Origin of the sequence: Pseudanabaenaceae cyanobacterium SKYG29 (assembly GCA_025055675.1) — a bacterium.
Lineage (GTDB): Bacteria > Cyanobacteriota > Cyanobacteriia > Pseudanabaenales > Pseudanabaenaceae > M5B4.
In genome coordinates this window covers 573424-688766 of sequence record JANWWT010000001.1, presented here as the reverse complement: position 1 = coordinate 688766, position 115343 = coordinate 573424, and the positions used below count along the sequence as shown (strand labels likewise).

Annotated in this window: 104 protein-coding genes, 2 tRNA genes, 1 pseudogene and 1 riboswitch (2 of these 108 only partly in view); of the genes and pseudogenes, 47 read left to right on the top strand and 60 right to left on the bottom strand. The window is 47.2% G+C overall.

The features are described from left to right. Both NZM01_03290 and NZM01_03285 read right to left on the bottom strand, forming a co-directional pair. Window positions 1-370, bottom strand: the start of a protein-coding gene (locus NZM01_03290) for an NAD(P)/FAD-dependent oxidoreductase (protein ID MCS6959053.1). It extends 773 nt beyond the left edge of the window; 370 of the gene's 1143 nt are visible here — the first part of the coding sequence; its start codon is at window positions 368-370; the stop codon falls past the left edge of the window. Window positions 371-380: 10 nt separating this feature from the next. Next, window positions 381-773 (bottom strand): hypothetical protein, encoded by a 393-nt coding sequence (locus NZM01_03285; GenBank protein MCS6959052.1) that lies wholly within the window; start codon window positions 771-773, stop codon window positions 381-383. 61 nt (window positions 774-834) lie between these two features. Between NZM01_03285 and aroH the strand changes: the two genes are divergently transcribed. Genes aroH through NZM01_03265 form a run of 4 tightly spaced genes read left to right on the top strand, consistent with a single transcriptional unit; the run spans window position 835 to window position 5479 of the window. Next, window positions 835-1242 (top strand): chorismate mutase, encoded by a 408-nt coding sequence (gene aroH / locus NZM01_03280; protein MCS6959051.1) that lies wholly within the window; start codon window positions 835-837, stop codon window positions 1240-1242. Window positions 1243-1248: 6 nt separating this feature from the next. Beyond that, window positions 1249-3579 carry a transglutaminaseTgpA domain-containing protein gene (locus NZM01_03275; GenBank protein ID MCS6959050.1) on the top strand — a complete coding sequence of 777 codons (2331 nt, stop codon included), beginning with the start codon at window positions 1249-1251 and terminating at the stop codon, window positions 3577-3579. 8 nt (window positions 3580-3587) lie between these two features. Further along, window positions 3588-4268 carry a Crp/Fnr family transcriptional regulator gene (locus NZM01_03270; GenBank protein MCS6959049.1) on the top strand — a complete coding sequence of 227 codons (681 nt, stop codon included), beginning with the start codon at window positions 3588-3590 and terminating at the stop codon, window positions 4266-4268. Beyond that, complete coding sequence (locus NZM01_03265; GenBank protein MCS6959048.1) at window positions 4268-5479, top strand: cytosine deaminase; 1212 nt, start codon at window positions 4268-4270, stop codon at window positions 5477-5479. The genes NZM01_03270 and NZM01_03265 overlap by 1 nt, the downstream gene beginning before the upstream one ends. On the opposite strand, the gene NZM01_03260 is transcribed toward NZM01_03265, so the two are convergent. The 4 genes from NZM01_03260 to NZM01_03245 are packed head-to-tail and all read right to left on the bottom strand — an operon-like array spanning window position 5476 to window position 7979. Then, complete coding sequence (locus tag NZM01_03260) at window positions 5476-5979, bottom strand: hypothetical protein (GenBank protein ID MCS6959047.1); 504 nt, start codon at window positions 5977-5979, stop codon at window positions 5476-5478. The genes NZM01_03265 and NZM01_03260 overlap by 4 nt on opposite strands. A gap of 39 nt (window positions 5980-6018) precedes the next feature. Beyond that, entirely contained in the window at window positions 6019-6387 is a 369-nt protein-coding gene (locus tag NZM01_03255) for a hypothetical protein (GenBank protein MCS6959046.1), read from the bottom strand. 52 nt (window positions 6388-6439) lie between these two features. Next, window positions 6440-7606, bottom strand: a complete 1167-nt coding sequence (locus tag NZM01_03250) for an aminotransferase class I/II-fold pyridoxal phosphate-dependent enzyme (GenBank protein ID MCS6959045.1) — start codon at window positions 7604-7606, stop codon at window positions 6440-6442. After that, window positions 7524-7979: a hypothetical protein gene (locus NZM01_03245; protein MCS6959044.1), complete on the bottom strand. Its 456-nt coding sequence runs from the start codon at window positions 7977-7979 to the stop codon at window positions 7524-7526. Before NZM01_03245 ends, NZM01_03250 begins: the two co-directional genes overlap by 83 nt. Window positions 7980-8056: 77 nt before the next feature. Here NZM01_03245 and NZM01_03240 point away from each other — a divergent pair, with 77 nt between their 5' ends. Further along, window positions 8057-8272 (top strand): NAD(P)H-quinone oxidoreductase subunit O, encoded by a 216-nt coding sequence (locus NZM01_03240; GenBank protein MCS6959043.1) that lies wholly within the window; start codon window positions 8057-8059, stop codon window positions 8270-8272. Here the strand turns inward: NZM01_03240 and recG are convergent. The 6 genes from recG to NZM01_03210 all read right to left on the bottom strand — a co-directional run bounded on the left by recG (window position 8265) and on the right by NZM01_03210 (window position 14188). After that, entirely contained in the window at window positions 8265-10670 is a 2406-nt protein-coding gene (gene recG, locus NZM01_03235; GenBank protein MCS6959042.1) for an ATP-dependent DNA helicase RecG, read from the bottom strand. The genes NZM01_03240 and recG overlap by 8 nt on opposite strands. Before the next feature lie 10 nt (window positions 10671-10680). Then, window positions 10681-11376: a 2-C-methyl-D-erythritol 4-phosphate cytidylyltransferase gene (ispD, locus tag NZM01_03230; GenBank protein MCS6959041.1), complete on the bottom strand. Its 696-nt coding sequence runs from the start codon at window positions 11374-11376 to the stop codon at window positions 10681-10683. 2 nt (window positions 11377-11378) lie between these two features. Continuing rightward, window positions 11379-11771, bottom strand: a complete 393-nt coding sequence (locus NZM01_03225; protein ID MCS6959040.1) for a GIY-YIG nuclease family protein — start codon at window positions 11769-11771, stop codon at window positions 11379-11381. Further along, window positions 11768-11989, bottom strand: coding sequence for a DUF2839 domain-containing protein (locus NZM01_03220; protein ID MCS6959039.1), 222 nt, complete (start codon window positions 11987-11989; stop codon window positions 11768-11770). Before NZM01_03220 ends, NZM01_03225 begins: the two co-directional genes overlap by 4 nt. Before the next feature lie 9 nt (window positions 11990-11998). Further along, window positions 11999-12481, bottom strand: coding sequence for a TIGR02652 family protein (locus NZM01_03215; protein MCS6959038.1), 483 nt, complete (start codon window positions 12479-12481; stop codon window positions 11999-12001). Between the two features lie 63 nt (window positions 12482-12544). Further along, window positions 12545-14188, bottom strand: a complete 1644-nt coding sequence (locus NZM01_03210; protein ID MCS6959037.1) for a GspE/PulE family protein — start codon at window positions 14186-14188, stop codon at window positions 12545-12547. A gap of 90 nt (window positions 14189-14278) precedes the next feature. Here NZM01_03210 and NZM01_03205 point away from each other — a divergent pair, with 90 nt between their 5' ends. From NZM01_03205 to pgl, 3 genes are all read left to right on the top strand, one after another. After that, on the top strand, window positions 14279-14557 hold the full coding sequence (locus NZM01_03205) for a 4a-hydroxytetrahydrobiopterin dehydratase (protein MCS6959036.1): 279 nt from the start codon (window positions 14279-14281) through the stop codon (window positions 14555-14557). Next, window positions 14558-18415, top strand: coding sequence for a SpoIIE family protein phosphatase (locus tag NZM01_03200; protein ID MCS6959035.1), 3858 nt, complete (start codon window positions 14558-14560; stop codon window positions 18413-18415). A 225-nt stretch (window positions 18416-18640) separates the two neighbouring features. Continuing rightward, window positions 18641-19342, top strand: coding sequence for a 6-phosphogluconolactonase (gene pgl / locus NZM01_03195; GenBank protein MCS6959034.1), 702 nt, complete (start codon window positions 18641-18643; stop codon window positions 19340-19342). Window positions 19343-19698: 356 nt separating this feature from the next. Here pgl and NZM01_03190 read toward each other — a convergent pair whose 3' ends face one another. Then, entirely contained in the window at window positions 19699-20409 is a 711-nt protein-coding gene (locus NZM01_03190) for a site-specific DNA-methyltransferase (protein MCS6959033.1), read from the bottom strand. Between the two features lie 332 nt (window positions 20410-20741). Continuing rightward, entirely contained in the window at window positions 20742-22244 is a 1503-nt protein-coding gene (locus NZM01_03185) for a DUF4912 domain-containing protein (GenBank protein MCS6959032.1), read from the bottom strand. A 323-nt stretch (window positions 22245-22567) separates the two neighbouring features. Here NZM01_03185 and NZM01_03180 point away from each other — a divergent pair, with 323 nt between their 5' ends. Continuing rightward, window positions 22568-23029 carry a hypothetical protein gene (locus tag NZM01_03180; protein MCS6959031.1) on the top strand — a complete coding sequence of 154 codons (462 nt, stop codon included), beginning with the start codon at window positions 22568-22570 and terminating at the stop codon, window positions 23027-23029. A 126-nt stretch (window positions 23030-23155) separates the two neighbouring features. Here NZM01_03180 and hemB read toward each other — a convergent pair whose 3' ends face one another. Genes hemB through NZM01_03140 form a run of 8 tightly spaced genes read right to left on the bottom strand, consistent with a single transcriptional unit; the run spans window position 23156 to window position 30976 of the window. Beyond that, on the bottom strand, window positions 23156-24148 hold the full coding sequence (hemB, locus tag NZM01_03175; GenBank protein MCS6959030.1) for a porphobilinogen synthase: 993 nt from the start codon (window positions 24146-24148) through the stop codon (window positions 23156-23158). Between the two features lie 28 nt (window positions 24149-24176). Further along, entirely contained in the window at window positions 24177-25943 is a 1767-nt protein-coding gene (locus tag NZM01_03170; GenBank protein ID MCS6959029.1) for a B12-binding domain-containing radical SAM protein, read from the bottom strand. Beyond that, window positions 25909-26547, bottom strand: a complete 639-nt coding sequence (gene hisG, locus NZM01_03165) for an ATP phosphoribosyltransferase (protein MCS6959028.1) — start codon at window positions 26545-26547, stop codon at window positions 25909-25911. Before hisG ends, NZM01_03170 begins: the two co-directional genes overlap by 35 nt. A 3-nt stretch (window positions 26548-26550) precedes the next feature. Next, window positions 26551-27129 (bottom strand): 2TM domain-containing protein, encoded by a 579-nt coding sequence (locus NZM01_03160; protein ID MCS6959027.1) that lies wholly within the window; start codon window positions 27127-27129, stop codon window positions 26551-26553. 57 nt (window positions 27130-27186) lie between these two features. Next, window positions 27187-28407: a trypsin-like peptidase domain-containing protein gene (locus NZM01_03155; protein MCS6959026.1), complete on the bottom strand. Its 1221-nt coding sequence runs from the start codon at window positions 28405-28407 to the stop codon at window positions 27187-27189. Between the two features lie 36 nt (window positions 28408-28443). Then, window positions 28444-28620 carry a hypothetical protein gene (locus NZM01_03150; GenBank protein ID MCS6959025.1) on the bottom strand — a complete coding sequence of 59 codons (177 nt, stop codon included), beginning with the start codon at window positions 28618-28620 and terminating at the stop codon, window positions 28444-28446. Beyond that, the gene (locus NZM01_03145) at window positions 28620-30524 is read right to left on the bottom strand and encodes a penicillin-binding protein 1A (GenBank protein MCS6959024.1); all 1905 of its coding nucleotides are present in this window, start codon (window positions 30522-30524) and stop codon (window positions 28620-28622) included. Before NZM01_03145 ends, NZM01_03150 begins: the two co-directional genes overlap by 1 nt. Beyond that, complete coding sequence (locus tag NZM01_03140; protein MCS6959023.1) at window positions 30524-30976, bottom strand: hypothetical protein; 453 nt, start codon at window positions 30974-30976, stop codon at window positions 30524-30526. The genes NZM01_03145 and NZM01_03140 overlap by 1 nt, the downstream gene beginning before the upstream one ends. 59 nt (window positions 30977-31035) lie before the next feature. Here NZM01_03140 and NZM01_03135 point away from each other — a divergent pair, with 59 nt between their 5' ends. Beyond that, a complete protein-coding gene (locus NZM01_03135) occupies window positions 31036-31833 on the top strand; it encodes an RNA methyltransferase (GenBank protein ID MCS6959022.1) in 798 nt (265 codons plus the stop codon). On the opposite strand, the gene NZM01_03130 is transcribed toward NZM01_03135, so the two are convergent. Beyond that, window positions 31800-33416 (bottom strand): glycosyltransferase family 39 protein, encoded by a 1617-nt coding sequence (locus NZM01_03130; protein MCS6959021.1) that lies wholly within the window; start codon window positions 33414-33416, stop codon window positions 31800-31802. The genes NZM01_03135 and NZM01_03130 overlap by 34 nt on opposite strands. On the opposite strand from NZM01_03130, the gene NZM01_03125 reads away from it, so the two are divergent. Further along, window positions 33387-34061, top strand: coding sequence for an SEC59/DGK1/VTE5 family protein (locus NZM01_03125; GenBank protein ID MCS6959020.1), 675 nt, complete (start codon window positions 33387-33389; stop codon window positions 34059-34061). The two genes, NZM01_03130 and NZM01_03125, sit on opposite strands and share 30 nt — an antisense overlap. Before the next feature lie 3 nt (window positions 34062-34064). Further along, the gene (locus NZM01_03120) at window positions 34065-34634 is read left to right on the top strand and encodes a CPBP family intramembrane metalloprotease (protein MCS6959019.1); all 570 of its coding nucleotides are present in this window, start codon (window positions 34065-34067) and stop codon (window positions 34632-34634) included. A 17-nt stretch (window positions 34635-34651) separates the two neighbouring features. On the opposite strand, the gene NZM01_03115 is transcribed toward NZM01_03120, so the two are convergent. Further along, window positions 34652-35251 (bottom strand): hypothetical protein, encoded by a 600-nt coding sequence (locus tag NZM01_03115; GenBank protein ID MCS6959018.1) that lies wholly within the window; start codon window positions 35249-35251, stop codon window positions 34652-34654. Beyond that, window positions 35248-35955, bottom strand: a complete 708-nt coding sequence (locus NZM01_03110) for a BMC domain-containing protein (GenBank protein MCS6959017.1) — start codon at window positions 35953-35955, stop codon at window positions 35248-35250. Before NZM01_03110 ends, NZM01_03115 begins: the two co-directional genes overlap by 4 nt. A 128-nt stretch (window positions 35956-36083) precedes the next feature. Here NZM01_03110 and NZM01_03105 point away from each other — a divergent pair, with 128 nt between their 5' ends. Beyond that, window positions 36084-37223: a hypothetical protein gene (locus NZM01_03105; protein ID MCS6959016.1), complete on the top strand. Its 1140-nt coding sequence runs from the start codon at window positions 36084-36086 to the stop codon at window positions 37221-37223. Here the strand turns inward: NZM01_03105 and NZM01_03100 are convergent. Then, entirely contained in the window at window positions 37203-38429 is a 1227-nt protein-coding gene (locus tag NZM01_03100; GenBank protein ID MCS6959015.1) for a methionine gamma-lyase family protein, read from the bottom strand. The two genes, NZM01_03105 and NZM01_03100, sit on opposite strands and share 21 nt — an antisense overlap. A gap of 80 nt (window positions 38430-38509) precedes the next feature. Here NZM01_03100 and NZM01_03095 point away from each other — a divergent pair, with 80 nt between their 5' ends. The 5 genes from NZM01_03095 to NZM01_03075 are packed head-to-tail and all read left to right on the top strand — an operon-like array spanning window position 38510 to window position 42020. Further along, window positions 38510-38659: a hypothetical protein gene (locus NZM01_03095; GenBank protein ID MCS6959014.1), complete on the top strand. Its 150-nt coding sequence runs from the start codon at window positions 38510-38512 to the stop codon at window positions 38657-38659. Window positions 38660-38662: 3 nt separating this feature from the next. Next, window positions 38663-39709: a fatty acid desaturase gene (locus NZM01_03090; GenBank protein MCS6959013.1), complete on the top strand. Its 1047-nt coding sequence runs from the start codon at window positions 38663-38665 to the stop codon at window positions 39707-39709. Continuing rightward, entirely contained in the window at window positions 39706-39975 is a 270-nt protein-coding gene (locus NZM01_03085) for a YciI family protein (protein MCS6959012.1), read from the top strand. Before NZM01_03090 ends, NZM01_03085 begins: the two co-directional genes overlap by 4 nt. A gap of 3 nt (window positions 39976-39978) precedes the next feature. After that, a complete protein-coding gene (gene rfbD / locus NZM01_03080) occupies window positions 39979-40833 on the top strand; it encodes a dTDP-4-dehydrorhamnose reductase (GenBank protein ID MCS6959011.1) in 855 nt (284 codons plus the stop codon). After that, a complete protein-coding gene (locus tag NZM01_03075; protein MCS6959010.1) occupies window positions 40797-42020 on the top strand; it encodes a CCA tRNA nucleotidyltransferase in 1224 nt (407 codons plus the stop codon). Before rfbD ends, NZM01_03075 begins: the two co-directional genes overlap by 37 nt. Here NZM01_03075 and NZM01_03070 read toward each other — a convergent pair. The 5 genes from NZM01_03070 to NZM01_03050 form a co-directional block, all read right to left on the bottom strand. Beyond that, on the bottom strand, window positions 42013-43011 hold the full coding sequence (locus tag NZM01_03070) for a zinc-dependent alcohol dehydrogenase family protein (protein MCS6959009.1): 999 nt from the start codon (window positions 43009-43011) through the stop codon (window positions 42013-42015). The two genes, NZM01_03075 and NZM01_03070, sit on opposite strands and share 8 nt — an antisense overlap. 209 nt (window positions 43012-43220) lie before the next feature. Beyond that, a complete protein-coding gene (hisB, locus tag NZM01_03065) occupies window positions 43221-43814 on the bottom strand; it encodes an imidazoleglycerol-phosphate dehydratase HisB (GenBank protein MCS6959008.1) in 594 nt (197 codons plus the stop codon). 66 nt (window positions 43815-43880) lie between these two features. Further along, the gene (locus tag NZM01_03060; protein MCS6959007.1) at window positions 43881-44504 is read right to left on the bottom strand and encodes an HAD family phosphatase; all 624 of its coding nucleotides are present in this window, start codon (window positions 44502-44504) and stop codon (window positions 43881-43883) included. After that, window positions 44504-45217, bottom strand: coding sequence for a DNA repair protein RadC (gene radC / locus NZM01_03055; GenBank protein MCS6959006.1), 714 nt, complete (start codon window positions 45215-45217; stop codon window positions 44504-44506). Before radC ends, NZM01_03060 begins: the two co-directional genes overlap by 1 nt. After that, the gene (locus tag NZM01_03050; GenBank protein MCS6959005.1) at window positions 45214-46011 is read right to left on the bottom strand and encodes a tetratricopeptide repeat protein; all 798 of its coding nucleotides are present in this window, start codon (window positions 46009-46011) and stop codon (window positions 45214-45216) included. Before NZM01_03050 ends, radC begins: the two co-directional genes overlap by 4 nt. Before the next feature lie 73 nt (window positions 46012-46084). Here NZM01_03050 and NZM01_03045 point away from each other — a divergent pair, with 73 nt between their 5' ends. Together NZM01_03045 and NZM01_03040 are read left to right on the top strand one after the other, a co-directional pair. Beyond that, window positions 46085-46807, top strand: coding sequence for a creatininase family protein (locus NZM01_03045; protein MCS6959004.1), 723 nt, complete (start codon window positions 46085-46087; stop codon window positions 46805-46807). A gap of 17 nt (window positions 46808-46824) precedes the next feature. Continuing rightward, a tRNA-Gly gene (locus tag NZM01_03040) sits at window positions 46825-46896 on the top strand. On the opposite strand, the gene NZM01_03035 is transcribed toward NZM01_03040, so the two are convergent. From NZM01_03035 to NZM01_03025, 3 genes are read right to left on the bottom strand one after another with little or no spacing between them, the layout of a single operon-like run. Further along, the gene (locus NZM01_03035) at window positions 46888-47640 is read right to left on the bottom strand and encodes a sulfotransferase domain-containing protein (protein MCS6959003.1); all 753 of its coding nucleotides are present in this window, start codon (window positions 47638-47640) and stop codon (window positions 46888-46890) included. The two genes, NZM01_03040 and NZM01_03035, sit on opposite strands and share 9 nt — an antisense overlap. Then, a complete protein-coding gene (locus NZM01_03030) occupies window positions 47633-48358 on the bottom strand; it encodes an ABC transporter ATP-binding protein (GenBank protein MCS6959002.1) in 726 nt (241 codons plus the stop codon). Before NZM01_03030 ends, NZM01_03035 begins: the two co-directional genes overlap by 8 nt. Beyond that, a complete protein-coding gene (locus NZM01_03025; protein MCS6959001.1) occupies window positions 48355-48999 on the bottom strand; it encodes a rhomboid family intramembrane serine protease in 645 nt (214 codons plus the stop codon). Before NZM01_03025 ends, NZM01_03030 begins: the two co-directional genes overlap by 4 nt. Before the next feature lie 69 nt (window positions 49000-49068). On the opposite strand from NZM01_03025, the gene NZM01_03020 reads away from it, so the two are divergent. Further along, a complete protein-coding gene (locus NZM01_03020) occupies window positions 49069-50142 on the top strand; it encodes a GTPase domain-containing protein (GenBank protein ID MCS6959000.1) in 1074 nt (357 codons plus the stop codon). 77 nt (window positions 50143-50219) lie between these two features. On the opposite strand, the gene NZM01_03015 is transcribed toward NZM01_03020, so the two are convergent. The 7 genes from NZM01_03015 to NZM01_02985 form a co-directional block, all read right to left on the bottom strand. Further along, window positions 50220-50438: a hypothetical protein gene (locus tag NZM01_03015; protein ID MCS6958999.1), complete on the bottom strand. Its 219-nt coding sequence runs from the start codon at window positions 50436-50438 to the stop codon at window positions 50220-50222. Window positions 50439-50574: 136 nt separating this feature from the next. Continuing rightward, a complete protein-coding gene (locus NZM01_03010) occupies window positions 50575-55854 on the bottom strand; it encodes a DEAD/DEAH box helicase (GenBank protein ID MCS6958998.1) in 5280 nt (1759 codons plus the stop codon). A gap of 76 nt (window positions 55855-55930) precedes the next feature. Then, window positions 55931-56494: a Uma2 family endonuclease gene (locus NZM01_03005; protein ID MCS6958997.1), complete on the bottom strand. Its 564-nt coding sequence runs from the start codon at window positions 56492-56494 to the stop codon at window positions 55931-55933. Between the two features lie 8 nt (window positions 56495-56502). Further along, window positions 56503-60666: an N-6 DNA methylase gene (locus NZM01_03000; GenBank protein MCS6958996.1), complete on the bottom strand. Its 4164-nt coding sequence runs from the start codon at window positions 60664-60666 to the stop codon at window positions 56503-56505. Then, entirely contained in the window at window positions 60663-61145 is a 483-nt protein-coding gene (locus tag NZM01_02995; protein MCS6958995.1) for a hypothetical protein, read from the bottom strand. Before NZM01_02995 ends, NZM01_03000 begins: the two co-directional genes overlap by 4 nt. Next, the gene (locus NZM01_02990) at window positions 61142-61480 is read right to left on the bottom strand and encodes a nucleotidyltransferase domain-containing protein (protein MCS6958994.1); all 339 of its coding nucleotides are present in this window, start codon (window positions 61478-61480) and stop codon (window positions 61142-61144) included. Before NZM01_02990 ends, NZM01_02995 begins: the two co-directional genes overlap by 4 nt. Window positions 61481-61487: 7 nt before the next feature. Further along, window positions 61488-64244, bottom strand: coding sequence for a DEAD/DEAH box helicase (locus NZM01_02985; protein ID MCS6958993.1), 2757 nt, complete (start codon window positions 64242-64244; stop codon window positions 61488-61490). A 171-nt stretch (window positions 64245-64415) separates the two neighbouring features. On the opposite strand from NZM01_02985, the gene NZM01_02980 reads away from it, so the two are divergent. Both NZM01_02980 and NZM01_02975 read left to right on the top strand, forming a co-directional pair. Further along, window positions 64416-65258, top strand: coding sequence for a GIY-YIG nuclease family protein (locus NZM01_02980; GenBank protein ID MCS6958992.1), 843 nt, complete (start codon window positions 64416-64418; stop codon window positions 65256-65258). Window positions 65259-65463: 205 nt separating this feature from the next. Further along, a pseudogene (locus NZM01_02975) lies at window positions 65464-65691 on the top strand (DUF4351 domain-containing protein). An 8-nt stretch (window positions 65692-65699) separates the two neighbouring features. Here the strand turns inward: NZM01_02975 and NZM01_02970 are convergent. Beyond that, window positions 65700-68402: a tetratricopeptide repeat protein gene (locus tag NZM01_02970; protein MCS6958991.1), complete on the bottom strand. Its 2703-nt coding sequence runs from the start codon at window positions 68400-68402 to the stop codon at window positions 65700-65702. A gap of 9 nt (window positions 68403-68411) precedes the next feature. Further along, entirely contained in the window at window positions 68412-70706 is a 2295-nt protein-coding gene (locus tag NZM01_02965; protein MCS6958990.1) for a class I SAM-dependent methyltransferase, read from the bottom strand. Between the two features lie 168 nt (window positions 70707-70874). Here NZM01_02965 and NZM01_02960 point away from each other — a divergent pair, with 168 nt between their 5' ends. Then, window positions 70875-71300: a hypothetical protein gene (locus tag NZM01_02960; protein MCS6958989.1), complete on the top strand. Its 426-nt coding sequence runs from the start codon at window positions 70875-70877 to the stop codon at window positions 71298-71300. 21 nt (window positions 71301-71321) lie between these two features. Here the strand turns inward: NZM01_02960 and NZM01_02955 are convergent, their stop codons facing one another. Then, window positions 71322-71522: a hypothetical protein gene (locus NZM01_02955; protein ID MCS6958988.1), complete on the bottom strand. Its 201-nt coding sequence runs from the start codon at window positions 71520-71522 to the stop codon at window positions 71322-71324. Between the two features lie 138 nt (window positions 71523-71660). On the opposite strand from NZM01_02955, the gene NZM01_02950 reads away from it, so the two are divergent. The 3 genes from NZM01_02950 to NZM01_02940 all read left to right on the top strand — a co-directional run bounded on the left by NZM01_02950 (window position 71661) and on the right by NZM01_02940 (window position 75944). After that, window positions 71661-71828 carry a hypothetical protein gene (locus NZM01_02950; protein ID MCS6958987.1) on the top strand — a complete coding sequence of 56 codons (168 nt, stop codon included), beginning with the start codon at window positions 71661-71663 and terminating at the stop codon, window positions 71826-71828. 202 nt (window positions 71829-72030) lie between these two features. Then, window positions 72031-72453: a hypothetical protein gene (locus NZM01_02945; protein ID MCS6958986.1), complete on the top strand. Its 423-nt coding sequence runs from the start codon at window positions 72031-72033 to the stop codon at window positions 72451-72453. Window positions 72454-72491: 38 nt separating this feature from the next. Next, complete coding sequence (locus NZM01_02940; protein ID MCS6958985.1) at window positions 72492-75944, top strand: hypothetical protein; 3453 nt, start codon at window positions 72492-72494, stop codon at window positions 75942-75944. A gap of 26 nt (window positions 75945-75970) precedes the next feature. Here the strand turns inward: NZM01_02940 and gltX are convergent, their stop codons facing one another. Together gltX and NZM01_02930 are read right to left on the bottom strand one after the other, a co-directional pair. Further along, complete coding sequence (gene gltX / locus NZM01_02935) at window positions 75971-77398, bottom strand: glutamate--tRNA ligase (GenBank protein ID MCS6958984.1); 1428 nt, start codon at window positions 77396-77398, stop codon at window positions 75971-75973. 33 nt (window positions 77399-77431) lie between these two features. Then, on the bottom strand, window positions 77432-78679 hold the full coding sequence (locus NZM01_02930) for a SufS family cysteine desulfurase (GenBank protein ID MCS6958983.1): 1248 nt from the start codon (window positions 78677-78679) through the stop codon (window positions 77432-77434). Between the two features lie 335 nt (window positions 78680-79014). Here NZM01_02930 and NZM01_02925 point away from each other — a divergent pair, with 335 nt between their 5' ends. The 5 genes from NZM01_02925 (at window position 79015) to NZM01_02905 (ending at window position 83722) form a co-directional block, all read left to right on the top strand. Then, a complete protein-coding gene (locus NZM01_02925; protein ID MCS6958982.1) occupies window positions 79015-79674 on the top strand; it encodes a TPM domain-containing protein in 660 nt (219 codons plus the stop codon). 66 nt (window positions 79675-79740) lie between these two features. After that, a complete protein-coding gene (locus tag NZM01_02920) occupies window positions 79741-80511 on the top strand; it encodes a prohibitin family protein (protein ID MCS6958981.1) in 771 nt (256 codons plus the stop codon). Window positions 80512-80518: 7 nt separating this feature from the next. Continuing rightward, window positions 80519-81481 carry a prohibitin family protein gene (locus NZM01_02915; protein ID MCS6958980.1) on the top strand — a complete coding sequence of 321 codons (963 nt, stop codon included), beginning with the start codon at window positions 80519-80521 and terminating at the stop codon, window positions 81479-81481. A gap of 3 nt (window positions 81482-81484) precedes the next feature. After that, the gene (locus NZM01_02910; GenBank protein MCS6958979.1) at window positions 81485-82357 is read left to right on the top strand and encodes a tetratricopeptide repeat protein; all 873 of its coding nucleotides are present in this window, start codon (window positions 81485-81487) and stop codon (window positions 82355-82357) included. A gap of 42 nt (window positions 82358-82399) precedes the next feature. Beyond that, on the top strand, window positions 82400-83722 hold the full coding sequence (locus NZM01_02905) for a GTP-binding protein (GenBank protein MCS6958978.1): 1323 nt from the start codon (window positions 82400-82402) through the stop codon (window positions 83720-83722). On the opposite strand, the gene cobS is transcribed toward NZM01_02905, so the two are convergent. Beyond that, the gene (cobS, locus tag NZM01_02900; GenBank protein MCS6958977.1) at window positions 83714-84433 is read right to left on the bottom strand and encodes an adenosylcobinamide-GDP ribazoletransferase; all 720 of its coding nucleotides are present in this window, start codon (window positions 84431-84433) and stop codon (window positions 83714-83716) included. The two genes, NZM01_02905 and cobS, sit on opposite strands and share 9 nt — an antisense overlap. Beyond that, window positions 84430-84798, bottom strand: coding sequence for a DUF1622 domain-containing protein (locus NZM01_02895; protein ID MCS6958976.1), 369 nt, complete (start codon window positions 84796-84798; stop codon window positions 84430-84432). The genes cobS and NZM01_02895 overlap by 4 nt, the downstream gene beginning before the upstream one ends. Before the next feature lie 76 nt (window positions 84799-84874). Between NZM01_02895 and NZM01_02890 the strand changes: the two genes are divergently transcribed. The 3 genes from NZM01_02890 to NZM01_02880 all read left to right on the top strand — a co-directional run bounded on the left by NZM01_02890 (window position 84875) and on the right by NZM01_02880 (window position 87581). Further along, window positions 84875-84948, top strand: a tRNA-Met gene (locus NZM01_02890). 210 nt (window positions 84949-85158) lie between these two features. Then, entirely contained in the window at window positions 85159-85680 is a 522-nt protein-coding gene (locus NZM01_02885; protein MCS6958975.1) for a hypothetical protein, read from the top strand. Between the two features lie 323 nt (window positions 85681-86003). After that, window positions 86004-87581, top strand: coding sequence for an alkaline phosphatase (locus tag NZM01_02880; protein ID MCS6958974.1), 1578 nt, complete (start codon window positions 86004-86006; stop codon window positions 87579-87581). Window positions 87582-87654: 73 nt separating this feature from the next. On the opposite strand, the gene murQ is transcribed toward NZM01_02880, so the two are convergent. Genes murQ through NZM01_02865 form a run of 3 tightly spaced genes read right to left on the bottom strand, consistent with a single transcriptional unit; the run spans window position 87655 to window position 91833 of the window. Next, entirely contained in the window at window positions 87655-88563 is a 909-nt protein-coding gene (gene murQ / locus NZM01_02875; GenBank protein ID MCS6958973.1) for an N-acetylmuramic acid 6-phosphate etherase, read from the bottom strand. A gap of 2 nt (window positions 88564-88565) precedes the next feature. After that, entirely contained in the window at window positions 88566-88820 is a 255-nt protein-coding gene (locus NZM01_02870) for a DUF1232 domain-containing protein (protein MCS6958972.1), read from the bottom strand. A gap of 43 nt (window positions 88821-88863) precedes the next feature. After that, on the bottom strand, window positions 88864-91833 hold the full coding sequence (locus NZM01_02865; protein ID MCS6958971.1) for a CHAT domain-containing protein: 2970 nt from the start codon (window positions 91831-91833) through the stop codon (window positions 88864-88866). Between the two features lie 76 nt (window positions 91834-91909). On the opposite strand from NZM01_02865, the gene NZM01_02860 reads away from it, so the two are divergent. Continuing rightward, on the top strand, window positions 91910-92758 hold the full coding sequence (locus tag NZM01_02860; GenBank protein ID MCS6958970.1) for an alpha/beta hydrolase: 849 nt from the start codon (window positions 91910-91912) through the stop codon (window positions 92756-92758). Here NZM01_02860 and pheS read toward each other — a convergent pair. Both pheS and NZM01_02850 read right to left on the bottom strand, forming a co-directional pair. Then, window positions 92721-93689 (bottom strand): phenylalanine--tRNA ligase subunit alpha, encoded by a 969-nt coding sequence (gene pheS / locus NZM01_02855; protein ID MCS6958969.1) that lies wholly within the window; start codon window positions 93687-93689, stop codon window positions 92721-92723. The two genes, NZM01_02860 and pheS, sit on opposite strands and share 38 nt — an antisense overlap. A gap of 77 nt (window positions 93690-93766) precedes the next feature. Beyond that, the gene (locus NZM01_02850; protein ID MCS6958968.1) at window positions 93767-95335 is read right to left on the bottom strand and encodes a peptidoglycan DD-metalloendopeptidase family protein; all 1569 of its coding nucleotides are present in this window, start codon (window positions 95333-95335) and stop codon (window positions 93767-93769) included. A gap of 636 nt (window positions 95336-95971) precedes the next feature. Here NZM01_02850 and NZM01_02845 point away from each other — a divergent pair. The 7 genes from NZM01_02845 to NZM01_02815 all read left to right on the top strand — a co-directional run bounded on the left by NZM01_02845 (window position 95972) and on the right by NZM01_02815 (window position 104198). After that, window positions 95972-98392, top strand: coding sequence for a 5'-nucleotidase C-terminal domain-containing protein (locus NZM01_02845; protein MCS6958967.1), 2421 nt, complete (start codon window positions 95972-95974; stop codon window positions 98390-98392). 331 nt (window positions 98393-98723) lie between these two features. Continuing rightward, window positions 98724-99713: an ATP-grasp domain-containing protein gene (locus NZM01_02840; GenBank protein ID MCS6958966.1), complete on the top strand. Its 990-nt coding sequence runs from the start codon at window positions 98724-98726 to the stop codon at window positions 99711-99713. 7 nt (window positions 99714-99720) lie between these two features. Then, window positions 99721-100350: an HAD hydrolase-like protein gene (locus NZM01_02835; GenBank protein MCS6958965.1), complete on the top strand. Its 630-nt coding sequence runs from the start codon at window positions 99721-99723 to the stop codon at window positions 100348-100350. A gap of 101 nt (window positions 100351-100451) precedes the next feature. Beyond that, window positions 100452-101102 (top strand): class I SAM-dependent methyltransferase, encoded by a 651-nt coding sequence (locus NZM01_02830; protein MCS6958964.1) that lies wholly within the window; start codon window positions 100452-100454, stop codon window positions 101100-101102. A gap of 24 nt (window positions 101103-101126) precedes the next feature. Beyond that, window positions 101127-101558, top strand: coding sequence for an FdtA/QdtA family cupin domain-containing protein (locus tag NZM01_02825; protein ID MCS6958963.1), 432 nt, complete (start codon window positions 101127-101129; stop codon window positions 101556-101558). Further along, the gene (locus NZM01_02820; GenBank protein ID MCS6958962.1) at window positions 101555-102670 is read left to right on the top strand and encodes a DegT/DnrJ/EryC1/StrS family aminotransferase; all 1116 of its coding nucleotides are present in this window, start codon (window positions 101555-101557) and stop codon (window positions 102668-102670) included. Before NZM01_02825 ends, NZM01_02820 begins: the two co-directional genes overlap by 4 nt. Continuing rightward, window positions 102654-104198, top strand: a complete 1545-nt coding sequence (locus NZM01_02815) for a hypothetical protein (GenBank protein MCS6958961.1) — start codon at window positions 102654-102656, stop codon at window positions 104196-104198. Before NZM01_02820 ends, NZM01_02815 begins: the two co-directional genes overlap by 17 nt. Before the next feature lie 275 nt (window positions 104199-104473). Here NZM01_02815 and NZM01_02810 read toward each other — a convergent pair whose 3' ends face one another. The 5 genes from NZM01_02810 to hemF all read right to left on the bottom strand — a co-directional run bounded on the left by NZM01_02810 (window position 104474) and on the right by hemF (window position 110890). Beyond that, entirely contained in the window at window positions 104474-105220 is a 747-nt protein-coding gene (locus tag NZM01_02810; protein MCS6958960.1) for a hypothetical protein, read from the bottom strand. Between the two features lie 2 nt (window positions 105221-105222). Continuing rightward, on the bottom strand, window positions 105223-106710 hold the full coding sequence (crtH, locus tag NZM01_02805) for a carotene isomerase (GenBank protein MCS6958959.1): 1488 nt from the start codon (window positions 106708-106710) through the stop codon (window positions 105223-105225). Between the two features lie 59 nt (window positions 106711-106769). Next, a complete protein-coding gene (locus NZM01_02800; GenBank protein ID MCS6958958.1) occupies window positions 106770-109538 on the bottom strand; it encodes a GAF domain-containing protein in 2769 nt (922 codons plus the stop codon). A gap of 61 nt (window positions 109539-109599) precedes the next feature. After that, window positions 109600-109917: a DUF3067 family protein gene (locus tag NZM01_02795; protein ID MCS6958957.1), complete on the bottom strand. Its 318-nt coding sequence runs from the start codon at window positions 109915-109917 to the stop codon at window positions 109600-109602. A 1-nt stretch (window position 109918) separates the two neighbouring features. Next, window positions 109919-110890, bottom strand: coding sequence for an oxygen-dependent coproporphyrinogen oxidase (gene hemF / locus NZM01_02790; GenBank protein ID MCS6958956.1), 972 nt, complete (start codon window positions 110888-110890; stop codon window positions 109919-109921). A gap of 125 nt (window positions 110891-111015) precedes the next feature. On the opposite strand from hemF, the gene NZM01_02785 reads away from it, so the two are divergent. Together NZM01_02785 and NZM01_02780 are read left to right on the top strand one after the other, a co-directional pair. After that, on the top strand, window positions 111016-111432 hold the full coding sequence (locus tag NZM01_02785) for a hypothetical protein (protein MCS6958955.1): 417 nt from the start codon (window positions 111016-111018) through the stop codon (window positions 111430-111432). A gap of 7 nt (window positions 111433-111439) precedes the next feature. Beyond that, entirely contained in the window at window positions 111440-112393 is a 954-nt protein-coding gene (locus NZM01_02780; GenBank protein MCS6958954.1) for a GntR family transcriptional regulator, read from the top strand. A 5-nt stretch (window positions 112394-112398) separates the two neighbouring features. On the opposite strand, the gene smpB is transcribed toward NZM01_02780, so the two are convergent. Together smpB and NZM01_02770 are read right to left on the bottom strand one after the other, a co-directional pair. Continuing rightward, window positions 112399-112857, bottom strand: a complete 459-nt coding sequence (gene smpB / locus NZM01_02775; protein MCS6958953.1) for an SsrA-binding protein SmpB — start codon at window positions 112855-112857, stop codon at window positions 112399-112401. 191 nt (window positions 112858-113048) lie between these two features. Continuing rightward, on the bottom strand, window positions 113049-114311 hold the full coding sequence (locus tag NZM01_02770) for a competence/damage-inducible protein A (protein ID MCS6958952.1): 1263 nt from the start codon (window positions 114309-114311) through the stop codon (window positions 113049-113051). Between the two features lie 105 nt (window positions 114312-114416). On the opposite strand from NZM01_02770, the gene NZM01_02765 reads away from it, so the two are divergent. Both NZM01_02765 and metE read left to right on the top strand, forming a co-directional pair. Then, entirely contained in the window at window positions 114417-114569 is a 153-nt protein-coding gene (locus NZM01_02765) for a chlorophyll a/b-binding protein (GenBank protein ID MCS6958951.1), read from the top strand. 64 nt (window positions 114570-114633) lie between these two features. After that, window positions 114634-114777, top strand: a riboswitch (cobalamin riboswitch). 184 nt (window positions 114778-114961) lie between these two features. Then, window positions 114962-115343 carry the beginning of a 5-methyltetrahydropteroyltriglutamate--homocysteine S-methyltransferase gene (gene metE, locus NZM01_02760; GenBank protein ID MCS6958950.1) on the top strand. 1850 nt of this gene lie beyond the right edge of the window, so only the first 382 of its 2232 coding nucleotides appear in the window; it begins with the start codon at window positions 114962-114964; its stop codon lies off the right edge, out of view.

Genomic DNA, 115343 nt, shown 5'->3' with positions numbered 1-115343 from the left:
GAAAGGGGATCGCTCCCGTGGGGACATTGGGTGTAATTCCCCCCACTGCCAAGACTAAATAGCTGTACTCTAGCTGGGTGATCATGCCCTCACTCACCATCTGTATGTACTTACCTTCCCCATCAACCTGGGTGACGTTACCTAACTTGAACTCGATTGGGGTGTCAGCAAGTAAGTCCCGAAAGCGAGGGGCAATCTCCCACTCCTCTAGCTCCCCTGTCAGCAGTTCGTAGAGCAAGGGCGTAAACAAAAACCGATCGTTGCGGTCAATCAGCACTATGGGGGGCAAGTCTTGTATAGGCAGTCTTGCCAAACTGAGGGCTGTATAAAGCCCGCCAAACCCACCCCCAACAATGACAATTGGTTTCATAGGGAAAAATCTAGCGCAGTTTGCGTACCTCAGTCCAAAATTGCGTGTGGTAGAGACCCACTGCTGCCGTGCGCATACACAAATTAGGCAAGGGGAACCACAATTTCTCCTCCCGCTCCCCTAGCCGCATCGTCAGAATGCTATCCCCTGAAATAATAAATTCTCCCTGGTACTCCCCTTCCCACCCTTGCCACAGTAAATGCCCTGTTCTCCCCTCTTCCTTAGGGCGGGCCTTGAGGAAACTGACTTTTTTTTCCACCGTCATCCGCAATTCCGTAGGGGCAATTAACTCCACCTCAATTTGGGTACGATGGTGGTAGGATTTATTACTTACTAAATCATAGGCAGTGGACTGGGACAGCCACAAACCTGCCCTCTGGCTAAAAAATGTGTAGATGTCCATAGGAGTCTATTGCAATCGTTAAATAGTGTAACAAATGTAAACTCTCTGCTATATTGGGACGATGAAACCACGGCGGCGAGGGATGAGTTGGCAGGTACGGGGAGTACGGGGAGCAACAACAATTGAAGAAAATACAGTCGAGGCGATCGCCCAAGCCACCCTAGAACTCATAGAAGCGATAGAGGTTGCCAATGGCATTGATCCCACCGACATTGTCAGCGTTGTGTTTTCCGTCACCCCTGATATTGATGCTGCCTTTCCTGCCCGCTTTGCCCGTATGCGCCTAGGTTGGGAAAATGTCCCTCTTCTGGACCTGCAGCATATGGAAGTGGTGGGGGGCTTAGAAAAATGTATCCGCGTCCTGATGCAGGTTTATACCCCTTTGTTGCAACATCAAATTCACCATGTCTATCTCAGAAGGGCAAGGGTACTGCGCCCCGATTTAGAATCACCCCCCCCGCTTGGGTAAACAACTATGGCAACTACAAAAACTCATGAACACTCGCTGAACCGTGAGACTCGCGAACCGCCGCTCGGTGAGACTCGCGAACCGACCAACTGGGAAACGGAAGAATCCATCCCCCTAAGGGTGTTAGTGCAACTGTTGGTGTTCATAGCGATCGGGGCAACTGACCAACTAGCAGAAAAGAATTACAGTACCTGGGCAATTCCCCTGGGGGGTATGGCAGCGAGCTGGGCGTGGTATGCCCGTAGGCAGAAAAATATTCCTGTAAAAATTGGCATTGCCTTGGGGATGCTAGCAGCACTGTTTGTTTTCCTATCGGACTTGGTACAGGGGAACGATGAAACTCGCATCCTGTTGGCACGGCTCCTGATCCAACTACAGGTGTTGCATAGCTTTGACTTACCCCGCCGCAAGGATTTGGGTTATTCCATTGTGATCGCCTTTATCCTGCTGGGAGTGGCAGCTACCCTGAGTCAAACTATGACCTTTAGCCTGTGGATTATTGCCTTTACTGCCCTGGTGATTCCCATTCTCGTGTTGGATTTGCGCTCGCGGCTGGGTGTAATCAGTAACAGTTGGCGACCCCAGCAACTAGGTATTTCCCCTGGCTCGATCGTGACTTTGCTGGGTCTGGTATTACTGTTAGGCTTAGTGGTGTTTTTCCTGTTGCCCCGCTTACCTGGTTATCAAGTGCGTACATTCCCTGTCAGTGACCAAATTGTGCAGCGGCAAGCTCCGCCGGGGCGGATTATTCAACCCCAAATCCAGCAGGAGATGCAAGGTGATGGGGAGAGCAGCGGTGGCGGCGGTGGTGAGGGAACAGGGGAAGCGGGATCAGGTAGAGGCAGGGTGAGAAGGGGTTTACCGCCCCTGTTTGGCGAAGAGTTAGATGCTACCCGTGGAGTTTTAGTGCGCCCTGAGTTGGTGATGCGGGTGCGCTCCCAAGCGGAGTTATTCTGGCGTGTATTAGCCTACGACTTTTATACAGGCACAGGCTGGAAAATTTCCCGCAGCGGACAGGAGTATGTGCAAAAGATTAAGCGGGATGCCCTAGGTTATCGCTTTGATGTGCCTACTAATATTGCCAACCTGGTTATCCCTGCCCGTAGCCGTCAAGTGATTCAAACTTACACGATCGTGACTGATGCGTTTCCCAATGTGATCCCTGCCGCAGCTGTGCCTACAGAACTGTACTTTCCCAGTGATGAGATAGAATTTGACCCCGATGGCAATTTTCGTGCCCCTGCCCCCCTGCCCAAGGAGACTATCTATACCGTAATTTCCCAAGTTGCCAGAAGGGAACAAGACCGCTTGCGAAAAGTGCGCGTCAGATACCCCGACTCTATTGGCAAGGTTTACCTCCAGGTACCGTCGTCATTACAGCCCCAGTTGCAAACCCTAGGGGAGAAGCTGCTCAGGGAAGCCGCCAGTGTTGTCAGTGGGGAACCTCTGAACATTGATAATGCTTACGATGCTGCTCTTTACCTAGCCCAGTACCTCAAGCAAAATTATCGCCTTGCTGACCTCACAGAGCAAAACCTAGACCCTGCTCAGGATTTAGTGGAGCAGTTCCTTACCCAGAGAGAGGGAAATGGGGCACAATTTGTCTCTACCTATGTACTATTACTGCGCTCTCTAGGACTGCCTGCCCGCTACATGGTGGGGTTTGCACCAGGTAGATTTAATCCTTTCACAGGTTACTACGAGGTGATGAACAGCGATGCCATGGCAATGGGGGAGGTCTTTTTCCCTGGCTATGGTTGGTTGGCATTTAATCCTGTGCCGGGGCAGCCTCTGTTGCCCCCTTCCGTGGAAGAAGACCAGACCTTCAGTGCCCTCAAAAGTTTTTGGCAATGGGTGGCAGGCTTTTTACCGTCCCCCCTAGTGGGGTTTCTGGCAGTTGTCTTTAATCAGATGGGTAAATTCTTCGGGTGGCTAGTGGCTTGGTTAGTCAGCCTAGGCTGGTTAGGCATATTTGTCGGGGTGGCAGTGCTGTTCCTACTGGCGTTGGTGGGGTGGGGTATTTGGCAATTCTGCCTGTGGTGGTGGGATAAATTGCGCTTGTCTCTCCTCCATCCTGTGGAACGGACTTATCAGCTGATGATACGGGCTACGGGCATGCCCAAACCCCCTGCCAGTACCCCCCAAGAATATGCCCAGCTCCTGAGTGAACATTTACCAGCTGATCTGGCGGATTTGGTGTGGCAGATCACAAACATTTACCAAGATTGGCGCTATGGTAACCGTACTCCCTGCTCCTGGAGGGAAATGCAAGCCCTGCTCCAGAGGTTGCGGAAACTGAACTGGCGCAGAATGTCCTATACTCAAGGTAAGGTGTAGTTGCTGTCATGGACGCAGACAGGTTTGGTGAGATATTTCCCCTGGCGGAAACGGCAGAGTTAGAGACGATCGAGTGGCTTTTATCAGTAGCGGCAGAAAAGCAGGTGGCTAGGGGGGGAACAATTGTAGAGACTGAGGAGTGGGGCAATGCGGCTTATCTACTCATCAAGGGTTGGGTGAAGTGGCAGGAGCGGCGGGGAGACAAAACCTACACCCTAGCAGTTATAGGGCAAGGGGATTTCTTTGGAGAAATGGCTATCCTAGATGAGAGTTTACGGGATACGGAAGTGGTAGCTATCACTGCTGTCGAGGTGCTAGAAATTCCTGCCCAAAGGTTTCTCCAACTTCTCTTCAAAGACCCCCAGCTTAATCATCGCTTTTTTCAACGATCGATGCAACGTCTACGCAAACTGTACAAATTGCAACAACTACAGCGGGAAACTTGCTTGTCTCGCCTTGCCTATTTACTGGCAGACCTAGCTGAAAGTTACGGTTCGGACACAGGGGAAGGGGTGAGTATTCCTTACCTTGCTCCCCAAGACCTCGCTGACCTTGCCCATTGTGGCCTAGAGGAAACCAACCGTGTCCTGGAAAAAATGCAGGAAAAACATTGGCTGCATAGCGATCGGGACAGCAACCTTATGATTGTCCATAATCCCCGTCAGCTTGCCCAGTTGTTTAGTCACTGATGCCTATGTGGTTGCGGCGTGCCCAGGTTCCCCCCCCTTTCCTGGGAGAGCGCTATGAGGGGTTAGTAGATATTGCCATAGAAAACGATCGGATTGTGGCAGTTGTACCTGCCCATACAGTGGAACCTGGGACAGAGGGCTGGGATTTAGGAGGCGGTCTAGTCTTGCCCTGTTTAGTCGACTGTCACACCCATTTAGATAAGGCGCACACGGGGGAGCGGGCACCTAATCCTGATGGTACATTTACAGGGGCATTGGCAGCTTTGGAAGGGGACCGTAAAAATTGGACAGCTTCTGACCTCTATCAGCGCATGGAATTTGCCCTAGACCGTAGTTACCGCCATGGTACCCGTGCTATTCGGACTCATTTAGACGTACCACCTGGTCAGTTGCAGATTTCAGTAGCAGTATTCCAAGAGTTACAGAGGGAGTGGAGCAGTCGCATAACATTACAAGCTGTTTCCCTCATCAGTCTGGATTTATTTATGGGTGAGTATGGGGAAGAAGTTGCCAACACTTTTGCCAAGATGGGCGGTATTTTAGGAGGAGTGGCATACCCCCATCCTGATTTGGTAGCCCAGCTCGATCGGGTTTTTAGTTTAGCCAAGGACAGACAGCTAGCTTTGGATTTTCATGTAGATGAAACGAATGATCCCCATTCTCAATGTCTAAAAGCAGTAGCAGAGGCGGTGCTTAGGCATAAATTTCCTTATCCTGTTAGCTGTGGTCATTGTTGCAGTCTTGCTCTGCAGGCGGAAGAGACAGTTAGAGAAACGATCGGCTTGGTCGCTGCTGCGGGCATCAACATTATTTCTTTACCTACCTGTAATCTCTATTTGCAGGACCGTCAACCCAAGTGTACTCCGCGTTGGCGGGGCATCACCCTGATTCACGAACTAGACCAGGCAGGGATTCCTGTTGCTATTGCCCACGACAATTGCCGTGATGCCTTCTATCCCCTCGGTGACCATGACCTGTTGCAAATTTTTGCTATTGCTACTCTGATTGGACACCTGGACAATCCCTATCACTACTGGCTGCCCTGTATCACGACTACCCCCGCCCGCATCATGGGTATAGAACCTGGCTTAATTGCCCCTGGCAGCCCCGCTGATTTGTTGCTGTTTGCTAGTCGCACTTATACTGAGTTACTCTCCTTCCCCCCCCAGGATCGTCAGGTGCTCAGAAACGGTAAACGGATCGACACTTAATCTAACCCCAGGGAGCGAACTACCAGACGGCTGAGGGGCGAAAGAATAACTACAGCGGAAGCCCCCGCCACGATCGTTGTCACTAGTCCATTAACCCTATCCGTTGCTTTTTGGTAGGCATCCATGCTGATCCGCAATTCGCGAAAGTCTTGTCTGAGAGTTGCTACTTCCCGATCGAGATGATCAAGCCTGGTGTTAACCTCTACCTTGAACGTAGCAAAGTCCTGCTTGACCTCTGTCAGTTCGGCTTTTACCCCTGCCAAATCCTGCTTGACCTCTGTCAGTTCGGCTTTTACCCCTGCCAAATCCTGCTTGACCTCTGTCAGTTCGGCTTTTACCCCTGCCAAGTCCTGTTTGACCTCTGTCAGTTCGGCTTTTACCCCTGCCAAGTCCTGTTTGACCTCTGTCAGTTCGGCTTTTACCCCTGCTAAATCAGTCTTGATAGTCGCCACTGATTCCAGCAGACTGGTAATCCCTTCCAAAATTTTGTCGTTCGCCATGGAGTCCCCTGATTGGTCGTAGGTTATAGCAGTATAGCATTAACGGCTAATAGTGACTTGCCTGGCTCTCATCCGATCGGTTCTGCTGTTATTGATCTGGCTGTTTTTCTGACATTGATCACCTTGACAAGTAATAGTGTAATCTTTTTTGCGGATGTAGCCTCTGGGGGTTTGGAATGTGTTTGTACCAGTGCAAGTGTCGTTAGTACAAGTGCGTTGTCGATCGTAGTTGCCAACTTGTCCCTGGGGATTGGTGACTGTGCCCTGCTTGATAGTGGTGTTATTCTGTCGTTGCAGAGTGCCTTGATAAGTAATGGTCTTGTTGTTGTAGTCGACGTTTTTCCCCTGGGCTAAGACAGGGAGTAGATTTGTTAGAGCCAATACCAACAACCATGTCTTTAGCTGCATAAAATAGCCCTCCCCTTACAAGGGTTATAGACTTGACAACCCCTCGATCGGTTCATTTGTTTTTTAACTGTAGAAGATTCTGGACAGCAGTTACTAAGGTACTGTCTTTTTTAGCAAAGCAGAAACGAATGTAGGGAACTACCGACCGATCGGGGTTAGAAAAGCACTTCCCAGGCACAGCAGCAATACGGGCATATTCTGCCAGATAGCGGGCAGCCTTCTCACCATCAGGAGCAATAGCAGTGGCATCCGCCCAAATATAATAAGCCCCCTGGGGTAGGAAGGGTCTTAAGCCAACCTCTGTGAGAGCAGGGAAAAGCAAATCCCGTTTGTGTTGGTATTCTTTGCCCAGATGGACAAAATAATCAGAGCCAAATTGCATAGCGGTTAGAGCAGCTACCTGGAGGGGAGAAGGAGCGCAGATAGTCAAGAAGTCATGGAGTTTGCGCATAGCAGCGGTAAGAGCTGGACAAGCGATTGTGTAACCGAGCCGCCAACCTGTGACGCAAAAAGTCTTGGAAAAACCACCGACGAGGATTGTCCGTTCCCGCATGCCTGGCACAGTGATCATGGAAATATGTTTGCCGTCGTAGATGATGTACTCATAAATCTCATCAGTAATCACATAAACGTCGTATGCTAGGCAATAGCGCGCCAGGAGTTCCAATTCCTCATAGCGCCATACTTTACCCGTGGGATTGGCAGGAGTGTTGAGAATTACTGCTTTGATACCTTTGCTGAAGACCTGTTGCAAAATTGTCTCATCAATCTGCCAATGGGGTGGTTGCAGTAATACAAACTCAGGTATGCCGCCACAGGTAATCAAATTGGGTAGATAGTTTTCATAAAACGGTTCAAATAACAACACCCGATCGCCTGGATCAATCAGACTTAGCAAGGCTAAATTCAACCCTTCCGTTGCGCCACAGCAGACTGTCACTTCCCGATCGGGGTCAACCCCTATATGCTGTTCTCTGAGCATTTTCTGGGCGATTGCTTGGCGTAAATCTGCTAAACCCCAGGGATCACAGTATTGATTGTGGTCAGCTAAGATAGCTTGCACTGCTGCCTGCTTGAGCATTTCAGGGGCAGGAAAGTCCGGCAAGCCTTGGGCTAAATTGATCGCACCAAATTGGTCACAATATCGAGAGGCTTCGCGAATTTGCGATTCTTGGGTAAGTTGTGCGCGCTTGGCTACTGCAATGTTGATTGATGGCATTGACGATCGGTGCTTCTTTTTGGCGTAACTGTTCTATTTTAGCGATGGCTTGGTTGCGGGCGGAGTTATTTTGCGTCTGGATAGCGCGTCCTAGTTCCGCTGCCGATCGAGCGGCTTCTGTAGTCAATGCCACCAACTTCTGTTGTCCGTCCACCAGTACAGGGTCTTGCAGCTTTAGTCCGCGGAGTTCCGCCCCGATCGCTTCCATCTGGCTGGCTAACTGAATCCACCCCTGTCCATCCTTGGGAGCAGGCAGAGCACTGATTTTATTTACCACTTGGTTGAGGCGGTTGCACTGGGAGACTCTAGTTTCGCCACAGGACACAATACTGATGACCATAATGACAAACAGCAAGAGGGAGAGCAGACGCATAACAAGAGAGCCGAAAACTGAAGGCATTTTAGCCTGCGCAGTCGATACAATGAATAGAGATTTGGAAGATATGGCATATGGCGATCAAAAAAGGCACAAAAGTACGGGCAGTGCGGGAAAAGTTGGCGGGTAGTCTGGAAGAGCAGGCAAATGACCCCCGTTTCCCCAGCTATATTTTTGAGACGGATGGGGAAATTATCGAACTGCGGGGCGATTACGTACAAATTCTGTTTGGACAGGTGCCCACACCCCCCATCTGGCTGCGCAAAGACCAGGTACAAGAAGTTACGTGAAAATGGCTCCCCCCTGCAACCGATCGTAATGGTAGGCAAACGCCTGCTTGAGGGCAGGGAAGGAAGCAAGGGTAGGGTCTGTTTGCAAGACCAGTTGTGCTGCTTCCCGACTGCGAACATAAATCTGTTGACGGAGGGTAGAGTCTTTAATGCGGTCATCGATCGTGAACCCAGAATGACCAGACTGTTCTTTCCCTTCGTCCTTTCCTTTGCCCCGCATTTCGTAATCCCTTTCCGCGATGTAAAAACCGTCCTGGGATTGGACTAAAACCTGCAACCTTGCTAGGGCCACCTCAGAATTAGTATCCGTGCACAAAAGACAGTAAGCCTGGTCTGCACCCCTGCCTACTCTACCCCTTAACTGATGTAACTGAGCCAGACCAAACCGATCGCTATGTTCAATCAACATCACTGAGGCATTGGGGACATCTACCCCCACTTCTACTACTGTTGTGGCGACCAGAATATCCGTTTTATGGTCACGGAAATCAGTAATAGCTTTATCTTTTTCCGCCGCTGTCATTTGTCCGTGGAGAAGACCGACACGAAAATTAGGAAATATTTGTTCCTGCAACCTTTCCCACTCTTGTACAGCCGCTTTCACATCTTCTAACTTTTCCGATTCGGCTACCAAGGGTAAAACAACATAGCACTGTCTGCCTTGCACTACTTCCCTTTTAATTAGATCATAGGCATAACGGCGCTGACTAGGACGAATGAGGACAGTTTGAATTGGTTTTCTGCCTGGGGGGAGTTCGTCAATGATACTGACATCAATTTCGGAGTTAGTGAGATAAAGAGTGCGGGGGATAGGTGTAGCTGTCATAATCATAACATGGGGACTCTCCCCCTTTTTCACCAATTTCAGGCGTTGGTCAGTACCAAAACGATGTTGTTCATCGATAATGACTAAGCCCAACCGTTGAAATTCTACATCTTCCTGGATGAGGGCATGGGTACCAATAACTAAAGGCAGCTCTCCCGTGCTGAGTTGGCGTAAAATCTCTTTTCTTTTACTAGCTTTGGTAGAACTAGTCAACAACTCCACTGGTAAAGCTAGCTGGGAAAACCAAGGCACAATCTTACGGTAATGTTGTTCTACTAGGACTTCCGTCGGAGCCATTAAGGCCGTCTGCCAACCGGTTTCGATCGCCAGCAAAATAGCGTAGACTGCCACGATCGTTTTGCCGGAGCCGACATCTCCCTGCACCAACCGATTCATCGGTTTAGTTTTTTGCAGGTCTTGGTGGATTTCTTGAATAACCCGTTTCTGGGCATTGGTCAGTGGGAAGGGAATAATCCTATCGAATTGAGCAATTAGTTGACCTGTGGCAACGAGGGCGGGGGATGTCTGCTGTTGTTGACGATAGAGAGCAATCAAACGACGGAAGAAATATTTGTCAAACGTGAGGCGATAGATAGCTAATTCCAGTTTCTCCCGATCGGGGGGGTAATGAATAAACTTGATGGCATTTTGTAGGGATAGAAGTTGATATTGCTCCCTCAATTGTAGTGGCAGGGGGTCAACAATTTGGTCAGCTAGCGGTAGGCACTCAATCACTAATTGACGAATTTGGGCAGGAGTGATGCCCTCTGTCAGAGAGTACACAGGCACGAGGCGACCGACACGCTCAGACTCAATTTGGTCATTACTGTGGTCTAAAATCTCCACCTCAAAGTCTTCCAAACTTAAGCCATATTTCCCCTTTTTCACTACCCCTGCCGCTGCTATGGTTGCCCCGATCGGGTACATTTTCCGTAGTTGACCTTGCCATGCCTGCGTGGTGTAGCGTTTCCCTGTCCAAAAGCGTTGTAATTTGATTTGTCCCGTGCTATCTCTGACTAGCACTTCCATAATTGTCAGATGGGGATTTTTGGGACTAGTAAAACAGGAAAACCGCCGAATTTGTCCAATGATAGTTACAGTCTCATTCTCTTGCAGTTCCCTAATGGGAATTTGTTTAGCATAGTCTACATGGTCACGGGGGTAATAGTGGAGAACATCCCCGATCGTTTGCAGTCCCAATTTCTGCCATCTTTTGCCCCTTGGTCCTTGCCAGGCTTCTAGGGTTGTTTGCAGCGTCAGATGCTCGATCGTAGATTTGCTGGTTTTCTCTTTTTCCTTGATAGGGGGAGTAGTCAATTGTTGGCGGCGAATTTCGTACAAAAACTGTTTAGTCTCCGCAATCAAATTCTGTCTTTGGGCGAGGGAAAATGAGTTATATTGCTGATAGTTGCGTGCCAACTTAAGGGCTTGTTCGCGGTCAGCAAAATGTTCAATCAGACTGTTAGATAAAAAATCAGCAAAGTAAGCAGTCTTCCCCCGCAAATTACGACAACCATAGCGGGATTCTACTTCCAACGCCTCCTGCAGTTTGATAATGTCTCTGGCAAGCATGGTAGTTTCATTATGGCATACCCTCTCCCTGGCGCTGCTGCAGGACGGTTGCGGCAAAAACTAAATCCTGGGGTGTGGTGATTTTTATATTTGTCTCCTCCCCTGGCACGATCGTTACAGTTATACCCAATTTCTCCACCAAAGCACTGTCATCTGTGACTGCCCAGTTATTTTCCCTTGCTGCCGCATGGGCTTTTTTAATCATCTGCACATGAAATCCCTGGGGTGTCTGAGCACTCCATAGAGAAGCTCGATCGGGGGTAGCGACAATTTGTCCATCTTTTACTACCTTGATTGTGTCCTTGACGGGTACAGCACAGATTAGGGCAGGATGCTCTAGCAAACTGACAGCACAGCGATCAATCAACTCAGGGGAAATCAAACACCTAGCGCCATCGTGGATCAACACATATTCTGCCTCTGGGGGCAAAGCCTGCAGACCGTTAAACACTGAATCCTGCCGCGTTTCTCCCCCTGCAATCCACACACAGGGTTTAGATAACCGATCGAACATGGGTGCAATGACGGACCGATCGCGTTCGTGACCAATTACCCCAATCCAAACCACAGAACGAGCCTGCTCTGCTGCCGCCAATGTCCATTGCAAGATCGTTTTTCCCTGCAACTCAAACAAAAGTTTGTTATACGCTAAACCCATGCGCTTCCCCATCCCTGCTGCAGGAATTAAAAAATGACAAGCTACCATACTCAATATAACTTCAAATCCAACAAACCCTCTTCCCGCCGTTTAGGATGGAATTTAACCTCAAACTTTACCCCCCGCTGCACTAATTTCTGCATAATCTCTTCTTCCATGCGGCGCGCCACCCCCCTGATAATTCTATGCTTGACAACTTCATCCTCTGCATCCCAACTATCCGCCGTCCACACCTTGTAGAAATGACATTGATCAGTGAGTCTGACCAAGTGCTGTTTCAAACTGGTAGCAATATCACGGGAAACACCCACGTAGACAAGGTCTTGTGCCTCGTTGAAGATAGCATATACTCCTATTTTCCTTGCTAGCCCTTCGTCAATCTGACCATTTTCCTTTAGATAGGAATAGAGGGGTAAACTAGCCAAGCTGGGGTAATCGATCATTGGTTTACCAACGTCCACCAGCCCAAACTAGGACCAATGAAGCGCACCGTCACCCACACGACCACCATTGCCCCGATGCCAATCCACGCCCCTGTAGTGGTAATTTTGACAAACTGATCAGCCCTATCCTTGGTCAGCCAGGGCAACCAAGCCACGATCGGTTGGGGTTTGCCGTAGTTCTCCCCTAAAATTTCCTTACGCCGTTTAGAATCGCCCATAAACCCCTCCTACAACTGATGTAAATAAGGATACCTGACGGGAATACCCGGTTCCTTAGTCAGTTCAAAATTGATACATTGCCACCGTTCGTCCTCCTCTTCATTAAACTCCACCTGCAAGCCAAACAGTCGGGGGGTACTGTAGTCAGGGAAGCGCTCCAAAAAAGGCATCAACAAATCCTTATACCGCTGAGCAATGATTACCTTGAGGGCACGATAGCCTTGCGTGTAAAGATAGTCCAACTGTTCGTGAATCTCAAACCGAATACTGTCGGGATGAGTATGTTGGCGATACCAGACACCATTCCACAACCGCCAGCGCCGCCCTGATTGCAAATGGACTAACTCTTGCCGATCGGGGTCAACCTCAAAAGCACCATGGCGAGGGCAGAGGTAAGTATCCGTTAAAATCAGAGCCGGGATTGTTTGACGGCAGTGGGGGCAGGCAATTTCTGGACCGAAAGCAGGGTAATGCACGGGAGAAGTACCTATCTTCACTCGCTACAACCCTATCATAGTACCCCCTACAGCCATTGACCAGAGCGAAAGGAAAAACTAAGATTTACGGGCAAGAGCACTATAGGGCAGCACACGCACCAACTCATCATAGGTAGTGATCCCTCTGCAGACCTTCTCGATCGCTGCCACGCGAAAAGAAGGATAGTCAATCTTGCGGAGATAGCGCATCAGTTGACTAGGAGTTCCTTCATAAATTAACTCACGGATATGGTCATCCACATCGACAATTTCCACCACCGCTTCTCGTCCCAAAAAGCCACTACCAAAACACTTATCACAGCCCTTACCCTTTCGCCATTGCATATTCTCAGGTACGGCAGGAATCCCCAGCCTGTCTAACTCTTCCGCCGTAGGCGTGTAGGGTTCCCCACAATAGGGGCAAACTTTACGTACCAAACGCTGAGCCACAATCCCCAACAGGGCATCGCTAATTAAACCAGGGTCTGGGCCCAAATCCTTCAGGCGGGGAATCGCACTAGGAGCATCGTTAGTGTGCATAGTGGTCAATACTAGGTGACCAGTCAAAGCCGCTCTCACCACTGTTTCTGCCGTTTCCGGGTCGCGCACCTCCCCCACCATGACAATATCAGGGTCCTGCCGCAGTATTGCCCTTAACCCCGCTGCAAAAGTCATCCCTGCCGCTTCATTCACCTGGGTTTGAGTAATATTGGGCAACACATACTCTACGGGGTCTTCTACCGTTACCACATTCACCTGTTCCTTGGCGATCAACTGCAAACTCGTGTAAAGAGTGCTAGTCTTCCCTGAACCTGTGGGACCCGTGATAATGATTAGTCCCTGGGGCTGATAGAGCCATCTTTTATAGATTGCCAATGTCCGTTTGCTGAAGCCCAAACCCTCCAGCATTTCCTTGGAGAAAGGATTTTCCCTGGGCAAGAGCCGAATGACTGCCTTTTCTCCCCCCACACAGGGCAGGGTACTCACCCGCATATCCAACCCCGCTGCCATGCTATCCCCACTGGTATATTCCCGATTAATGCGACCATCCTGGGGGCGCCGACTTTCGGCAATGTCCATATCACACATTACCTTGAGGGCGACGATAATCTTACGGCTCACCTCCACAGGCAAGACCTTGACATCCCGCAAAATGCCATCAATGCGGTAGCGCACGCGCAAGCCCTGGGGTGTCGGTTCTAGGTGAATATCACTGGCACGGTTCTGCAACGCCACGGAAATGAGGGCATTAATCCGTCGCGTCTGGTCAGCCGCCTGGGACAGATAGAGATTAGTAACCTCAGAAATATCCGCCTGTTCCACCTCCCCTGTCAGGGGATTAATCAAGGGAGCAGACGTAATACGGCTGGGGTCAGGAACATTCTGGGTGCGAAACCACGCCTTGTAGCTCTCGGCAGCAATAGGGATGATTTTTACCTCTGTCAGTGTCCGATCGGCGAGCAGGCGCACCTCATGGTCAGGTAATTTAGTGGGGCAGCCTAGGTAATAGCAGTTACGCCATAACAGCAAGGGGATCACAGGGGGGAGCACGCTGCGGTCATCAAAGGAGCGAAAGAAGCGCTGATTTAGTTCGTTGTCGAGGGCATCAATATTTACCCTCCCCTCAGCATCCACCAGCAGACTGAGAGCCTCTTGGCAGGAAGCAATCTCATTGGTTTGTAATTGTCGCCAGATTGACTTACGGGACGGCAAAACCTGCATAGCAAAATCTGCTACAGAACCATTCAAATCTTAACGGAAAAGCTTAGTAGTTGGGTACAATGTAGAGGGAAAAGAAAGCGGGGCAGAGCCATGAGTACGCAAAAGCTGACAGAAGCGGAAATTCAAGAGGCACTTACGACTCTAACAGGCTGGCAGTTAGTCGAGGGCAAGCTGCACAAGGTCTATCAGTTTCCCAGTTTTGTTGCCGCCTTTGCCTTTATGACCAAGGTGGCCCTGATTGCGGAAAAAATGGACCATCATCCCGATTGGTACAACGTTTACAACCGCGTCACCATTAATCTCACTACCCACGATGCAGGGGGCATCACTAACAAGGATGTGGAATTAGCCCGCCAAATTGACCAATAGATGTCACCTCGCCAATTTACTACTGCCTTGCTGTCCCTGCTGGCAATCGGGATAGGCGGTACAAGTATTTTCTACTGGCGTATGGCTGCCAGCTACAAAGCGCGCATTAGTAATAAATTAATCCAAGCCACTAAAACCCTGCCCTATATCTTAGGTCAGTCCTACTTAGACAAAATTACTGATGCTACCTCCGTCACTCCTGCAGAGTATGCAACAATTGTCAACCGCCTGGATAACTACCGCCAAGGGATCGGGGAGATCGTCTACATTTACGCCTATACCCTCAATCAAGAGGGTCAAGTAGTAGAGGTAGTAGATTCATTACCCCTTGATCAAAGAGTAGGGGGTCAAGGATTTTGGGCAGAATTTCGTTCAGCCCCCCCCAGAATAGTTGCCATGCTCCGAGGCACAGCTAATCAAAACTCAGTTTTAGAAGCAGCTAGTGATGAATTTGGGGATTTTCTCAGCTACTTAGAGGTCTACAAAAACAAGGCGGGGAAGCGTTTTGTCTTGGGTGCCGATATTCAAATTAAGGACTATCAGCGACGGCTACGGCAAATCTTAGTAACCAGTATTTTGATCACAGTTATTAGCCTAGTAGTCTATACCCTGCTTAGTATTAACATCAGGATAAAGTCCCAACAGCTAGTAACAACCACCCTAGTAGCAGGAGGAGTGTTTCTCGCCATCTTTACTAATATCTATGTAGAAGAACAGAGACAGTTAGAAGAATCCCTGTTTATGGCAGCCCGAGCTATACCAGAGATTGTTGGGGATGACTATCTCATTAGAACTAGCAAACCTGAGGGTGTATCAGAGAAAGAATACAGACATAGAGTGAACTTGCTCCAACGCTTCGCAAGGGATGTGGGAGTTGATTGTGTCCAGGGGTTGCGCAGGATTAACGATCGGGTTGTGCTTATTATGCATAGCTGTACTGCCGATCGGTCTAACTACTATACGGTACGGCAGGAAGTTCTGCCCCTCTTTGATGGAGTGGGGAGAGTTAATCTTACCCGTGGTAATCAATTTGGCTATTTCAGGTCTGTCTTTTCCTCCCAGTATGATTCTCAACAGGAAATAGTCGTATTTGTAGCTGATTACCTTTACAGCAAGGTGCTGTGGGCTACAACCAGAGTAATTCTATTTACCTTGCTGGTAGTAATGACTTATGTCCTTCTTATAAAGGTTTGGGAACATTACTTTGGTTCCATCTTCAATGTCCTGGCATCAGTGGAAAAATATCCTACTGGGCAATCTCTATTCTGCAAAACTGCCCTGATTAGTAGTGCCACCATTATTACTTTTTTAGTTGTCTTTTACCTCTATGCTAGAAATGTTCTCTACACCAATTATTCCCAACTAGAAAAACGGGAGTTAAGGACAGAACTGAGTCGACTAAGAAAGACTATAAAGGAGGAAAGTAACTACATTGCCACCCGTTACGGAGACTGGGCAGCGTGGGACGACGCTTATCAATTTGTACAAGATAGAAATCGAGCGTTTAGCAGGTCAAACCTAGTGCATGATACCCTCACTAGCCTGGATGTTGACCTAGTGATGTATCTGCGGCTAAACAGACAATTTGTGGGTGGTGTAGCTGTAGATAACTCTCTCCAGCAGAAAATCCAGAACTACTTGGTGGCAAAGCCCCACTTGTTGACTTTTACCCAGCCTAACCCCAAAAGAAGTAATTTTGGTCTACTGAGTCTCAATAATGAGATTTTTCTGATAGCCACTTACCCTGTTATACGTTCTGATTTAAGTGGCACACCAAGGGGCTTTTTTGTGGTAGCCAGGAGAATTGATCAACAGTTTATTAACCGTATCGGTCAGCGCAAAAACCTAGACATACGTTTACAACATATTACTGATGCCAAAAAAATTAAGTCCCTAGATGAGGTACTGAACAAATTACTGACAAGAGATGAGGATGTCATAGTCCCCCAAAGTTATCAATTTACCTATGGCTACACTTTACTTAAAGACATGGAACAACAACCTATAGCTCTAGTCAAGATCGTAAAGCAGCGAGAGATACTAGCAACAGGTCAAGCAGTAATTGATAGAACTTTGTTAGTGGGCTTTTTAAGCTTCGGCTTGATTACTTTGGGAGCGAACCTATTAGTTCTCCAGCGAGTAGTTACCTTGAGATTACTGCGTATGGTGGATAGCCTGAAGCAGCAAAAAGAGAGGGAAAGCCTACACAAGTTATCTGTGGTTGGTAATGATGAAATTGCCTACCTAGCTAACACCTTTAATCAACTCTTGGAAATCAATGAGCGTAATCATGAGAAGTTCCGTAAAATTTTCCGTGCTTGTCCTACTGCCATTATTATTGTCCATTGTGCAAATGGAAACATATTGGATGTCAATCCTAGTTGTGAGAATTTATTGGGCTACAGAGCGGAGGAGTTAATTGGTAAGAATATTGATGAGTTCGGTGGTTGGTTCTTTGGTTACGATATTAGTCATATCTTGATGGAGCAGGAGGATAATGATTACCTGAGGAGTATTGAGGTAAATATATATGATCGGGAAGGTAGGGAAATCAATTGCAAGATTTTTGTAGAGATAGTGGAGATTGCAGGGGAACACTGTTTGTTATATAATATTCTTGATATTTCTGATATTAAGAGATTAAATAAAGCAATTAATCGAGCTAATTCTCTACTGCGGGCGCAGCAGGAAACTTCTATAGATGGTATTTTGGCAGTGGATGAGCAAGGGAAAATAGTTTCTTTTAACCAGCGATTCTGTCACATGTGGAATTTAACTCCTGAGCAGCTAGAGGGTAAAATCATCCATGAGGTGTTGAATGGCTCACAGTTAACCTATGGATTGCGGGAAGCGATCGAGCGTGCCTATGATGTGGAGAGGGGAGAATATTGTGATGAGCTTCCCCTGCCGGATAATCGAGTATTTGATGTGCGAGCACAGTCGATTAGTGGGAACAATAAAAAGTATTACGGTCAAATTTGGTATTTTCGCGATATTACTGCTTTAGTGGAAATAGAGGATAAACTGCGGGAACAGTATCAGAAATTAGAGGCAGCTAACGCCGAAATCGCCAAGCTTAACCAACAATTAGTAGCAGAAAATTTACGCATGAGCGCGGAGCTGAACGTAGCTCGGCAGTTACAAAAAATGCTTTTACCTCGTCTAACTGACCTTCACAAGTTGTTGGGTGTGGATGTTGTAGCTTTTATGCAACCTGCGGAGGAAGTGGGGGGCGATTACTATGATGTCTTTTGCCTCGATCGGACTGTTTATATCAGCATTGGGGACATTACGGGGCATGGGCTAGACAGTGGTGTAATTATGCTCATGGTGCAGGCAATTGTGACTACCCTGGTGGAATTGCGATTGCCCCCCCATCAACTAATTGCGGTCCTGAACGCTGTTCTACTCAAAAATTTAGACCGCATCAATTCTGACAAGGCTTTAACTTTTACTATGGTATCGTGGCAAGAAGGCAGACTAGAAATCATAGGGCAACACGAGGATGTGCTTATCTTACGTAACAACGGCAGTGTAGAAAGAGTTGATACCTTTGACCTAGGCTTCCCGATCGGTTTGGAAACAGATGTTTCTCCCTATTTGCAATATTACTCCACTGAGTTATTAGCAGGAGAAGCAGTTATTATGTTCACTGATGGAGTAACAGAAGCAGCCAGTCCCACAGGGGAACTCTATGGTCTCGATCGGTTATGTGAGGTTGCTCTCAAGCATAGACGCAAAACTAGTCAGCAAATTTTGGATAGAATTGTAGCTGATATTCAAGCTCATATAGGCAATAGCAAAATTTTAGATGATATTACCATCATTGTATTCAAACAAAAGTGCGACTATGGTTAAAGATGGCAAACAAAGCAGCCAGTTGATGGAGCTATTGAGTACAACTAGAGAAAAATGTACACATCAGGTTTATCAATTTCAGAAAATTACTGCCTAAAACTTAAGCTATAAAATACTGGTAAGTGACAAGTACAATAGCTTGAAATGTTAAGTCGGTGTTTGTGATGAAAGTGTACATCGCTTTAATTCTGTGTCATAATAACCGGTCGTTGATGTCTAGTGTGTATGACTATAGAGGTTCTTGCAGATGTATCTGAGATAGTGGCACGGGCACGATCGTTGCTCCTCAGCGCCATCGAACAGAAAGGCAAAGATAGATTTACCCTCGTGGTGGCGGGAGGAAGTACTCCTAAACCACTGTATGAATCTCTGGCAAAGGCAGACCTGGATACGTCACGCTTGCATATATTTTGGGGTGATGAACGCTATGTTCCCCCTGATGATCCCCAGAGCAATGAACGTATGGTGAGGGAAGCCTGGCTCGATCGGGTAGGTTTCCCGGCTGAGAATATTCATCCTATGCCCACGCATTTTGCCAATCCAGAAGAGGCAGCCAGCGAGTATCAAAGTCAGCTAGAATCTTTCTTTGGTCTTACTCCCCCTGCTTTACCAGTCTTTGATTTTGTGATCTTAGGTATGGGAGATGACGGTCATACTGCGTCTTTGTTTCCCCATACTGAGGCTTTGCAGGTACAGGATCGATGGGTAACTGTTGGCAAAAAAGACAACCAACCCCGTCTTACTCTCACTTTTCCTGTGATCAACAGTGCTAGACAAATTGTCTTTTTAGTCAGTGGTGCTAACAAAAATAAGGCATTCCAAGCTGTTCATGCCAAAGTAGGTGATAGCAATCAATATCCAGCACGTTTGATTAAAGGCAATGTGGTGTGGCTAGTCGATCGTGCTGCCTTCGGCAATGGTTTGTAGAGATAGGGTCTAGCCATGCTCAAAGGGAAAAAGATACTGAGAAAAAACATTGGTTAAAAGAGGAAAACTGAAATCTGCTTAACTAAATTTCTCTAGCGTTCGCTGACTCTAAATTCCGCTCTAGCATGGGGTTAGTTTGTCTTTTTGCACCAAGGGAAGGACATATTTTCCTGGTGTAAGTTTTTGCAGTGTTGTCGGGCAGAATCCTTAATTCATGGACAGGTTCACACTGCTGAGGTGATTACGTTTATTGATTTGCGCGCTAGTGAAATCAGAGTAAGGGAAGACAAACTATGAATTCTTTTTTCATAGAAAGGTTTAACTACATTTTTTGCTAGGTACGTAATTAACACAGGTCATACTAAAGAAGTCTGTATAAAGTTACTTGTTAAACAACTAAGATTAGCCAGTGCAATTTTGTAGTATTCTTCCTTAATTTCAATACCAATGTAATGTCGATTCATTTCTGCAGCACATACACAAGTCGTACCGGAGCCAACGAACGGGTCTAAAACTAAATCCCCCTCATCAGAAAATAGCTTGATGAACCATGTAGGTAATGCTTTGGGAAAAGTAGCACTGTGTTGTTTGTTACCGCACTCTGTAGCTAGATGTAAAACGTTAGTAGGATAAGCCATCTCTCTACCCAACCAATTAGCAATATTTTTACCAAAACCGCTACCTACTTGGGAGTTAAATCTTATTCTGTCATTACTCCCCAAATGCCTAAGCCTACTTTTTGCCCATTCTCCTGTAGGAACCATTACAGCCTCCTGATTCATCTTAAACTTTTTCTGTTTGTTAAATTGCAGGCATCTTTCCCAGGCATCCCGAAACCGATTGGGCCATTTCCCAGGAGCACAATTCTTTTTATGCCAAATAAACTCTTCAGTCCATAACCACCCTTGTCGTTTTAAGGCTAAAATTAGCTCCAAAACGTAAGTATGTCTTTCCCCTTCCACTACCTTTTCTTTGATGTTTAGAATAAAAGTGCCATCTTCTACCAAAACCCGCTTTAGTTCAGCGGCAATCGGCAAAAACCACTCAACATAGTTATCGGGGTCTATACCGCCGTAGGTAGAGCGACGACTATCGGCATAGGGGGGAGAAGTTACTATTAAATTGACGTAAATTGACGCAGTCGCTAGGCATTTGTTTAAGAATATCTTGGCAGTCTCCCAGTATGATTCGATCGTGCCATTCTGTTGACTTAGCCATTACTAGACTTGTTAACTCAGTCGCTTGTCTATTTTACATAACCCTCTGGCTTAAAAATAAAAAACGCCCGTGGGGGCGGAAAGTATTGACTTATTGTAACAGAGGTTCGCGAGTCTCACCGAGCGGCGGTTCGCGAGTCTCACCGAGCGGCGGTTCGCGAGTCTCACCGAGCGGCTCAGTACTATTCCCGAATCCACTCTGGAATTGCCTCTTCCTTAGTGTTAGTACGGCGTTCCAACGTCTGACGCTCAAACCGCATATGAATCGATCGGGTCTGCACACCGTCTGCTGCCACCGCCAAAATTGGATAGTCAATTACACCGTCTTGGAAAGACATGTGGTGACGGAAAGTGCCATCGGGGTTCAGTTCGATACGCTGCCCACCGATCGTGACGGTGGCGTCAGGTTCCGTCGCGCCGTAGACAATCAGTTCCGCATCCGCTACTAACCAGAACTGGCGGGGACGTTGGGGCACAGCTGCAGAGAATAGACCGATACCGGAGAGGGTCAGCAGCCCTAGACCAGAGGCAGTGAGGTAACCCACACCCGATTCACTGTAGAGACCTACGCCAGACAGGGAGAGGAAGCCCAGACCACTGGCAGTTAACTGTACAGACCCAGGGACAAAGGTTTCCAAGCCCACGCCTGACATAGAGAGCTGCACCGAACCAGGTAGGCGGGTTTCGAAGCCCACACCAGACATGGATAGATGTACAGAACCAGGGATACGGGTCTCGAAGCCCACACCGGACATGGACAATTGCATCGAGCCAGGTACACCTAACCCTACACCACTGGCAGTCAGTTGCACGGAACCAGGCACCGCTTTTTCCATGCCCACCCCAGACATATGCACAGACCCAGGTACAGCAAAGGAACTAACAGCCTGCTCTGCCATCTGCATGGAACCAAAAATAGAACCGGGTTGCCTTTGTTCCATGATTGCTGTTGCCTCGGCGGGACGTACACCTGTCCGCTGTTTGGGCATGAGGGTAAAGAAGGTGCGTCCAATTAGGGTTTGTTCCCAGGGAATTGACAGGAAATAGTCTTCTGTCCAATCGGTGGGATAGACAGGGGGGACATGAATAGAAGCCGAGCGGGCTAACATCAGCCAACGCCCATCATTGGTGCGATAGCCAATTTCTACAACATAGCTCCGATCGCTCATGGGAATGGGTAAATACCACTCCCTCGCCATCTCATCACAGGCATATTCCTGGACAGTATGGGGCATTTGGTAGTCTAGGTTGATGTCTGTGACATCGTAGATGCGCAGAGCTAGTTGTTGTCCCCCTTGGCGGCGACAGGCTTCCTTGGCACTGTCAGGAATATCCCAGTAGGCATAAGCCCATTGGGGGTCACGGGGTAATAGGACAATGCGGGGTTCCCCGTAGCCTGCGGGGAGGTCACCCAGATTCCAGTCCACCATTGCCAGCTCCGTTGCCTCTGCCACCACTGCTGCGCTTGCTTGTCCTAATTCAAACTTCTTTGCTTCCACAGTCTCTCTCTCTTCCATAGGTTGGGGTTCATGTTTACGTACGAGATCACCAAGCTTAGCTGCTTGAATAGCCTTGAGTAGTTGGGACTTCCGCATCCGACTGTAACGGGAAATCGCATACTCAGACGCTATCTTCCGCAACTGGCGCAAGGTCATCTCCTCCAAGGGCGGGCGTTCCTGAGCCATAGCTGTTTACCCTGAATTACTACATCCGATCGCTTGCCGATCGAATAATTCCATTCTGACTAGACACTGGGAGGGGATCAATGACCAGAGGTAGGTATTTTTCGTCAGCCTTAGCCCTTCCACGGAGAGCAAAACTACTCCCTGCCTGGGTTTGATAACTTTTCCTTGGGGATCAAAATGTTGTGATCCCCTGACATATTGTCCGCCAGGGGTGGGCAGGATGCAGACATCCTAATTGAGTGCTTGGGCAGTTAATCCTTCGGCAAGGGGGGGATGGAGGGCGCACTAGCCGTTACAATTGTTAAAACTTTGGAGGAGTTTGCATGGCAAAGGCTTTGGTTAACTATGTCCTGGCAGGTTTATTTTTGTTGCTGTTCTTGTTTGGCTCTACGGTGGGGGCATGGGCGAGTTTGAGTAACTTGCCTCGCAATGAAGGCAAACCCCTGACTACCAGAGAAATGCGGGAATTGGTGGGAGGTGGTATGACAGGCAACTACGAAGAGGATGTCAAACGATTACTGGTCAGTCTGCGCACGGCTCTGGATCAGGAAACTAAGGAGGCACAAACTGATGCCAAGTACAAAATCAACGCATTTGCTGCCCGCTACCGCCGTCCCCCCTATGAGGGACTGGAGTCTTTTACTATGCTGCGTACGGCTTTGAATACCTTGGCAAGCTACTATAACAACACCACTAGTCGCCGCGCTTCCTTGCCCCCTAAGGTCAAAGAACGGGTGTTTATGGAACTCGATCGGGCAGAACGTGCTCTAGCAGAGGGGTTGTAATTAAAGTGGGGCTTCGACAGGCTCAGCCCCCAGGTGACAAAATCAGTTGTCTAGGGATAATTCCCGTTTAGCAAGTCCTGCGCACCAATGATTGGTGGGACAAGTGAAAATACTTTGGAGAAATTGCTACAGTTCAGGGTGCTTGCCGATTATTTGGGCGACTTCCTTGGCAAAGTAGGTAAGAATTATGTCTGCTCCTGCCCGCTTCATTGCCAGAAGGGTTTCTAGCATGACTTTTTTGCCATCAATCCACCCCAACCGATCGGCAGCTTTGATCATGGCGTATTCCCCAGAGACGTTGTAAGCCACCACAGGGACATCGGTTGCCATTTTCACAGCGTGGATGATGTCCAGGTAGGCCAGGGCGGGTTTGACCATGACCATGTCTGCCCCTTCTTCGATGTCTAAAAAGACTTCCTTGAGGGCTTCACGGCTGTTGCCACAGTCCATCTGGTAGGTTTTCTTATCCCCTGATTTGGGGGCTGAACCGAGGGCATCGCGGAAGGGACCGTAGTAGGCGGAGGCGTATTTGGCAGAATAGGCAAGGATGCCCACCCGATCGAAGCCACTGGCATCTAGTTCGGCGCGAATTGCTCCTACTCTACCGTCCATCATGTCGGAGGGACTGACGAAATCGGCACCGGCTTGGGCGTGGGAAACAGCCATCTTCACCAGGACCTCTACGGTTTCATCGTTGAGGATTTCCCCGTCTTCACTCCGTACGCCGTCGTGCCCATGGGTGGTGTAGGGGTCAAGGGCGACATCGCTAAATACCAGTACATCGGGGATGTTTTGTTTGAGGGCGCGGATAGTGCGTTGGATCAATCCATCGGGGTTGAAGCTCTCGGTGCCACTGTTGTCTTTCTTTTCTTCTGGTACGACAGGGAAGAGGGCAACGGCACTGATTCCCAACTCGTAGGCTTCCTTGACTTCTGTGAGCAACCGATCGATGGTGAAGCGATAACTGCCGGGCATGGAGGGCACTTCTACGACTTGGTTTTCTCCTTCCATGACGAAGAGGGGGTAAATCAGGTCATTGGTGGTGAGGACAGTTTCGCGGACGAGGCGGCGAATAGCAGGTGTACGCCGTAGGCGACGGGGACGATGGGTTAGTTCCATAGGTTTTCTTCTAGCTCAGGTTGGTATTCTAACTTACCAGGCTTTGAGATTGATGGTAATGCCGTTGCAGTTGTTCGGGGCTGAGGGCGGTGCGTAGATGTTGCCAGGGCAAAATGTCTGTTTCCTGCCACCGATCGTGGAGGTAGTAATCAAGGGGGGGGAGTTGGGCTTGCAGGTCTTTGTAGGCACGTTTGTACATACCATCGCTGGGAACATCTCCCTGACTGTATTGCCACACCAGTTCCAATAGGGGAGTCAAGCGCCGGTCGCCCCTTGATAGCAACCCTTGAATCAGGGAGTCTTTGTAACTTTCGGGACGCAAATCAATGCCCTGGGGAGCCAGGTGTTTTTGCAGGTATTGCAATTTTTTATCGCCCTGTCTATCAATACCGCACCACTGCCAAGGGGTATGGGCTTTGGGGACAAAGGTGCTACAACCGAGGGTGAGTTTGAGTTGGGGAGCAATTTTTTTCAGTTCCCGCAGCAGACCGATCGTTGCTTCTAAATCTGCCATGTCTTCCCCTGGGACACCCACCATACCGTAGAATTTAATCCCTTTGAGTCCCCCTGCCTGGGCATTGGCAACGGCCTGCTTAATTTCCTCATTGCTTAGTTTTTTGTTGATGATTTGCCGTAGACGTTCTGACCCGCTTTCTATGGCGATCGTGACCGATCGGCTGTCATGGCGACTGAGAATTTCACAGAGGCGGACAGTGAGGGTGTTAGTGCGCACAGAGGCTAGACTTAGGCGGAGGTCGGCAAATTGGGGTTGGTCAATGTAGTCTAAAACCTGCTCAAATTCTGGATGCTGCGTGATGGAAGCCCCCAGAAGACCAATACGGTTGGTAACGGCAAAACCCCGCTCGATCGCTGGGAGCAAACTGCCTTCCACGCTGGCAACGCGAAAAGGGAGGGTGAGGTAACTGGCTAGACAAAAGCGGCACATTTCGGGGCAACTGCGCACCACTTCCACCATGTAGATATTTTCCCAGGCGCTGTGGGGAGTCACTACCGTGGAAGCCGACAGGACATTACCGCGATAGCTGCGTTTGGTTACGGTAGGGGGAAAAGCGGAGGAGAGGGGGGTAATACTTTTTAGCTTGCCCTGCCGATCGTGGTAATCCACCTGGTAGCCCTGGGGCACGTAGATGCCTGGGACTTGGGCAAGACGTTCCAGTTTTGCTTGGCGACTAGCTCCCCGCACTTCCTTAAACGCGGCTATCATTTCCGGAATTAGTTCTTCCCCATCACCCAGGAGGATGAAATCAAACCAGGAGGCATAGGGTTCGGGATTTGCCGTTAACACAGCTCCGCCGCCAAAGACGAGGGGACATGAGATGTCTCGGTCTTGACTATGCCAGGGGATGCCCAACTGTTTGAGGGCGCTGAGGATATGGACAAAATCCAACTCCCAACTAAAAGAGAAACCCCACAGGTCAATGGCAGGGGGCAGGGGATCAGCCACATCCGTAAACCAGCGATAGACTGCTACATCCGATCGGGTCGCCAAACTCGCCCAGATCATCTGGTAGCCCAAGCTAGTGATGCCCACGCTGTAGGTGTTGGGAAAGGCATAGACGATCGCTAAGCTATCGGGGGAGGGGACAGTCGCTCGGTGAGACTCGCGAACCGCCGCTCGGTGAGACTCGCGAACCGCCGCTCGGTGAGACTCGCGAACCGCAGGTTCAAACAGTAGAATTTCATCCTTGGCGTAATCACTCAGGGTCTTCCTCTGTTTAGCTGTAGCAAGGGAGTTGTGCTCACGCTGGGAGAACTTCCCTGATTTTTTCGACATAGGTATTGATGTTTTCCCGATCGAGACGATAACTCAGGGTATGGGCAATTAAGCGAGCAGTACTGTGGAAAAGAACCTCAATTTCAATCAAGCCATTTTCTCTGAGGGTGCGTCCTGTGGAAACCAAATCGACGATCGCGTCTGCCATACCTGTAATTGGCGCTAACTCCACTGAGCCGTAGAGGGGGATGATTTCTACAGGCAAGTCAATACTGGCGAAATATTCCTGGGTGATACGCACAGACTTAGAAGCGATGCGGCTGTGGGGGGGCAAACTCAAACCCGATCGGTAGGGACTACTCTGGGGCACAGCAATGGACATGCGACAGTGACCAAACTGCAAATCCAAAAGACGGGCAACCTTAGGCATTTTCTCTCGCAGCACATCTTCCCCCGCAATCCCTAGGTGAGCTTCTCCATACTCCACATACACTGGCACATCCTGCGCCCGCACCAACATCGCCTTGGCTTTGCCCTGGGGATCAGTAATCTGTAACAGGCGGTTCGACTCATCCAAAAACGGGGAAAAATCCAAACCGATCGTTTGCAACAGACGAATAGAGTCCTGCAGGAGAGAGCCTTTGGGAATAGCGAAAGTCAGCATGATTTACTGTTTCTGTTTGTCATCCAACCATTGTTCAACTTTTTGGGACAGTTTTTGCGTTAAACGATCGGTCAAGCTAACCACTGTCTTCCCCACCTTGTCCGTCATTACCGTAGCCGTGGTTACCAACTTCTGCTTCAACTCTTGAGTCATCCTTTCCTGCTGTTTTCGTTTGTACCACTCTTGGAACTTCCTTTCAAACATTGACCCATCAGTGACAAAGACCGACCAGCCCTCTAGCGCTACAAACACACCCCAAATAAGGAGAGGATAAATTGCCCAGGTGATAGCCCTAGCAGTGAAGAAGTTGAGACTCAGAAAAACAGCATTAACTACAACATAGGTGACCAATCCATCACGGAAACGGCGCCGCGCCACCTGGATGAATTCCATCAAGTCAGACTGTAGTTGTTTTTCCTCTTGCCATTCCTTTTCCGCTAGGGCAAAGTCTTCTGGCGAGACCCCCAATTCCCTAGCAATTTCTTCCACTTGCGCACGGGAGAGTTTTTCCCCCGTCTTCTGACTGCGGAGAAGTGCCTTTTGCAGAATTTGCTGTACTTCTAACTCCGTGTAGCTGTTCATAGTTAGATCTCCGTGTAGCTGTTCGCTATTCATAGTTAGACTAGGCTCACTAGGACTCTAGCTAGGGAAACGTTCAGGGAACTTACCAGCCACGATCGTCAGTGTTTCTGTACGACCTGCTCGCCGCACCTCGATCGGGATTCTTTCCCCTACTTCCTTGGTCTCGACAATTTGTTGCACCCGATCGGCAGATTTAACAGTTTCACCAGCCACCTTGACAATCACATCCCCTGCCCGCATGCCACCTCTAGCTGCAGGAGAATCAGGCACCACCCTTGTCACCAAAACCCCCTCGGTTTCCTCAACCCGAATACCAGCATTGGGGTCACTGTTGATTTGGTCGCGGATGACAGGGTCGATCGTTATCATTTGAATGCCCAAGTAAGCGCGAGTGACAGAGCCTTTCTCGATAATCTGTTTGGCAATTCTCTGGGCAGTCTCGATCGGGATAGCAAACCCCAAACCCTGCGCCCCTTGAATAATAGCCGTATTGACACCAATTACTTCTCCCCGTTCATTGAGGAGGGGTCCCCCCGAATTTCCAGGGTTGATGGCAGCATCCGTTTGAATGAAATTCACCCGCTTATCCACGCCAATTTCACCGCTGCGCCGCCCCAGGGCACTAATGATGCCCGCTGTTACTGTGTTGTCTAGACCGAGGGGGTTCCCAATAGCGATCGCCCATTCCCCCGGACGCAGGTTCTGAGAACTACCCAACTTCACTACAGGTAAATCTCCTGGCAACTCCTTGGGGTCAATTTTCACTACCGCAATGTCCGTCAAGGTGTCTTTCCCCAACACCCTAGCTTTGAGACGACGACCATCCCGCAATACTACCGAGACATCCGTTGCTCCTTCCACCACATGGGCATTGGTAATAATTAGACCTTGCTTGTCAATAATGAAACCAGAACCAGTACCGCGCTCTACTCTCTCTCTAGGCTGACGGGGGAAAGGAAAAGTATCACCAAAAAAGTCACGGAAGAAGGGGTCGTTGAAGATGTCAGGCACTGGATCAGAACTGGTCACCAAGCGCGAAGCATTAATGCGCACTACTGCTGCCCCTGTTTTGCTAACCGCATCAGCGATAAAGTTCAAATTAGTGGGAGCCGAAGGGAGCGATCGAGCTTCTTGCACTGCTATAGCCTTTGGTTGATTGGCAGGAGGGGTTAACTCCGTTGTTGTAGTTGACATACTGGCCAGAACTCCCCATGCCCCCATAACCACACCGAGCAACACGGAAGCCGCATGGAGTAGGACTTTTTTCCACCAAGGCATAGCTGTTTCCCCAGTCAGACTACACTAGTATTGTATCTAACGCCGCCATAAATAAAATAGAAACAACCCAGGAATGCCTGTCAGTAGCAGTAGAGCTAACCGATCCCGGTCCAGGAGAGAGAGCTGATCTAGGCGTAAAATCAGAGGTAGTCCGTACTTAATCGCCCCGCTAAGCAGGAAAGACAGGATGAGAATTTTCACGACCGTACCCATCACTTAATTTGACTGGGGTCAGGAAAGTTTTTAATGGGTTGCCCTGCCATAGCCTGTTCCATAAATCTCCGCCAGATAGGAGCTACGTGCACACCACCAGTAGTGCCATAAGCCATAGGGGAATAGTCATCGTTGCCAATCCAAACTGCCACTGCCATCTGCGGCACGTAACCTACGAACCAAGCGTCGCGAAAATCAGAAGTTGTACCGGTTTTACCCGCTACAGGTCGACCATCGGAGAGTTGCGCTGCTGTCCCTGTACCACTCGTAACTACTGCCCGCAACACATCATTGACCATCGCCACCGCATAGGGGTTTAGCGCTACTTCCTTGGGCAAATTGGTGTTATCTAAAATGACATTCCCCCTACTATCTGTCACTTGGGCAATCAGAGTCGGGCGCACTTTGTAACCGCCATTGGCAAACATGGCATAGGCTCCTGCTGCCTCGATCGGTGTTATATCTGCTGACCCTAAGGGCAGGGAAATTACAGGGGGTAGAGGGCTAGTAATGCCCATCTTGCGACAGTCTTCGATCACTCGTTTAATCCCTACATACTCACCCAGTAAAATAGCAGGGATATTGCGGGAGACTGCCACCGCCTGGCGAATGCTCATCGGTCCAGCAAAAGTGTTGTCATAATTTTGGGGAGAGTAATAGCCGTCACCGTCAGGAAAACTAATGGGCGAATCATTAATGACAGAATCAGGGGACCAGTTCCCTGTAGCAAAGGCGGAGTAATAGACAAAGGGCTTAAAGGAAGACCCCATCTGTCTTTGGGCCTGTACCGCTCGATTGAATTGATTTTTCTGAAATGGCCCCACACCCCCCACCAACGCCTTGACAAAACCATTACTGGTATCCACCGCTACCAACGCCAACTGCCCTGCCCCCACCCCCTGATACACCAGGGATTCATGCCCCTCTTGGGCAACCTTCTCCGCTATGCGCTGCAACTTGAGGTCGATCGTAGTTTTCACCCGCAGCCCCCCCTTCAGTACCGCATCTAGCCCAAACCGCTCTTCCAATTCCGCTGCTACTGCTTGAGTAACATAGGGTACACGACTAGCTTCAAAGGAAATCCCTTTACCTAACTTGATGGGTTCATTCTTTGCCTGTTGGTATTCCTCCTCCGTAATCCAGTTGATTTCCCGCATACGGTTGAGCACGATCGCTTGTCGTTGTTTTGCCAATTTGAAGTTAGCAAAGGGATTATAAATTGAGGGAGCTTGGATAATGCCTGCCATCATAGCTGATTCTGCCAAAGTAAGTTCGGCTGCCGATTTGCCAAAGTAGTGTTGTGCCGCTGTTTCAGCACCGTTGGTATTTTCCCCCCAGTACACCTGATTGAGGTACATTTCCAGGATTTGATTCTTGTCAAATATCTGTTCCACCCGCAAAGCCAGCACCGCTTCCGCTAGTTTACGACTTAAACTAATTTCATTAGTCAGAAATAGGTTCTTAACTAATTGCTGAGTAAGAGTCGATCCCCCCTCCTTGGTAGTTTTGCTCTGCAGATTCACTACTAAAGCGCGGGCAATTCCCACAGGGTCAATGCCTTTATGTTGCAAAAAATAGGAGTCCTCGATCGCCAGTACTGCCCGTTTGAGGTGGGGGGAAATACGTTCTAGGGGCACGACTTCGCGGTTGACGTCCCCATGTAGCCTAGCAATTAGTTCGCCATTGATGTCATAGATGTAGGAAGTCTCAGAAGGGGCATAGACCTTGAGCACTCGCACATCGGGCAAATCACGGAAACTCAGGGCTAACCCTACAATTCCCCCCGCCAGGGCTGAGCCGACCAACAGTGCGCCCCCGAACAGAACCCGCCCCACCGTCTGGCGAACCAGCTGACCCAAGTCTGGCGCTACTAGCTCTACTTCCTGTAAACTGTCTTTTAACATCAGCGTTTTTGTCCTGCCTTAATTAAAAAATAGCCCGCCCCAAAGGACACGATTAAAATCCCCGCCACTAGCAGAATTAACCAAGTACGATTGAGGGGTACACTTTCCGTCATAGGTACGGGTGTCGGAGCAACAGTCTGAGCTACCACTGCTTCAGGGGGAACTTCCGTTTCAGGGTCAATAACAATCTCTTGCTCTTCTCCTGTTTGGGGAGGGGGAAACAGAGAGTTAAGACGGTCTTGGGCAGCCAGAACAACCATGTGGGTTTGGTTATGGGCACTCAGAATAGCCTGTAGTTCTTCTTGCAGGGCTTGGTTTTGTCTAGTTAACCGATCGTTTTGTTGTTGCAGCTGGACAATTTTTGCCTGTGCTGCTTGCAGTTCTGCCGCCAACTCGCGATAGATAGGAATGGGCACCCCAGCCTTGGATTTACCGACCGTGTCTGACTGCATAGGGATAGGCTTTTGGGCTAAACTTTTACCTAAATTTAGCATAATTTTAGCGCTATGTAATGATTTCCAGTGTGCACAATCCCCTAGTCAAACAACTGCGCCAACTGGGGGAAAGTAGTAAACACCGCCACAGGCAAGGACAGATGCTGTTGGAGGGAACACACCTGATCCAAGAGGCAATCGCTGTTAATTATCCCTTAACGATCGTGTGTTATACCCAGACCTGGCAAAACAAGGAGACTGACCTATACCAGCAGCTTTTATCTTACAAATGTCAGATGGAATTGGTGGCAGACCATGTGCTAAGTTCTATTGCCACAACTTTACATCCTGATGGGATTGTGGCTAGTGCTCCTTTGCCCAGCCCTGCCAGCTTGCAGATCAAAAAACTGGCATTAGCCCTAGAGGGAATTCAAGACCCAGGCAACATGGGCACAATTATCAGAAGCAGCAAAGCCGCTGGGTGTGAGGGGATAATTGTCGACAAAAACTGCGTTGATCTGACCAACCCTAAAATCCTCAGGGCAACGGCGGGACAATGGTTCCGATCGGTGATTAAACCCGTGGATAACTTCCTAGCAGAACTAGCTTACTGGCAACAACAGGGGATAAAAGTAGTGGCAACAGGGGCAAAAGCCGAGCGGACATTTTGGGAATATGATTTTTCCCAGCCTTCTTTGTTGGTGTTGGGGAATGAAGGTAAAGGTTTATCAGCAGCAGTTATGGAGATAGCAGATGTTTGTCTTTCCATTCCTGTGGCAGAGGGGGTGGAGTCTTTGAATGTAGCTATGACCGCTACGTTGTTGTTATACGAGGCTAAACGTCAATTCTGGGCAGGTACACGGTTAATGCCATAGGGACGGGGATAGGTCTTACGCAGATGTTCTGCGCGGTAGATGAGAAAGGTTTGTGCCACCTGACCAGCGCGATAGAGGGGTAACTCCTTGATAAAAGTGATCCGATCGAAATAGCCATCATACTTACTTAAATCTTCGGCAAACAGTTGGGAAGTGATGTAAAGACCGTTTTTACCTAACCACGATCGATCGTCTTCCCAGAAGGCAAATCCCCGCAAATCAGTAGCAAAAGTAGTGACGGGTTGTTTAATTTGGGGTACTAGAGCCATGCCTACCTGCCCTGCTAAAAAGAAGTTATTACAAAAGATAAAATCCACCGTTTTTAGTTGCTCGCGGATCGTGGCATCTTGCAGAAAGACCTGACGCATTTGTACCACATCTACTAATTCCGTAGAAGGGTCTTGTTTAATGTCCCAAAACCCCCCAGCAATGGCATATTTGCCCCCCTTTTGCAGCAACCCGTAGCTAGTGTGCAGGAGTGCTACTGTGAGGAGTGAAAAAATAACCATGCCTGAACTCCACAGCCAAATTCTCACCCTGTGGGGATACCGATCGTGCCAGATACTCACCCACTCCCCCAGGAGGATTACTGCCGTAAAAAAGCCTGGCATATGCCAACTAGGTAGGATTTGGCGATAGCCCCCCATCAAGGTAAAGCCCAAAAATACAGGCACACTCACTGCTAGAATTAATTTTTCCTGCTCTGACACTTTCCCTAGCCATGCTTGTCCCAGTTTTGCCATACTTACCCACCACAAAGGTAGACCCAAGCTGGGAAATAAATAGCCATTGCTCACCAAAAAAGTGACAAATAAATCCACCAAACTGTAAGATCGATCGGGGACAGCTCGCCCTGATTGAAACTTAAAAGACACCCAATCCCACTGGTAATTCCACCACAGTAGCGGGGAAATAGTGATCAGGAAAAAGACAAATCCTAAAACAGTCCACTTCGACCACAAAGCCCGCCGGTGCCTATCACTAAACAGGCAAAATAAAACCAGACCAAAACCCAATAAAAAGCCATGATATTTACCCAAGCAAGCCAAACCGATCGCTATACTAATCAACAAAATCCGCCAAGAAGGCAGATAAATTTCTTCCCGCCAGAACTCCCAACTAGCTAGATAAAGAGTCAAAGACCAAAAAAACATTAAGGAGCTGTCAGGTAAAGTTAAAACACCAAACCCAACTGTAAAAAACGGTATGAGGGTAGCTAAGACTAAAGAAAAGAGAGCCGATCGGGGGTTAAACAATCGTTTAGCAGTCAAGTAGAAAAAATACAATGTGCCTGTGTAGAGCAAGATCGAACCCAGGCGGATAGTGAAAGGAGTGACAGCCCCTGTAAGCCATGTGCCCAAACCCGTTGTCAGAGCGACTAAGAGAGGATGGTCAAAGTAACTCCAATCTAGATAGTGCACGTAAAGATAGTAATAGGTCTCATCGTAACCCGCTGGTAAGATTGCCCCGATCGTTAACCGCACCAGCAAACCCCACCCCAACCAAAACACCACCCATCCGTTAGGATAGTTACTCAGGTTATTGTTTTCCCCATGACCATTTCCAACAATTTGTTCTGGCAATTGGCACTTGTCCTCCTGTGGCTAGCGAGTGTTTTTTCTTTGGCGGCGATCGTGCAAAAGATCGGTACAACGGAGCAAGTCCGCAAAGTAGTGCATATTGGCACGGGCAACATTTTACCCCTGGCGTGGTACTTTAACTTTCCCTTGTGGTTTTGTCTAGCCTTCTGTGTCGCCTTTTGCGTTATTACTTTTCTGTCTTATCACTTGCCCATCTTGCCCGTGATTAACAGCGTAGGCAGGCGCACCTATGGTGTTTTTTTCTATGCTCTCAGTATCACTGTTCTAGTTGCCTATTTTTGGACAATTAAACAACCCGCTTTCGCTGTCTTGGGCGTACTGGTAATGAGCTGGGGAGACGGTATTGCCGCTCTGGTAGGACAAAAATGGGGTAAACATCCTTACCAAATCTGGGGAAATCATAAAAGTTGGGAAGGTTCAGGGGTGATGGCGTTAATATGTTTTGTAGTCACAGTTACTGTTTTAGCCACAGCAAGGGGAATAGCAGTGGAGTTGTTACCCATTGGATGCCTGGTAGCGATAGTAGCAACAATTTGCGAGGCAGTGTCACCTGCTGGGAGCGACAATCTAACTGTCCCGATCGGGAGTGGCTTGCTTGCTTATTTACTGACTGGAATTTGGGGTTAGGAGATGAATACCTGGCGATTAGAGCGGGAGCAGGTTTTAGGTGTAATTGCGGTTACGACCCTATTTTTGTGGGCTATTGCGGCGGTCTGCCTATTCCTATTGCACTTGCCCCTAATACCGATGCAATTGAGCTTATCCCAGGGTTTGCTTGGCCTAGCTTTGGGTTTAGGTATCAGCGGTGTCAGTTATGTGCTTTATCGCTACATTAAACCGTTTCGTGACAGTGCGGACGAAAAATTCTGGCTAGTAGTAGCCCCTTTAACCTACCAAGACCTAGTATGGCTGGGTGTTTTACCAGGATTAAGTGAGGAGATGCTATTTAGGGGTATTCTTCTGCCTGCTTTGGGTTCAAACTGGTTTGGTGTTGTCACTAGTAGTGTTATCTTTGGCATCTTACATCTCAGTCAACCCCGTTTTTGTCTGTACGTTTTCTGTGTAATTTGTATAGGCATGATTTTCGCTATAATGACTCTAACCACAGGGAGCACCCTCACTGCCACTGTTGCCCATATCACTACAAATATCTTATCAGCCTGGCTATGGAAACTCTACCTCAGTAAACCTGCCAATTAACAATTTTTGAGCCATCATCACAGTCGCCATTCCAAGCCAAGGCGCACCAAACTATCAGAATATAGGGGGGAACGTCGCCACTGTATGCCACTGTGCAGAAATAACTGCCGATCGAGGGCATAGCTAGCCGAGATAGTAGTAGTACCAAGTTCTGTAGTAGTCCCCGGCGTAGTGAAAGTTTGTGCTAACCGCAGGTCAGCGCTTTGGGGAGACAAAGCAAAAACCACTTGAATACCCACATCTACACCAGTAGTATTGAGAGTACTGCGATAGCCAAGTTGGGGCGCTAAATTGATGTAGCCACCAAGGGGTAAAACGTAGTAGCGCAGATGGGCATGATAGGAGTTGCGGTCAGGGGATTCCCGTTCATAGCCCCCACTGAGAGTGATGCTGCTCTGTCCCAAGAAAACATCCTCCACCCCTATGCCGCCGCCTAAATTGTCATCCCTACTATTGATATGTAGACGCAGTTTAGTAGGAAAACTAGGAGAATTCTCAATATCTGCCCACAGATTGGGGGGAGCCTGTAACCAGCGCCGTAGGAGAGGACTGTCCTGCGCACCCGCTTGCCGCCCCACAGCCAAAAGCAGCAGCAGAACTAGGGAGACATTTCTCAAAGTTCCACTTCCTTGTAGGAGGGGATTTCCACCAGTTCTTTTTCCTTGATCTTGACAGGCAAGCGTACAGGTTCTGGTTTTTGTAGCCAGCATTCGTGCAGAGGGAGCACCATTTCCATATCATCCAGCGGACGGGGTACAATCATCAAGCTATGAAATTCACCAATCCGTTCCGCTTCGTACATCCCCGCCTCGATCGCTAAGGCCACATCCGCCACATTGCCCCTAATGATAGCAGTACACAAACCTGCCCCGATCGTTTCATAGGCTGCTAGGTGCACATCCGCCGTTTTCAGCATGACATCGGCCGCCCCCACCATTGCGGGGAAGCCCCTAGTTTCCAGTAAGCCCACCGCCTGCCCCTTCAACAGACTGTAGGAGAGATTGAGTAAATTGCCCATCCGACTGCTGATAGGGAGAATCACCTCCAAATTGGGCAAGGGTCGGGGAATGATACAGGTGGAAACTAACTGCCCAAACTGCTCCGCTGTCTCTGCTCCTGCTTGGACGGCTAGACGTACATCGGCAATCTTGCCTCTGATGATAGCGGTACAGTGACCACTGCCAATTTTTTCAAAGCCCACTAGCACTACCCCTGCCGACTTCAACATCATGTCCGCTGTGCCTACGATCGCTGGGTAGCTCTGGGTGGAGACCATGCCTAGGGCAAGATCGGTAAGGGAGGGATCAGGGATGTAAGCCATAGACTTGGGTAGCACTTAGCTTAATTTTAGCGCAATTCCTCTGGTGCCACCAGCAATTTACTTTTCTTGATACACTCCAATAACCTATCAGTTGTGCTAATTTCAAACAGTGAGGGTAAAGTTGGCTCATGGCAATAACTTTTCAGTTTAACCGTCGCTGTTATGCCTGTCACTGCCTAGAAAATCAGAGCGTACCTATTCTCAGGATTAGGAATCACAAGGGAGAACTACTAATAGTAGAGAAAGGTAATCCCCTAGCTACTATTGTCAGGAATAAACGGACAGAAGTAATTGACCTGCGGGAGAAGAGATATAATCATCTCTTTAACTTAATTAGAATGGCAGTAGTACACCTGGAAATACAAGAGAAAAATAATTTACTGACCGAGAAAGACAAAGCGATCAATAACCTCAATGCCCAAGTCGCTATTTTAGAAGAACGCAACCAAGTTCTTGCCCAGCAACAGCAGCAGATACCCCTGCAACTGCAATCCCGCTTGGCACAGCTGGAAAAAGAACTACAGATTAAACACAGGGAGAATGCCCAGTTGCAACAAAAAATACAACAGATAAGCAGTAGGGATACAGGGTCAGATACCCACATTGGGGAGGAAGTGAAATCCAGTCTCGCCTCTGTGTGGTCAAGTCTCCAAGAAATCGATCGACGGGACCTTATTTTAGCTGCTAAGCATTGCCAACAAGTAGAAGCTAGGGGGTTTGGTTCTATTTTAGGAGATTATAAAGAAGCAGCCATGCGGTTATCAGCCATTCCTGAGCGGCTAGTCAGATTAGTTGTGAAAAACTTTGTCCACTATGTTGAGGACAACAGCAATTGGGATGTGATTAATTTCCTACGGGAGAACAATCGGATGGGGAAAGAAACTTTGGGTAGTCTACCCCGCTTAGTTTGTCAGCAATGGTACACCTATGACGAGAAAATTCTACAAAAAGAACTACTTACCGAAGCAGATTTCCTAAACCTCTACAGGCTCAAAAAAATCACAGAGGAAGAGAATAATCTCTACCTACCCATACGTGCTCACTTCCAAAAATTTATGGAAACTTGGGCACATCCCGCTAGTAAATGGCTAAAGCAATCCACTACGGTAGCCTCGACCATAGATAAAATTCGCCTGTTGCGCAATCTGGCTATTCATGGGGATGTGTTCTACAGCTGGCAATACACAGAGTTAAAGTGTCTGATCTGTGGGGGGACAACGATCGATGACCGCAAAGAAATCGGTCTTTTACCTAGCGTTTATTCCTAGTTTCTCTATTAGTTGCTCTAGGACGATCGCCATATGAGTCCAGTGAGTTCCCCCCTGCAGAAACACCACATAGGGTTCACGGAGAGGAGCATCAGCAGAAAGTTCCAGGGTACTGCCATCAATGAATGTCCCCCCTGCCATGACTAAGTCGCTGATATAACCAGGCATGGGAGCAGGCACAGGGTCAACGTAGCTGTCGATGGGGGAATAGCGTTGGACAGTGCGGCAAAATTCCACTAGCTTTTCTGGTGTACCCAGTTTGATGGCTTGAATGATGTCCCGCCGCGGGGCAAAGGCGGGTGGATTGACAGGATAGCCTAAGCGATCCCATACCACTGCTGCTAAGTGGCTACATTTGAGGGCTTCTCCCACCATCTGGGGAGCTAGAAATAGTCCCTGTAAAATGAGGCGGGTTTGTTCTAGCATGGTGCCTCCCTCTGCGCCAATGCCAGGAGCGGTCAGGTAGTTAGCAGCTTTTTCTACGTACTCTGCTTTGCCCGCAATGTAACCACCCGTGGGAGCGATCGTTCCCCCTGGATTTTTGATCAGAGAACCAGCAATTAAATCCGCACCGACTGCCGTTGGCTCTTGCTCTAACACAAACTCTCCGTAGCAATTGTCGACGAAGCAAATAGTGTGGGGGTTTTGGTTTTTGACTACTTCTACAATGCGCTGGATGTCTGCTAAGTCCAAACTTGGTCGCCAGCTATAGCCGCAGGAGCGCTGAATCAGTACTATCTTAGTTTCAGGACGAATGGCATGGGCAAGGGCAGCCCAATCGATCGTTGCCTGGGGAGTAAGCGGTAGTTCCCTGTACTTGATTTGCCATTCTGCCAGAGAGCCAGGGCTGGGATACTTGCCAATTACGGGTTCGAGGGTGTCGTAGGGTGCACCCACCACGGCTAATAATTCATCCCCAGGGCGGAGGTTACCGAATAGACAACAGGCGATGGCATGGGTACCCGATACGATTTGTACTCTGACTAGGGCGCGCTCCGCTCCCAAAACTGTGGCAAAGACAGTATCGACAATTTCCCGCCCCCGATCGTTGTGTCCGTAGCCTAACACACTGGCGAAATGATGACTGCCAACTTGTGCCTGGCGGAATGCTTGCAAAACCCTGTCTAAGTGGCGTTGGGTTTGTCGATCGATGGCGTGGAAGAGGGGTTGCAGTTCGGCAATTGCCGTCTCAAGCAGAGGGTGCATGTAGTTGATTTCTATCGCAAGAATATTTTGCCTGAAGGGACAGCATAGGCTACCATGGTCAAGGTGTGATTTTACAGTGTATGGCTACCAATCTTCAGGTCGTGAGTCGCCAAGAAACTAAATCTGACCGCCAAGACTCAGTAGAACGGAAACTCGCCCAACTACATCTGGAAATAGACATGCTCTTAGAGCATCTGCACCGCCAAATCCAAACCCGCTCTCCTAAATAAGATATGACCATTACAACTGAAGAAGCGCAGCGCCCAGTTCTGCCCGCGGGCGTAACTCAACCCTGCCTAAACCTGCGGAGTGTGTTGCAAACCCTGCCCCCCCAGTGTTTCCAGCGTTCACCTCTGCGGGCCTGGCTAGGGGTACTTGTCAGTGTCATTGCTGTAGCGATCGGTTATGGGGGCTTGAGTATTGCCCCTTGGTTCCTCCTGCCGCCTCTGTGGGTGTTTACAGGTACTGCCCTCACAGGTTTCTTTGTCCTAGGGCATGAGTGCGGACACCGATCGTTTTCTGCGCAGCGCTGGGTGAATGACTGGCTGGGACATCTTTTGTTCTTGCCCCTACTCTATCCCTTCTATCCTTGGCGCTTTCAGCATGACCATCACCATCAGTACACTAATTTACTGGAAGAAGATAACGCCTGGGCACCCTTCACCACAGAAATTTACAAAAGTCACAACTTGGTCATGCAGTTTTTCTACCGGCTGTTGCGAGGACGTTTTTGGTGGTTGGGTTCCATAGCCCACTGGGCAGCCGTCCATTTTGATGCAGTTAAGTTCCCCCCGCGGCAACGGCAACAGGTACGTTTCTCCACCCACTTAGTCTTCCTCTACGCCCTCATCTTCTTCCCTGCTCTCTTGGTCAGTACGGGGGTCTGGGGTGTCGTCAAGTTTTTCCTAGCTCCCTGGTTGGTCTACCACTTCTGGATGAGTACGTTCACTTTGGTACACCACACTATGCCAGATATCCCCTTCAAAACTCGGTCAGAGTGGTCAGCTGTGGAAGCGCAATTGATGGGGTCTGTACACTGCGACTACCCCTGGTGGGTGGAATTCCTTTGCCATGACATCAACTGGCATATTCCCCACCATTTGGCTCCCTCTATCCCCTTCTATCGTCTACGGTTAGCACAAGCTGCCTTGGAGGAGCATTGGGGAGAATACCTCTACAAAACCCGCTTCTCTTGGGCATTGCTTAAAACTATTGGCGATCGCTGCCACCTCCACGATGACCGCAAATGTTATCGCTCCTTTCAGGAGGCAGGTCTATGAAGAAGTTTGTCCTCTGGGGTACTTACTGCGAGGATGTGTTACAAAAGCGCGCTCCTTTTCGCCAAGCCCACCTGGATTACCTAAAATCTTTACAGACCCAGGGGAAGTTACAAACGATCGGTCCCACCCAGGACTTGCGGCGGGTGTTCGGTGTATACCTTGCTGAGGACGAAGCTGAGGCGAGGGCGCTGATTGAGGCTGACCCCTACTGGCAAAACCAAGTTTGGACTAGCTATGAAGTCTACGAGTGGATACAGGCAATCTGAGGAATGAAAATTCTCTTAACAGGGGTGACGGGTCAGGTAGGTTGGGAATTACAGCGCAGCCTCCTACCCTTGGGAGAGGTGATTGCTCCATCCCGTACCCAGTTGGACTTGGCAGACCCTGATACAATTGTCCACTGCCTGCGGGAAATACGTCCTGAGGGTGTGATCAATGCCGCTGCCTATACGGCAGTAGATTTGGCGGAGACGGAACCAGACCTCGCCCACAGAATCAATGCAGTTGCCCCTGGGATTTTAGCAGAGGAGTGTCAGCGCTTGGGGGCTTGGTTGATCCACTACTCTACGGACTACGTGTTTGATGGCAATAGTTCTGTTCCCTACAAACCGACTGATCCTACGAATCCCCTAGGTGCCTATGGCAAAAGCAAGCGGGCAGGGGAGTTGGCAATTGCAGCAGTGGGGGGGCAGTATTTAATTTTGCGGACAGCTTGGGTATACGGAATGCGGGGCAAAAATTTTCTGCGGACGATTCTGCGTCTGGCACGGGAGCGGCAACAGTTACGAATTGTCAACGACCAAGTGGGGTCGCCTACCTGGAGTCGGGTAATTGCAGAAGTGACTGCCCATATCGTGCCCAGGGTGAGGGAGCAATCTGGTATTTTTCATCTCACCTGCCAGGGTAGTACGACTTGGTATGATTTTGCCTGTGCGATTTTGCGCTTTGACCCGCAGCGATCGGAGCAAGTGGTTACATCTGTAGAACCCATTACTACAGCGGAATATCCTACCCCTGCCCAACGCCCTGCCTATTCGGTGTTGGATTGTAGTAGCTTAGAGGAGCAGTTTCAGGTACACCTTCCTCCTTGGCAGACAGCTTTAGCCCTGGCACTGGCAACCTAAATTTACCGATCGACCCTGCGGACTTACCTAGGGAGACCTACTGTGTTGGGGGGTGGGTGCGCGATTGTCTGTTGGGGAGACAGCCGCTCGGTGAGACTCGCGAACCGCGCCCTAAAGTAGATATAGATTTCGTCCTACCGGCAGGGAGTATCGACACAGCTAGACAGATTGCTCGCAAATACAAAGCGCCTTTTGTCCTCCTCGATCGGGAACGGGAAATTGCCCGTGTGGTTTTGCCCCAGGGGAACCTAGATTTTGCCAAGCAAGTAGGGGCAACTCTACTAGACGACCTCCGCCAGCGGGATTTTTGTATGAATGCAATGGCTGTACCTGTTCACCGTCCTGGGGAAATTATTGACCCCCACGATGGCATAGGTGACCTGCAGCAGAAAATAGTGAGGATGGTCTCGCCGGAAAATATTGCCGCTGATCCGCTGCGCATTTTGCGTGCCTACCGTCAGGCTGCCCAACTCAACTTCACCATCGAACCCTGGACGCATCAGACTATCAAACAGTTAGCCCCTCTTCTACCCCAGGTAGCGATCGAGCGCATCAGGATGGAACTGACCTACTTACTGCAGAGCGATAGCGACTGGTTGCTTACCTGCCTGGAAGACCAAATTTTCTCCCCCTGGTTGCCCTCAACTAAATTGCGCCTCGATCGGTTTTGTCGCCTTGCTCCGACTATCGGGCAAATTCTGGCGCGTTACCCCCTGCAGAATTATTTTTGCCAAGCGATAGTCAATTTAACTCTCAAGTATGCTGCTCTTGTGCCCAGTGCCAGTATGTGGGATTTTTTGGGCTTAAGCCGCCAGGAACAAAAATGGATTACTACTCTGTTGCGCTACCTGCCCCAGCTCCCCTCGGCGGAAAATTCTCCCCTCGAGCAATACTACCTGTTTAGCCATGTGGGAGAGATGTTGCCCGCCCTATTTGCCCTTGCTAGAGCTGATGGCATCCCTGTCAGTGATCTGTGGCTCGATCGGTGGTTAAATCCCCATGACCCCATTGCCCACCCTGCTACTTTGGTAACTGGGGACGACCTACAACAATTCCTGGCTATCAAACCAGGGCCCCGCCTGGGACAACTCCTCATCGCTATTCGGGAAGCCCAGATTCTGCAAATAGTTAACGATCGGGAACAAGCCCTGGAGTTTGCCAAAACCTGGTGGCAAAGCACTAGTTAGGAATTAGCACTACTTTACCCTTTACCTTACCCCCAGCCAGAAGAGCATGAGCCTGTGCCGCCTCCTTGAGGGGTAGCTGTTCTCCTACCTTGACTGTAAGCTTACCACTGTCAAATAACGATCGGGCTTGTTCTAAAATCTGCACTTGGCGTTTTTGTAAATCCCGTCTTTCTTGCAGCATAGGTGTCAACATCAACTCTAAACTAATACGCAAATTTCTATCCCTTGCTACCTTCCAGTTCGTGTCAGCATCAGGGGCTAAAATCGTCACGACATCACCGTAGATTTCCACTGCCGCAAAGGTTTGCTCCAGTACCTTGCCCCCCACCGTATCAAAGGCAACCGCTACACCTTCCCCATTTGTCCATTGCATAGTTGCTGCCACGAAATCCCTCTGTTTGTAAAAAATGGGATAGACATCTGGACATAGAGATAGACAAAATTCTGCTTTTTCCTGGGAACTGACAGTAGTAGCAACCATAGCATCCTTGTGCTTTGCCAATTGAATTGCCATGTGACCAACTCCCCCTGCCCCACCATGGATGAGGACTTTCTTGTTGTCCGCCAAACGGGCCCGATCGTACAAAGCCTCCCAAGCTGTGATTAGGACTAGGGGAGCTGCTGCAGCTTCTACAAAAGAGAGAGAAGTAGGTTTGAGGGCGGCTAAATCCTCCTCGATCGTGGTGTATTCCGCATAGTTGCCCTGGTGTTTACCCAGCCCGCCATGGCAAAAATAGACAGCATCTCCCACCTTAAATTTGGTGACAGCACTACCTACGGCTTCCACAATACCTGCCCCGTCACAGCCTAAAATTGCTGGTATTTGTTTATAGAAATTGCCCCGCTGCCGCAGTTTAGTATCAATGGGATTCACACTTGCTGCTTTTAACTTTACCAACATTTCTGTCGGCGATTTAATAATCGGATCGGGCACAGACTGGTATTGTAAAACCTCTGGCTCTCCTATCCCTGTCATCACTACGGCGTACATATTTCCCCTCCCTGACTTAACTCCTCAGTGCTGATACCCTCAGCGAAAAATAGCTGTACATTTACTCTAGCCTTCGGGCTACTATTGTAAAACTAGCATCCTCAAGTATCGACCAATGATTAAACAAAACTAGGCATTCCATAAAGCTGTTTGTATTTTTTCTGTCCTGATAGCTAGCTCAGTCTTGCCATTGGCTATTCTTGGAAACACTAGAGTAACCCTTTAGAACTGGGAACCTCCCCTAGCCGTCTGGGATCAAGGGCAACTGCCATCCGCAGCGCACGGGCAAAGGCTTTGAAAGAGGCTTCGATAATATGGTGGGAATTGATCCCCCCTAACTGCCGCAGATGGAGGGTAATTTGGGCGTGATTGACCAAACCCTGATAGAATTCCCGTACTAATTGCGTGTCATAGGTGCCAACCCGATCGGTGGGAATTTGCAACCCGTAAACCAAATAGGGGCGACCAGAAAAATCCAATGCCACTTCAATCAATGCTTCATCCAAGGGTGCCAAAAAATGACCAAAGCGCTGAATGCCTTTCCGATCGCCCAATGCCTTACTGAGACATTGACCTAGGGTAATACCCACATCTTCATTGGTATGGTGGTCATCGATGTGCAAGTCTCCTTTTGCCTTAATTCTCAAGTCGATCAAACTATGGGAGGACAGTTGGTGCAACATATGGTCTAAAAAAGGAATACCCGTGTCAATCTCCGCCTTCCCTGTGCCATCGAGATTGAGGGTCACATCAACATAGGTTTCTCCCGTTTGGCGCTGAACTTGGGCAATCCGATCGGTCATACAGATTTGTGGTTACATCCTCACCTAAAATTGTAGAACTAAATGTCTGTTTCGGTACAAGTCTGTTCAGCTAGGGAGTAAAATCTGACCACAGTGCTGCTGCAAAATAGCCAATAACTGATTGGGATCGGTGAGACAAATGCTAACAATTCCTAATTTTTCTGCCCCCACCACATTAGGGGGTGAATCATCAATAAACAAGGTTTCCTGGGGGAGAAATCCCATGCGATCGAGGACGATTTGAAAAATTTGCGGTTCGGGTTTTCTAGTACCCAGCTCACAGGAGAAAAAGCAGTGATCAAACAAGTTAAAAATTTCTCCACAGTCCCTTTGCACGTACTCTAAATGTAGGTCATTGATATTGCTCAGCAGAGCTAGTTTATAGTGGGGTTTCAGTTGACTGAGTAGTTGTTTACGGTCAGGAAATACACCGACGAGAAGGGAATTCCAAGCTTGATCAATTTCGGCATCAGTGGCGACTAAATTTAACTCGGTGCGCATCCGTGCGCGGAAAGTGGGGGTATCGATCGTGCCCCGTTCATAGTCAGAAAAGACAGGGGGTTGATGGAGACGGGAATAAATGGGTGTATCCTGTGCCTGCCGTTGCAGAGCGCGGAGGTTGTGGTTAAAGCGGGGGAAATCCAGTTGATAAATCACCCCACCCAAATCAAAAATAATGTTTTTAAGCATCACTCCTCCCACAGATTTGTCACACTGCGCATACTGGTAAATGTACCATTACCTAGGATTAAATGATCGAGTAAGGGAATGTCCAAAATTTTCGCCGCCTGCAATAATTGACGGGTTAATCTAATATCTTCGGGACTGGGATCAGTATTACCGCTGGGATGATTGTGCCCTAAAATTAATTTCACTGCCCCCTGCCGTAAAACCTCCCCAAAAATGTCTCTAGGATGGGCGATCGTTTCATTGACAGTACCGATAGTAATTAGCTTCTGGGCAATAATGCGATTACGATGGTCTAGTAACAAGACTGCTAATCTTTCCTGGGGTTGCCACATAAGAATATGGCTCAAAGCATTAGCCGCTATGCTCGGTTCTGTCACCTCTGTCCGATCGGGGGGACGGCTAAAAAACACTCGCTTACCTAATTCAATTGCCGCTAAAATTGTTGTGGCTTTGGCGGGTCCTACCCCTGGAATTTGCATCAAAACTTCAGCAGAAATATTCTGCAAATAGGGGAGGGGATCAGCTTTCTCGTCTTTTGCGATCGTTTGTAAGATTAACTGTCCCAACCCAACAGCAGATAGTTTGCCTGAACCTGTCCCCAGGAGAATAGCTAATAATTCAGCGTTGGACAGAGCACTGACCCCTTGCGCTAGCAATCTTTCACGGGGACGATCGGCGGCAGTTAGGTCTTTAATGCGCAGAGAATAAGTCATTTGTCGGGTTTAGCTAATTCATCAATACGGCTGTGGAATTGCTCTGGTGCCATTTCTTTTGCCTTGGCAAACAGTTTTTGCGCTTCTTCTTCCTGCTGTAATTCCCGTTTAATAAACGCCTCTCCCAGTATGGGGCGAAAATCTTTGGGGTCAGATTCTTTCACAGACCGATATGTTGCTTCCGCCTCATCGAATCGCTTTAATTGCAGATAGGTATCCCCTAAAAATAGTTTGACACTGGCGACATCAGCACTGTTAGGTTTGATTTTGTTCGCTGCTTCTGATTTTTCGATCGCTGCTTGCAACAAGTCAATGGCGCTGTCCACACGATTGAGGGATAATTCAGTCTCTACTAACTGCTGCAAAGCATTGAGATTACTGGGTTCGATTGCCAACACATTGCGATATTCCGTAATTGCTTTGTCTGTCTCTTGTAGTTGCTGATAGGTGCGAGCTAGAGTTAGGCGATAGACCGTTTGTTCGGGGTAGGTATTGGCTAGGGTTTGTAGATAGGGAATTGTACCTTTGATGTCACCAATTTGAGTTTTCAATTGCACAATATTTTCTAGGGCAAACTGATTCGTAGGTTCTTTCGCCAAAACTTTTTCGTAGCTAGCAATCTCTACCTTGATTTTCTCCTCTGGTGAAAGGGTGGTTTCCTGGGGGGCAGGTTTAGGGGCAGGGGGTGACAGAATACTAATAACTAGAGGAACAACAGATACACCCAGAAAAGACAGGGAAATCAGAACAGAAAAGATAGCAATAATCCACTGCCGCGCTGTCCTTTGTGCCACGATCGGTATCCCCCTAAACGCCTTGTTTATTTTAGCCTATGTTACAATTCCCCTGACTCTAGCAACTGTGTCTATGCTCCTATATCTTTCCACTTGGCAAGAAGTTGAAGCTTACCTGCAGCGGTCTCAGGGTATCATCATTCCCATTGGTTCCACAGAACAACACGGTCCAACGGGCTTAATTGGTACGGATTTTATCTGTGCGGAAACGATCGCTAAAGGCATCAGTGCTCAACGGGATGTCATGGTGGGTTCTACTATCACGATCGGGATGGCGGAGCACCACACAGCTTTTCCAGGCACAATTAGTCTACGTCCTACCACGTTAATTCTGGTGTTGCGGGATTATATCACCTCCCTGGCAAGACATGGCTTTACGCGCTTTTTCTTTATCAATGGGCATGGCGGCAATATTAACATTATGCGTACTGCCTTTTGTGAACTCTACAGTGACTTACCCCACATCCGCTGTCAGATTGCCAATTGGTGGGTTGGTCCCGAGGTCAGCAAACTGGCAAAGGAACTCTACGGCGATCGGGAAGGTTTCCACGCCACGCCCAGCGAAATTGCTCTCACTATGTATGCCTACCCTGAAGCCATCAAACAGGCAGAGCTGGCTCCCCTGCCTAACGTGGGTGTGAAAATCTATAGCCCCCAGGACTTTCGCCAACGCTATCCCGATGGACGTATGGGGTCTGACCCCTCCCTGGCGACTGTAGAACACGGCAAACGCTTCTTTGAAGTGGCAGTCAAGGAGATTGGCGAGCAGTACGACAAATTTTTAGCGGAAGTGTAGTACAATAGGGGACTACTGCGGGTGTAGTTCAGTGGTAGAACGTCAGCTTCCCAAGCTGAATGTCGTGGGTTCGAGTCCCATCACCCGCTCTTGAGCCAATGGCTTAAGTCCCGATCGAGTAAGCGCTGTAAATTTTCTATCTCCCTTCTAAAATACTGTTTGAGAATTTGGCGCAGCCAGGGGGAGAGGGGCTGATAATTGCCGACTAAAACTCGGTCTGGTGGGGGCAGTTGGGGAGGACTTTCCACACCTAAGAAGGCGTAGACTTTTTCTAGGGTACTTGAGTGGTCGTTAGCTAAATCCTCCTGCAACAAAACTAACACCTGCTCCCTGGGGAAATAGCGATATAAATTCCGTAATTGGGCAGTATAAAAACCGCGATGGCAATAGGAACATACCCGTTTAGCTGTTTTTTCTGCGTCCAAATTTTGCGGTAATGACAGCCGCAGCGGCTCTAGGGCAATTGCAACGGCAAAAGGCAAAATTTCCCACTGTCTTTGTAACTCCATTTGGTAGTGGGAATAGGCCCGATCGATGGGATTTCGCAGCAAAACAATTAATTTCATCTGGGGATTATATTCAGCAATGCGAGGGGCAATGTGGGGTAAATACATATAAATTGGTGTTGCTTCCCCGATTAACTTTTGCCCCCTGTAGTTAGGGAAAAAACTGTGGTAGTAATCTATGCCTAAATGGTAATGGCGATCGTAGTCAAAGAAATGCACTTCCTTGACAGGAGCTAGACAAATATCAGGATGTTGGCTGAGAAATTTAGCTAGAGCTGTTGTACCTCCCTTTTGGGTGCCGACAATCAAGAAATTTACCTTAGTCATCACTAAAACCGAGATAGAGTTCCACCACTTTGGGATTATCTAACAGAGCCTTGCCCGTATCAGTAAACGCAACTTTGCCACTATCCATTACATACCCCCGATCGGCAATCGCTAGCGCCTGGCGGGCATTTTGTTCTACTAGTAAAATTGCTGTACCCTGTTCCTTAATGCGCAAGATTAACTGAAAAATCTCCTTGACCAAAATTGGGGACAAAGCGGCAGAAGGTTCATCTAGGATTAGCAGTTTGGGGGATACCATCAGTGCCCGTCCCATTGCTAACATCTGTCGCTCACCCCCTGAAAGAGTACCCGCCTTTTGCCTTTGTTTGCGCGCCAAAGTAGGGAATATACTGTAAATTTCTTCCTTCTTTGCCCTTGTATCCTGCTTGCTAGTAAATGCTCCCATCTCTAAATTTTCATTGATAGTTAAAGAGGGGAAAACATTGGCAACCTGTGGCACATAACCCATCCCTAATCGCACCAATTGTTCAGGGGGTAAGCCCACGATCGGTCTGCCATCAAATGTAATCTCCCCCTGACTGACACGCATCAAGCCAAATATTGCCCTTGCCAATGTGGATTTACCAGCACCGTTAGCACCAATAATTGTCACTAATTCCCCTGGTTGCACAAAAAGGGAAACCCCCTGTAATATATCCACTTCTGGTACATAGCCGCCATACAAATTGTTGACGGTAAGGAGTAAGGCATCATTCATGCTTCATCACCCTCATCACTGAACGTTCTTACCAATACCATCCCTGCAACAAAGCCAGCGACATGGGCAATAAATGCCACATTAGAATGCAGCGCAGTGAAGGCATAGACTGTCTGTCCCAATATCCAAAAGCCTAGCAAAATTACAGCAGGTAAAGGAACAATAAAAATAGGGGGAATAAGAGTAAATACTATAGCACGAGGGTATTTGGTAATGTACGCCCCCATCACTCCTGATACGGAACCACTTGCCCCCACTAACGGCACGTTGACATTAGCAGAGAAAATGGACTGTACTACTGCCGCAACCACGCCACAGGCTAAATAGAAAAATATAAACCTGAATTTGCCTAAATAGTCTTCCACATTGTTGCCAAAAATCCACAGATACCACATATTGCCGATAATATGACCCCATCCCCCATGCAAAAATTGATAACTAATTAGAGTAAAATATTCGCGGTTAGGGGCGCTAAATAGTTGTTTTGGTACCACCGCCCAAGTATCAAAAAACATACTAGCTAAAACTTGATTGCTGAGGTTAAAAACCTGATACAAAAAGATTGCCACGTTGCAAATAACCAGAGTATAGACTACGATGGGGGTCGTGCGGGTGGGATTGTCATCATAAAGGGGAAGCATGGCGCAACTAGCAGCTCCGATCGGGTTATCTTAATATTATTTCCTGAATAGGGCGCTATAATGTGAGGAATGAACGACTTGCCACAATTTTTCTCCCCTGGGCATGAATTGACTAACAACGGTCGAATCGAGAGCCTTGCCGACCGAGTGCTACCCCTCCATCTCCTGGTCATGGGCAAGGTGAGCACGGGTAAAAGTTCTTTACTCAATGCTCTGCTGGGCAAGGCACGCAAAAACTCCCCTTTCAAGGTGCGGGCGGAATCGGGCGTGACCCAAACCCTGGAACGCTGGCAACTCAATCCCTATCTCTGTCTGATTGATACCCCTGGCTTGGATTATCTCCACAACTCTGATTGGCAACTGCCCCCTATTGATGTTGGTATTTTTGTAGTAGCGGGTTCGGCGGACGGGCGGCAACGACAACATCTCGATCGCCTACGGGAGTTATGTCCTAGAGTAGTGGTCGTCCTCAACAAAATTGATCAGTACGACAAATGGCAACCCTTTGTCCTCGATCGGGTCATGGAGCAATGGCGGCAGGCGCTGGGGATTGAGCGGATTTTCCCTACCTGTACCTTTGGCTTTGACCCTGAGTTGGACTTGTCAGTACAGCTAGACCTGCGGGGTATAGAAGACCTCAAGGCAGAACTAGAGAAATTGCTAGGCAGTCGCTGGCAGGAACGGCAAAAACGTAAGCAGGTTTCCCTGTCTACCCTAGTTGGTATCGTCACACCCACTATCCGATCGATTGCCGAATCTGGTAGCACGAGCCGCCGCAGTCCTTTTATCCCTGGCTTACTGGCAATTGCTCTAGGAGAACTCCATCAGCTCTACTATGGGCGCTCTCTGGCTGGACAGGAAACCCACCAACTCCTCCAAATATTGCCCTCAAGGGGCTGGTACTGGCTGGCAGAGGATAACCACTTTCTGCTTAACACCGATCGGTTACGCCTGGCTGTTCTCGACAGTTTAGCTCTGTTGGTAGGAGCAATCCAAGCCTGGTCATCTCAGCAACCCCTGACTCCCCAGCTGTGGGAAACTATTCGCTCTAACCTCTCTGCCTACCTAGAACCAGAATTACCCAGTTATTGGACAAAAACGATCGAGGACATCCTAACTAATCAGTCTGTTGCAGCAACTTGATTAACTCCTCTTTTTTCATCCTGCTAACATCAGCAATGCCCCTGGCTTTGGCTAAATTTCTTAACTCTGTTACAGTCTTATTGGTAAACTACGACAGTCAGAGCACGAGGAGTATTATCCATCTTATCTTTGATCAAAGATACTACTTTATCTACGTTTTCTGTCGTCAATTCCAAGCAGACTGTTGCGGGGAAAACAACTTTGCTGTGCTTCCTGAATAATTGGATATGGGTACCATTGGTAATGATGCCCCAATTCGGCGCTAGGAGCTGCCTTCTACCTTGTCTGACAGCCATGACTAAGCATGAGGATGTTATTCCTCTAGTTCCCCTGTGTATACATCTAAATCGATCTAGCAAATTTGCAGTCTTGTTTACAACTTACACTCTAGTCTTGTCTTACATCCTTCTTGCAGTTTTAGCTAGTCTCTTGTCACACCCCTTGACCAAACAAGTTGTCCAGCACCGTTTGCCAATCCCGATCGTACCGCAGTCTGATAACTGTGTATCCATCCTCTTCTAGCTTAAGTTGATCTCGCTTATCTTTCTCTGTCTGATCTGGCATGTCATGAATCGCTCCATCGCAGAAAATGCAGAGTCTTTCTTGTTCGTACAAAAAGTCAGGCGTAACGTAGGCACCTGGAATAAGTTTTTGACAATAATCTGGTAGTGGATACCCCCGATCGTAGATATACCTCAAAACTTGTCTTTCCAACTCGGAATCAGGATGGGTCTGTTGTAACAGGGCTTGAAAGTGCTTCTCCCGATCGGTAGGACTTTCATCAGCAACTAGTTGGATATGAGATTTAATCAACTCCTGGAGAAAATCCCGCACCAAGTGTCGATTGATGAGATGATGAGCCAGTTGGTTATTGTAAGAGAGTAAACATTCGTAGCAGGCATAGGTACAGCTATCTTTAATGTCTTTGGTATCAACAAAGTGGCAAATTTCTAGAGCGGACTGGGCAATCTTGCTGATACTGAGAGAATCATCCATAAGCTGAGCTAATACACCTGCTCCACCCTCTGCCGCCTCCCAAAACAACACATAGTTGCCACTGCCAACTAACTCTGAACTCAGTTCTCCTAACTCCAACTTGTAATAGTTTTGTATGGCTCTTTCCAGAGCGTACTGCAAGGTTGTAACAAACTTATTAGACTCTTTCTTAGGAAGTTGTAGGGGCTGGCACAGCATGAGGTTAGAAGTTTCTTCCACAGCCAAGTAGACACCCGTGTGCATCGTTGCCCTAGCTTTTGACTCCTGGGTGCAGACCTCACCTGTTTGGGAGTCAATCCTAAATCCTCGCTCCCTTGACCTCCTTGCTCCATGGTTAACCCTCATTATTTGGGCAGCAGGGGCAAACTCCAATCTCAACAGCTCCTTGCCCCCAGAGTTGAGAACAAGCCCTACTTTCCTCTCCTGACCATAGCGATAGTGAGTAGTGGTGTAGTAGCCTTGCCGTGCTCTTTCCTCCTCATCACAGGTGACCCGCTCCCGTGACTTTGCTTCTACAGCAGTCATTGTTAAAACCCTGAGTAATTTAGTTTCGTATTCGCTGCTCGTTTGGCTTAGTGCCCCCCCACAGTTGATACAAGTATCACGATCGTACTCTTCTCGGACATGGAAATAACCACAGTTAGGACAAACAGCCATTCTTTGGTAGGCTTTTTCTACTCCGTCTAAAGGCAGGCGGATACGAGATACCTTGTAACGTTTACCTTCGTGGTAAATGATGTTATCAGGAGCAAATTCCGTGATAGCTACTACTTTCCCCCGATTGATAAACTCAGATTGATCACGGGATTTAAGACAAGCCCGCACGGGAATACGGGGGAAATTGAACCCAGGTAGGAAGCCTTCCTCTGCTAAATAACGGTAGGGGTAGAACTCTAGGTCTGACTTGTTACCCTCCACCTCTCCAGTCAGTCGTCGAATTTGAGTAATAGCCTCTTTCTCCTGTAATTCAGCATCTCTACGCTCCTGCGGGGAAATACCAACCTGGTCAATCAGTTTTCTGGCGGCATCTCTTTGCATGATCGCTGTTTTATACAACTCACGCCACCGATCGCAAGCAATATGCAACTGATTGGGGGAGTTAGCTAGGACATGACTGAGCCACTGTTCGTTGAAAAACTTGTGCCGCTTTAAGTCCTGTTGGGCAAACTGGTCTTGAAAAATGGACACCAATTCTGCCAGACATTTTCTTTGTTCTGATTCCGATAGGTGTAGCTTTAACCAAATTTCTTGTCTGATGGGCAAATCAGGGTCTTGTAAATCAAGTAACTGTGCCATGCTCTCCCCTAGAGACACCCCTGTGTAAGCTAGCCAGACAGAGTGGATATGACTAATAATTAGGTCAGGGTTGCTTAAATCCAGCTGGGGCGGAGATACTGCTCCAAACACCATATCGATTTGGCGACGGTAGAAGTATTGATCATGGTTACTGAGGGCAGCAGCGTAGGTAACTACTAGTGCTCCTTGACCACCTCGACCCGCTCTACCACTCCGTTGAGCATAGTTGGCTGGGTTGGGGGGTACATTGCGCATGTGCACAACACTGAGGTCAGCAATGTCAATGCCTAACTCCATCGTGGGGGAACAAAAGAGAGCAGACAAATGTCCCTTGCGGAATGACTCTTCCCTTTGCTGTCGCTGTTCTGTGCTGACCTGTCCTGTGTGCTCTCTGCCCTGCACTGTTGCTATTTCTGTAGGATTGGTCTTATAGAAGTTTTGGAAGAAGGAATTAACAAGAATGTTTCGCTCCCGATCGCTATCCAGGTATTTAGCGTTCAAAGGATCGGGCTCAATCTCACTGACTTCTTGACCACGCCAAAGGAGAGTGTTTACTTTCAGTTGTACCTGCCAAGAATTATGGGGATGAGGACGCAGGTATCCATACTTAATGAGAGCTTGAATTAGTTTTTGTATCAGGCGGTTGTAATCATCTTCAGGCAGTCGCTCCTCCAGCCAATTCCATGCCCTAGCCGATCGTAAAAACAACCCCAAACGACTACGCGCACTCAACTTTATTGTTACATTTTTACTTTTATCTGGCGTTAAAGCTGCCCATCCTGCCGATCGGAGTTCAGTGTTTTCATCAAAGCACCAAGGCTCTTTAAGTGCCTGATTTACCTTTCGTTTTAGCTCCTCAATCTGTTGCTCTTGCATGTTTGCTGCATCTATCACTAGCTGACGACGTAACCGATCGAGGAAGATGCAACATACTCTGTATCTTTGCTCAGTAGTAGCCTTGAGGAGGACTGGATGTTCGTATTTAACCCAGCAGTCAGAATTGGCACACATTTCCATTAAGCCTTCGTATTCCACCCTTAGCAGTCCTGCTTGTTCCAAGTTGGGTTGTACTATGCGCCAACCTCTGCGCAAGTCTTCGTAGAGCAGGTATTCTATGTAGTGATGCAGGGCTTCTTGGTTTCTCTTTGCTCCTATTCCTTCAGCGGGCGTGATAGCATAATCTTCCTGCTGTAGCTGTAATTCGTCTACTACTTTATTGACAATGTTTTCATGCCTAAGGACTCCGTGTTTGGCTAGAGCCGATCGGAGCGCTGCCCGCAATCTAAATGTCATGACGAAATCATTAAAATGTCCTGCTTGGAGAGAAGCATCCTGGCGGTTATCAGTAAAACTGAGAATTTTGGCTCCCTCTGGCTGGAGTATGCCCGCTTTTGTCTGTTCTTTGAGTTGACGGATGGCTGTAAGAGAAATAAGAGTAGTGGCAGTACTGCGTCCCTCGCTACTAAGGCGTGCTAACTTGCTGAATTCTCCCGTACGTTTGTCATAGACAACCCCACATTCCAGACAGAGCAGAAATGGCTTAGCAATAAACCAACACTTCACAGCATCGCTACTGTAGGGGCGAGTAATTTTACCATCTGGCGTTACCCATATATCTTCAGGAATGTGCTGGCCTTTTTTGCTTTGCGTAAACCAATTGTCTGGTAATTGTTCCTCATCTTCCTCTGTCCATAAATGAGGACGATCGAGGGCAATGTAACCATCAATAACGTCATCCCTAGTCATTTCTTCCTCTGTCAGTGCTTCAGCGGATAGAGGCTTGATGCATTCGTTACCTTCTCGCCGCACCATATAGTATTCCTGTCCACATTCCCGACAAAACACCAGGGGGAAAAGCAATCGATCGTTCGTAGTCCGATATTTTCCTTCTAGGGTTAGTTCCCGCCGATCGGGAGGTTCGAGGGTAGCATAGACACTACCGCCCTGGGAAATAAACTGATGAACCCGAAAAGCTAGACCCCCCACCTTACTACCCCACAGGAGAACGTTTTGCAAGGCTGACTCACAAGTAGATATATCTAATCCTGTTTGTTCTGCCAGTATTTTTGCACTCATTTCTAAGGTAGTGGGCTTGCGACGGATAAACTTACCCCCGATCGTTTCTAGTCCAATATTTTCTTCCATCCATGCCACTAGGGGATGCCTTTTGTAAGTGTCTAAGTCTTGGGATGGCACCTCTTTTGCGCAATCAGTAACAGCAGTAACTAACTCTGTTTGGGACGGAGAAGGCCTATTTATTGATTTAACCAGAGTTTCATCTATGACATTACTAACAGGCACTTCTACACCAAACAATTTACTTGCCACTTCTGCTACAACTTTTCTTCTTTCCTCGATCGTTCCTTCACTAGCCATAGTGGCACTAGTCCCAATACAGATCAGGTTTTGTTTACTGCGATGGCGTAACTTGCGCACTAACAGAGCTACATCTGCACCTTGTCTGCCTCTGTAAGTGTGCAATTCATCTAGGATTAGAAATTTAAGATGGGGACTAGTTACCAGCCTGTGCTCATGTACACGGGAGAGCATCAACTCCAGCATCACATAGTTAGTCAGCAGAATATGGGGAGGCTCATTTTGAAGTCTATTCTTTTCTGCCAGGCTTTCCTGTCCTGTATAGCGGGCAACAGTGATGTGACTATCAGGTACATTGCTCAAGAATTTTTTAATTTCTTCTAGTTGTGAATTAATTAGGGCATTCATGGGATAGACTAAAATTGCCCTTACCCCTCTTAAGTCACGATTGCGAGATAGGTCATCAATAATAGGAACAATGTAGGTCAAGCTTTTACCAGAGCCGGTACCAGTAGTCACAACAAAGTGCTGATGTTTTTGGGCTAGGAGAAATGCTTTTTCTTGATGTTCGTAAAAATGGAAAGGCTGGCTGTATTTACTGCGAAAATACCGATCGCAATCTGCATGGAGTACACCATCTCTAACTAGTTGGGAAACTGTACGACCTCTTTTATAGGCAGGATTTAGTTGTATGAGGGGCGGTGACCAGAGAAAACCTTTATCTATCTCTGCTTCTACAAACTCTTTTAGTCTGCTGTCTCTAATTTTGAGGAAACTTTTAATGTAACTAGCATAGTTATCAATTACTGCTTGACGTAGTTCAAAAATATCTAGCTTGGGGGAAGGGGCAGAGGGTGCAGAAGCCTGGGTATCTAGGGGTTGCAGTTGCTCCCTAAGGGTAGGGCTGATTGTGGCGGGAAGGAAGAGTAATTCAATGTCTGCAACGGAAAGGGATGACGGGAAAAGTAGGGCAAGTACATCTGCGGGAATTCTCTCTACTCCTGTGGCATCAATCTGGCAAAGTCGGTTCTGGATTAAGGTACCGATCGCACTAACTGCACTGGGGGGATAGTTGAGAATTTCTGAGAGCTTGAGGATTTGCATCGTCAATATACTTCTGCCCAGTTCTTGTATTTTAGATATAAGCGATCGGGGCTAATTTGTCAATGTTAATGTATGACTATAACTTTACATTTTCATAGAGTAGGGATAGGGAATACTGCCAATCAATACTAACAAAATGTAATAATTCTCCACTTTCTGGGTAGTTGGTTAGTTGCCATTGCCTATCAATTCTACGGTAACAATCAACATTTATACTTTCGGAATCAATTAACACATATTCTAGCAAGCTGGGCAAACGGCGATAGTACCGAAATTTGTGCCCATAGTCAAAACCTAAGGTACTAGGAGATAAAACCTCAACAATTAATTTGGGTGACCTAATGCCATCTTTAGCTTGGCGATCTTGTTCATCACAACTCACTACCACATCAGGGTAAAAATAAGGTCCTTGCTCAGAAAGAATCACCTTGACATCAGACATTTGCACTTTGCAGTTTGTACCCTTGAGAAAAGTTTTTAGAGCAGTAGCTAAGTTGAGGGTAATATCGTTATGGGGTATTGTGCCCCCCGTCATAGCATATACCTGTCCCTCTAAATACTCATAGCGAATCTCTTGCAGTTTCTCCCATGCTAGATACTCTGCTGCCGTCATAAAGTTATATTTGGGAGTTGCAATCATATGAGCAACTAATTGGCGATTACAGATTGGTGTTTGCTGAGGTTCATTCTATCCCATGCTTCAAGGACTAGGCAACGAGTGCGGTATTCACCATATTGTTTAATTTCCTTTTCTTTGAGGACTCTAAAAGTTTCGCTGGGAAAATCTGCCCCATAAACATCAGCAGGGTCGAGAATGTAGCGCAATTCATCACGGGTGAGACCGTAGAGATAGGCATAGTAAGCATCCAGTTCAGCACGGAGCAGAGCACGCCGTTCAGTGTCCCAACGGAAGGGGGGTAAAGGGAATTCCTGCTCTGATGGAGATAGCTCAATAGTAGTAGCATGATTCATTGACCATTGCTGCAAAAGAGCTTGCACTAGTTTTGGCTCCGATTGAACAGAACGCCACAGGTCATCAGCAAAAGGCTTGAGGTCATAGGCGGTATAGACCAACTCAAAAACACGGGGAACAATGCATTCTATATCAGTAGAGGTGTATGCTGTGGGGGGAAGTACAGGAAGTTGCTTGACAATGAAGAAATTGAGGTTAGTTCCACCCATTTTTTGCCTAGCAATGAAATCTAGAGGAAGACTATTGAGACATCCATAAAAGCAACTGACTAGAATATTATTGTCTATACTAGGTAAAATTAAGAATACATTGTCTCCAAATCCAGCTTTCGGTAACATACAAGAGATAAAAGTTCTTTCGTTAGTTGTGTTACTGATTCGCCTATAACCTATCAACCATTGTTTATTCCATTTGCCAGCGAGGCGGTTTTCTACTTCGGTGCGACTTACCCAGTAGCGGGGCGTGATGGTGTAGTTGGGGTCTTGTTTTTCTGCCTCTGTGAGATCACGGGTATCTGTGTTATTGATGTAAGTTGCCCAGCGATGGTCGTACTGATGGAACAGTTTAGCTTCATAGAGGGGGAGTAGGGAGTCGTTTTCTTTACGCCCAAAAAACAAATGACTATCATTGGACATATGAAACATTGTCATAAAAGAAATACCCCATGGATTTTCGCCCGTCCGTTCATTTTCTAAGACAGGTACTCGCTGATAGATTTTTTTGGTGAGTTCCGCATCTTGTTTGGTACGGAAAACAGGACAGGTCAGAGTATTGGGATTCATTAGGGCAATATCTTTAGCAGAAAGAGTAAAAGTGCGGTTTGGTGCCTCTATTTGTTGCGGCTGAGTGAGAAAGAAGGCAAAACAGCCAAGAGAAATAGATTTAGAAGTTACTAGAATTGAAAACTTATAGCTACGGTGAACAGCAGGAAAAATTTCTCTATTCTCAAAATCGAACAAACAAACTAGGTGGCTGTGCTGGATAAGATTACCAAAGAAGAATTTACAAGTATCGTCAGTGGCAATGCCTGTAGGTACAATCAGTCCTGCTCTACCGTGAGGGTTAATCAAATTGCGGGCAAGTTCAGAAAATACGGCATAGGTGTTAATGTCTCCCCTAGAGGTTAAAGGGAATCGTTCTGAACCCCGAATAAAAATACTTTGATTCTCAGCAATCCGTTTAGCATTCTCCCATTCTTTCGCCAATTGTGGTTTTCTTTCTGGTAGAGTTTTAATCAATTTTTCTCTTTCTGCTTTATTTTGTGCCTCAGCGATTTCTATATCCCTAGAAGCAAAAAATTCTTTCTCTTGCAGTTTAATTCTTTCCCAAGGTGGGTTACCTATGACGCAATCAAAGCCCCCCTGCTCAAACACTTCAGGAAATTCTAATGCCCAGTGAAAGAATTTGAGTTCTTCGGCAAGCCTGTCGGCATTTTGGGTAATTGGGGAGTGGGGATTGTCGTGGCTGTTTATACTTCCTAAAACCCTAGCTATAGATTTGGTAGTAGGCACTAAATGTCTATTTTCTGATGTAAGCGGTGTGAAAAATGCTGCTGTCCACAAATTACAAGCTGCCCGATCTTTACACCATTTATCCGAATTGCGAATGGTCTGATAATACTTTTGTTTGTGTTGCACTGCCTCGGCAGTTTCTTCGGGAATTTCTCCTAGTTCTTGCCATTCTCTAGCAAATTCCGATCGGTCTTCTGTGTAATCCCACGTCTCTAGCAGAGAAAGCTGACCAGTTCGCTCATTTTTATTATCTTTTTTAATTGATTTTACTACACTCTTATCATCACCTGTAACAGCTTCGTAAGCAGAGTCAGGAATACCTTCCTTAAGAACTTCTAAATCAAATACACCTACTAGAGAATTACCGCACTTAATTCTATGATCCAGAAAGTTGAGAGGAACGCCGCCGCAAAATCCCTCAATCCAAAGAGCAACTTTACACAAATCAACAGCTAAGGGATTTATATCGACCCCATAAATACAGTGTTGAATTACCGATCGGGTAGCACGCCGTAAGATTAAGGGATTTGGTTCATCCTCCCCTGTTTCCAACTTAGCAATTTCCTTACCCAAGTAGCGAGCAGCAGCTAACAAAAAATGTCCTGAGCCACAGGCAGGATCGCAAATTTTGAGAGACAACAGCTTTTGTATCTTGTGGGAGTGGGGAGTATCCTTTAGTGACGCTGGTCTAATTTCGCTTGTATTGCTCTGATGAGTGCGCGTAGCATCTTCCCTACTATTTCGCTCTGTTTGAGAAGGGGAGCGATCGCTTGTGATTGGGCTAGTTCCACTCCCATTGCTAGAATCAGGTGTGTTTCCAACTCCTTCAGTCATCCCTGAGCTACTCTCAGAAAGTGTAGATACTCTCTGGGAGATTTCCGCCCGTAACCCTCTGCTGTTCCCTAAGTCTATCCCAGATTCCTCACTGGCTAATATACTTTGCACGATCGGTTCTAAGGTGTGTTTAATTACCTGAGCTACCAAAGCTGACGGAGTATAGTAACTACCTGTACTTTTACGCTCCGTACCATGAATAAATCTAAACTCTTTTTTGCCTCCTACCTCCGACTCGGGAGCCTCGTCGAACGAAACAATAACAGGTGCGAAATCCAACAAACTTTCATAAACACTACCTAGCTCTTCTACATCAATAGCAGCATAATTTACCCTTTGTTTACGGTTGTTATGGTCATAAAGTGATAAGTAACGAATAGCAGTTAGTAAATCATGGTTATCTATACGTGCTGTCTCCAAATCTTGTAATACTTGAGAGTTAAACAAACCACCGTTGAGGGGAGATAATCCCAGCATACTGCCATGTGCCTGCTCATTGAATAGAGCGAAAGTAACACAGAGTTTTTGCCACAGGTCCGTGTAACCTTCCCTAGGAGAAATATAACGATCGGCAAGACAACGTAATCTTTCTATACTGTAGAATTCCTGATATATTTGCCGCAGTTCCTCGGCTCGGGAGTCTCGCTGACCGTCGGGCACATCCTGGAGTTGCAAAATATTTCTACTTTCTGCTGTCATTAAAAATAACAGTCTATAAATTAATAGCAAAAGCAAGCGATAAAGTTGCCTAGCATCCATAGATTGCAAATGCGTATTCCTGGGATACTGTAAAAAACCATTAGCTAGACAGACGATCGCTTTTTCTACGCCATCCCTTAATCTATCCCTAACCCTCTGTCCTTCCTGAATAGACTTTTGGTGATACTCCTCTAGCTTACATTGATGAGGATTGCTAACATCACTAGGGAATACAGAACTGTGGCACAGCAGATAAAAATATTGAAAATCTCTGTAGTTTTCATTATCTAGAATTGACTCTAAATCAAACTCAATGTAGGTAAGCCTGGTCATTAAAGAAGAATCTCGCAATAACCGCCACTGTAAACCATTAGTCACTATACCCCACAGATATTCTTCCTTACGATTTAAGTATTCCTGCAGGAGAGTATGGGGAGAAAATTTATGCTGTCGCTGTTCTAATCCCACACGATAGCTAACAATGTGGATAGGAGCAGACATACTGAGATGGGAAATAGGAAAAGAGAGATTATCAATAACTTCTGGTTGCCGCTGATAGCTGAGGTTAAATCCAAGATTAGTCAACAGCGGAATTGCCCATTGCTCCCTGGTCATGCTTGTACCTGTATCGTCTTCTTTAGCATGCTGACGGTAGTACTGAAATTTCTGCCACTGCGCCTTAGCGATCGACCATGTCAGGGCAATTTCATCGCCTTTTTGGGAGATGGCTGTGCTGAGGTCATTTAGCTCCAAACTAATCAGATTACCTTCAATTTTGATGGGAGAATTATTCATGACTGTAGTTCTCCATTTATTTTTAGGATAATCTCTGCAAAACTTTTCATATCCTTGTGTAAGTGATCATAGGTTACGGGTAGTTTTTGTGCGAGCAGGTCTAGTTTAGTGCTGTCTAGATTCAGAGCATAGTTGTTCATAAATACATGGCGGAATGATCGATATTCACTAATTAACTGCAATGTTTCTGATTGAATTACAGCAGGGCGGTAGCTATTGCCTGTTTGCATTTGCCGTAATAATTGAATATGCCAGTCTGCTCCCTGTGGCAAGTAGTTATCGAGGTTATTAGCAATCAACTTAAATATATTTTCCATGCCAGTATAGAAACTCACTAGATTAGCGGCTACAGCGTGCCAATAGTCCTCATCATTAGTAGTTTTAGCCTTCTTAACTTGGGATTGAATGCGACTGATGGTCCGTTGTAATAATTGTAGCTCTTCTTCAATTTGACTGACCAGAATACTTAAATCCTTCATAATTCCCACCCCTTTTTTATCTCTTCTAAGAGTAGAGGTCTAGCGGTTTCTATTTCTACCAAGTCTATAGGAAAATCACTCATTAGCGAAATTCGGGATAGAGCTTCAAAATACTTGTCACTAGGTAGATTGCTAACGGCTAGATCAATATCGGAATTTCTAGTGATCTTTCTGGTCATACTGCCAAATAAAATTACTTTATCAACTCCATAATTACTCTTGAGGTATTCAGCACAAACTTTCGCAGTGGCTATTCCTTTCTGGCGCAGTTCTTCTAGTGCTTGCTCCTCTCGGCGGTAGTTGGCTAGATATTTGCTTAGCTCAGTGCTAGACATACATTCCCTAACCTGGCAGAAAAATATAAACCCCTAGTATATCTGGTGGTAGTTGTGGTTCTACTACTGTACACCTTTCTCTGGTAATCGCTCTTACCCGATCGTGAGATTCTCTTAATTTCTGGGCATGTTGGCGGGCTAGGCGCTCAAACTCTGGTGACAACTTGTCTAATTGCTCTAGTAACTTACTAATTTCATATCTTTTGATGTTGGGTGGACGATCACCTGTAGGCTGGGCAGTCTTTAATAGCGATTCTGCTTCCTGTTCTGGTAACCATTGGGGGTCATCTACTGCACCCCTAAACCCTACTACTATGCACTCTTCCGCCAAAGTTTGATTGAGTAGATACCTCATGCGTAGTACGAATAAATTAGTACGTTTATTTACTGCCCTTGTCACAGTCAGTCCACAACGCGCCCCAGGACTATCAGTATCATTAGAGATCGCTTTTTCTAACACAAACTGAGCTAAATGGGTAACGATCGGGTGCGTACGACCTACATACTCCGTTCCAGGGGGATAGGGCTGACTAAAACACAAAGTAGGAGCACTACTTCCTAGTAAGGGACGCAGACAATTAGGTACGATCGGTAACTGCCAGCAACGAATACCACTTATGGTAGTGGGGATAGCACTAGCATGCAAACGGGATAGAGTAACACAAACAAATCTTTCTACATCAGCAGCCGTGCCTAGAATTCGATCGGATTCTGCTAGTTCTTGGGCAATTTCTTCAGGGCGAATACTGTGTTGAGCAAAGCGAGTACGGCTAATTTTTTCCCGTTCAGTAGCTCTATCCCAATCTCTATGGAAATCTTTAATAGCAGTGTTTTCTTCCCACAAGCTTAACTGTGTAGGTGCAGCATGTTCAAATAGTGCCTGAAAAATTGCTTCTGCAACACTAGCACTATCTATAGGAACTGGTACAGTAATACCTAAACTTTTATGGATTTGCACTGCTTTGCGCACTAACACACTCAGCACCGCTCCATCTACTGGATTGTTTGTCCCATAAATTAAATAACAGGAAACAGTAGGCGATGGCTGTCCATAACGATCGATTCTTCCTTCCCTCTGCTCCAACCGATTAGGATTCCAAGGCAAGTCATAATGGACTACTGCGGAAAAGTACTGTTGCAGATTTACTCCTTCACTCAAGCAATCAGTAGCCACAAGAATTGGCTGTTCTGATTTAGTTAGTTCCGCCAATTTTATTTCCCGCTCATCTTCCGCTTGATTCCCTGTGATAGCAACTACATTTACCCCCTCCCTACCACCAAATTTATTGCGTAAGTGTTGTGCCACGTATTCTGCGGTAGCTATGTAACGACACCAAATAATTGGTTTTTGACCTGTCTGCAAGACCTCTTCCACAACCCTGATACACTCCTGCAATTTTTCGTCCTTTTGGGGTGTAATCTGCTTTGCTCGTTGCAGAAAACCTAGCAATTTTTGCTTCTGATAGTCTGTAGTAATTGCTGGTTGGTCATCTTGATTGTACTCACGGTCTGTAGGGTCATAGATGTAGCCACTCAGTAGGTCTTCCAAACAGTCTTCTTCCGTCAAATCCAGCTTTTTGCTGAGAGAAGCAATCGCTGCCCTGGGAGAAGACATTACACAACGGATGAGAGCTAAAGCTGACCAATATCTCCCCCGTTTCTGAACATAGCTCATATCATCAGTAATGTCTTTAACTAATCCTGCAGCGGTGGCAAACACATCTTCAAACAGCTTCAGGTAGTCTCCTGATAGTTTGTATGGTCTTTCATAACTAACTCTCTCTGGAAAGGGCGTTTCGTTACCTAACCACTGTTTTACATCAGCCCGCCTCCGTTGTATGAAATGTTTTGCTAGTTTTTTCCTTTTACTCTCAGTTAGCTGCTCTAAATCATAGCTGCCAAACTCGGGATGCAGTAGCTCTAACAGAGATTGAAAAGAAGATTGAATACCACTGTGGGGAGTAGCAGTAAGCATTATCAGATGACGGTTACTATCTTCTGCCACCCTACGTAGCAAATTGTAGCGTTGTTTCTGAGTATTACTCACAGAACTAGGCAAAGCACAGGTGTGAGCTTCATCTACTATGACTAAGTCAGGACAATGAACAATAAAACTGTTAATATGGCGATCGTTTTTAGCGTAATCCAGACTAACTACAATGTGTCTGAAGTGCTGAAAAATGTGTCGACCAATGGCTTCCCTCTCCAATTTGCTAGCAGTGCCCGATCGTATCACTGTTGCCATGATATTAAATTTTTCTGCTAATTCCTTTTGCCACTGCTCACACAGATGGGGAGGACAGAGTACCGCTATTCTGTTTACCTCACGTCGATCGAGTAGTTCTCTGGCAATTAGTCCTGCTTCGATCGTCTTGCCAATTCCCACATCATCAGCAATGAGCAGGCGCACTACCTCTAACCTCAGAGCCATCAGCAGGGGTACAATCTGGTAGGGACGAGGCTGTACCGACAAATTGCCGAAAGAGCGGAACGGACCTGCCCCACTGCGGAGAGTGAGTTTAGCTGCTTCCAGTAGCAACTGGAGCTGAGAATAGTCACCCAAACTGTCAGGGCTGGGAGGGGGAAAGCCTGCGGGGGTGAGAGATTCTAAACCCCTTTGCAACAGGGGCAAAAAAATTCCTGTGCTTGCGTCATCTGTGCCACTGAGGGGACGTATTTTGACCACTTGAGGATTATCACTGGGCATTACTACCCAGAGACGTTCCCCACTGCAAACGATCGAGCCTGGTTGTGGTGCCTGCATTGGTAACTGTTATTCTGCTTATGGTCATGCTACCACGTAGAGCCGACTTAGGGATTTGAAGTTCCATCTCTAGGTAGTTCCTCAGAGTAAAACTAGTAGTCTACAGTTGGACTCAATTATAATACAGCATCCAAACTTAGTTGCTAGTTTTTTGTTGTCATAGTCCTGACTATGTTTGGTCCTTTGGAACTACCTTCATTACATTTAAGTAATAGAAAACAACTACCAGCATGCTCAGCTGTATATTTTGTGATGGATTCAAATAATATAATTCTCTATGTGGGGAAAGCTAAAAATCTTTCTTCTAGATGGAGGAATCATCACCGTTTATTTGAATTTCAAAAGTTTGATAGGCAGTTTCCTTTGCGTATTGCTTGGAAAGTGTGTGATGAAAAGACTCTTGATGAAGTAGAAAGGCGTTTAATTGAACAGTATAGACCCCCTCTAAACAACAGGGAAGTTGAAACCGAAGCTGTTGTACCAGCAGAGATTGTATTGAAAGATTTTCTGAAAACTTTCTCGCGAAGGCTAATTATTTTTGGGATTGAATATCCTAGTTCCACTAGCTCTCCAAGTGTTCACCTTAGATACGATTGGACTGACTGTTCCTCAAAAGGAACAACAGCAAAGATAAAAGCATGGATTAAACAAAATAAAGATAAAAATACAAATTTGAGATTTAGGCATTATAAAATTATTGATTTTGCGGCTTTTTCTGGAGAAACTTTCCGACCAGGCAGTAGGGCACAACGCAAAACAGCAAGACAGCATCGGTCATTTAATAATCGCTGGGAAGTTGCTTGTAATGGTGTTGTTATTCATATCAAACCAGTTTTCTCATATAAAGAGTACAAAGAAAAGACTAAATTGGCTAGTCTGGCTGGTATACGACTGCGTGCAATTACTCAAGAGGCTTTTATTGAATTACAGAAAAGTAAAGATTGCGAGCTATCGGGCTTATCATGCTTTACTAGCGATCCAGTTCCTTTACTTTGGAAAAATTTGTATACCTAACATACAGCACTTTTATTGGAGTGATGAACCTCTCCAGAGTTTGGGATGTTGCGCTTAACTACTTGCAAAGCCGAGGAGGTGATGAGATTCGAGCGCTTTCAGAAGCAGAGGTTATACTGTAATTTATTAAGGCAATTTTATTGTACAAATTTCCACGGTTGAGCAGGGCGGCTCGTGAGTCTCGCCGAACGAGGAGATAGAGAGGATGTTTACATTAGATGATCTACGGCAACCTAGGGTGTACCAAGAGGGCAGGCAAGAAGGGGGGGCACACTTGTTGCTGAGACTTATTTCCCGCAAGTTTGGTAGCATCGCCCCCGATCGCTCCGAATAGATTAAATCTCTCCCCATCGATCGCTTAGAAGAACTAGCAGAAGCATTACTGGAATTTAGTAAGGTTGATGAACTGTATCAGTGGATCGATCGGGTTTAGATTATGCTCTATTTTTTAGCACGGTGCAGAGTCAGGGCAGTGGTAAAGAACTTTTCATATTCTCTAATCACATCCCGATTGTCATAAAGTACACCCGATCGTTCATTGATCTTGTGCCTGATTTGCTGATTGTAACTGGGGTCTGTCCCCAACTTAAGAGCAATTTGGACATATTCTTCTGGACTACTAGCAATGCAGTCAGTCACTTCCATTTTTTGATAAAAACCTAAAGTCAGACGACTCTTAGTGTACTGTCCTGGCAAAGTCACCACAGGAGTACCCATAGCAAAAGCTTCCAGGGATGTGTTGCCACCGCCAAAGTGCACGGGATCGAGCATGACATCTCCCAACCGCAAAAATTGCAGAAACTTCTCGTGGGGTAAGCCCTTGATAAAAACAATCCGATCGAGGACATCAGGTATTGTCTTTTCCCATCTTTCCCTCAGCAAAATGTCCCAGGTGGGAGCAAGACCACTCAAGAATATTGCCTTGCCGTTGGGATCACCCCGCAAAATATTTGCCACGATCGGGTCAAATTCGGGATGAATCTTAAACAGACTTTGAGGACAGATATAAAGAGTTCCTTCTGCAGGTAGTCCCAAAGCTTCTCTAGTTGTATCTGGGGGTATAGCAGGACGGTTGTAACAGGTGTTGGGGTCACGGAAGCGGATAAGTTTTTCCGTGAAATGGTCTTGGGCATTGTCCACTTCAAAGAAACGAGAGGAAATAAAGTAATCCATCATTTTCGAGCCTGTGGTGGAAGGATGCCCCCAAGTTAAACACTGCACTGGTGCCAGACGAGAGAAAGTTAAAAAGTAAGTCAAAGGCTCCATCCCAATATCGGTATAAAACAAAATGTCCAACTCCAAATTCCCGATCGTTTCTCTGTCTTGCCAGAGGTTGTAATCTAACTCAATGGTGCGATCGGCTGTAGCTATCAATCTTTCTGCCGTTTCGTCTTTCTTATCAGGCACACGGATTAAAATCACTTCAAACTTAGACCGATCGAGATATTCCACAATCGTGCCAAATAACCTACCAATTGTATGACTACGTAAAAGCTTAGAACAGATTCCAAGACGAATGCGTTCTTTGGGAAGGGAAACACTGCGACAATGGGGAGCAGTCCACTCTAGTTTGGGACAAGCTTTGAGGAAAAATTGAGCAATCTCTTCCATGATGGAACGATCATTTTCCCCGTGATAGGCAAGATAAAAGTTAGAAGTAGCAATCTCCGTGAGGGGATCATTGAAGATTGCACCTCTTTCTGTCAGTCTGCGCAGAGAATTGACCAAGCGTAATCGTTCTGATTTAATCTGCTCGATCGATTCTAGAATAATAGGTAAAGAAAACGCCAACTTAATTTCTAGGTTGAAGTTAGATTGGGGTTGGCGTAATAGCGCTTCCCACTCCGATCGTCCCTGCTGAATCTTACCCTCCCCGATCAAAGCACCGCCCAGCAGTTCCCTAACACTCCGATCCTCTGGTTTAATCTCTTTTGCTTTTTCCAACAGTTCTACTGCCTTGTCCGCCCGATTACCCTGCAAAAAGAAAGAAGCTTGTAATTTGTACAGCTCGATCGCTTCTGGATTCTGCTCAATGCCTTTAGTACAAACTGTCACCGCCTCTTCCAACTTACCTTCCTTCTGTAAGGTACCCGCTAGACAAACGAAAGAATCAACATCTTTGGGATTCTGATCCACTGCTAGGGAGTAGTAGCGAATAGCATTAGCGTAGTCCTTCTCATTAGCGTAAACTTCTGCCAGATTCTTACAAGCGAGAGGATAGCCAGGGCGTAGTTCCAAGGCTTTGAGAAAACTCTCTTTCGCTTTTGCCCAATTCCCCTTGTCTCTATGGACAATTCCCAGGTTGTTATGCACTTCAGGCATGTCGGGATCAAGTGCCAAGCATTTCTCAAAGTAAGAGATTGCCTCTTCTTCCTTCTGTCGATTGTTCTCCAACTTACTCTGCCGATAAAGAACTACGCCCAAATTGCGATAAGCTTCGGCATATTCAGGATTCAGGCTAATCGCTTGGCGAAATTCTATCTCCGCATTCAGTAGGCGCTTTTGATCACGGTAAACTAATCCCAAATGGTTGTGAGCTTCTGGACTGTTGGGATCAATCTCGATCGCCTTTTGCAATATCACCAACGCCTCATCCAGTTCCTTCTTTTCCCGCAAAACTAGACCCAAATTGAGATGAGTTTCTAAGCGATCGGGGTCTAAAGTCAAAGCACGGCGTAAATACTCACAGGCATCATCTAGTTTGCCTAGATTAGAAAAGCACAGACCCAAGCCATTGAGAGCATCCACATAATTAGGATATGAACTCAATGCCTGTTCAAAACATTTAACTGCCTCTTCAATTTCTCCTTTTTCCCGCAGTAAAACTCCCAAATTATTGTGCACTTCTGGTAATGCCCTGTTGATCCCTAACGCTTGCTGATAGTACTCGATCGCTTCTTCCTTCCGATCGGTCATAGCCAACAATACCCCCAAATTAGTCAGAGCTTCAGCGTAGTTAGGATTGAGAGCAACTGCCTGTCGGATTGAATTGATGGCTGCTTCCATCTCTCCTAAAAAAGCATAGACCATACCCAAATAGTTGTGCGCCTCTGCATTATTAGCATCCTGAGCAATGAGACCCTGGAAAAAAACTAAGGCTTCAGGTAAACGCTGTTCCGCAATCAGTTTTAGCCCCTCTTCCATAAACCCTCCCTAGGCAAAATAACTTAAATCAATATCAGGATTTAGCTTTAACTCTAATTCAGCGATACGTTTAGTCAAAGCCTCAATCTTGTCCTCTGCACTGACAGGTTTCTTAAACCAAAACTTATTACCCTCGGATTGTATCTCTAAGTTGTTCTCCTTAGCAAAGCGATTAACAGCGGCATATACTCCAGGGAATCTGGGGTCAGGATAATCATCCCCTAGAAGCACACCACCCGATCGGAGCAACTGCCAGTAGTTAGACAAGTCTGCATATACATCCTCTTCTTCGTGAGAAGCATCAACATAGATCAGATCAGCAGACACTCGCCAATATAGCAATAACTTAAATGCCGCTACAGCATGCAGGGGAATAGGAACAATATAGTTTTGCGCTTGCCTATGCATCACATTCGCCAGAAACTGAAAATAGAGCTGAGAATAACCATAACGTCTTGGTACAGTTACTCCCAGATAGGAAATCGGGTTGTCTTTTGCTACTTCTAAGCCGCCAAGCCAGGTGTCAACACAAAGTACAGGACAAACAATTCCGTGTGACTTTAGTATATCAACCATGTGAATAGCAGAGGCTCCTTTCCACGTACCCACTTCTATGATCAACTTGGGCAATAACTGACTTATTAATCTCTCAAATACAGTTACAGTGCTACCCCAGCCTTGTAAGTCACAACTGTAGTCCAGATAAGGAAAGTCTTCGTAGGGAGATTTGTCAAAAAACTTAAGTAATAACTCTCTGTGCAATTTGTATTTCTCGTCATCTGTTCCTATTGCTGATGTTTCTACCTTTAATTCAACAGTATCATCATGTCCAAAGGCAATTTTAGCAGGCAGGTTACGAGGGTGAATTCTTACTAAGCAGTTCAAATCAGTCATCTGGTGTAAAGCCAAGAGATTAGTATTTTCTGTTAGAATATTTTCTTTCACAAATAGCAACATATTCTGAGCATACCACCATTCTACACGGCTATCTTGCCAGAACTTATCCCGTAAGCAATCAATGCACTTATAGCCCCTCTCCTGAAATAGCTGTAACCAATAGTGGGGGAATTGGGTATTGATATGATTAGTTCCAGGTTGCAGAGGAATAGCAGCTGAAAACAGAATGACATCACCCAATTCTGTCAAAGTCTGGATGAAAGTTGCTGCGCAGGTGTAAGGCAAATGTTCCGCTACTTCTAGACATATAACTAGGTCGAACCTGCGTTGTATAGGTAGTGGCTCAATTAAATCATGACTCAGAAACTTGTCAACAGGTATTTCTAACCTATCCCGTTCTACATAATCTCCATCAATGCCCAAGATATCAGTTATGCCAAACAAAGATTGCACTTTTGCTAACCATGAACCAGTACCACACCCCACATCTACAACTGATTGCACTCTATGATCCAGTAACTGCCACAGATAAGGAAGGACTGCAGATGCACTACTATGTGCTGCTGTTTTAACTTCATGGAAAAATTCCTCCTTGTAGCAATCGGCGCTTGCTTGTTTGGGTAAAGATCGTGGTAGGGGAATATCCTTTAACTTTATTCTGCGCCAAGGAAACCCATAAGGATACTGTTCTTGTTTCCTTTGATTATTTTCCCAAAAGAAAGATAGCTGAACTGAACTAGAACTGCTACCCAAGCGGTAGTTAACAGAGTAAATACCTGTAGTGTCAACTCTTTGATATTTCTCTAACAGAATTTTACATAGAGCTATATCTGGATTATCAACATAGGTATTGCCAGTAACTTTTGTAACTTCCCTAAACTTAGCATACCAAATCTGAGAAAACTCGATCGCTATCTCCTTCTTTAGGAAATAGCAATTAGTATCGACCATGTGGTAATTTTCCCTGCATGCCCACTTGCCTAAACTTTCGCAGTCATCCAAGCATAAGAAGTTGCCATCTCTGTCTACAATCTTGCGCAAAGCATAAGCCCAATCTAAGTTTTTTTCTTCTACTATTCTGACTAGGGACTCTACATGGTTGGGGTCATACCAATTATCTTCGTCTAGGTAGCAAACATATTCCCCATTGATTAAAAAGGGAGCCATGCCATAGATGCGATGACAAATGTAATTGTCCTTGCCAGTGGGGTAGGGTAAACAGAGGATATGAGTCCTGTGCCGTGATAAATCCATGCTTGCTAAAATTTGTCTAACTGAGGCTTCCCGCTCCTGCCCATCTATGACAATTAAATGTTCAATACGAGAGTAAGTCTGATTTTGTACGCTCTCAATCGCATAGCGTAACAGGGAGTTACCAGTAACGGCACTGACGACACTGACAAGCATCGGAACAACCCCTTAAATTTGTTGGCTCCATGTTATCAAAGTAGTTTCGCAGAAGCAACCGAAAGCAAAAAGCAACTCAAATACAAGATATTTGATAGACTGAAATAAGCCTCCTAGGGGGTATAATTTGGGTAAACGACCATTAAGATTGTTTAGGGAAGTCTTGCTATGCTAAAAAAAGTAGTTCTGGTATCCACTGCTTCTATAGGTACTTTTACGCTTTGTGCCTTAGCTAGTCGGTCCGTTCAAGCTCAATCCTATGTTTCAGGTAGTGTGACTCTAACCAACATTACCGGTGCCAGCACCAGTTTGGGAGCAGAAATTGGTGGTGTTCAAGCCAATGGTGTAATTGTCCAACCGAATTACAACTTGGGTCCGTTTTTTGGAGTAAACTCCTTTGTCAACAACTTGACCTTAAACGCTATAGTTAATGCTAGTGCAGCCCCTATCTCTGTTAGTCAGGTAGTGGCTCAAAATCTTTCTGCCATTGCTGGTCCTGGAGCAGCTAACATCCTCGGTAGCACCAACCAACCTAACTTGGCTGCCTATGTCGCGATCGTTCGTGCCGCTGCTGGCAATGATGGTTTGGAGTAGTCTCAGGTTAGGAGGGGGCTATTAGCTCCCTTTTTTTGCCTCCACGGGATTGAAGATAGGCAATTGTCTGACTCCATTACCAAATTCCTGATTGAAACCTACAGCGCTGATTATGCCCGCTACTATCCCCCTCACCAAATTGCAACCCTCGGAACCTTCCCTAGAGCCAATTAGTGCCAAATCTGTTGGCTTTTTGGTAGGGGCAGAAATCATCTTGCACATCAAGGGAGGACATCCTCTTCAGCATGCTCAATTACACCCAAGAGTAGGCATGAGTTGAAAGTGCTGAGGCTGTAGGAACAACCCCTAGAACAACTGTTGCAAACCCCAGGTTTAATTCCTTTAGCACTGTTAGCCAAGGTGAAGTGGGAGCACTCGGGCGGGTGGCTCAACAAGGACAGGCGAGAGAGGACGAAGATTGCTGCTGCCACAGCCATTTTGGGAGGATTAAAAATCATCAAGCAGATATTGCGGAGGAATATGATGTATCAGGAAATTTTGGAAGAGGGCAGGCAGTTGGCAAGATAAAAAATCGCCATGAACTTTTTAGCCCTGGGAAGAGGAGATAGCTGAGGTTACAGGTTCAACGATCGATAAGGTTCAAGAAATTTACTAGATGCATGGATATTGCACATGCCTCAAAGCTTGATAAAAACTTTTCTTGACTAGCTAGAAACTATTATATATACTGCCCCTGAATTCAGGTTTATGTGCAGCTAGAGGAGTAACTATGAGAGTAATTCCATGGAAACAAGTAGCAACGATCGGGAGTTTAGTTAGCTTAGCATTCTTGCCTGGTAGAGCAGTTCTGAGTCAAACTGCATCTTTCTCTGGCGCTTTAACTTATATTGCCCCGAGTGGGGCAACTACTTCAATTAGTGGTCAGATTGTTTTACCACCAGGCTTATTCTTCAGTAGTGGCTCCAATTCCACAGTCAGCTACACAAGTACTGGAACTGCTGGTAGTAATGACTTTAGACCTACCTCACTGACTCTTACACCAGGCACTGTATTGAGGGATTCTACCCTAACTGTCTCTACCCAGGTTGCTCAAAATTTGTCCCAAATCACTAACTTAACAACTAACCAGGCTAATCTAGCAGCATACATCTCGATCGTGCGCGCAGCGGCTGGTTCTATTGGTTTGGACTAGCTTTTCTCCTCTGTATCTTTGTGTGAGGAAGATTGCTAGTGAGAGGCAAATTTATCTCTTATGGTGCCTTGTTTTGGGGAGCAGTAATTTTCTGGGGTGATTCTAGTAAGTCATTAGCGCAAACTATTGCTTCTGTATCTTTCACGGGAAGATCGGGGGCTGTCTACGGTAACTATATTTCTCCTGCATCGTCCGCAAAAGCATCAGTCACTCCTAATTCTATAAAACCAACCTACGGGCAAGTTTTAGACCCTTATGCCTTTGACTTACCTCCTAATAAGAAGATAAATACAGTAACGATCGTTCGTCCCTCAGCAATAGCAGAACAAACTCAGCCAAACTCATTAAGATCATCTGTTACTTCACCCCCGACTATAGTAGAAAATCAACCGATCGTACTTACTCCCAAAGAGACTTTGGTCAACTTGGAGCAGATATTTGTAAAAAATCTCATACCTGATACGCAAGTCAATGAAATTGTAAAGGGAGCTACAATTGCTCGAAAGTCTGTTTCCTCTTCTTCTCCTATTAGACCTACAGACAACTTTGTCGCTGAAAATCAACAATCAACGAAGCTAGTGAGTACCCAAGCCAGGGAAATTACTGCTAAAGAATTAGAACAGGCAATTGCAAACGGTACCAGATTGACAAGAGTATTAGAGTCTCTACTTCATAAAACTAAATCAGCAGAAAAAACGATCGTGGCACAAAGCAATTCTAACAGTTTAGATGCAACAAAAAATACAGGCAATCCCAAGACAGAGAAGGAAACTGTTACAAATACTTCTAGACCATCAGAGGTAGTAACTGTTGTACCTTTTTTGCCCAGCAACCTCAATAATCCGCTTAGACAAACAGTATTACCTGTTGTTCCTGGCGATAGCTTAGCTCAAACTACACCCACTATTCCTGGTACGGTGAACCCTGACCTCCGTAGAGAGTCACCCCCACCTGACCCCACTCCCCCAGTTGTACCACCTCCTGAAATTACTCCTGCAGAACCTCCTGCTCCTGAAATTGACCTAGAAGTAAAGAGAAGATTGGTTGATCTAAAAATTAAAAATGCCCTGTCTAACACTGCTCTTTCTTATCCCTTCATCCTCAATGTTACCGATCGGGTGACATTTACTCCTAGTGCTTTCAGACCGCTGGAAAAGGACTACTATTTTGAATTTGATTTACGATCGGGGGCAAAGCAAGACCCCAACATTGGTAAGTTTACTGCTTCCTTCTTTCCCCGCAATGACCAGTTCTATTGGGTATTACCTGACAACAAAATTGTCTTTGAAACTACTGGGTATCAGATTGGTTTGATCTATCAAGGACGATCGAGGGATATAAGACAAGAGAGTATATTCCGCCAAATTCAGAGTTATAATGGCTTACAGTTTGTTACAGTCATTCCTGCTGACCTAGAAAGACTAAGGTTTAATCCTGACAATGTGAATACAACTTCTCTGGGGGGAATTCTATCGGTGGTTGGTCAAATTAATAATCCAGAGGGTATTCCTGCTCCTACAATTACCACTAATCTAACAGAGAATTTAGGAAATGTACGTGTTATTGATGCTAACTCCATTCAATTTCCACTAAACGGTGGCGAACTATTTAGCCAGCTAGCAGTAAATGAACCTGTTTTATTGCAAGCTTTCCCTACGGTTAACTTACAGCCTCTAGCTAATACAGATTTGTGGGAAGGTGGCAGAGTAACTGAAGCGGAGTTGGCGGCAGCTGGTATCACTTTTGGTAATGTTTTGACGGGTAAGCCCCCGGAAATTACTGCGCCTGTCTCTAGTTTGCCTGGCATCAAAGTTGGGCAACTTGGTAAGTTCGATAATACTGATTTATTAAAGGTTTTGCTCGATCGGTCTCTTACAAGCTCCCAAAGAAGATTCCATTACCTCAATTCTTTGCAGTGGGTGTCTTTGGGTATTCGCACTGATGTCTCGGAATTGAGTGAGGTTATCCGAGGTGGTGGACCCAGACAGAGACTATTTGAAGATGCTAGCAATGATTGGCATCGCCTCTATTTCAGTTTGCCCCATCAACGTTCTTTCATTCAGTACGATTCCAAGGATACAATCGCGACTTTTGCCCAAGTGTTTTCTAACCCTGGGGTGTCTGCTCCTGTTGATCTAGGTGGTGGCAGAGTGGATAATCAGGAGTGGCTAAATAATACTCTTGGCTTACTGGCAGGTATTTTCTTTAGATTTTTTAACCCAGGAGATGTCAATGCTAGTTTGACTGATGCTAAAGAAAAAAGAGAGAAAAATGAAGACTTTACCCCTCTACAAACTCGGATGACTAGTGACCAAAGACGAAGTATCAATCGTCGCATCAATACTGGTTTGGCTTATAGTAACTTCACTAGTCGTGTGGAACAGGTATCTGGTAGCCTAACCTTCCCCAGTCAAGCCAGTCCTGAGGATTTTTCTTTTTTGCAACTTCGTACAGGTCTTCTAAGGAGAGGTATTAGCTTTATTTTTCAATCCGAACCAACTTTTAGTGAAGGAGAAATTTTCTACCGTACAGTCCGTTTGTCTGATGATAATTTTGGTTTGGGCTTTTCTACACCTTTTATTCCTGTACCTATCAATCAATCGATAGTTGCGGAAACTCTCTTCACCTCCCCCAACGGAGAACAAGTCATTGTCCGTGCTGACCAAAATGCAGTTACTCCTGTACCCATTCCTACCCGTGCTGCTGCTATTGCCTTCGATCGTTTGGAAATTCAAAGAGATGCTATCAGAACCGATCGGGCAAATGTATTTGGTGGCTTTCAATTTCTACCCAGCGTAGAGTTAAACTTTGCTGGCAGTGCGGGAGAATTCAACTACAGTTTCAGTGGGGGAATGTGGCTTAACCTGCGGAATAATGCCATTTTTAATGTGCCCCGCAATGCTACTGGTGTGACAGAACCTGACTTTGGTTTGTACTTAAATGCTCTTTTGAATTTAGCGAATGTCAACATAGAGAAGGATGAACAAGGTAATGTGCAAACAATTACTAGCTCTATCCCTGGTATAAATGTGCGTTACAACACCAGTCCTAACTCTCTCAATCCCTCTTTTGCTTCCCTCAGTTATAGTTTCACCCGTAGTACTAGAGACAGTACACTATTCGTCACGCCAAGTGTAACGATCGTTTCCACTGACCGAGACCCAGGTGGTTTCCTGAGTGGTTCCTTTTCTACTGCTCTATCTTCCTCTCTGCAACTACGGTCTCTGCAGTTTTCTGGGTCGATTGAGATGGGCAATGTTACTTTTTATCAGTTGGAAGGTTTCAACAATTTTAGTGACTCTTTTGGGGCGGGACTTTATTACCGTAATTTCACAGACTTCCTGTCAGGTAGTGGCAGAAGAGAAACAGGAACTGCTGTGGGAGTAAGAGTAAGGTACAGCTTTGATGGTTCACCCTTTGGTTTGGATGCCACTGTAGGTACCGGCACAGGCGGTTTAGAAAGTAGGCTTCAGGGTACCTTGAGGTTTTAGATAGTGCGTGCTAAAGGAATATCAAACTAAGCTAACTTAATCGCATACTGCAAGCGGGGTACAGCTTTTTGTTTTTGGTGTAGCAGAGTGAGGGAAATGATTAGATCAGGTCCATGCACATCCCCTGTCAGAGCACAGCGCAAGGGCTTCATTACCACTCCTTTTTTCACACCTAAGTCTTTAACTAGTTGGTCAATTGCCTCTTTGGCTTTCCCTGCATCCAGGGTAGGACTTGCTTCTAACATCTCCTTTGCCTTTTGTAAGATAGTCTTTGTTTGTTCCTGCTGCAAAACCTCCTTTGCTTCCGGTTTGTATTCAGGTTGGTCAATGAAGAAATATTCTGCTAAACCCACTGCATCCTTCAAAACTGTCATACTGGGTTTGATCAAATCCAGGATTCCCAATAACCAGGTATTATCCCTCTCTTGATCCACCTCATACCCTGCCTGCCGCCAAAAAGGCATCACCAAAGGTAATAAATCCTGGGTTGGCTTTTGATGCAGATACTGACTGTTAATCCAGTTGAGTTTGTCTAGGTCAAACCTTGCCCCTGCTTTGTTAATCCGATCGAAGTCAAACACAGGTATTGCTTCTTCTAGGGTGTAGAGTTCTCTTGCATCAGGGGGTGACCAACCCAACAACAGCATGTAGTTGTTAAACGCCTCTGGCAGATAGCCCATGGCGCGGTACTCATCGACAGAAGTAGCTCCATCCCGTTTCGATAGTTTCGCCCCCTGTTGATTGAGAATTAGGGGTGTATGGCCAAACTGGGGTATAGGAGCGCCCAGAGCTTCATACAAGAGAATCTGTTTCGGTGTATTGCCAATGTGGTCTTCGCCCCGAATGACATGGGTAATCCCCATATCAATATCATCCATGACCACGACAAAGTTGTAGAGGGGCTGTCCCGATGCCCTGGCGATCACCATATCACCTCCCAAATCCTTCCCCTGCCAGATGACTTCCCCCCGCACCATGTCCTGCCAACGGATTTCCCGATCGTCGTCAATCTTGAATCTAATGACTGGCTGTCTGCCTTCTGCAATAAACTTAGCTTCTTCTGCTGGAGTTAAATTACGGTGACGATTGTCATACCTTGGTGGTAAACCCTTTGCCTTTTGCTCTTCTCTTAGTTGCTCCAGCTCCTCCGGCGTTTCGTAACTGCGATAGGCAAGCCCCTTGTCCAACAACTTCTGTATCCCCTGCTGATAAAGGTGGAGGCGCTGGGTTTGAAAGAACGGTCCCTCATCCCAATGCAACCCCAACCACTGCAACCCACTGAGGATATTCTGCACATATTCCGGCTGCGATCGTTCTGTGTCTGTATCCTCAATCCGCAGGAGAAATTTACCGCCGTGATGCCGCGCAAATAGCCAGTTAAACAAAGCCGTGCGAGCTGTACCAATATGGAGATTCCCTGTAGGACTGGGAGCAATACGCACACGAACAGACACTAAACAAGCCCTCTAGCAGTGCAGAATACTATCTTAGACTAGCTTGCCCAAGAATGCCAAAGTATCTTGCAACACAGCCACAAACCGATCGATTTCCTCTTTGGTGTTGTAGAAATACAAACTAGCCCTGGCACTCCCGTTTATCCCTAGATGACGATGCAGAGGTTGCGTGCAGTGGTGACCCGATCGGATGGCAATCCCTTCTTGGTCCAAAAAAGCAGCAATATCATTGGCATGAATACCAGGGGGAGCGTTAAAAGCCACTAAACCTGCCCTTCCTTGGTGGGGACCGTAGATAGTCAGTTCAGGCATTGCCTGTAATTTCCCTAGCAAGTAAGTAACCAGTTCTTGCTCATAGGCATGGATTTTGTCCATACCAATTTTAGTTAAATAGTCTACCGCTGCCCCCAAAGCAATTGCCTCCCCGATCGCAGGCGTTCCTGCTTCAAATTTGTGGGGTAAATCCGCATAGGTGGAGTGATAAAGATAGACTTCAGAAATCATTTCCCCACCCCCAAGAAAAGGAGGCATCTCTGCTAAGATTTCTGCTTTACCGTACAAAAAGCCGATCCCGGTGGGGGCACACATTTTATGTCCCGAAGCTACTAGCCAATCACAGTCAATTTTCTGCACATCGATCGGCATATGGGGAACACTTTGGCAAGCATCAATCAGTACCTTCGCCCCTGCTCTGTGGGCAAACTCTGTAATTTCTGTTACGGGATTAACACATCCCAACACATTAGAGACATGGACAACAGAAACTAATTTAGTCCGATCGGTTAGGAGTTGTTGCAACTGCCCTAAATCTAATTTACCCATGGATGTAGGAGTCAAGAATTTCAGTACCGCTCCCGTTTTCTGCGCTAGCAATTGCCAGGGGACAATATTGCTGTGGTGTTCCATTACCGTTAGAATAATTTCATCCCCTGCCTTGATACTAGCTTCCCCCCATGTACGTGCCACTAAATTAATTGCTTCCGTGGCATTGCGTGTGTAGATAATCTCCTGTACCGATCGGGCGTTGATAAACCTGGCAACCTTTTCTCTCGCCGCCTCAAACTCTTCTGTGGCTCTGGTACTTAGAGTGTGTGCCCCCCTATGAACATTAGCATTATCGCGGTGGTAGTAGTTCAACCAAGCTTGCAACACATACTCAGGCTTTTGCGAGCTAGCAGCATTGTCAAAATAGATCAAAGGCTTGCCATTCACAGTTTGGTGCAAAATAGGGAAGTCAGCACGCACGAGGTCTGCTAAACACCGATCGGAAGTTAATACCATATTTCTAGCGTCGATTTTGGGGTTATTATAGCAAATCAGTGATACTCCTTCTGGCTGACGAGACTCAGGTATAGACTTTTTACCATCACAAGCATACTAGAAGTCTGGAATCGAGAGCAGGGCGCTGCTGGAACCCCACAAGGAAATTGCAGCAAGATGAAAGGCTGTGATTACCCCCTCAAAGCCGCAAGAAAACTGGGGGAACTTTCGTTGGCAGACAAAAACAAGATGAAGCTAGAAACCTTAAAATCTTCTCCAGAATTCTCAAAGATAAAAGTGTACTATGGGGCCAGTCTAGTTTACCATTAACTTATCGGTGAAAGGTAAAAAGTTGTATGCGTCGGTTGTTAGTATTTTTGCTCTCTGTCTGCCTGATTGGGGGATGGATGTTACCCCTGGCTGCCCTGGAAATTGCGGATATTCCTGATTTACCTGCCAACGATCGGACATGGATAGTAGATTTTGCCGATGTGATCAGCAGTGCCACAGAGGGGGAAATTAGCCGCAAATTAGACGGGATAGAAAAGGCAACAGGGAAAGCAGTGAGATTTATTACAGTGCCCAGAATTGATTTTGGTCAACCTGCCCAGGAATTTTTAGAAGAAGTATTTGCTAAATGGTTTCCTGACCCAGAAGCAGGCAAGAACCAAGCTTTGGTATTGATAGCTGCCCAAGACCATCGCACCGCCTGGCAAGCGGGGGAAGAGATTCAATCTATCCTGACCCCAGACTTCCTAAACAGCGTAACAGAAGAAACCATGCTACCCCCTGTGCAAGCAGCTCGCTTTAATCAGGCACTACAGGATGGAGCGAAACGTTTGTTGGCAGTCCTGGCGGGTGAGCCAGACCCTGGTCCCCCCGTAGTAGTAGCGCAGGTGCAAAAGGAAGCAGCCCCCCCTGTGGATACCAAAACTTCCACCACCTGGGTGATTGCTCTCCTGGCAGCTGCCACGATCGTGCCCATGGTGACCTATTTCCTGATGCAACGGAACTAAAGACTTGATTTATGTTTGGGGAGGCAGGGTATTGTATATTCAGGGTAAAGAATGTAGGCAACAATTATGAACCGTTATGGTCTGGGATTGGGGGTTGCTACGTTTATGTTGTTGTTACTGCCCAGTTCCTTTCGCTTCGTGGGGAACGGGGAAAATCAAGTAGTGTTCTCCCGTCTCCGCGGTGTACAACCTAACCCCCTGCACCCTGGTTTTCATATGGTGATGCCTCTATTTACCTCCACCTACAGTTTCGATGTAAAAACCCGCGCTTTGACATGGAAAGAAAATGACCCCAGTGCCTATGATGCTCCCCTAATTTCCCTATCGCGGGATGGGCAAGAAATCCGGTTAGACCTAACTGTGCAATACCAAGTGGTAGATGCGGTGAAAACTTTCAATTCCCTGGGGTTAGAATACGAAGACTACATCGCAGCTTTGGTGAGGTCAGCAGTTTACTCGGAGACGGGTGCCTTTTCTGCCCAGGCTCTCTACTCCACCGATCGACCTATCCTGCAATCCCAAATTCGCGAAGCAGTTACAAAGTCATTGCAACCCAAGGGTATTCAAGTGCGGGATTTATTGATTCGGGATGTAGGCTTTAGCAAGGAATTTGTCCAGGCGATCGAGGCGAAAACAATAGCTGAAAATCAGCTTGCCCAGAAGGAATTTGAGATTGCCCAGGCTAAAGAAGACGCAAGAGCCATTATTTCCCAGGCTAGGGCGGAGGCAGGCGAATTGAAAGCAAAAGCAGATGCCCTCAACCGCAACCCTGAATATTTGGAGGTGGTGAAATCTAAGGTATTTGGTGATTCTTTAGACACTCTAGTGACCAAGTAAAAAAACTATGAATATTCTCTCTCCCTTGCGCGGTACTCGTCTTGGTGAAGCTGGCAATTGGTGGCACCTATTTCTCTTCCCCATCGGGGCGGTTGTGGTATTTGTGATTTTACGCAATCCCCCCTTCTTTTACGTTACACCGCCAGGGCGGGCTAGTGTAGTTTTTAATATTTTTAGTGGCATCAAACGGGGAAAAATTCTCCAGCCGGGGATGAGTTTTGTTATGCCTTTTGTAGAACAGCCAATTTCCTACGATGTGCGTACTAGGGTGTGGGAGTTTACCGATGCTACTAATTCTCCGCGCCTGGCAGGACCGCCCATAAGTATTATTAGTTCTGATGGTCAATCTTTCACTCTGGATGCTAATATTGCTCTGCGCCCTAATCCTGATACTTTAGACCAGCTACACGCCGAAATTGGCGAAAATTACATGACCAATATTGTTATCCCGATCGTGCGTTCCAAAGTTAGAGATGTGGCAGCTAAGTTTGACTCCAGTGACTTTTACAAAAAAGAAAAACGGGATATAATTCAACAGCAAGCTAAGGAACTGATCGCCTCAGAAATGCCGAAGGTGACGGTGCAGGGTCAGCAAGTACCACTGATTTTAGTAGAAGCGGTGTTAATTGAGTCAGCCCAATTTCCTAGTGCTCTCAAGGATTCCATTGAAAGGAAGCAGGTACAATCAATTCTGGCACAAACTGCTGCTGTTAGGGCAAAAATTCAGGACAAAGAAACCGATCGGGTGCTTATTCTAGCAGAAGCGAATCAAAAAGCAATTGAACTAAAGGGCAGAGCATCAGCAGTGAGCAAGAATTTGGCAGATTTGTTGTTCTATGAAAAACTAGAGGAACGGCTGCGCAAGGGTAGTGACCTCAAGGTTATGCGGGTAGAGGGCAATACTACTGTGTTTTTGAACGTTGACTCTGATAAACTAAATCCGCGCCAAGCAGCGGCAGCCAAGCCATAGCCTATGTCCTACCTCGATCGTGCCCATCAATTGTTAGCGGAGGGGAATTTAGAAGCGGCTTTTAGCTATGCCCGCCGTGCCCTAGAAATTGACCCTAACTGTGCCCCTGCCCTATTAGCAATGGGTAAAATCTTAGAACAGAATCACCAACTAGATGATGCACTGACCTGTTATCAAGAGGCTTATCGCCTAGACAGCACATTGTGGGAGAGTTTGTGGCGATCGGGCATTATTTACGATCGGAAGGGTTTAGCAGAATTAGCCTTACAAACTTGGCAGACTGTTATGACAGCTGTACCAGAACAGTTTTCCCCCCCAGAGCATCTAAAATTAGCTAAACTGTTATTGGCACGTAACAATCCCCAAGCAGCCATCAAAGCAACTGAGTTTTGTGCTGATTTACCAGAGGCATGGCAATTACGCGCCCAGGCTTACTTACTTTTAGAAGATTTAGAAAGTGCTCATAACAGTTTGACCCATGCCCGTCACCTTGACCCTAGCTTTAATCTAGCAACGGAGTACACTAATTTGGCTAAACTTGCGCTCAAATATAATCGCATCAGCCAAGGGCAAACCTATTTAGAAACTGCGATAGCAATGCAGTCTGATTACCTAGAGGCTCATTTTTATTTTGCCCTGACTTTCGCCAAACTCGGTCAACTCAAAGAAGCACTCCTCGCCTTTCAAGAACTGCTCTCCCTAGATAAAAACTATGCCCCTGCCTATTACGAAATGGGTATCCTCGCTACTCAGTTGGGCAAGTGGACAGAAGCTGATGCCTTTTTTACTGCTGGTCGTACCCTCAATCCCCACATTTATCCCCAGGTGCAACCGTTAATCGATCGGGTGAAGCAAGCTTTAGGGGATGGGAACTAGTCACTTTTTAATATCATAGAAGCAATCCCTTTAGCTCATTCCATGACCAGTTTCGCCGACCTTAATCAAGAACTGCACTATCGCCAAGCCCAGCGCACTCTCCGCCACATCCTTGCTCAGCTTGACCTCACACCCAGGGAGCGATCGGGATTAGAGGCAGAAATTGCCGGTTTAGAGATGATGCTAGACAAACTCGATCGCCAGGTTGTTCAGATTGCTGTCTTTGGCATGGTGGGGCGGGGAAAATCCTCTTTGCTCAATGCCCTGGTAGGGAGGGAAATTTTCCGTACGGGGGCAACCCATGGGGTCACCCAATCAGTGGACAAAGTAGAATGGCAGGTGGAGAGGGGGGTAACCACAGTTGCTATCAAACATGACCTGGGGGGGCGCATTGAATTGGTAGATACCCCTGGGCTGGATGAGATCGATGGGCGGGAACGGGAGGAATTAGCCACAAGGGTGGCACAACAGGCAGACCTAATTTTGTTTGTGGTGGCGGGGGACATTACCAGAGTAGAATTTACAGCCCTCTCCCACCTCCGTCGCTGTGCTAAACCGATGCTCTTAGTCTTTAACAAAATTGACCAGTATGCTCCCCCCGATCGGGAAGTTATCTATCGCAAAATTGCGGACGAAAGGGTGAAAGAGTTGCTCACCCCTGGCGAGATTGTCCTAGCAGCCTCTGCCCCCCTCGTGCCCAAAGTAATTCCTCAGCCTGACGGCAGTTATGAAATTGAGATGGTGCGGGGTAAACCCCAGGTGACGGACTTGAAGCTGAAAATCCTGGAAATACTCGATCGGGAAGGTAAATCGATTCTTGCTCTTAACTCCCTGCTCTATGCTGATCTTGTCCACGATCGGATTATTGAGCGGAAGATGACCATTCGCAACCACCGTGCCGATCGGGTGATTTGGAACGGCGTGATGACCCAAGCGATTGTTATTGCTGTCAGTCCGATTACAGTGATTGATTTGATCACCACGGCTGTTATTAACATCTATCTTATTCTTTCTTTGGCAAAACTTTACGGTATCAGTATGACCCATCAGGGTGCATTTAATCTGCTTAAACAAATTGCCTTGGCGATGGGGGGAGTTAGTCTCACAGACCTGTTAAGTAATTTAAGTTTGGGATTATTGAAAGGAGTGGGAGGACTGCCTGTTGCCCTGTCCCAAGCTACGATCGGAGGCATCTCCACCTACAATATTGGCATGATTACCAAAGAGTATTTAGCCAACGGCGCTAGTTGGGGAGTCCAGGGTCCTAAAGCTGTGATCAATCGCATCCTGAATTCCCTCGACCACAACTCCATTATGGCTAGAATCAAGGAGGAATTACGGCAAAAACTCGATCGGTTACAGTAACAAAGCTGCCACCACTAAAGTTAAAGCTTCCGTCCATTCCACAATTGCACCATAGGTATCCCCTGTCTGCCCACCTAGTTTGCTATTGATCACAAATCCGACCAATAGAGCAATTAAACAACTTAAAGGAATGATAAACCGCAAGTCCCAGGCAAAAAAGATCAATGACAACAGTAAACCTGCGATGAGGTAGACAAATAAGCGATTGTTACCCTCCTGATGTAATTTCCCCTTTCCTTCCTCTTTCAAATAAGGATAGTGAGTAATAGCGAACAAATGTCCCCATCTTCCCCAAGCCAAAGCGTGCAGCAATACCGAAAAACGATGACTAGCAATTTCCGTCAAAGCAAAAGTCTTCAAACCCAAAATCACAATAGCCGCCATAACCGCAAAAGCCCCCGCTCGGCTATCTGCCATCACCGCCAAACGCCGTTGGGGGTCAGTGACTGCCATGCCATCTGCTGTATCCATGGCGCCGTCTAAATGCAAACCTCCTGTTAAAACTAGCCAGAGCACTACCACCAATCCCCCCCGCAATGCTGACGAAAAGGGTAAAACCACTTCCAAACAACCATCCCATAAACCAAGAATGATGGCTAGAAGCATACCCACGATCGGTGACCACACAGCAATGCCACGGAAATCTAGGTAGGGATACGGGGGCAAAGGCAAAACAGTATAAAACAGTAAAGCACCCCACAAACCCTTCATTCTTTCACCTCAGCTATCTTTTCCAAATGTCTCTGTCTGATTTCAATCTCTTCCCTGATTTCGCGTTGCAGGAAAAAGTTCAAGAACGTGCGTACCAGAGCTAACACTACTAACTTTATCAGGTCACTGAAATCAGTGGAAATAGTTGTAGCCAGAATATCCGCCGCTAACTGAAATTCCAATGCCAAGGACATCCAAATACCAAGCTGCAGCCTCACGTTGAGGAATTTTCTCGTCCTCACACCCCCCATGAACGTAATCAAGAAGCCGATGATAATACAGAACACAGAGGAAGCTTCCAGGGCTAATTTGGCAAATGCACCAATAACTCGCAGTCCTTCCTCCAGGTTGTGTACAGCTTCCATTGCCCCCTCCTGTCTATGAAGACATTCTACCCCGATGGCGATCGGCTGTAAAATCGTGTACTATAATGGAAAAGTTGGCAGCGTAGCTCAGGTGGTTAGAGCGAAGGTCTCATAATCCTTAGGTCCTGGGTTCGAGTCCCAGCGCTGCTATCTTTGCCAATAGGTTAGAAAGGTTCCAAGAAAAATAAAGTCAAACAATTGTTGAAGCTAGGAAACGAAACCTTATCCCCTTGGCAAGGGAGAGATGGACTTGTGGGAAACTTCCTTCAGTGTGTTTTTTGGTAGAATCTAAAAGTTATCTTTGTTCTCAACAGGAGTTGCTTGAAAACTTAAATTCGACCCAAAGTAGGAGCACTGCCGATGACAACAATTGATAGGGGGACGATCGAGGCTTCACCCCCCTCCTTAATTGATCTGTGCCCAACACAAACTAACTCGAACCTGCGGAGCAGTTATGAAATGGGGATTTTACGGTATCTACATCATTTAGGATATAGACCTCAAAAACTGCGCTACGATTTCCTGGTTGATCTGGTATCCAGGTACCAGCTTGATACACGAGGACTCGATCGTTTATGCTTCATTGCCACGGACGACATTTTATACCATTGTTTTACAACTGATTACATAGGTAGTCGGCTAGGGCATACTGTAGCATTCAAAATTGTGGTAGAACCCGATCGGGATCATCTTGAGCAGCAGAGACGGCAATGTAAACGGTTAGCCAGGGCGGTACAGGCACTAGGTGTAGATAATTTTGTCCTGCTCATTATTGAGGATGGAGAAACTGATCCAAAACGAGACTGGCAAAATCTGCGGTCCCTCAGAGAAGGGGATGACTTCTTTCGAGATTTGATAATGACCTATCCCTTAGAGGACTAGCAAGGGCTCACGGACTTGGCGCAAACAGAATTGGGTGTTAAGCGCTAAAATTCCCTGAAGAGAGCAATTTTTATTGGAAAAAACGTTTTTAGGGCAATTTATCCCAATCTGACCGCTAAATCTATTTTTTTCAGCCATAGACTTTGAGTTGTGCTCTATGGTAGTCTGCAGTCGGTGTTATTGAGAGTACTCCGAAGTTCTTGGGCTGCACGGTTAAGCTACTCTGCGACTAACTGTGACAGGTTTAAGGTCGGGTAGGAGTAACTGGCTAGAAATAGCCTGAATTTACATGCTTGAAGCAATTCAACAAGGGGGAGAATGGAATGCTCACTAGGAACCGCATCCTCAATGCAGTAGGTTTAGCCCTACTACTCATTGGAGTTTTGTCTGCAACTGTGGCGAGCCAGGGGTTCTTTTCATCGCGAGACTCATCCCGCACTGGCAATGTCATTTTTATCCATCCCGATGGGGCTGGTTTGAATCACTGGAGTGCTGCCCGCATCTATTGGTACGGTCCAGATGCCCTTAGCCCCTGGGATACCCTACCAGAGAGCACAATCTACCGTGGGCATATGGCTGACATTTTGACTGGTACGTCCAATGGTGGTGCTACTACCCATGCTTTTGGGTACAAGGTGGAGGGACTTGGCTCCTTTGGCAAAGATGGGGATGGTGCTGCTGCCCGCAGTATTTTGGCTCTATCTGGATTCCCCGGTAGCATTATGCGAGAGGCAATCAGTAAAGGTCATCCCACTGCTTTGGTAAACGATGGCGATATTGCCGAACCTGGTACAGCCGCTTTTGTTTCGGAGGTGGGGAATCGCAACCTCGATAATGAAATTGTGCGGCAGATATTAGATGGTCGCCCAGGGTTTGAGGGTGAACCACCCCCAGATGTGATCCTCGCCGGGGGAGAACGTTTCTTTCTACCCCAAGGAACGCCTCAGTGCTCTGCTGGGAGGGTCAATTTGGATTGTTTTGTACATTTAGACCAAGTCACGGGTGAAGGTCCCAGCCGTACAGACGGTCGCAATTTACTGCGGGAGTTCGCTGCTAAGGGGTACACGGTTATCCGTACGCGTGCTGAGTTTGACGCTTTGCGCGATCGGGTTGAGCGCGAGCCTCAGTTTGTGCCAAAGGTACTGGGCTTGTTTGCAGGAGATGACATCTTCAATGATACGCAGGAGGAACGCCTGATTAGTTTGAATTTGGTAGACCCTGGCATCGATGTAAACGACAAGCGGACAAACCTAATTCTTTTCGGTAGTCGTCCTGGTACTTTGGGGTTCAATCCCCCCACCGCGGCGGAAATGACTAGTTTGGCACTGACTATTATGGAGCGCCGCTCACGCCAGGTAGGTAAGCCTTTTATGATGGTGGTGGAAACAGAGAGTGTAGATAACTTTGGCAATGTGGACAATGCGATCGGTACGCTCACGGGGCTAAAGGTCGCCAACGATGCAATCAGCATAGCCCAGCGTTTCCAGGAACGTAACCCTAACACCTTGATTCTCACTGCTGCTGACAGTGATGCCGGTGGTTTACAAATTGGCACAGTCTCAGCCACAGGAAATGTCGGTACCTACAACAACAACCCTACAGGGGAGTCTGCTCGTAATGTACTTTCTCCCTTGGACGGGCGTTACGGACGCAACTCGGCACCGTTCCTGAGTGAGCCTGATTCCTTTGGTAAACAGTTACCTTTTGCTGTCAGTTGGGTGGGTACTCCCGATATTTCAGGGGGTATCATTGCCCGTGCTCAGGGTCTGAATGCGGAGGAGTTACATAACACGTTTAGGCTGCGGTTCGATAATACCGATGTGTATCGCCTCATGTACCTAACTCTCTTCGGTAAGGGACTTCCCCCTGGCGTTGGGCTGACGGCTCCCACTCGCACCTAGGGTTGATTGAGGAGGCAGGTATTTCTACCTGCTTTCCCACAGGACTAGGGGTCAAGAATATAAGATAGGAAGCCTAGCTGCTACTGTTGTGGTTTTCGATCGCTAAACGTAAATAACCCTGACACTTTTGTAAAATTGCTTCCGCTGTCTGTCGATCGGTTTGGCAACGGTACATAACTATGGCGGTTTTCACTTGTCTACCCGCTCGTTCTAACAAATCAAAAGCCGTGGCACGATCGATAGCTAACAGGTCAGTAAGGATACGCAACGCCCGGTCAGTGAGTTTGTTGTTAGTCACCGCTACATCTACCATGCGGTTGCCATAGACCTTGCCCAGTTGAATCATAACCCCCGTGGAAATCATGTTGAGGACAAGTTTGGTCGCTGTGCCCGCTTTGAGACGGGTGGAGCCAGTGAGGATTTCGGCACCCACGATCGGTCTGATGTCTAAATCGTAACGGCTGGGGACTTGGCTAGGGGGAACACAGGTAAAAAAGATAGTCTTTGCTCCTAATTGCTGCGCTGCTGTCAATGCGCCGTGGACATAGGGAGTTGTGCCACCCGCAGTAATGCCCATTACCACATCTCGATCGTTTACCTGGTGCGCCTGGATAGCTTGAGCGCCGGCGTTGGCATCATCTTCTAAACCTTCGGAGCTGCGTACCATAGCTTCTACGCCACCTGCAATAATGCCTTGAATTAAGTCTGGCGGTGTACAAAAAGTGGGGGGACACTCGGCAGCATCCAGTACCCCTAACCTACCGCTGGTGCCTGCTCCGACATAAAACAATCTGCCCCCGGCTCGTATAGCTTCCGTGATCAGACGAATAGCTTGGGCAATTTGGGGTTTTTGCTCCCCCACAGCGGCTATAACTTTGTAGTCCTCTTGCTGACATAAATCCAAAAACGCTTCCACTGACAGCAGGTCAAGGTCGTAACTGCCAGGATGGGGTTGTTCTGTGGTGAGATGCCCCCTGTCCATAGTCAGTTGATGGTAGTGGCATCAACATCGATCGTTTTAATCTCTTCTTCACTGCGGCTATGGCTATTCTGTGGTTGTAGGAAGAATTGGGAGAGATTTTGCAACAGGTTAGTGATGAGAAATGCCAGTAATAAAAAGTCGTCCACCTGACCAAGGAGGGGGAAAATATCTGGCAAAACGTCGAGGGGACTAATCAGGTAAATCAGACTCGCCAGCAGGATTAGCCAATTGTAACGGGGATTACGCAGTAAAAACATAGATAACCAATTAGCAAGCTGCTTTTCATTGTAGCAATAGGTATTAGAGACCGTTGCCGATCACCAGAAACGGTGCCCAGTAATAGGGATGGCTGAGATTTTCTAGGGTAGAGGGGGGTAAATGGGAGCGCAGACGCTGTTGTAAAACCTGGGCTTTTTCTCCTAGGGGACGGAAATCCCCCGTAATCAAAATCTGTTGGGTCAAGCGAACTGCTTCAGCAACACTGAGGTTTTGACTGGTTAGGAGAGTGTAAAAAATTTCCATCCATGCCTGGGTGCCGCCATCGGAAATCGACCAGAGGGAGGCGATCGTTGTCCTTGCTCCCCGCTCCTGCATCAGGTAGCCAAACCCCAAAATCTCTTCCCCATTTCCTAATACCTCCCCCGCTGCCGTCTCACAGGCACTGAGCACTACTAAATCTACATTGCCCAAGTCCCACTGCCGTAAATCCTGAAAATTCTGTCGTTCCCCATTGCCAAACACAATAAAGGAATCAGCAGGAGTCCCTGGCAAAAATACAGCATGGGTAGCCAGATGGAGCCAGTTAAACGATCGGGTTTGTCCCTGTACCGCTAGGGGGGAGAAATCCTGGTCAAATAATTTACTACTATTTTTAACCAGACTGGTGAGGTAGTTCACTTCCCCTCTGGCTGAGGGCAAACCAGCAAACAGGAATTGCCGCCCACCCAGGTTGACCGTTTGGCTTTGGGTGAGAGCACCTGCGAGTAGACGGGGTAGAGAGGGTAGACGGGGAGTAAAGTTTTGCAGACTGGCGCTGGTAATTGTGCTGATACGGAAACGTTGCCCCAACCATTGCTGACCATCGTGGAGAGCAGCCAAGGGCACATAACGAAGTTGGGCAGTGGGAACATAGAAGAGGGTACGAATGCGCCGAGCTTCTAAAATGTCCTCCAAGGGCTGGATGAGATGGCGGTAAAGAGCTTGTCCCTGACCCTGGGGATTAGCTTCCACATCGTAGATAGCTTCGAGGCTGTAGCGAAAATTTTGCAATAGTTCTAGGAATTGAGCACGGGAAATGTAGCTAGTGCGCCGCAGGGGAGGGATACCAGGGGCAATCAAGATCATTTCCACTCGGTCCTGCCGCAGGACAGGATACAGGATCGCTGCTTGGGGATCGAGTTGGTCTAATTCCCTTTGCAGTTGTTGCAGATTGATCTCCCTAACTTGCTGCGCTAGTCTTTGGACATCAGGTCTAGCCAGAAACTGGCCCAGTTCCCCCTCTTTACCCTGCAATGCTTGATACTGCTGGTAGAGTTTTTGTTGGTCGGGATTGAGTTGAGCTAAAACTTGACTGTTAACTTTGGGGGTGATGTTGCCAAGATAGCGATCGAGTTCTCCCAAAATTGCCAAATCCAAAGTCTGCTGGGCTTCCAGAATCTTCCCCCGTTCCAATAACAGGTCGAGGGCAAGGGGGAGGGGAGTAGCGGTAGAAAGATGGAGACTGCTTAAACTGGCTTGCACAGCAAGGGTGGTCAAACTATCTCCTGCCGCTGGAGTAGGGGGTGAGGGCGGGGGGGCTACAGGCACAGGGTCAGTGGTATTGCGGGCAATACGATCGAGATTACGATGGGCTAATAGATTTTCGGTTAGGGTTCGTCTCTGCTGATCGAGGGGTAAAAAGCGCACATTCCCCTGCACCTCCTCAAATTCTACGGCACTGAGCAAACCCGTAACATTGTTGGTGACAGTCCGTGCCCCGATCGTGCCCTGGGCGGTAAAAAAGCCATCAGCTAGAATTTTGCCATCACTGCGGAAGGTAATATTTCCACCACTGTTCATGGGACTGGTGGGATGATTGAGGGCTAAAATATCAATTTCCCGATCGCCCCTGAAGGTGAGGTTACTACCTGCCCCAATTACTGCTGCTGTCTCCAAAGTATCCCGCAGAAGCAGACGATTTTGCCCTTGCAAGAGCACACTACCCCGTCCCTGGATATTGGGGACAAATACTGCCAAATTGTTACTGGCAATGGCTTGAATATCAGCCGCCGCGATCGAACCCAAAATCACATCCCCCGGCTGTACTACCAATTCTCCAATCGGTTCAAGCCTACCATTGCCCAGGAGCAGAGTCCCTAAGCCCGGCGATCGTCCTTGGGGTAACAATTCTAGGGAACCATCGGGATTTACGGCTAATTCCTGCGCCTCTGGACGACTGGATGCCCCTGTCAACCATTGTGCCAGTTGGGGTAGTTCTGTTATTTTGCCTGACCACTGGGGAGCTAAACTGCCGGCCCGCACCTCTAACCCCACAATTGACCCCGGCGCGCGCAGAGTGACAGTGGCATTCCCTGCTACTGCTACCACATCAACTTTGCCTGCTGGTGCCACCAGGGTTCTGGGACTGACTACTGTGCCTCCCGCTAAGATGATGTCCTGTCCTGTTTTGACTTCCAATTGCCCTTGGTTGATGATTGCCCCCGGTTGCTCTACAGAAAACTGCAAAGTGAGGGGAGAACCGGCAAAGAAATTGGTGTTGCGCCGATCGGTGGTAAAACTACCACCCCCACTAAATCCCACCGCCGTGGCAGTGGTGGCGATAAATGACCCTCCCACATCCAGTCGCGCGTTGCTGCCCAAAACTATGCCATTGGGGTTGAGGAGGTAGAAATTGGCAATGGGGAACTCCCGTGCTGTCTGGATGGTGCCCAAAATGGAGGAAGGCTCATTCCCTGTGACACGATTAAAAATATTGGTGATCCGCCCACCGTTGATACCCGTAGTGCCGACGCTAAAGGTAACCCCCTCCAGGGGAACATGGAACCGATCGAAGCTATGAAATAAATTTGTGCCCCGAATGGAGTTGAGGTTAGTGGGAACAACTACATTTCCTGCCTCCACAGCGGTACTGGTACTGCCATCAGGCACGATCGGTTGACTACCCACTCTCCCCCCCCAGGCAGTTAGCATCAAGCCGCTAATGATAGCTCCCAGGCACTGCCTAGCTTGTGCCAAAGTACCTCCTAACACGGGAACCCCTGTAACAACCATTTGACATAGCTGACCTAGACATCCTATGGTACAGTTCAGTATTTTGGTATTGCTCAGCTAGGAATTTACCAAAGTCATGGACAACTTCCGAGCGGTAACCCTTATCGCTTTAACTAGCCTTGGCATGGGTTACTCTGGCATCATGGGACTAATATATCTCAATCAGGATAATATGGTGTTTGTCCCTTCCCGTCAGGTCAACCTCACGCCCAAGGCGGTGGGGCTAAAGTTTGAGTCAGTGCAGCTTACTACCGCCGATCGGTTGCGCCTAGCTGGTTGGTGGATTCCCAGTGCCGACCCCGCAAGCTACGTTTTATTGTTTTGTCACGGGAATGGTGGCAATATCAGTCATCGGCTGGATTATGCCCTCCTCTTTCACCAAATGGGTCTCAGTAGTTTCCACTTTGACTATCGGGGCTACGGTAACAGCGAGGGCACACCCACAGAAGCAGGTCTCTATCTCGATGCCATCGCCGCTTGGGAATATCTCACCCAAGTGCGCCAAATTCCCCCCCACCAGATCATCATCTACGGGGAATCCCTGGGTGGGGGCGTAGCTTCCTATCTCGCCACCGAAAAACCTGCCGCTGGTCTAATTCTCGCCTCCACTTTCACTTCCCTCACCGATCGGGCCAAGGAAATCTACCCCTTCCTGCCCGTCAATCTTCTCTCCAAGTACAAGTTCAACACCTACGATCGGTTACCCCAGATTAAAATGCCTGTCCTAGTCATGCACAGCCGCGCCGATATGGTGATTCCCTACCATCACGGGGAGAAGTTGTTTGAGCGAGCTAATCAGCCAAAGGTGTTCCTCGAGCTGCAGGGTGACCACAACAAGGGTTTTCTGGATTCAGGCAAAATCTATACCGAGGGTATCCTGGACTTTATCAATAAAACTGTTGCAGGAACCGCCAGTCACTCGTAAAGAAGCGGCGAATATCGTCAATCCTGTGGAGCACCATCGCCAAGCGCTCTATCCCTAAGCCCCAGGCAAAGCCCGTGTAACGATCGGGGTCATAGCCCACGGCCCTGAACACATTGGGGTCAACCATACCACAACCGCCAATTTCCAGCCACCGCCCTTGCCACCTAACATCCACTTCTGCCGATGGCTCGGTGAAGGGGAAGAAACTGGGACGAAAACGCACTTCACATTCCCCGCCAAACAGAGCTTCCACTAGCAGCCGCACTGTCCCCTTGAGGTCACCGAAAGTCAAACCCTCATCTACCGCTAGCAGTTCCACCTGATGGAACATAGGGAAATGGGTAGCATCCACATCATCCTTGCGATAAACCCTGCCCGGGCAGACAATTCTGATAGGGGGCTCGTTTTGCTCCATGTAGCGAATCTGCACGGAGGAGGTATGGGTACGCAGCAGCAAGCCATCCCGCAGGTAAAAAGTGTCCTGCATATCGCGGGCAGGATGGTCAGCAGGCGTGTTTAAGGCTTCAAAGTTGTAGTAGTCTGTTTCCACCTCCGGTCCCTGGGCCACGGTGTACCCCAAACCTACCATGATGTCCAAAACCCGATCGATCGTGGCTGTGATGGGATGCACCCGCCCCAGTTGCCAAGGGCAAACCCCTGGCATAGTGACATCGATCGTTTCTGCGGCTAACTTGCGAGCGATTTCTGCCTGCTGGAGAGCGGTCTTTTTTTCCTCCAAAAGAGACTGGACTAGTTCCTTAACTTCATTAGCCAGAGCACCAATCACAGGGCGATCGGCGGGAGGGAGTTTGCCCATCGCTCCCAGAATTTGGGACAGTTTACCTTTTTTACCCAGGAAATCAACGCGGATTTGCTCCAGTTGCTCAGGGGTAGCAGCACTGTTGACTAGGTCTTTTACCCCAGCTGCCATTTCCGCCAGTTGAGAGCGCAGTACAGCGAGATCGGTCATTGTGTCTCTACAAAACTCCCCCTAGTTTAGCACTCCATTTACCGCTGGGCAGTAGTGGCAAAAGGACGAGATTGAGCCGTACGACGATCGCGGGGTACCCTAGCCAGATAGGTCATGGGGTTAACAGCAACGCCTCCGTTGGGGCGGATTTCAAAGTGCAGGTGCGGACCAGTGCTATACCCTGTGCTGCCCATTTCAGCAATCACTTGTCCCTGCTGTACTCTTTGTCCAACCTTGACATAGATAGCGTTGAGGTGAGCATAGCGCGTGACGGTGCCGTTGCTGTGCAGAATATCAATCATGTAACCGTAACCGCCGTTGTTCCAACCCGCAAATTGGACGACACCTGATCCCGCTGCCCATATAGGCGTACCGATCGGAGCGGCGATGTCAATACCTTGATGCAAGCGTCCCCAGCGCCAACCAAATCCAGAGGTGATAATGCCACTGGCAGGCCAAACAAAGTCATATTCATCTAGACTGGGTAACTCTTCAGGCACAGGCAGGAAATGGGCGGCACTGAGGGAAGGAAGTTCTGGTTGCCCAAAATCGATCGGGTCAACTCTAACTCCAGCGCGGGAATCGGGATTGAGGGCGGCTACTTTTTGGGGTTGATTGCTGTATAGCTCCTGTCTCAGTTTTTCCACCTCCTGGTAAATGTTTTTCACCTCTACTTTGGTAGCAGGTACCTCCAGAGGACGGAGAGAAGATTTACTAGTAGCAGTGACATCAGACTGAGTGGTGGGAGAGGTTTTGGGTAAAGGTGGCAGTTCAGGAGATTTCACAGCAGGGGCCGCATCTAAGGAATCAGTGGGCGAACGACGGACAATCTCGATCGTGGTCAACGCTGCTATGCGCTGCGGGGGAGTAATGCCAGACTGGTCAGACACTACTGCCACTTTATCAGGCGGGTTTAACACAGACTCTACGGGTTTCTGCTCAGCAACCACGGGCAACTGGGGTTCGGTAGGCAGGGCAGCAACTTTCTGCTCCGTCACAGCCGGTGCCACTACTACAGGTTGTTGTTCCCCTACCACAGGTAACTGGGGTTCGGTAGGCAGGGCGGCAACTTTCTGCTCCATCACAGGGGGAGATGGCTCAGGTTGCTGATCAGTTACTGCAAGAGGGATAACAGGAGAATCGCCACCGACAGGCAAAATTCCGAACATAGCTGCTAACGTGACTAATTCGCTCTTCTTTCCCTGGGCAATTTCCTGAGAGATCGTGGGTAAAAAACTGGGCAGTTCCGGTTTGGTTGCGGGAATAGTTAGCTCCTGCCCCACGAGGATAAAGTTAGGGTCTGCCAGATTGTTATGAGCGATCAGCTCTGTCTGAGAGACTTGAAATGTTTGGGCAATTTCCTCAATCGTATCCCCTGGTCGCACTGTGTAAACACCGCCCTCAGTCTGGCTAGACTTCCATAGCCCATCATCCCGATCGGTTTTCACTGGAACAGTTTGAGTTTGCCAGTCGTCTTTGGGGCTGTAGGCATATACTCCACTTGTACCAACTAGCGCCAAGCCTATCAGAGCAATAGAACGCTGTACACGACTCCCGTATGCGGCTCGACTGCTGCAGGTTTGCATGGTCATAGAGAATCTGTTCAATAGAAGCCTCCTAACTCGACTTGTAGGCGGTACTCGGTGATTACCACCTCCGTAACCGTAACTTGGTTAGTTTTCCTAAACTTGTTCACTGTGAACAGAAATTTTTACCAACATGTGCATCAAGTCACCTGCAGGCTGCCTATGCACACAAGCATTAAACCTGTCAATATCTCTTAAATTTGCTTAAATCCTCGTATTGGGCGGAAAAATTTTTTGCTTTTTTCGGCAGTTCAGCCTTTTGCTTTGCGCAGAGCCAGGCAGGATCATTGCATTTTCAGGCATTTTAACAGAGAGTTGCTTGAGAAGGTATTTGAGAATTTTAGTGCCCCCGATCGGTCATTTCTGGTCAAATCTCCGTTTTTCTCGTTTTTGCTTCCGCAAGCTACTTCAAATGCCAACCTTCCATAAAACCAAAAATTTTTTGCCCGGAGTTGCAAAATTTTCAGAGATGCCTGTACGGGAGTGCTGTGATTTGCGACATTTCTTAGGGTTGATTGCTGTCACATCTATCAAAAGGGTTAAATTTCGTCAATAATTCTGGTTGTCTTAACCGTTTCTTAGGGCAGTAATAACTGGTTCTTAACCTGAGTGTGCAACGGTAATAGAGGATACACCTGGCAAAACAAGGAATTTCCTATGGCTTTTACATTACAACTGCTGCATGCTTCTGATTTGGAAGCAGGAATTGCCAACTTTACCGATATTGTCAATTTTTCACGGGTTGTTAACGCGCTGCGGGATGACTTTCCTAATACTTTGATCCTGTCTTCGGGGGATAACTACATTCCTGGTCCGTTTTTCTCTGCCGCTAGCGACAGTGCTCTACGGTCTGTGCTGGGTAGGGAAGGAATTGGGCGCGCTGACATTGTGATCCAGAATGAGATTGGCTTTCAAGCCTCGGCTTTTGGTAACCACGAGTTCGATTTAGGACCTACCACTGTCCAGTCTTTGATTGCTGCCGATCGGGAATATACGGGGACGCGTTTTCCTTACTTGAGTGCTAATTTAGACTTTTCAGGGGACAGTAGTCTCAGGGGGTTGGTGGTGCCTGATGGACAAGCACCCCGTCCTAACTCCATTGCCAAGAGTGTGGTATTTACGGTGGGTGGGGAGCGGATTGGGGTAGTGGGGGCGACTACGCCAACTCTGCCTGTAATTTCTTCCCCTGGTCCTGGTATTAGGGTCACACCCCCCAATTTCCCTGCTAATCCCTCTCCTGCTGAATTGGATGCTTTGGCAGCTGCTATTCAACCCGCAGTGGACGAACTGACCAGACAGGGGATTAACAAAATTATTCTGCTAGCCCATATGCAGCAGTTCCCTATTGAGTTTGGCTTGGCGACGCGCTTGCGTAACGTAGATGTGATTGTGGCAGGGGGCTCCCACGCTGTCTTCGCTGACAGTAATGACCGCATTCGTCCGGGCGATCGGGTGGCTAATACTTACCCTGCTGTCTTCACTTCCGCCAATAATCAACCGGTGTTAGTGGTCAACACTGGCTCCAACTATCGCTATGTGGGACGCTTGGTGGTGGAATTCGACACAAACGGGGTAATTGAAGTCGGCAGACTCAATCCTGCTATCAATGGCTCCTACGCTACGGATGATGCCAGTGTTAATGCTCTAGTGGCGACTAACCCTGGGACAGCTGACCCGGAAGTAGTGGCAGTTGTCAATGCTATGCGCAATGTAATCACTACCAAGGACAGCAATATTTTTGGCGCTACTTCTGTCTTCCTCAATGGGACAAGGGATGATGTGCGCACCCAGGAAACTAATTTGGGCAATTTAACTGCTGATGCTAATTTGTTTGTGGCCCGACAAACTGACCCCACTGTCACTATTTCCCTCAAGAACGGCGGTGGTATTCGCGATAACATCGGAGCAGTATCGGGGGCTGGTGGTGCTGTGGGTGGGCAAGTCGATCGGTTACCGCCCCCTGCCAATCCCCTGGCTAACAAAGCCGCAGGACAGATTTCCCAGTTGGACATTGAAAATTCACTGCGTTTCAACAACACTCTGACACTCCTAACTTTGACAGCAACTCAATTGGCGGAAGTGATTGAACATGGTGTGGCTGATTCTGGTCCTGGGCGGACACCGGGGCGTTTCCCCCAAGTAGCGGGCATTAGCTTTACCTTTGATGTCAATCGTCCTGCTAACAGAAGGGTGACCAATTTGGTCGTGTTAAACGATCGGGGAGAAGTAGCAGATACGATCATCAACAATGGAGAGTTTGTGGGCAGTCCTACCCGCACCTTCCGTGTCGTTACGCTCAACTTTTTAGCCAATGAAAGTACGCCTGGCAGTGGCTTGGGTGGTGATGGCTATCCCTTCCCTCGCTTTGTCAATGAAAATCCCCAACGGGCTAACCGAGTTGATCTAGTACCCCCCAACACAACAGTTACTTTCACCACTCCTGGTGCCGAGCAAAAGGCTTTTGCCGATTTCCTGGCAGCTCGCTTCCGCACCACGCCCTTCAATCAAGCCGATACGCCCCCCGATCGGGACACCCGCATTCGCAATCTGGACTTCCAACGCACTCTCCTCAATGGTACAGCTGGCAATGACACTCTCACAGGTGCTGCCACTGCCCAAATCATTCGTGGTTTAGATGGCAACGATCGCATCACTGGCGGTGCAGGCAACGATCGGATCAATGGTAATGTCGGCAATGACACCATTTTGGGGGGAGATGGAGCAGACTTCCTCTTTGGTGGCAAGGGTGATGATGTCCTCAACGGCGGCACAGGGGCTGATATTCTCTCTGGCGACTTGGGCAACGACACACTCACAGGGGGAGTTGGTGCAGATGTTTTCTTGATTGCCTCAGGGCGCGGTGTGGATGTGATTACTGACTTTGAAGACGGTGTCGATCGGTTAGGTCTCTATCTAGGCTTGACCTTTGCCAACCTAACTATTCGAGGTGCCGCTAATAACACCGAAATTGTTCTCACTGCCAATAACGAAGTCCTGGCTGTCTTGCAGGGAATAGCTCCCAGTGCCATTACCCAGGCAGATTTCGTCACTGCCGCTGGGTCTCTGCTTCCCGGCTGAAACCCTCCCCACCCATCTCTACATCTACTAGACCACACCAGTGGTCTTTTTTGAGTTCCTTGGCTAGGTTAGTTATTAAAATTTCCCGTATAGGCTAATACAGAAAATTTAGAGATATGAACCTGCAATCTTCATTTTACATCTTGGGTGTGTTCTCCAGGTATTCCTACCAAGGAGTTGTGGGGTTAGAAAAGTTTATCTAGTACTTACTAACGATCGTACCAATTTTGTGTTAAGTTTTGTACAAAGTGTAATTATTATCATTAAGTTGGGTATGCTTAATTAGGTAAACTTACCTTAGGTTAGCTAAAATAATTGACAATTAGCTAAGATGAAGAGACAAGACAGCTTTAAGAAGGATTTAGCAATTGCTATTGGCTCATCAGGTTCAGCCACAGGATACACAGCAGTAAGTGCTTTGAAGAACTCATTTGGTCGCCAAGGATATAGGGTAATCGCTTGTGATACAAACCCCAGACATTTGGTTGCAGCAGCTACAGTTGCGGATGATTTTTTGCAGTTACCGCCTGCAGTTGACCCTGAGTTTGTGCCTAAGACAATTGATTTGTTCAAGTCCCAAAATATAGGTTACTTCTATCCAATTCATGATCAGGAGATTATTGCCACTGCCAAAGCTAGAGAAGTATTTCAGGCAAATAATATTACACCTTGTTGTGTAGGTGTAGAAGCCGCAAAGTTATGTACCGATAAATTAGAGTCTACTAGGAGGTTACTTAAGGAAGGGATACATGTTCCCAAAACATATCTACTATCTGAAGGCATAGATTTTGCTAATAGATTAATTGTTAAGGATAGATATGGGAATGGAAGCAAGTTTGTACAGGTCATTGAGACAGAAAAAGAATTAGAAATAATGACAGCTAAGGTAGAGTCAAACATTGACGATTATGTGGTTCAGGAGTGGATAGATGAGCCAGAAGTTACAATAGATGCTTTCTTCCCTTCCAATTATTCGTTTGGAAAGGTTGTTTGTCGAAAAAGACTAGAGATCAAGAGTGGTGTTACAACGAAAGCTCATATATTTTATGATCCTATATATTTTGATGTTGCATACAAGATAGCAAAGTCATTCAATCTATTTGGCTCTTTTTGTTTTCAGACACGTGGTCAAGATAATTTTGTTATTGATGTTAATCCTAGAATAGGCGGAGCTACAGCCATGTCTGTTGCATTGGGAATAGATTTCCCTTCAGCCCACGTTGCTTGCTTTCTAGGACATGAACCTAGGTCTTATCTCAAACAAGAGTACAGAGAGTGTTTTGTAACTAGGTCCTACAGGGAGCATATTGCCTATGCTTAGGAATGGTGTGATTACATTGGATTTAGATGGAACAGTTATTGATTGCTACCCACGTCAAATGGCAGTTATCGGCAGCATTTTGCGTAGGTTAAAACTTCAAGATGTTGTTAACTTAGATACTTTATGGGAGCATAAGAGGCAAGGTTTTTCGACTGCCGAGGCTTTAACTTTCCAGAGAGTTGATAAAGAGCTGGTTGATATTTTTCGTTTAGAGTGGCTATCAGTTATAGAACAGGATGAATGGTTAGCTTTAGATCAACCTTTTCCTTGGTCTAGAGATGCGCTGCAGCAATTGAGTGGGATGTACTTCTCGATGGTACTATTAACTGCTAGGCAAAACCAGGAGGGCGTATATAGGATTCTAAATAAATATCATCTAGAAAGTTTTTTTACAGAAGTTTATGTTGTATCACCACAAAATGCAGAATTTCACAAATCTAATGTCTTGTCAAGAATACAACCTATAATACACTGTGGTGACTCAGAAATTGATGCTATTGCAAGCCAAAACTCAGGTATAAGTTTTGTAGGCGTTTCTTGCGGGCAAAGATCGCAAGATATGCTGCGTTGTTACCCTAGTAGGGCTATAATAGAGGACATATCTCGACTACCAAAATTCATGTTAGCTTATATTTAGGAGCGATAAAAAATATGATGCAGAGTCAAAATGTTTCGGAGCAAATCAGGTTAGATGCCGTTGCTAGCGAAAGTTGGTATACACTTCCAGCGAACATAGCAATGATTCGTCATGGCTACAAGGTTTTTAGGAGATTTATCCATAATGTTGCTAGCCGTATTCTTGAGATTGGCCCCGCAGAGGGAGTTATGACGGAGATGCTGGTTGCAGATAATTTTCACCCAGATATTTTGGAGGGTTCACGTATTTTTGCTAGTGAACTAAAACAAAAGTTTCCTCACCTGCGTGTGTACAATTCTTTGATAGAAAATTTTTCTCCTACTGAGCTTTATGATGTAATTATCCTTGGTCATGTCCTAGAACATGTGGAGAATCCTGTTCAAGTTTTGAGTATAATCAGACAGTGGTTAGTACCAAACAGCGGTCTAGTTCTAGCCGCAGTTCCTAATGCACGTTCTTTGCATCGGCAAGCAGCAGTGATTATGGGATTAATACCCCATGAAGAGACTATGAGTGAAAAAGATATACATCACGGACATCGTAGAGTTTACAACCCCGAAACTTTTCGCCGTGACTTCATAGCCGCGGGGTTGTCTATTGATTTCTTCGGGGGGTACTGGTTAAAGCCTCTATCCGATCGGCAGATTGAGCAGAGTTGGACACTGGAGATGTTAGATGCATTTATGATTCTGGGCGAAAGGTATCCCGACATTGCTGCGGAGTTGGTGATTGTAGCCAGAAATGTAGTTTAGTTACTATCAACAGGGAGAGGTTCTGTGCTAGAAGATTCAGCCTGTAAATCGACGTGGCAGATCATAGAGTTACCCAAGATAACCGATCCGCGGGGCAACTTAACTTTCATTGAGGAACTAAAACATGTGCCCTTTGAAATTAAGCGGGTATACTATCTATATGATGTACCAGGGGGGGCAGAGAGAGCAGGTCATGCTTTGAAAACTTGCCAGCAGTTTTTGGTAGCTATGTCGGGTAGCTTTGACGTAATTGTCGACGATGGTTACCACAGTCAGAAATTTACTCTTAATCGTTCCTACTATGGCTTATACATCCCACCTATGACCTGGCGAGTAATCAATAATTTTTCCTCTGGTGCAGTATGCATGGCGATCGTTTCTACCCTCTATGACCCTGATGATTACTATCGTGATTATAGTGAATTTGTTAAGGCTACTAGGGGAGAAGAATCATGAAAGTCCCGTTTTTAGATATAAAGTCACAGCACTTGGAGATTAAGGAGGAACTAAGGCAAGCATATGAGAGGGTAATCAATTCGGGCAGTTATATTCTCGGTAGAGAAGTGGAAGCATTTGAGCAAGAGTTTGCTGACTATTGTGGTACCAAGTATTGCATCGGTGTTGGTAACGGTCTAGACGCACTTTTTTTGATTTTGAAAGCTATCGAGATTGGAACAGGAGATGAAGTAATTGTACCTGCCAATACTTACATTGCCACATGGCTATCTGTTTCCCGCACAGGGGCAACGATCGTGCCTGTAGAACCTGACCCCAACTCTTACAATATCAACCCTAAATTGATTGAGGAGGCAATTACAGATAAAACCAAAGCTATCATTGCTGTTCATCTATACGGGCATCCAGCAGATATGGATGAGATCAACAGTATTGCTCAAAAGTATGGCTTGTTCGTTTTGGAGGATGCGGCGCAAGCACATGGGGCAACCTACAAGGGTAAGAAGGCTGGTAATTTGGGGTATGCGGCAGCTTTTAGTTTCTATCCCACTAAAAATTTGGGAGCGATCGGGGATGGAGGAGCAGTAACAACTAACGACCCAGAGTTGGCAGAAAGAGTAAGGCTTTTGCGCAATTATGGTTCTCGGAAGAAGTATTACAATGAACTACAGGGATACAACAGTAGACTTGATGAACTGCAAGCAGCCTTTTTACGGGTCAAATTGCGCAAACTAGATGAATGGAATCTAAGAAGATCAGAAATGGCAAGCAAGTATTTGGACTGCTTGAACGGAACTAGCTTGTGCTTACCCCAAATTTCTATTACCGACTCAGTGTGGCACTTGTTTGTTGTTGCCCATAGGGAGAGGAACTACTTAATGTCTAAGCTAGCTGAATATGGCATAGGAACTTTAATTCATTATCCTATTCCACCCCACCTCTCAGGTGCTTACTACAAATCAGATTTGGTTAAGTTGCCTATATCAGGTTTGTCAACTACGGAGGCTTTATCCAATACAATTTTTAGTTTACCCCTGTACCCAAACTTAACAAACTCTATGTTAGAATATGTATGCGATAAATTGTCCATGATCTTTGAAAAGTATGGTTGACCCTATTCAGGACATTGAGGATAGAATTAATTTGTTTCTGAAAAATGATGACATTGATAGTGCGTGTAACTTGTTGACTAGCTTTGTACTGACTGTTATTTGTGATCAAAGATCAGTAGGTAGAGTATTCGGTTCGCATGACTTAGACCGTATGTGTAGAATGATATGGGAAAAATTTGACTCTCTGCAGCCTAGTTTTGCAGTTTCTACCAGGAAGAATACTAGCTTATCTGTTTACGTAGCAACTGAACTGTATATAGCAGGCGGACATACAGCAGTTATAGAGGATCTGATCAAGTTCCAGCCAGAGAGGCAACACATAATTCTATTAACTGATCTCTACAATAGAGGAGAGAGAAGGGAAGTAATAGACAGGTTTTCCACCTATGGCATCGATGTAAGACATGCTCCTAATGGAGCCTATACAGTAAAAGCAACCTTTATTAAATCGCAAATAATTGACCTATCTCCTTCTGAGGTATTTATATTTGGTCATAATCAGGACCCTATTCCACTTCTAGTTGCCTATATGGATAGAGGTTTTGATGTATATTATTACCATCATGGTGACCACACTTGTACCTTAGGATTGTATCTACCCAACGTAACTCACATCGATCCTCATCCTTTTGGATACTTTAACTGTAAAGAAAGTCTTGGAGTTCAAAGAGTTTGTTATTTGCCTCTTTCCGTTACTGATGTTCCAACATTTACTGATAGGAAATTTCTACAATCAGGTTCAATTATAACTTGTAGTTCAGGGAGGTTAGAAAAATTTATTGGCACGTACTCGTTTAGTTACTTTGATGAAATACCCCAAATTCTGAGATTGACAAGAGGTAAACACATACATATTGGTCCTGTAACAGAAGACTTACTGAAGTTGGTGCGAAAAAGGCTAGCGGAGAGAGGGATTGATGAAAAGAATTTTGTGTACATTCCTTGGGTTAGAAGTGTAGCGCAAGCAATGATAGAATTTCAGGTTGATGTTTACATCAGTTCATTTCCATTAGGTGGTGGCAAGACCTCCGTGGAGGTCATGTCCTCAGGAACACCAATTCTCAATCATCAACACTATAAAACTAGCCTGTTTTCGGGAGCAGGAATTATTTATCCAGAAGCTATGGTATGGAGAAATTTGTCTGATTTGTATGAGTGCTTAGAATCAATTAGTGAGCCGTTACTAATACAGCAGTCCCAATTAGCTCGTGAACATTACTTGCGTTATAACACGCCTAATGTATTCAAGGATAGTTTACATCAGATAAGAGAAGGGGAGTTACTCCCTCCACCAGACAAATTGTGTCCTCAAGATTATTGTTATGATGCTCTAAGGGCATACCTAGATGAAGTCAAGATTTCTGAATCCTACATCGCACAAAAAGTGCAGTCTCTACAGGAAGAACTAACAGTAACTAAGTCAAGATTGGAGTATACCAAATCAACTATAGAAGTTTTGGCCAAACGAATAGCCGAGCTACAGCTGGATACAGACAACGCGGAGATTGACTTAAGCTACTTTGAATAGATATCTTGAAACCTGTTTTATTGATTTGGAAAATGAGCCAATATCTACGGGACTTTTCGCAGAACTCAGACTCAACTTAACTTTAGACAATTTAACTTATTTGTTATCATCAGTGCTTACTTGAAACTATCTTCTTAATCACAGCTATCACTTTCTGACTTGAGTCGATGCTCTAGGGCGTCTTCAATCTTTGCCATAATTCCTACTCTGCCCTTATCTTACACCCGTCTTGGGTGCATTCTCTATCTGGAATGACTATAAGAAATAGCATCAACCTAGGTAACTTGGTAGCGCTGTCCGAAATGTAGTAGGGGAGAGAGGTCAACATCAACACTGGAAGTACCGTCGTACTGAAAGGGATTTTCCAAATCGCGGATTAGTACAAACAAATATACAAAGGAAACGAAAATAAAGACCGATACTGTAAAAGTCTCTGTTATATTTTCTCCCCTAATTAGGAGCAGAGCTACAATTGCTGCTAGCAAAAATATGAGCAATATGATATAGGCAGGGGCAACAAAATCACTGTCACGGGAAGCTCTAATCTGCTGCACGTATAGGCGAATTTTTCCTAGTTCAATTTGTGGTCGCTGAATCCAGTTAGCACCTCCTAATTCCGACATGGTTTGATAAGCCAAGTTAATTTTGTCAATCTGTCGGTAAACTTTGTCTATACTGTCTTTACCAAGGAGCCATTCCACTATTGATGCAGCCATAGCAGCTAACTGTTGCTCTAGGGGTCTAGGGTCATAATCTTTGCAGAGGGAAGCAAATAAAATATGGCAGTCTTGAATAGACTCTAAAGCATTGACAATTAGGATGGGTAATTCTTCACTTCTGCGATATTCGGTTAAGGTGCCATTTAGGACAAAACTAGTGACAAAACTGGCAGTGGCAAATAATGCTCCCGTGAAAGCATCAAACTGCCAAGGTTGCCAGCCTAGACGATATAGCCACAATTTGACAAGACAAAATAACCCTGTTAAGGGCAAAATTTGCAGCAGAATTCGCCATTTGCGCATGGTTATTTCCCCAAAGTAGTAGCTACTAAATGGGCACAGGCAAATCCCGAAAAAGCCACAGCATTCAAGCCCTGCCCTGGAAAAGTGCTATCCCCCACACAAAATAAATTGGGTATGGACGTGCGATTAAATGGCATGCCCAGTAAACCTAAAGGTCGACGGCGGGGAATCGGTCCATAGGTGCCGTCAATTCTACCTAAAAACCGCCGGTGAGTGCGAGGTGTCCCTACCTCTTGATAATCGATCGCTTTTGTCAAGCCTGGAAAGATGGTTTCTAACCGATCGATCACTCGTTCTGCATCTCTTTCTTTTTTCTCCGCGTATTGTTGAGGGGATAGCCCTTGCCAAGCTTGCATCCAACTGGGAGTAAATACATGGAAAATGTGATAACCCGCTGGTGCCAATTCAGGGTCTAACAAAGTGGGGATGGAAACAAAAATTGTGCCCTGTTCTGCTTCCATCTGTGACCAGTCTTCTAATAGGATGTGATGACAGTCTGTCACGTTTTGTACGATAGATTTATCTACGCCTAAATGCAAACTTAAAAAACTAGGGGATTTTTGATAACGATCGAGCCACTGTCTTTCCCACCAGCTAGGTTTCTGTTCTAGTAGGGCAAAGGTATCCCAGCGGGTAGCATTGGATACTACTCTTTTGGCTGTCAGGGTTTCCCCTGTGGCTAATGCAACGGAAATGCTATGGTCATGGGGACGGATATGGGTAACACGGGCACCATAACGGATTCTGCCCCCTTTAGCTGTCAACCCCTCTGTCAGTTTGAGGGCAATTTGTCCCACGCCCCCCTTGGGATAGTTGATGCCCCCATAGTGACGATCGCTAAATACCATGCCCGCATTAATCATGGGAGTCCGATCGGCGGGTACCACCGACCAACAGTAGCATTCCATGTCGATGAACTGGAGTAATTCAGGGTCAGCAATATAGCGCCGCGCCACATCGCCTACATTCTGCGGTAAATATCCTACTAGCCCCAGACAAGCCGGGGGATTTTGCCCAAACACTGTCAGTAAATAGCGCCATTCTTCCAGGGAGAGAAGGGGAATAGCATTCAAACAGTTAAACACTCGCCAACACTCATCATAGAATTGTCTAATTCCCCGTTTCTCATGGGGAAACTTTCGGCTCAGTTCATCTACAAACTGTTGGTAATCACGGTGGACTTTGATGTCTAGCTTGGGCAAATGGTAGTGAATTTGGATGGGGTCGGGGATGGTTTCCACCTCCTGATCCACAGCAGCTAGGGCACGGGTTAGTAAATTAGTCGTTCCCTGTTTGCCAAAGCCAAAAATCATGGAGGCACCTACATCAAACCGATAGCCATTGCGACTAAAATAACCAGCACTGCCCCCAGGAATGAGGTATTTTTCTAGCACTAGAACATCAATTCCTTTTGCTACTAACTGTGTGGCAGTAACTAAGCCACCTATGCCAGCACCAACAACAATTACTTCTGCATCTAGTTTGGTCATAGAGAATGGGAATCCAGCAGGATCAATGGTAGGGGCAAGCTAAGCTTTTGTCTTCTTTCCTAGGCTGGGCTAGTGGCAATGGGCAGGACTAAACGAGTTAAGGTGCGATGGTCTTCTAGGACATAGATAGCCACTTCCCCCCCTGCCTCTGCCATTAACCGCTGACAGATAGCTATATTCAACCCTGGGGGCTGATCCAGGAGAGAGGGAACTAAAAAATCGGGACTACGCCCTTCCTGTAATTCCTGCAGTAATTGGGGATCAACTTCGCCATAATCCGTAATTACTATTTCTACCGCCCGTTGCTCTTCTTCCCGACACCAGATGTCAATGCGCTCCTTTGCTGCCGATCGGTTACAGGCAAACAACAACAGTTCATGGAAGACCATTTCAATTTTGCCAATGTCTCCTACAATTGTGGCGTTGATTTGGTTGTGTATCTGCACCCATAGTTGTTTTTGATGGACAATGTTTTCTAATCTCTCTAGGGCGCGTTTGAGAATGCCAGAGAGGGAGGCAGTATCGTAATCTAGCCGCAATCGCCAGCTTTCTTTTTCGATATTGGCTAAAGGAGCGATCGTATTTTGTAGTTGATTAGCGGTTTGCTGCAGACGGGCAGTGAGGTTAGTGTCTCCATCACCTTCTTTGCTGTTTAGACGTTGTAGGCTTACGCCCACGGAGCGTTTGATTTCTTCTAAGCGGCGCGTCTTATACCAGTTCAATCGCTCTAATTCCTGTTTTTGCCTGAGCAAATCTTCCACCAAGACTAAATCCCGCCGTAGCCACGCCAGTTGATTGACTACAATTGCCAATGCCTGCAATGCTGCTTCCTCCCATACCCTAGTCAAACGGTCGGCTACTAAAATCAAGCCGGTGGGAGCAAGGTGGGGAGCTATGTGGAGCGCCATCGCCGCCACTTGACCAATCCCAGGGGCATTTAGCCACTGCCTTGTCACCTCGGGTAAGTCATGGACACTGAGGGTTAACACCCCATCCGTCTGCAGGCACCACTGCACCAGGGGGTCATTGTCGATGGAAAGCGTTGTCTCCGTGTAGTTGAGTTTGAAGGCATCCTGGGTGGCAAAGCTGGCAGCAATATTCCCCCCCGATCGTCCGGGCAGCCAGGTCAACAGGACTGCTAGGGGCGATACTGTCACCTTGACTATCTCCTGGACAGCAGTACGGTGGAGCGTGTCAAGGGTATAGCAGCTTTGCAAATGGAGGAGAGCATTTTTAATGCTTTTGAGTAGGCGGTCTTGCTCTTCCCCCCGCCGCTGCATCTGACGCTGTTGTAGTAATACCCCTAACTGTTGGGCAACGGAGCGCAGTAATTCCCGATCGAGCTTAGACCAGGCACGGGGTTCTGTGTGCCCCACAACCACAATCCCTTCTAGTTTGGCTTTCCGTTTGCGGGTACTGTTGAGGAGAAGGGTTTTGATACCAAAATTGGCTAGAACTGACCGCCATGCCAAAAATTTTAAGTCATACTCCAGATTTTCCACTGCTACAGCTTCCAGGGATTGCTCCAGTAACTGGGTATCGACGGGGGAGAGTTCCCCTAGGTTGGGGGGCAAGGGACGGACATTCTTGGGGTGATATTGGTAGTAAATTTCAAAAGTACCCCGATCGGAATTGAGGGCAGCCAGCCAAAATCTCTCCGCTTGTAAGCGTTGGCAGAGTTGGGTAGCAGCTTTTTCCAGGGCACTGTGGAATTCTTCTTCACTGTAGACGGCTTGGGCAATCCCTGCCACTAACACTTGGTCGGTGGTCACCTGCTGCAAGCGCTTATCCATCTCCTCCAGGGGCAAGAGGAGGGAGAGTAATTGAGTAATGCCTTTGAGGTAGCGCTTTTCTTCCTCTGTCCACAATCGAGGTTGGTCATTTTCTACCAGCAAGAAGCCCACTAAATCTCCCTCTAAAGTAATTGGTGCCACCATAAATGCCCCTAGGTTGGGGTTGTTGAACACCCGTAAATTGACTAGGTTCAAGTCCGATCGGGTAGTTTTGGTATTGGCAATTGCCACCATCTGCCCACTGCTGAGAGTCTGATAGAGGGCAGGGGAACCTTGGGGTGAAATTGTGTGGGAGTCGGACTTTTTCCCTGGGGCTTTGAGGCGGTTAGCGGCACGGCGGACAAACAGGCGCTGTTGGGGGTCATACCAGTACAAATAGGTACGGGTGGGACTTAAAAACCGCTGGGTTTCCTCCACCACCTCTTCCAGACGTTGCTGCAATTGGGTAATACTGCGAAAGCGATCGAGGCAGTTGAGGAGGGGGTCATCCGCCCGCTTCTGTTGCTGACTTTCTAACTGCAGGCGATTGAGACTAGCTGCTAGGGTACCAAAGAGGATAGATAGCTTAGCTTTCTCCTCTGCTCGGGGAGAGACATTCCAGTGATGGGAACCAAGGATAGACAGACCAACCGTAGTTTTGCGATAGAAAATAGGGTAGATAATTGTCCCCTGGACTTCAAACTTTTGTGCTACTTTCATCCACTCACCACTGCGGATTTCCTGGCGTAGGTCAGGGATGGGCAAGGGCTTGCGCTGTACTACCACCGTATCGAGTAAATCCCCTGGCTCTAGTTTGAACTTCTCATACAAAAACTTAATATCCCCCGCTGGGGTCACCCCCCCTTTGCCAATGAGAGTGTAATTCTCGCTGTCAAACAGGGCAATCCAAATTAGGCGGTAATCAAAAGCTTCCTTCAAATAACTGATGGCAGTGGCAATTAACTCTGCCTCACTGCTAGCTTCCCGCAAAGTGTGTACCGCCCGCCCCAGACTGACAAACTGGCGATCCCAGTAGTTGGAACCTGTTTCCCCCATCCCCCCAGCTTCCGTTATCTTGCCCTTACTCTTCCACAATAAACCTAGCTAGAGGAAAAATCTAGCCATTCATCAACCATTCTACTGCTCTTCCTTGGGGCAATTGGAGGGGAATCGCTACAGCCTTGCCTAGTCTGGGCTTGATACGGCTGTCTCTAATGGCGGCAATTACCTGTTCCGTGACCTGCCAATCACTCAGGTAGGCGGCAACCCGATCGAGATGGGCGAGATATTCCCCTTCTGAAAGGGGAAAGGAGGCTTGCTCTAAGTACCGCCACATCACTTGCAGGTAAATTCTATTCCCGGTCTGCCGCAGCTGTACATCGTAGGAATAGCCCCACTTTGCCACTAAAATCGATCGGAGTTCCGCCCCTGTCATCCTATACCCATGCCTTTGGTTTGAGGAAGACTTCGACTAGTTCCGCCTCTGGGGTGCCCGGTTGGGGATGGTAGTCGTACTCCCAGCGGGCTAGGGGAGGCAGGGACATCAAAATTGACTCTGTGCGCCCATTGGTCTGTAAACCAAACACCGTTCCCCGGTCATAAACCAGGTTGAACTCCACATAGCGACCACGGCGATAGAGTTGCCACTGGCGTTCCCGCTCGCCCCATTCCATCCCCTGGCGACGCTCCACGATCGGTAAGTAGGCAGGCAGAAATGTGCGGGCACAGTCTTGGACAAAGGCAAACAATTCCTCCCAGGAGCGCTCCGGCAGTTCCCCGATTGCCTCACTGATGCGGAAGGCTTCCCCCTGCTGGTCACCGCGATAGAGCTTGCCTTTGCCGTCCTGGTAGTCAAAGAAAATACCCCCTACGCCCCGCATTTCCTGCCGATGTTTGAGGTAGAAGTATTCATCGCACCAGGGTTTGAATACGCTGTAGTAGTGGGGATTATGGCGGTCGCAAGCTTCTTTCAAGCAACGATGGAGGTGTTGGGCATCTTCAGCAAAGCCGTAGTAGGGAGTCAAATCCAAACCACCGCCGAACCACCATACTGGACCTGCCTCAAAGTAGCGGTAGTTCAGGTGCACTGTAGGCACATAGGGGTTACGGGGATGGAGCACCATCGATGTCCCCGTGGCATAAAACTCGTGCCCCTTAGCTTCTGGGCGTTGATTAGTAATACTGGGAGGCAATTCCTTGCCAAACACTTCCGAAAAGTTTACTCCTCCTCGTTCCAATATCTTGCCTTCTGTCATTACACGGGAGCGTCCACCCCCACCTTCCACTCTTTCCCACCTGTCTTCACGAAACTTGCCACCGCCATCCATTGCCTCCAAGCCAGAGCAAATCTCATCCTGGATAGCTCTCATGAATTCACTAACTCTAGCGCGGGCATCACTGGGAACCATAGTGCATCTTAATTTACTAAAGAACGCCGACCATTTTAGCATTGATTTTTACTTATAGATGGCATAGAAATTTGACAAGCCTAGTGCAGTGGACTTAGAATTAGTGCAGGCAGAAAGGGTGGTCTATGGGCAAGTTATTGGTTCTATATTTATGCCTAGGACTCTTGAATTTAGCTGTTTTAGCGGAGTCAACCTCACCACCTACTACTAAGAAAAGAACCACCAAAGAAGATTTTGCCCCCCTAGATATAACTCCCTTCAGTACTGTTGGCGACATTGACCCTAAGCTGGTTGCTTTCCGTGCCTTCGCTAAGTTTAGCACTCCCCAACCAGAGGGTTTGAAATCGGAAAGTATTTCTGTCAGCTACTCCACCGGCAAAGCAGTAGTTACCCATACAGTGACGGGGTCGACGGACGCGGCGGTGTCAGCTTGGAAGTATCGCCTGGAGATGAGTTTAGTCAACGGCAAATGGAAATTGACCTGGGCGGGTAAACAACAAAAGTGTCGCAAAGACAACAAATGGACTAAAGGTAGCTGTTGATAGGACAATGGTTAAATTCTACATCCAGCCTGATAGTTCTATTCCCGTTGCCACCCAGCTCTACAATCAAATCAGTTTCGCCATTACCTCTGGGCAGTATCCCCCAGGTAAACAACTCCCTAGTACTCGCCAATTGGCAATGTGGACAGGAGTGCACCGCAATACCATCAGCAAAGTTTATCAACAACTAAAGGAAGCAGGCTTGGTCGATGCGCAGCCAGGGGCAGGGGTATTTGTCAAACAACAAGGGGAGGACAACAGGATAGGGGAGTTGCGCTCTCTAGTCAGACAGACCATCGATCGCCTCGTCCAAGGGGGGCACAGGCTAGAAGAAATCCAACGGGCAATGCAGGCAGAACTGAATTGGCGCTTACAATGTGCCGCCAGGGTCTGGGTGGCTTGTCATGACCGTGACCCAGGGGTAGGGGAAATTATGGCGAGGGAGATTCGCCACGCTCTTGCTATCCCTGTACAGGTGGTAGCGATCGAGAGTCTGCCCCATCTGTTAGAGGAGACCAACAATGCTACCACGATCGTGACTAATCCCTACCTCTATCCTGCCACCAAGGCAGCAGCAGAGGGTTTTGACATTCCCATTATTCCCCTGAAAATCAATCGCTACCAGAAAGAAATAGACAAGCTGCAAGCATTACCCGTTGGTACCTATGTGGGCATTGTGTCTGCTAGCAGTGGTATTTTGCGGGTAGCGGAGACGATTGTGCGCAGTATTAGGGGGGAGGAACTGACAGTCGTTGCCTGTATGCCCCAGCAAGAGGAGGAACTCTACAACATTGCCCGCTATGCCCATGTGATTTTCGTGGGGGATTCCGCGGAAGTAGTACAGCAGGTACTAGAAAAAGCTAAACCCCACCGCCATCGTCCCCTAGAAGTGGTCTACTGCGACCCCTACATTGCGCCTGCATCCCTACACCAACTGCGGCTAGAACTGGGACTAGCTTAACATCCCTAACGTAACTTGAGTGCTCTTGCCATCTCCCGCTGGTCATCTCGCTTTTTAATGTCTTCCCGCTTGTCATAGAGTTTCTTCGCTTTGGCTAAGCCTAAACTCACCTTAATCCACCCATTTTTGAGGTACAACTTGAGGGGCACTAGGGTGAATCCCTTTTGCTCCACCTTGCCAATCAATTTTCTAATCTCGTCCTTATGGAGCAATAATTTGCGGCTGCGGGTAGGTTCATGGTTAAAATAGCTACGCGTGGTTTTGTGGGGCGCAACGTACATGTTCAGCAGCCACACTTCCCCATTGCGAATTAGGGCAAAGGCATCCCGCAGATTGACTAGCCCCGCCTTGATCGAGCGCACCTCCGTCCCTCGCAGTTCTATGCCTGCCTCATAGACCTCTAAAATCTCATAGTTAAAGCGAGCCTGCCGATTTTCGGCAAAGACGGAGTTAAATTTGTTCATCGCGATCGCTATTGACTACCAACTAAGGGAGAATCCTATCTTAGCGGTAATCTAGCGACGGTGACGTACAGGTACGGGTACAGGTGCCGGTTGACGATTGCCCAGTAAGCCATCCAGGAGATTGTTGATAAATTCCCCTAACTTTCTTAGGATTTTTTTAATAGTTTTCACAATTAGTTAACCCCAAATACCTAAGTATTTTGCATCATAACAAATCTTTCCCGTAAATGGTTAAGAGCAGAGCAGGCACTCACTTGCCGCAGCCAATTTCTATCCCTGGAGGGGGAAAATCTGTGCTCGAAACTCTCTACTTTCCCTGTTGGAGTAGCTAGCCCGATGTAGACTAAGCCCACTGGTTTTCTGGGGGTGCCGCCTCCTGGTCCAGCAATGCCTGTGATACTAATACCCCAGTCAGTGCCTAGTTTGCTTTTTACTCCTGCTGCCATCTGTTCTGCAACAACGGCGCTCACTGCCCCGTGCTGCTCTAGGTCAGTTTTATTTACCCCCAAAACTTCCACCTTGACCTGGTTGCTATAGGCAATGACTCCCCCCACAAAGTAGTCAGAACAGCCAGGGACAGAGGTAATCATCTTGCCTAGCCAGCCCCCCGTACAGGATTCAGCCACTGCTAAGGTTTGTCCCTGGGCGCGGAGATGCCTGCCCACCACTAGTTCCAGAGTGTCATCGTCAAAGCCATAGCAGTATTGCCCTGTGCGCCGTAGGATTTCCTGCTCGATCGGTTGGATAATCGCCAGGGCTGTTTCCTGGTCTTTTGCTCTGGTAGTAATGCGCAGTCTGGCTTGACCGTAATTGGCGTAGGGAGCGACTGTGGGCTGGGACAGTTGTAGGAGGTCACTTACCTGTTCTGCTAGGGCTGATTCACCAATGCCCCAGTAGAGCAACACTCGGGACCACAGGGGGTCAGATACCCAGCCGTGGGACTGCAGCCAAGGAACAGCCGTTTCCTCCCACATGGGATAGAGTTCGCTGGGAACACCAGGAAAGGTCATAATCACCAAACCGGGTTTGGGTTCCCAAATCATGCCAGGGGCAGTGCCAGTGGGATTGGGCAGTACCGTTGCTCCCCGCGGGAGGAGGGCTTGTTTGCGATTACTGGAGGGAATTTCCCTGCCCGCAAATTTGGCTTGGATGTCTGCCCACACTTCTGCTCGTTCTTCTAGGGGTGTGTCAAAAAATTGGGCGATTGTTTGTGTTGTTAAATCATCCGCCGTAGGTCCTAAACCGCCAGTAGTAATGATTAAATTTGACCGCCCAGCCGCGATCGCCAGGGCTTTTTGAATGCGCGTCACATTATCTCCTACAACTGTTTGATAGTAGTGACAAATACCAAGCTTAGCCAGTTGCTGCGCCAGATACTGGGCGTTGGTGTTAGTAATTTCCCCTAGCAACAACTCTGTACCAATACAGATAACTTCGGCGGTTTTACTACTCATAAAGGTCTATGGGGGCTATTTCCCTGGAGAGAAATATTAAGAAATTATTGCGATGAGTATGACGTTTTGTTACATTTCTTATCGTAGTAGTTCTGGGTTGGCATTATGGAAAACGAAAATCGCAATGTTTGGTCTTGGGGTTTTACTGCTGGTGCAGAGAACTGGAATGGTCGCTTGGCAATGATCGGTTTCGTAGCAGCGATCGTGACTGAGCTGATCTCCGGTCAAGGTGTACTCCACTTCTGGGGTATCATCTAGCTTAAGTTCCTTGATTGTATCTACGACTCCTGCCTACGGGCGGGGGTCTTTGTCTTTTTATGTTAAAGTGAAAGCTACACGCGGTTCCCAGGGGGTCAGCCCTTGGAAGTAATGGGGAAAGTGCGGTGTGAGTCCGTCGCTGTCCCGCAGCTGTGATGAAAGTTAGCCTTTCTCAGCCAGAATGCCCGCCGCTGTGTTTGTTCTCTATGGCATTGATCTGCGAGGTACAGATATGGTTGCGCTAAATTTCTATCAATCTCTCAACTCAACTTGAACGGACAGTTGTCATTGATCGCTAGTGGTTAGAGGCGGTTGTAATCTTTTCCTAGCCGTGGGGGCTGTCTTTCTCTTTTCTATCTTTCTTTATTTAGTGTTGAGTTGAGGACTCGTCTATGGTTATTACTGCTACTTTGGGGTATCCCCGTATTGGCAAAAAGAGGGAGTTGAAGAAAGCATTGGAATCTTTTTGGCATGGTCAATCCCCTGCCCAGCAGTTATTAGACACGAAGGCGGAACTGGAACAGCAAAGCTGGCAAACCCAGTTACAAGCAGGCATCGATCGAATTGGGGTAGGGGATAGCAGTTTATACGACCATGTTTTGGACTGGAGCTGTCGTTTGGGAATTGTGCCGCCGCGCTTTCTAGGATTGACGGGGCTGGAGCGTTATTTTGCCATGGCACGGGGAAGCGAGGGAATTCCCGCGCTGGAGATGACCAAATGGTTTGACACTAACTATCACTACCTCGTTCCGGAAATTGGTGCCGACTGGCAAG

What these genes read in the sequence shown, in the direction of transcription:
- NZM01_02785 (MCS6958955.1), top strand. Translation starts at nt 111,016, where the DNA reads ATGGGCAAGTTATTGGTTCTATATTTATGCCTAGGACTCTTGAATTTA.
- NZM01_03285 (MCS6959052.1), bottom strand. Translation starts at nt 773, where the DNA reads ATGGACATCTACACATTTTTTAGCCAGAGGGCAGGTTTGTGGCTGTCC.
- NZM01_03145 (MCS6959024.1), bottom strand. Translation starts at nt 30,524, where the DNA reads ATGTTAAAAGACAGTTTACAGGAAGTAGAGCTAGTAGCGCCAGACTTG.
- NZM01_02920 (MCS6958981.1), top strand. Translation starts at nt 79,741, where the DNA reads ATGAACCGTTATGGTCTGGGATTGGGGGTTGCTACGTTTATGTTGTTG.
- recG (MCS6959042.1), bottom strand. Translation starts at nt 10,670, where the DNA reads ATGCTTGCCAGAGACATTATCAAACTGCAGGAGGCGTTGGAAGTAGAA.
- NZM01_03160 (MCS6959027.1), bottom strand. Translation starts at nt 27,129, where the DNA reads ATGAACAGCTACACGGAGTTAGAAGTACAGCAAATTCTGCAAAAGGCA.
- NZM01_03120 (MCS6959019.1), top strand. Translation starts at nt 34,065, where the DNA reads ATGAATACCTGGCGATTAGAGCGGGAGCAGGTTTTAGGTGTAATTGCG.
- NZM01_02820 (MCS6958962.1), top strand. Translation starts at nt 101,555, where the DNA reads ATGAAAGTCCCGTTTTTAGATATAAAGTCACAGCACTTGGAGATTAAG.
- NZM01_03005 (MCS6958997.1), bottom strand. Translation starts at nt 56,494, where the DNA reads ATGATTGCAACTCCCAAATATAACTTTATGACGGCAGCAGAGTATCTA.
- NZM01_02830 (MCS6958964.1), top strand. Translation starts at nt 100,452, where the DNA reads ATGATTCGTCATGGCTACAAGGTTTTTAGGAGATTTATCCATAATGTT.
- hisB (MCS6959008.1), bottom strand. Translation starts at nt 43,814, where the DNA reads ATGACCGATCGGATTGCCCAAGTTCAGCGCCAAACGGGAGAAACCTAT.
- hemB (MCS6959030.1), bottom strand. Translation starts at nt 24,148, where the DNA reads ATGGAACTAACCCATCGTCCCCGTCGCCTACGGCGTACACCTGCTATT.
- NZM01_02915 (MCS6958980.1), top strand. Translation starts at nt 80,519, where the DNA reads ATGAATATTCTCTCTCCCTTGCGCGGTACTCGTCTTGGTGAAGCTGGC.
- NZM01_03265 (MCS6959048.1), top strand. Translation starts at nt 4,268, where the DNA reads ATGCCTATGTGGTTGCGGCGTGCCCAGGTTCCCCCCCCTTTCCTGGGA.
- NZM01_03090 (MCS6959013.1), top strand. Translation starts at nt 38,663, where the DNA reads ATGACCATTACAACTGAAGAAGCGCAGCGCCCAGTTCTGCCCGCGGGC.
- ispD (MCS6959041.1), bottom strand. Translation starts at nt 11,376, where the DNA reads ATGGTAGCTTGTCATTTTTTAATTCCTGCAGCAGGGATGGGGAAGCGC.
- NZM01_02960 (MCS6958989.1), top strand. Translation starts at nt 70,875, where the DNA reads ATGCTAAAAAAAGTAGTTCTGGTATCCACTGCTTCTATAGGTACTTTT.
- NZM01_03000 (MCS6958996.1), bottom strand. Translation starts at nt 60,666, where the DNA reads ATGAATAATTCTCCCATCAAAATTGAAGGTAATCTGATTAGTTTGGAG.
- NZM01_03220 (MCS6959039.1), bottom strand. Translation starts at nt 11,989, where the DNA reads ATGGGCGATTCTAAACGGCGTAAGGAAATTTTAGGGGAGAACTACGGC.
- NZM01_02930 (MCS6958983.1), bottom strand. Translation starts at nt 78,679, where the DNA reads ATGGTATTAACTTCCGATCGGTGTTTAGCAGACCTCGTGCGTGCTGAC.
- NZM01_02800 (MCS6958958.1), bottom strand. Translation starts at nt 109,538, where the DNA reads ATGGGGGAAACAGGTTCCAACTACTGGGATCGCCAGTTTGTCAGTCTG.
- NZM01_03245 (MCS6959044.1), bottom strand. Translation starts at nt 7,979, where the DNA reads ATGCGTCTGCTCTCCCTCTTGCTGTTTGTCATTATGGTCATCAGTATT.
- NZM01_03060 (MCS6959007.1), bottom strand. Translation starts at nt 44,504, where the DNA reads ATGCTTAAAAACATTATTTTTGATTTGGGTGGGGTGATTTATCAACTG.
- NZM01_02845 (MCS6958967.1), top strand. Translation starts at nt 95,972, where the DNA reads ATGGCTTTTACATTACAACTGCTGCATGCTTCTGATTTGGAAGCAGGA.
- NZM01_03140 (MCS6959023.1), bottom strand. Translation starts at nt 30,976, where the DNA reads ATGCAGTCAGACACGGTCGGTAAATCCAAGGCTGGGGTGCCCATTCCT.
- NZM01_02905 (MCS6958978.1), top strand. Translation starts at nt 82,400, where the DNA reads ATGACCAGTTTCGCCGACCTTAATCAAGAACTGCACTATCGCCAAGCC.
- NZM01_02795 (MCS6958957.1), bottom strand. Translation starts at nt 109,917, where the DNA reads ATGACAGGGGCGGAACTCCGATCGATTTTAGTGGCAAAGTGGGGCTAT.
- cobS (MCS6958977.1), bottom strand. Translation starts at nt 84,433, where the DNA reads ATGAAGGGTTTGTGGGGTGCTTTACTGTTTTATACTGTTTTGCCTTTG.
- NZM01_02925 (MCS6958982.1), top strand. Translation starts at nt 79,015, where the DNA reads ATGCGTCGGTTGTTAGTATTTTTGCTCTCTGTCTGCCTGATTGGGGGA.
- NZM01_03100 (MCS6959015.1), bottom strand. Translation starts at nt 38,429, where the DNA reads ATGCACCCTCTGCTTGAGACGGCAATTGCCGAACTGCAACCCCTCTTC.
- NZM01_03275 (MCS6959050.1), top strand. Translation starts at nt 1,249, where the DNA reads ATGGCAACTACAAAAACTCATGAACACTCGCTGAACCGTGAGACTCGC.
- crtH (MCS6958959.1), bottom strand. Translation starts at nt 106,710, where the DNA reads ATGACCAAACTAGATGCAGAAGTAATTGTTGTTGGTGCTGGCATAGGT.
- NZM01_02945 (MCS6958986.1), top strand. Translation starts at nt 72,031, where the DNA reads ATGAGAGTAATTCCATGGAAACAAGTAGCAACGATCGGGAGTTTAGTT.
- NZM01_03250 (MCS6959045.1), bottom strand. Translation starts at nt 7,606, where the DNA reads ATGCCATCAATCAACATTGCAGTAGCCAAGCGCGCACAACTTACCCAA.
- NZM01_03180 (MCS6959031.1), top strand. Translation starts at nt 22,568, where the DNA reads ATGGCAAAGGCTTTGGTTAACTATGTCCTGGCAGGTTTATTTTTGTTG.
- murQ (MCS6958973.1), bottom strand. Translation starts at nt 88,563, where the DNA reads ATGGACAGGGGGCATCTCACCACAGAACAACCCCATCCTGGCAGTTAC.
- NZM01_03010 (MCS6958998.1), bottom strand. Translation starts at nt 55,854, where the DNA reads ATGCAAATCCTCAAGCTCTCAGAAATTCTCAACTATCCCCCCAGTGCA.
- pgl (MCS6959034.1), top strand. Translation starts at nt 18,641, where the DNA reads ATGACTATAGAGGTTCTTGCAGATGTATCTGAGATAGTGGCACGGGCA.
- NZM01_02895 (MCS6958976.1), bottom strand. Translation starts at nt 84,798, where the DNA reads ATGGAAGCTGTACACAACCTGGAGGAAGGACTGCGAGTTATTGGTGCA.
- radC (MCS6959006.1), bottom strand. Translation starts at nt 45,217, where the DNA reads ATGACTTATTCTCTGCGCATTAAAGACCTAACTGCCGCCGATCGTCCC.
- NZM01_02870 (MCS6958972.1), bottom strand. Translation starts at nt 88,820, where the DNA reads ATGTTTTTACTGCGTAATCCCCGTTACAATTGGCTAATCCTGCTGGCG.
- NZM01_03200 (MCS6959035.1), top strand. Translation starts at nt 14,558, where the DNA reads ATGTCACCTCGCCAATTTACTACTGCCTTGCTGTCCCTGCTGGCAATC.
- smpB (MCS6958953.1), bottom strand. Translation starts at nt 112,857, where the DNA reads ATGAACAAATTTAACTCCGTCTTTGCCGAAAATCGGCAGGCTCGCTTT.
- NZM01_02970 (MCS6958991.1), bottom strand. Translation starts at nt 68,402, where the DNA reads ATGGAAGAGGGGCTAAAACTGATTGCGGAACAGCGTTTACCTGAAGCC.
- NZM01_02780 (MCS6958954.1), top strand. Translation starts at nt 111,440, where the DNA reads ATGGTTAAATTCTACATCCAGCCTGATAGTTCTATTCCCGTTGCCACC.
- NZM01_02765 (MCS6958951.1), top strand. Translation starts at nt 114,417, where the DNA reads ATGGAAAACGAAAATCGCAATGTTTGGTCTTGGGGTTTTACTGCTGGT.
- NZM01_02980 (MCS6958992.1), top strand. Translation starts at nt 64,416, where the DNA reads ATGTTTGGTCCTTTGGAACTACCTTCATTACATTTAAGTAATAGAAAA.
- NZM01_03150 (MCS6959025.1), bottom strand. Translation starts at nt 28,620, where the DNA reads ATGGGTACGGTCGTGAAAATTCTCATCCTGTCTTTCCTGCTTAGCGGG.
- NZM01_03260 (MCS6959047.1), bottom strand. Translation starts at nt 5,979, where the DNA reads ATGGCGAACGACAAAATTTTGGAAGGGATTACCAGTCTGCTGGAATCA.
- aroH (MCS6959051.1), top strand. Translation starts at nt 835, where the DNA reads ATGAAACCACGGCGGCGAGGGATGAGTTGGCAGGTACGGGGAGTACGG.
- NZM01_02840 (MCS6958966.1), top strand. Translation starts at nt 98,724, where the DNA reads ATGAAGAGACAAGACAGCTTTAAGAAGGATTTAGCAATTGCTATTGGC.
- NZM01_03070 (MCS6959009.1), bottom strand. Translation starts at nt 43,011, where the DNA reads ATGTACGCCGTAGTGATGACAGGGATAGGAGAGCCAGAGGTTTTACAA.
- NZM01_03125 (MCS6959020.1), top strand. Translation starts at nt 33,387, where the DNA reads ATGACCATTTCCAACAATTTGTTCTGGCAATTGGCACTTGTCCTCCTG.
- NZM01_02995 (MCS6958995.1), bottom strand. Translation starts at nt 61,145, where the DNA reads ATGAAGGATTTAAGTATTCTGGTCAGTCAAATTGAAGAAGAGCTACAA.
- NZM01_03225 (MCS6959040.1), bottom strand. Translation starts at nt 11,771, where the DNA reads ATGATCGATTACCCCAGCTTGGCTAGTTTACCCCTCTATTCCTATCTA.
- NZM01_03095 (MCS6959014.1), top strand. Translation starts at nt 38,510, where the DNA reads ATGGCTACCAATCTTCAGGTCGTGAGTCGCCAAGAAACTAAATCTGAC.
- NZM01_02990 (MCS6958994.1), bottom strand. Translation starts at nt 61,480, where the DNA reads ATGTCTAGCACTGAGCTAAGCAAATATCTAGCCAACTACCGCCGAGAG.
- NZM01_03020 (MCS6959000.1), top strand. Translation starts at nt 49,069, where the DNA reads ATGAACGACTTGCCACAATTTTTCTCCCCTGGGCATGAATTGACTAAC.
- NZM01_03170 (MCS6959029.1), bottom strand. Translation starts at nt 25,943, where the DNA reads ATGTCGAAAAAATCAGGGAAGTTCTCCCAGCGTGAGCACAACTCCCTT.
- NZM01_03205 (MCS6959036.1), top strand. Translation starts at nt 14,279, where the DNA reads ATGAGTACGCAAAAGCTGACAGAAGCGGAAATTCAAGAGGCACTTACG.
- NZM01_03240 (MCS6959043.1), top strand. Translation starts at nt 8,057, where the DNA reads ATGGCGATCAAAAAAGGCACAAAAGTACGGGCAGTGCGGGAAAAGTTG.
- NZM01_03110 (MCS6959017.1), bottom strand. Translation starts at nt 35,955, where the DNA reads ATGGCTTACATCCCTGATCCCTCCCTTACCGATCTTGCCCTAGGCATG.
- NZM01_03035 (MCS6959003.1), bottom strand. Translation starts at nt 47,640, where the DNA reads ATGACTAAGGTAAATTTCTTGATTGTCGGCACCCAAAAGGGAGGTACA.
- NZM01_02810 (MCS6958960.1), bottom strand. Translation starts at nt 105,220, where the DNA reads ATGCGCAAATGGCGAATTCTGCTGCAAATTTTGCCCTTAACAGGGTTA.
- NZM01_02955 (MCS6958988.1), bottom strand. Translation starts at nt 71,522, where the DNA reads ATGTGCAAGATGATTTCTGCCCCTACCAAAAAGCCAACAGATTTGGCA.
- NZM01_02860 (MCS6958970.1), top strand. Translation starts at nt 91,910, where the DNA reads ATGGACAACTTCCGAGCGGTAACCCTTATCGCTTTAACTAGCCTTGGC.
- NZM01_02885 (MCS6958975.1), top strand. Translation starts at nt 85,159, where the DNA reads ATGACAACAATTGATAGGGGGACGATCGAGGCTTCACCCCCCTCCTTA.
- NZM01_02910 (MCS6958979.1), top strand. Translation starts at nt 81,485, where the DNA reads ATGTCCTACCTCGATCGTGCCCATCAATTGTTAGCGGAGGGGAATTTA.
- NZM01_03025 (MCS6959001.1), bottom strand. Translation starts at nt 48,999, where the DNA reads ATGCTTCCCCTTTATGATGACAATCCCACCCGCACGACCCCCATCGTA.
- NZM01_03015 (MCS6958999.1), bottom strand. Translation starts at nt 50,438, where the DNA reads ATGGCTGTCAGACAAGGTAGAAGGCAGCTCCTAGCGCCGAATTGGGGC.
- NZM01_03270 (MCS6959049.1), top strand. Translation starts at nt 3,588, where the DNA reads ATGGACGCAGACAGGTTTGGTGAGATATTTCCCCTGGCGGAAACGGCA.
- NZM01_02865 (MCS6958971.1), bottom strand. Translation starts at nt 91,833, where the DNA reads ATGGTTGTTACAGGGGTTCCCGTGTTAGGAGGTACTTTGGCACAAGCT.
- NZM01_03210 (MCS6959037.1), bottom strand. Translation starts at nt 14,188, where the DNA reads ATGCAGGTTTTGCCGTCCCGTAAGTCAATCTGGCGACAATTACAAACC.
- NZM01_03045 (MCS6959004.1), top strand. Translation starts at nt 46,085, where the DNA reads ATGCTCCTATATCTTTCCACTTGGCAAGAAGTTGAAGCTTACCTGCAG.
- NZM01_02965 (MCS6958990.1), bottom strand. Translation starts at nt 70,706, where the DNA reads ATGCTTGTCAGTGTCGTCAGTGCCGTTACTGGTAACTCCCTGTTACGC.
- NZM01_03085 (MCS6959012.1), top strand. Translation starts at nt 39,706, where the DNA reads ATGAAGAAGTTTGTCCTCTGGGGTACTTACTGCGAGGATGTGTTACAA.
- NZM01_03255 (MCS6959046.1), bottom strand. Translation starts at nt 6,387, where the DNA reads ATGCAGCTAAAGACATGGTTGTTGGTATTGGCTCTAACAAATCTACTC.
- NZM01_03185 (MCS6959032.1), bottom strand. Translation starts at nt 22,244, where the DNA reads ATGGCTCAGGAACGCCCGCCCTTGGAGGAGATGACCTTGCGCCAGTTG.
- NZM01_03105 (MCS6959016.1), top strand. Translation starts at nt 36,084, where the DNA reads ATGGCAATAACTTTTCAGTTTAACCGTCGCTGTTATGCCTGTCACTGC.
- NZM01_03030 (MCS6959002.1), bottom strand. Translation starts at nt 48,358, where the DNA reads ATGAATGATGCCTTACTCCTTACCGTCAACAATTTGTATGGCGGCTAT.
- pheS (MCS6958969.1), bottom strand. Translation starts at nt 93,689, where the DNA reads ATGGCAGCTGGGGTAAAAGACCTAGTCAACAGTGCTGCTACCCCTGAG.
- NZM01_02880 (MCS6958974.1), top strand. Translation starts at nt 86,004, where the DNA reads ATGCTCACTAGGAACCGCATCCTCAATGCAGTAGGTTTAGCCCTACTA.
- NZM01_02985 (MCS6958993.1), bottom strand. Translation starts at nt 64,244, where the DNA reads ATGCAGGCACCACAACCAGGCTCGATCGTTTGCAGTGGGGAACGTCTC.
- hisG (MCS6959028.1), bottom strand. Translation starts at nt 26,547, where the DNA reads ATGCTGACTTTCGCTATTCCCAAAGGCTCTCTCCTGCAGGACTCTATT.
- NZM01_03135 (MCS6959022.1), top strand. Translation starts at nt 31,036, where the DNA reads ATGATTTCCAGTGTGCACAATCCCCTAGTCAAACAACTGCGCCAACTG.
- NZM01_02770 (MCS6958952.1), bottom strand. Translation starts at nt 114,311, where the DNA reads ATGAGTAGTAAAACCGCCGAAGTTATCTGTATTGGTACAGAGTTGTTG.
- NZM01_03155 (MCS6959026.1), bottom strand. Translation starts at nt 28,407, where the DNA reads ATGCCTTGGTGGAAAAAAGTCCTACTCCATGCGGCTTCCGTGTTGCTC.
- rfbD (MCS6959011.1), top strand. Translation starts at nt 39,979, where the DNA reads ATGAAAATTCTCTTAACAGGGGTGACGGGTCAGGTAGGTTGGGAATTA.
- hemF (MCS6958956.1), bottom strand. Translation starts at nt 110,890, where the DNA reads ATGGTTCCCAGTGATGCCCGCGCTAGAGTTAGTGAATTCATGAGAGCT.